We start from the raw sequence: 110,311 nt of genomic DNA on the forward strand, positions 1-110,311 counted from the left end.
AATGTTTACCGGTAATCCGGTTGAACACCACGAGAGCGGAACGATCGGTCGGAATAGGACCGGTCGTTCACAGCGTCCTCGCTGTGTGCCACCCCAAGGGGTGGACTTTTTCAAAGGAACCTCGACCATCCGAAGATGGACGGGGTATCAACTAATCTGGCGTTGATTTTTGGCACGCTGTTGAGTTCTCAAGGAACGGACGCTTCCTTCGTACTCACCCTCTCGGGCTTTCCTCCGGGCTTTTCCCTTCGGTCTTTCGTGTTTCCAACCTTACCAGATCCTTTTCCGTTCCGTTTCCGGTTCGGATTTTGTTTCCGGCGGCCTGTTGGGGGCCTTTGCCTTTCGGCGTGGTCGCTACTTTAGCCGAATTCCCCGGCGACTCATAATCGAGCCATTCAGAACAGATTTCGGCATGCCGAAAACCGCACCCGTTGGGGTTCGTCGTAGGTAGTGGATGGCCGCTCCCGGGGTGCTTGTACAAGCACGTCCCGTTTCAAGCGGCTCGCCTACGTTAGGCGTCCGCAGCACCCGAGTCAAGTCGAGTCAAGAGGACCTCTTACGTGGCGCGTGAGCGCGGTACGGGCTCACCGTCGGGTCGTCGTCGATCCAGAAGCGCCACGGGTGCGGGGCCCCTTCCCCTCCCACTCCCGTACGCGGGCCGTTCCGTACCTGGTCGGAGGCGGGCGGTGTGCCGGTGAGGAGGGAGAGCGGGGCGCCGGGGCCGGCGCAGACGTCGGTGCCGTTCAGGGAGAGAGCGACGTCGAGGGCGGTGGCCAGACGCGCCGGGCCTTTGGCCAGTTCCCTGTCGTACCGGGCCGAGAGTCGACGTCTGCGGGCCTGCTCCTCGCCCCGGAGTACCCGGCCGGCCCTCAGCAGTACTCCGCTCGCGTGGTCCTCGGGGCCGCACACCAGGTTGAGGCAGTGCCACATGCCGTAGGTGAAGTAGACGTACGCGTGTCCGGGCGGGCCGAACATGACCGCGTTGCGGGCGGTGCGGCCGCGGAAGGCGTGGGAACCGGGGTCGATCGCGCCGGCGTACGCCTCCACCTCCGTGAGGCGGAGCTCGATGGTGCCCTCGTCCGATGTCCGTACGAGAGTGCGGCCGAGCAGATCGGGGGCAACCTCCAGTACGGGGCGGTCGAAGAAGTCCCGCGGGAGCGGCGTACGGTCGGGGCTCTCGCTCATGGCGTCCGAGCGTACTGGCGTTGCCCCGGGAGGCACGGGGGAACCGGTTACGGTCGTCGCGCGTATGTAGAGGTCAAGACCAAGCAGGTCCAAGAGGGAGTGTTCATGGGATTCAAGAAGCTGCTCGCGAGCCTGGGCGCCGGTGGCGCGTCGGTGGAGACGGTGCTCACCGAGGAGAACGTCGTCCCCGGTGGCGTCGTCCAGGGCGAGGTGCGGATCCAGGGCGGGTCGGTCGACCAGCAGATCGAGGGTCTCTCGGTCGGGCTCCAGGCGCGTGTCGAGGTCGAGGGCGCGGACCAGGAGACGAAGCAGGACATCGAGTTCGTGAAGGTCCGGCTCGGGGGCGCGTTCACGGTGCAGGCGGGTGCGGTGCACGTGGTGCCGTTCGGTCTGGAGATCCCCTGGGAGACGCCGGTCACCGCGATCGCGGGGCAGCAGCTGCGCGGCATGAACATCGGTGTGACCACCGAGCTGGAGATCGCCCGTGCGGTGGACTCCGGTGACCTGGACCCGATCAACGTCCACCCGCTGCCGGCGCAGCAGGCGATCCTGGACGCCTTCATCCAGCTGGGCTTCCGCTTCAAGAGCGCGGACATGGAGCGGGGGCACATCCGCGGGACCCGGCAGAAGCTGCCGTTCTACCAGGAGATCGAGTTCTTCCCGCCGCAGCAGTACCGCGGCCTCAACCAGGTCGAGGTCAGCTTCGTGGCGGACGACCGCGAGATGGACGTCGTCCTGGAGATGGACAAGAAGCCGGGGCTCTTCAGCGAGAGCAGCGACTCCTTCCGTGCCTTCAAGGTGGGGCTGGCCGACTTCCACTCGACCGACTGGGCCGCCTACCTGAACCAGTGGCTCGCCGACGTCGGCGGGAAGCGCAACTGGCTCTAGGCTCACCCCCGTACAGCAGGTCAGCGATACGGAGGTACGGACGTGGCCGAGGGGAAGAGGGCGCCGCTCCCTCACGATTTCCATCCGCCGGTGCCGGCGTTCACCGTGGTGAGCGACGACATCACGCCGGGCGGTGTGCTGAAGGACGCGCAGGTGTACGCGGAGGGGAACACCTCTCCGCAGCTGCGCTGGGAGGGGTTCCCGGCGGAGACGAAGAGCTTCGCCGTCACCTGCTTCGATCCGGACGCGCCGACCGGGAGCGGATTCTGGCACTGGGTGCTGTTCGACGTTCCGGCGTCGGTCACCGAGCTGCCGGCGGGCGCGGGTTCGGGCTCGTTCGAGGGGCTGCCGGCCGGTGCCGTACAGGTCCGCAACGACTACGGCTCGAAGGACTTCGGCGGCGCCGCTCCCCCGGCCGGTGAGAACCACCGCTACGTCTTCACCGTGTACGCGGTGGACACGGAGCGGCTCGGGCCGGACTCCGACGTCTCGCCCGCGGTCGTCGGGTTCAATCTCAGGTTCCACACGCTGGGACGGGCGCAGTTGGTCGCCGAGTACACGGGCCCCGCGCAGAGCTGAGCGTTCGTTTGTTGTTTGCCCGCTTCTGGTCTTGGAGAGATCAGAAGCGGGCATCTTTCGTTGCGCGGATATTCCGTTGTCCAACCCGGCGCGCCCGGCCAGAGTTGATCCGAGCCCGGAGCCCCGCGGCGGGGCTGGGCCGGCACACGGGAGGTGGGCACAATGCGGGACACGCTGGTACTGAACGCGAGCTTCGAGCCGCTGTCGACGGTCACACTCAACCGTGCGGTGGTGCTTGTCCTTCAGGACAAGGCCGTCGTGGAGCAGGAGCATCCCGAGCTGCGTATGCGTGCCGCCGCCGTCGACATTCCGGTGCCCCGGGTGATCAGGCTGTGCCGCTTCGTCCGGGTGCCGTTCCGAAGACAGGCGCCGTGGTCGAGGCGGGGCGTGCTGGTCAGGGACCAGCACCGGTGTGCGTACTGCGGGCGGCGGGCGACGACCGTGGACCATGTGGTGCCGCGGGCGCAGGGTGGTGGGGACAGCTGGCTGAACACGGTGGCGTCCTGCGCGGAGGACAATCACCGCAAAGCGGACCGGACTCCGGAGCAGGCGGGGATGCCGCTGCTGCACGAGCCGTTCGTGCCGACGCCCGCGGACGCGATGCTGCTGGCGATGCGGGCCGGTGAGCGGTCGGAGCTGCCGCAGTGGCTGGCCGGTACGGCGGCGTGATCCCGATCCGTACGTGTGCGGGCCCGCTTCCCTCTCCGGGGAGCGGGCCCGCTCGCGTTCAGCGGAGCAGCAGCTGCACGATGGCGACCGTGCCGACGGCGACGATGACGCACCGCAGGACCGTGGGCGGGAGGCGGCGGCCGACTTTGGCGCCGATCTGGCCGCCGATCGCGGAGCCGACGGCGATGAGGAGGACGGCGGTCCAGTCGAAGTCGGCGACGAAGAGGAAGAAGAGCGCGGCGATGCTGTTGACGATGGCCGCGAGGACGTTCTTGACGGCGTTGAGGCGCTGGAGGGTGTCCGCGATGAGCATGCCCATGAGGGAGAGGTAGATGATTCCCTGGGCCGCGGTGAAGTAGCCGCCGTAGACGCTGGCGAGGAGCAGTCCGGTGAGCAGGAGCGGGCCGCCGTCGGGGTCTGCCTGGCTGCCGTGGCGTTCGCGGCGGGCCTGGACGGCCTTGGAGATCCGGGGCTGGAGGATGACCAGGACCAGTGCGAGGGCGACGAGGACGGGGACGATGGTCTCGAACGCCCGGGCGGGGAGGGTCAGCAGGAGGACGGCTCCGCCGAGTCCGCCGAGCGCGGCGACGCTGCCGAGGCGCAGGACTCTGCGGCGCTGGCCCTTGAGTTCCTCGCGGTAGCCGATGGCTCCGCTGATGGACCCCGGGATGAGGCCGAGGGCGTTGGAGACCGTGGCCGTGACCGGCGGGAGACCGGTCAGGAGGAGGACGGGGAACGTGATGAGCGTTCCCGATCCGACGATGGTGTTGATGGTGCCGGCTCCGACGCCGGCCGCGAAGACCGCCAGTACTTCCCAGATGGACAACGCCATCTCCTTACAGGATCAGTGGCTCGCCTCCCCGCCCTGACTCCGTCGGGGTCGAGGGGCTCGCACCGATCATGCACGACTACGTGTACGTGTCAGTCGAGTGGGGGTGCTTCGCGGCGCTCGGAGTCGTTGCCCGTACGGCTTCCGGGCACCGCGCCCGTGTTGAAGCCGGGTGCTCCGCCGCCGAGGTTGCCGAAGGCGCCGGAGAGGCCCTTGAGGGCGTCGCCGATCTCACTGGGCACGATCCAGAGCTTGTTGGCGTCGCCCTCGGCGATCTTCGGGAGCATCTGGAGGTACTGGTACGAGAGGAGCTTCTGGTCCGGGTCGCCGGCGTGGATGGCCTCGAAGACCGTACGGACGGCCTGGGCCTCGCCCTCGGCGCGCAGGGCGGCGGCCTTGGCCTCACCTTCGGCGCGGAGGATGGCGGACTGCTTCTCGCCCTCCGCGGTGAGGATCTGGGACTGGCGGATGCCCTCGGCGGTGAGGATGGCGGCGCGCTTGTCGCGGTCGGCGCGCATCTGCTTCTCCATCGAGTCCTGGATGGAGGTCGGCGGCTCGATCGCCTTGAGCTCGACGCGGTTGACGCGGATGCCCCACTTGCCGGTGGCCTCGTCGAGGACTCCGCGCAGGGCGGCGTTGATCTCCTCGCGGGAGGTGAGGGTCCGCTCCAGGTCCATGCCACCGATGATGTTGCGCAGGGTGGTGACGGTGAGCTGTTCGATGGCCTGGATGTAGCTGGCGACCTCGTAGGTCGCGGCCCGGGCGTCGGTCACCTGGTAGTAGATGACGGTGTCGATGTTGACGACCAGGTTGTCCTGGGTGATCACGGGCTGGGGCGGGAACGGGACGACCTGCTCGCGGAGGTCGATCCGGTTGCGGATCGAGTCGATGAACGGGACGACGATGTTCAGGCCCGCGTTGAGCGTGCGGGTGTAGCGGCCGAACCGCTCGACGATCGCGGCGCTCGCCTGCGGGATGACCTGGATCGTCTTGATCAGGGCGATGAAGACAAGCACCACCAGAATGATCAGGACGATGATGACTGCTGACATCGTGTTCCCTGTGCCCTTCGCTGCCGGTTCTCTGCCGGATGTGCCGGGTTGATTCCGATGATCGAGTTTCCCAGAACGCGCGCCGTCGTGGGGGGCGTTCGGTCAAGCGGTCCGGTCACATGACCACGGCGGTGGCCCCGTCGATCTCGACCACGTCGACCTGGTCGCCGGGTTCGAAACTCAGTCCGGAGTCGAGCGCGCGGGCGGACCAGACCTCGCCGGCGAGCTTGATGCGTCCGCCGGCGCCGTCGACCCGCTCCAGGACGACCGCTTGACGGCCTTTCAGCGCGTCGATGCCCGTGGCGTGCTGGGGCGGTCCGTTGCGGTGCCGGGCCGCGATGGGGCGGACCACGGCGAGCAGCGCGACGGAGACGACGACGAAGACGACCACCTGCGCGACGATGCCGAAGCCGAGAGCCGCGGTGACGGCTCCGGCGATCGCGCCGACGGAGAACATGCCGAATTCGGGCATCGCGGTGAGGACGAGCGGAATGCCCAGTCCCACGGCGCCGATCAGCCACCAGACCCATGCGTCGATGTCCACATGGTCATGGTAGGGCGGCGGGGTGGAGTCGGACAGGGCGCAGAGCTGTGCGGTCTCGGCTCCCGGGTTCCGACTCCCTTGCGTGTGCTGCTACTTCAGCGGGAGGCCCTGGGCGGTGTAGCGGTCGCCGACGTGCTCGACGACGAGCGGGAGGCCGAAGCAGAGGGAGAGGTTGCGGGAGGTGAGCTCGGTCTCCATCGGGCCGGCGGCGAGGACCTTGCCCTGACGGATCATCAGGACGTGGGTGAAGCCGGGGGCGATCTCCTCGACATGGTGAGTGACCATGATCATGGAGGGGGCGTACGGGTCGCGGGCGAGGCGGCCGAGGCGGCGGACGAGGTCCTCGCGGCCGCCGAGGTCGAGACCGGCGGCGGGCTCGTCGAGCAGGAGGAGCTCGGGGTCGGTCATCATCGCGCGGGCGATGAGGGTGCGCTTGCGCTCGCCCTCGGAGAGGGTGCCGAACCTGCGGTCGAGGTACTCGGTCATGCCGAGCCGGTCCAGGAAGGCGCGGGCACGCTGCTCGTCGACGGCGTCGTAGTCCTCGTGCCAGGTGGCGGTCATGCCGTACGCGGCGGTGAGGACGGTCTGGAGGACGGTCTGCTTCTTGGGGAGCTTCTCCGCCATGGCGATGCCGGCCATGCCGATGCGCGGGCGGAGGTCGAAGACGTCGACCTTGCCGAGCTGCTCGTCGAGGATCTTGGCCGAGCCGGTGGTGGGGTAGAGGTAGCTGGAGGCGATGTTGAGGAGGGTGGTCTTGCCGGCGCCGTTGGGACCGAGGATGACCCAGCGCTCGCCCTCCTTGACCGACCAGGAGACATCGTCCACCAGAGCCCGTCCGTCGCGGACCACGGATACGTCCACCAGCTCCAGTACATCGCTCATGAGCGCGTTGTCTCCCCTTGCGGTCGAGTCGTGTCGTCGCCATGCGTCTGTGGGCGCGGCGTCCAGGGAAAACCTACGCCACTGCCGGAGCGGGCCGGTCCTTAGGTCCGGTACTTCCCTTCTCGGGTGCGGGGAGTCCCTACGCTGTGGGCATGCTTTCGGAACCACGCTCAGGACGACTGGCCGCCTGGGGCAATGCCCTGCTGGCCGGATCGGTGTCGCCGGACGACGCGGCGCTGGCCATTGTCGGGGAGGACGCGGTGCACCGCGTCGAGGGGCTGCCGGGCGAGGCGGGGCAGGTCGGTCTGACCCTGGCGCTCGGGCGGCTGAGGCGGCTCGGGGTGACCGGGTGGCGGGTGGCGCTCCCCACGCCGGGGCACCCGCTGGGGCTGAGCGGGCCGCCGGACTTCAACGCGCGGGCGATCGAGGCGGAGGAGGCGGTGGTCGGCTTCGGCGCTCCGTACGGGCTTGTGCCGGAGGTCACGGAGGCGGGTCCCGTGGGGGACGTGCATGTGGAGGTGGTCTGGCGCTGCCTGTCCGTGCGGGAGGCCCCGCCCGCGGACGTGCCGTCGCTCGGTGAGGCGGAGCGGGAGCTGGCGGAGGCCCTGCGCGAGGCGACGTCGGTGCTGACGCGACTGGACGTCGCGGCCTCGGGCCCGATGGCGGACGCGGCGCGCGAGGCGTACCGGGCCCGGGCGGAGGCGGGCCGCGAGGTGCTGGCTCCGGGCTATCCGGCGCGGGCGGTACGGGTGCTGGAGCTGGCCCAGCGGGTGGGCCTCATGATCGAGCTGGCGTACGACCACGGCCACGGCGGCGCGGTGAGCGCCTCGGAGATGGCGGCGCGGGGGGCGGCGTTGCGGCCGGTGGAACGGGTCGCACGACGCGCCCAGGTTGCCGCCTACAACGCCTACGTCGAAGAACGCGAACGCGAAGGCTGACCCCGGTCCCGGCCAGGACGGCCACCCACGGCCGGCGGACGGAGTCCGACGCAGCGAGGCGAAGCCCGCGAGGCGCCCCGGCGCCGAGCGGCGCGAGCAACGCGTCGGGAAGGGGGGCCGGCGGCGCGGGGGGCGGCGTTGCGGCCGGTGGAGCGGGTCGCACGACGCGCCCAGGTGGCCGCCTACAACGCCTACGTCGAGGAACGCGAACGCTGACCGCGGTCCCGGCCCGGGCGGCCACCCACGGCCGGCGGACGGAGTCCGCAAGGCGCTCCGGCGCCGAGCGGCGCGCGCCACGCATCGGGAAGGGGACATGGCGAAGCCCGGCTCCCGGGGGATGGCGGGGGCCGGGCCGGGCGGGGGGCGTCAGTGGTTGACGGCGCCGTTGCCGAAGGCCGGGTTGAGCAGGCCGATCACGTTGACCGTGTTGCCCGAGACGTTCACGGGGACGTGGACCGGGACCTGCACCAGGTTGCCGGAGGCGACGCCCGGCGAGTTGAGGGCCTTGCCCTGCGCGTCCGCGCCGTGGGCGGAGGCGACACCCGCACCCGCGGCGACGATGCCACCGGCGACCATGGTGAGGGCAGCGGCCTTCTTCAGGTTCTTCACTTCAGGATCCTCCTGGTATTCGCTGCGGCCGGCCGCCGCAGCACGCCATGGAGAACGCCCCCGCCCCCGCCGGGTTGCGCCGAACGGGGGACATACACCCGACGGTATGAAGATGAGAACGGAGGTGCCCCTTCCGCCCCACCCGTCTCACGGGGTCAGGCCGTGCCGCACCGCCCACAGCGCCGCCTGCGTCCGGTCCGCCAGATCGAGCTTCATCAGGATGTTCGACACGTGCGTCTTGACCGTCTTCTCCGACAGGACGAGCGCCCGCGCGATCTCCCGGTTCGACCGGCCGTCGGCGATCAGGCCGAGCACCTCCTGCTCGCGCTCCGTCAGCGTCGACCCGCGGCCGGTCCCGCCGTGGCCCTCCTCCTGGGAGAGCAGCGCCCCCGCCACCTCCGGCTGCAGCAGCACATGGCCGGCGTGCACGGACCGGATCGCACCCGCCAGCGCGTCCGGGTCCACGTCCTTGTAGACGTAACCGGAGGCGCCGGCGCGCAGTGCGGGGACGACCGTGCGCTGCTCGGTGAAGCTGGTGACGATCAGCACCTTCGCCGGGTTCGCCAGCTCGCGCAGCTTCCGCAGCGCCTCGATGCCGTCCATGCCGGGCATCTTGACGTCCATCAGGACCACGTCGGGCCGCAGCTCCTCCGCCCGTGCGACGCCCTCGGCGCCGTCCGAGGCCTCCCCCACGACCTCTATGTCGTCCTGGACCTCGAGGAAGGTCCGCAGGCCGCGCCGCACCACCTGGTGGTCGTCGACCAGCAGAACGCGAATGACCTTCTCAGCCACCGGGAACCTCCATCTCGATCGTGGTGCCCCGTCCCGGCTCCGACGTCACGGTGAGCGTGCCGCCGACCCCGCCCGCCCGGTCGCGCATGGAGACCAGGCCGAGGTGCCGGCCGGCCCGGCGGACCGTACGGGGATCGAACCCCTTGCCGTCGTCGGCGACCGTGAGCAGCGCGCCCTGCCCGTGCCGGAACAGGGAGACGGCGACCCGCTCCGGCTCCGCGTGCCGCAGCGCGTTGTGCAGGGCCTCCTGGGCGACCCGGAGCATGGCCTCCTCCTGGGCGGCGGGCAGCGCGCGCACGCCCGCGCTGTCGAAGGTGACCCGGGCGGTGTGGGCCCGGTCGAGCACCTGGATCTGCGTACGGAGGGTGTGGACGAGACCGTCCTCGTCGAGCGCGGCGGGGCGCAGCTCGACGACGGCGGCGCGCAGCTCGTCCGCGGCCTCGGCGGCGAGCGCGGCGACCTGCTGGAGCTCGCCCTTGGCCCGGGCCGGGTCGCGGTCGACGAGGGCGGCCGCGGCCTGGGCGGTGAGCCGGAGCGAGAAGAGCTTCTGGCTGACGGCGTCGTGCAGCTCGTGGGCGAGGCGCGAGCGCTCCTCGGCGATGGTGAGCTCGCGGCTGCGTTCGTAGAGCCGGGCGTTGGTCAGGGCGATCGCGGCGTGCTGGGCGAGGATCGAGAGCAGCTCCTCGTCCTCCTCCGTGAAGCCGCAGCCTCCGCCCGGCCTGGGGCAGCGCTTGTTGGCGAGGAAGAGCGCTCCGATGGTCTCCTCGCCGTCCTGGATGGGCAGGCCGAGGAAGTCGGACATGTCGGGATGGGCGGACGGCCAGCCCTCGAAGCGGGGGTCCTCGCGGACGTCGGCGAGGCGCTCGGGCTCGGCCTTGTGGAGCATCGACGCGAGGATGCCGTGCTGGCGGGGCAGCGGGCCGATCGCCCGCCACTGCTCGTCGCTGACGCCGTCCACGACGAACTGGGCGAAGCCACCGTGGTCGTCCGGGACGCCCAGCGCCGCGTACTCGGCGTCGAGCAGCTCACGGGCGGAGGCCACGATCGTCTTGAGGACGTCGCGCACCTCCAGGTGGCGGCTCATCGCCAGGAGCGCGGTGCTCACGGCGGCGAGGCCGGAGCTCGGTCGGTGACTCATGCACTCACCGTACCGGTGGGCTGTGACGGTGCGTATCCGTCCGGGGACGGCGGTCGCCTAGGACCCGGGGACTAGGCCGAAGTGCCTTGCGCGGTCGGGGCTCGGGGACGAGGCGGCGGGCGGGGCGGCGGCCGGAGGCTGGATCCATCGCTACGAGAGGGGATGGACGCCATGGCTGTCGCGGTGATCACGGGGGCGTCGAAGGGGCTGGGGCGTGCGCTGGCCGGCGCGCTCGCGGGTCGGGGCTGGGATCTGGTGCTCGACGCGCGGACGCCGGAGGTGCTGGAGGAGAGCGCGAGGGCGGCACGCGCGCGTGGGGCGCGGGTCGTGGCGCTCGCCGGGGACGTGACGGACGCGGCCCACCGCCGGGACCTGGTGGCCGCCGCGAGGGAGCTCGGGGGGCTGGATCTGCTGGTGCACAACGCGAGCGCGCTGGGGGCCGAGCCGCTGGTGCGGCTCGAGGAGCTGTCGCCGGACGGTCTGCGGGCGGCGCTGGAGACGAACGTGGTGGCCGCGCTGGGTCTCGTGCAGGAGGCGCTGCCGCCGCTCAGGGAGAGCGGGGCGGGGGCGGTGGTCGCGGTGACGTCGGACGCCGCGGTGGAGGCGTACGGGACGTGGGGCGGTTACGGGGCTTCGAAGGCGGCCCTCGACCGGCTGATGGCCGTGCTGGCCGTCGAGGAGCCGGGCCTCGGGGTGTGGGCCGTGGATCCGGGTGACATGGCCACGGATCTGTACGCGGCGGCCGTCCCGGACGACGACGAACCGCGGCCGGCGCCGGAGTCGGTGGTGCCGGGGTTCCTCGCGCTGCTCGACCACAGGCCGCCGAGCGGGCGGTACACGGCCGCGGGGCTCGTCGGGCCGGAGGGGGTCCGATGAGCGTGCTCGAGGCCCTCCGCGTGCCCGCGGAGCTGTCGGCGCGGGTACCGGCCGAGCAGCGGGCGCCGGGGCGGGGGCGGGACGACGTACGGCTGATGGTCTCGTGCGGCACGGAGGTGTCGCACCACGCCTTCCGCGAGCTGCCGGGCCTGCTGAGGGCCGGGGACGTACTGGTCGTGAACACGAGCGCGACGCTGGCGGCGGCCGTCACCGGCCGGCTGTGCGCCGACGGCGGCGGCGAGCGGGTCGTCGTCCACTTCTCGACGCGCGGGGAGGACGGCCGCTGGGCCGTCGAGGTGCGGGAGCCGGACGGGCGGGGCAGCACCCGGCCGCGGCCGGGCGGGCCGGCGGGGACGGTGGTCCGGCTGCCGGGAGGGGCCCGGCTCGTCCTGACGGAGCCGCTCGCCCCCGGGGCGGCCAGGTTGTGGTGGGCGAGGGTGGACACGCCCGTGCCCGCCCTGCTGGCGCGGTACGGGCGCCCGATCCGGTACGGGTACACGGAGCGGGACCAGCCGCTCTCCGCGTACCAGACGGTCTTCTCGCTCCCCTCTCCCGACGGCGCCGGGTCGGCGGAGATGCCGAGCGCGGGACGGCCCTTCACGGCCCGGCAGGTGGCGGAGCTGGTGAGCCGGGGGGTCCGGTTCGCTCCGCTCACCCTTCATACGGGCGTGGCGTCGGCGGAGGCGCACGAGCCTCCCTATCCGGAGCGCTTCGAGGTGCCGGGGGCGACGGCGCGGCTGGTGAACGCGGCGAGGGCGGGCGGGGGCCGGGTCGTCGCCGTGGGGACGACGGCCGTGCGGGCGCTGGAGTCCGCCGCGGCCGAGGGGGGTGAGGTGCGGGCGGCGTCCGGGTGGACGGACCTCGTGGTGACCCCGGCGCGCGGGGTGCGCGTGGTGGACGGGCTGCTGACCGGGCTGCACGAGCCCCGGGCCTCTCATCTGCTGATGCTGGAGGCGATCGCCGGGGAGGCCGCGCTGCACCGGGCCTATACCGAGGCCGTACAAGAGCTCTACCTCTGGCACGAGTTCGGCGACGTCCACCTCCTCCTCCCGGAGGAGCACCTCACGGAGTGCATTGCGTGAGCAACGCCTGGTGAGGCTGTTACCTGCCCTATGTGAGCCCGCGCATAGGACGCAGGTCACTTACGAAGACCCCTAGTGGTTCCGTATTGGGCAATTAGGGACCGTATGAGCGGGACCTATGGGGGTTTTGGTGGGCTATGCCCAGCCCCCTGATCCACTACCTGGGGTCGTACGTCACACCTTTGCCACAGGATTTTGCTGCCGCTAAGAATTGCGTTCGTCGCCGCCGAGCAGGCGCAGCGCCGCCCCGGCCTGAGCGACCCCCCAGCGATTCGAAGAGGTAGTCCCGCATGTCTAACACTCCCGGCCACTATCGCCTGAAGAAGACGCACAAGGCTTCCCTTGCCGGCGTCGCCGCCCTCGGCGCCGTCGCCCTCGGCTTCACCCTGGTTCCCGGCAACGCCGCCGCCGAGACCGAGCCCCAGGCGCTCAGCAACACCCAGCAGGTCGCCCTGGCCTACGACGCGAACAGCCCCCAGGCCAAGGCCCTGCACACGAGCCTCACCGAGCAGCAGAACGCGATCACGCTGAAGGCCAAGGCCGAGGCGGACGCGAAGGCCGCCGCCGCTGCGAAGGCGAAGGCCGCGAAGGCCGCCGCCGACGCGAAGGCCAAGGCCGCCGCGAAGGCCGCCGCCGAGGCCAAGGCCAAGGCCGAGGCGAAGAAGCGCGCCGAGGCGAAGGCCGCGGCGAGCCGTGCCGCCGCCCGCAAGCCCGTCTTCGCGAACAACCTCGACGGCTGGATCCGCGAGGCGCTGTTCATCATGGACAAGCACAACATTCCGGGCACGTACAACGGCCTGCACAAGAACATCATGCGTGAGTCCAGCGGTAACCCGCGGGCCATCAACAACTGGGACATCAACGCCATCAACGGCGTCCCGTCGAAGGGCCTGCTGCAGGTCATCTACCCGACCTTCAAGGCCTACCACATCCCGGGCACCAAGTTCGACCAGTACGACCCGGTCGCCAACCTCGTCGCCGCCGCCAACTACGCGGCCGACCGTTACGGCTCGATCGACAACGTCAACAGCGCGTACTGATCCTGTCGGCGCCTCCGGGCCCGCCAGAGCCACGCGAAGGGCGGCACCCCCGTGCAGGGGTGCCGCCCTTCGGCGTCTCGTCGGGCCCGTGGTTACTTGCGCATGACCTCGGGCTCGTGGCGGCGCAGCAGGCGCGCCACGACGAAGGCGCAGACGACACCGATGAGCACCAGGACCGTGAGGTTGAAGCCCCACTGGCCGACCGTGCTGTCCCACAGCGGGTCCAGGTTGGTCGGGTCCTTGGGGTCCCACGGCGGCATCAGGTGGCCGAGGTCGAGCGTCGAACCCGCGGCGGCGATGGCCCAGCGCGAGGGCATGAGCCAGGCGAACTGCTCCAGGCCGGGCGATCCGTACACCTGGAAGAGGATGCCGGTGAAGACGACCTGGACGATCGCGAACATGACGAGCAGCGGCATCGTCTTCTCGGCGGTCTTCACCAGCGAGGAGATGACCAGGCCGAACATCATCGAGGTGAAGCCGAGCGCGATGATCGTGACGCAGAGCTCGACGGCCGGCGGCAGGACCAGGCCCTCCTCCGGCAGCTCGCGGGTGGCGAAGCCGATGCCGCAGATGATCACGCCCTGGAGGGCGGTGATCAGGCCGAGCACGATGACCTTGGACATCAGGTACGCCGAGCGGGAGAGGCCGGTCGCCCGCTCCCGTTCGTAGATGACCCGTTCCTTGATCAGCTCACGTACGGAGTTGGCGGCGCCGCTGAAGCACATGCCGACCGCGAGGATCAGCATGATCGTGCCCGCGTCACCGTTGAAGCGGGACGGCGGCGTGGGCTTGCCGAGGCCGAAGTCGGCGGGGATGACGACCGAGACCGCGCCGAGGACGGCCGGCAGGATCACCATCAGGCCCATGAAGCCCTTGTCGGACGCGATCACCGAGGCGTAGCGGCGGATCAGGGTCCACAGCTGGGAGCCCCAGCCCTGCGGCTTGGGCGGCCTGGCCATCGCCTGCTGCGGCATCTGGACGGGCTGGGCGGCGACGGCGTCGATGTCCGCGGCGTACATCTGGTAGTGCTGCGAGCCCTTCCAGCGGCCCGCCCAGTCGTAGTCGCGGTAGTTCTCGAAGGCGGAGAAGACGTCGGCCCAGGTGCTGTAGCCGAAGAAGTTCAGCGCCTCCTCCGGCGGACCGAAGTAGGCCACGGAGCCGCCGGGCGCCATCACGAGCAGCTTGTCGCAGAGACCGAGCTCGGCCACCGAGTGGGTGACGACGAGGACCGTACGTCCGTCGTCGGCGAGGCCGCGCAGCAGCTGCATGACGTCGCGGTCCATGCCCGGGTCGAGGCCGGAGGTCGGCTCGTCGAGGAAGATCAGCGACGGCTTGGTGAGGAGCTCCAGGGCGACGGAGACGCGCTTGCGCTGGCCACCGGAGAGGGAGGTGACCTTCTTCTCCTTGTGGATGTCGAGCTTGAGCTCGCGCAGCACCTCGTCGATGCGGGCCTCGCGCTCGGCCGGGGCGGTGTCGCCGGGGAAGCGGAGCTTGGCCGCGTACCGGAGCGCCTTCTGGACGGTCAGCTCCTTGTGCAGGATGTCGTCCTGCGGAACGAGACCGATGCGCTGGCGCAGCTCGGCGAACTGCTTGTAGAGGCTCCGGTTGTCGTAGAGGACGTCGCCCTCGTTGGCCGGGCGGTAGCCGGTGAGCGCCTTGAGGAGCGTGGACTTGCCGGAACCCGACGGGCCGATGACGCCGATGAGCGACTTCTCGGGGACGCCGAAGCTGACGTCCTTGAGGATCTGCTTGCCGCCGTCGACCGTGACCGTGAGGTGGCGGGCCGAGAAGGAGACCTCGCCGGTGTCGACGAACTCCTCGAGCTGGCCGCCGACCATCCGGAAGGTCGAGTGACCGACACCGACGATGTCGTTGGGGCCGATGAGGACGGAGCCGCCCTTGGCGATCGGCTGACCGTTGACGTACGTGCCGTTGTGAGAGCCGAGGTCGCGGATCTCGAAGCGGCCGTCGGGCGTCGCGTGGAACTCGGCGTGGTGGCGCGAGACCTGGAGGTCGGAGACGACCAGTTCGTTCTCGAGCGCACGACCGATGCGCATGACGTGGCCGAGGGCCAGCTGGTGGAACGTGGTGGGGCTGCGGTCGCCGTAGACCGGCGGCGCCCCCGCGGCGCCGCCTCCCTGGCCGGGCACCTTCTGCGCCAACTGCTCGGCGGGGCCGCCCTGCTGGTGCGGGAGGTGCTGCTGTGCGTGCTGGCCCTGCGGAGCCTGCTGCGGCCAGGCCTGCTGCGGGGCCTGGTTCTGGGCCTGCGGCGGCGGGGCCTGATGGGTCGCCCAGTCGGCCTGTGCGGCGGCCTGCTGGGCGTTCGGGGCGGCGTGCGCCGCCGGCTGCTGCGCGGCCTGGGCTCCTGCGGCGAGATTGAGCCGCGGGCCGTCGGTCGCGTTGCCGAGGTGCACCGCGGATCCGGGGGCGATCTCCATCTGGTGGATCCGCTGCCCCTGGACGAAGGTGCCGTTGGTCGAGCCGTGGTCCTCGATGACCCAACTCCGGCCGCCCCAGCTGATGGTGGCGTGTCGCCACGAGACCCTGGCGTCGTCGATCACCAGGTCACCCTGTGGATCGCGTCCCAGGGTGTACGACCTGGACGGATCGAGCGTCCAGGTCCTTCCGTTCAATTCCAGTACGAGTTCTGGCACTCCATGCCCCACTATTTGTCCCCCGATGTACCCCCGTCGCGGGAGTCTTAGGGATGGCGAACATCGGGGGGAACTATTTCAGGCCGGGCACGTACTCCGAAAGTCGGGCCGTGTGAAGACCCCGCAGAGAGGCGTTCGGCACGTGGCGAGCGAGCCGTCGGGGGGTCACCGGGACGGCGGTGTGATCGCCGGCGGGACGCGGGCCGGCGTGGGACCGCGCCGTACGAACCGTGCGAGCCGGCGGGAGGACCGGTGGGGCGTGCCGGTGAGAGGACCGGTGGTGCAGCCGTGGTGAGAGCTACGGTGGCTGGTGTGCGGCCAGCCGGGTGTCCGGTACGCGGGACGGGGTGACTGGTGGCACGCAGTGCCCGATACGGTGGAAGCACCATGAGCGCATCGCAGACCTCAGACGTTCCCACCCTTCTCGTCAAGATCTTCGGGAAGGACCGTCCCGGGATCACCGCCGGGCTCTTCGACACCCTCGCCGCCTACTCCGTCGACGTCGTGGACATCGAGCAGGTCGTCTCCCGCGGCCGCCTCGTCCTGTGCGCGCTCGTCACCGAGCCGACCGTCGCCTCCCAGGGCGAGCTGCGGGCGACCGTCCACAGCTGGGCGGAGTCGCTGAAGCTCCAGGCGGAGATCATCTCCGGCACCGGTGACAACCGTCCGCGCGGCAGCGGCCGCTCGCACGTCACCGTGCTCGGACACCCGCTGACCGCCGAGCAGACCGCCGCCATAACGGCGAAGATCGCCGGGACCGGCGGCAACATCGACCGTATCTTCCGGCTGGCGAAGTATCCGGTGACGGCCGTCGAGTTCGCCGTGTCGGGCTGCGAGACCGAGCCGCTGCGGACGGCGCTGGCCACCGAGGCGCACGGCATCGGCGTGGACGTGGCCGTGGTCTCGGCCGGTCTGCACCGCCGCGCCCAGCGGCTGGTCGTCATGGACGTCGACTCCACGCTCATCCAGGACGAGGTGATCGAGCTCTTCGCGGCGCACGCGGGCTGTGAGGACAAGGTCGCCGAGGTCACCGCGGCCGCGATGCGCGGCGAGCTGGACTTCGAGCAGTCCCTCCACGCGCGCGTGGAGCTGCTGGCCGGGCTCGACGCCTCCGTGGTGGAGAAGGTCCGCACCGAGGTGCGGATGACCCCCGGCGCCCGCACCCTCATCCGTACGCTCAAGCGGCTCGGGTACCAGGTGGGTGTGGTCTCGGGCGGATTCACCCAGGTCACGGACGATCTCAAGGAACGCCTCGGGCTCGACTTCGCCTCGGCCAACACGCTGGAGGTCGTGGACGGGAAGCTGACGGGCCGCGTCACCGGCGAGATCGTGGACCGGGCGGGCAAGGCGCGGCTGCTGCGCCGGTTCGCGGCGGAGGCGGGGGTGCCGCTGTCCCAGACCGTGGCGATCGGTGACGGCGCCAACGACCTCGACATGCTGAACGCGGCGGGGCTGGGCGTGGCCTTCAACGCCAAGCCGGTGGTGCGCAAGGCCGCGCACACCGCCGTGAACGTCCCGTTCCTCGACACCGTCCTGTATCTCCTCGGGATCACCCGCGAGGAGGTCGAGGCGGCGGACGGCGACGAGGACGTGCTGCACTGAGCCGCCCCGTACGGATGGGGAAGGCCCGGTCACCGAGAGGTGACCGGGCCTTCTGCCGTACGCGCCGGGCCGTACGCGGCGGAACGCGTGACGGGACACGCGAGGCGACGCGCGGCGGGTGTGCGGATCAGCTGTGCGGCGCCCAGTAGTCGAGCAGCGTGCCGACTCCGTGCTCCACGGACTTCCAGGAGCCGTCGAAGCCGACGACGGCGAAGGCGGCGGTCGGGAAGCCTCCGCGGTTCATCCGGACCGCGCTGTCGCCCTCCGCCGCGCCCGCGAGAGCGTCGGAGAGCGCGTGCATCCCGGGGTTGTGGCCGATGACGAGGACGTTCCTCACCTCGTCGGAGACCTCGTTGAGCAGGGCGATCAGTTCACCGAGCGAGGCCTCGTAGAGCCGCTCCTCGTAGACGGTCCTGGGCCGGTGCGGCAGCTCCTGCACGGCCAGTTTCCAGGTCTCTCGGGTCCTGGCGGCGGTCGAACAGAGGGCCAGATCGAAGGTGATCCCGGTGTCGGCGAGCTTGCGGCCTGCCACGGGGGCGTCCGTGCGGCCGCGCTCGGCGAGCGGTCGCTCGTGGTCGGACACCTGAGGCCAGTCGGCCTTGGCATGCCGGAGCAGCACAATCCTGCGGGGTGTATCGACGCTCATGGGCTCCAGCTTCCCATGAAACGGGCCGCCGGGCGCAGGGTGTTGGGTCGCCCGGCGGGCGACGAGGTCAGCGGGGCAGCGTCTGCTGGATCTGCTCCAGGAGACGGCCTACCGCGGGGTCGCCGTCGGCCGCGTGCGCCCCGCCCGGTCCGGCGATGAGCAGGAACAGGGCGACGAACGCGGCGACGGGCAAGGCGAGCGCCCACCAGGGCAGCCGGGTGTCGACGCCGCCTGCGGACGGGGACGGGGTCCGGGTGTGCGTGCGGGCCGGCATGGCCGCCTCCGTGGGGTCGGGACGACGTCCGCAGCGGTGACTGCGGCGATGTCTCCACGCTACGGAGCACGGACCTGCGAGCCCATCAGGTGATCCACCCACTTCACCCTGACACTCACCCCCTAGGGGATGGGGGGTTACCCCCACCCGGCGGGGGTCAGGGGGAGGCGACGGTGGCGATGACGGCGATCACGACCGAGATGGCGAGCATCGCGCCGAGCACGAGCAGCAGCTTCTTCTGGCCGTTCTGGGGATTCGGGTCGAGCACTGGCATGCGGACAGTCTCGCATCTCAGCATTCGTCCTCGACCGTCCGGGCCCTGCCGGCGAGGCTGCCGACGATCATCTGCGGGATCATCAGCCCGGCCATCAGCGCGATCGGCAGTCCCCAGCCGCCGCTGTGCTGGTAGAGGACGCCGACCAGGAGCGGGCCGGGGATGGAGATGAGGTAGCCGACGCTCTGCGCGAAGGCGGAGAGCCGGACGACCCCGGCGCCCGTGCGGGAACGCAGGCCGATCATGGTGAGCGCGAGCGGGAAGGCGCAGTTGGAGACGCCGAGGAGCAGCGCCCAGACCCAGGCTCCGCCGGAGGGGGCGACGTAGAGGCCGCTGTAGCCGACGAGGCCGCACAGGCCCAGGGCGACGACGATCGGACCCTGGTTCCTGAGCCGGGTCGCGAGGCCTGGGATGACGAACGCGAGCGGAACGCCCATGACCATGGTGACCGCGAGGAGCACACCCGCGGTGCCGGCGGGGACACCGGCGTCGCGGAAGATCTGCGGCATCCAGCCCATGGTGATGTACGCGCCGGTGGCCTGGAGGCCGAAGAAGGCGGCGAGGGCCCACGCGGTGCGGCTGCGGGTGATCCGGAGCGGGGCGGCCGCCCCTGGAGAGGCGGCGGACGGGGCGCTCGCGGTCGCGGTCGCTGTCGTGGAGGGCGCACTCCCGCGCTCGGAGGGGGCGCTCACGCTCGCGGTGGGTGCTCCAGCAGGCGCCCGGCCGGCGGTCGCCTGCGTGACGCGGTCGCGTACGAGCGGGATCCAGGGCAGGACGGCGAGGGCGGCGAGGACCGCCCAGACACCGATGCCGGTGCGCCAACTGCCTCCCAGCGCCTCGGTCATGGGCACGGTCGCGGCGGCGGCCAGGGAGGTGCCGAGGGCGAGCGCCATGGAGTAGAGCCCGGTCATGCTGCCGACGCGGTCGGGGAAGTACCGCTTGACGATGACGGGCATCAGGACGTTGCTGACCGCGATACCCATGAGCGCGAGGGCACTGGCGGCGAGGAAGCCGACGGTGCCCGAGGCGAAGGGGCGGATCGCGAGGCCCGCGAAGATCGCCGCCATGCCGGCGCAGACGACGGCGGAGGGGCCGAAGCGGCGGGCGAGGCGGGGCGCGGTGATGCCGAAGACCGCGAAGCAGAGCGGGGGGACGGAGGTGAGGACGCCGGCCACGCTGCCGCTCATGTGGAGCCCGTCGCGGACCTCTTCGAGGAGCGCGCCGAGGCTGGTGATGGCGGGGCGGAGGTTGAGCGCGGCGAGCACCAGGGCGACGACGACGAGCCGGGGGATCCAGACGGCCGACCGGTCCGGTGCGGGAGAATCCCCCGTGGTGGCGGCCGTGGCGGTGACGGGGGTGCGGGCCGGCGGGGCGGAGGTCTCGAGGGTCTGCGGCTCGTCATGCATGAGCGCCATCATAGAATCATGGGATGATTGGTTGTCCAATCCGCAACCACTCTTTACGCAAGGAAAGGTGTGCCATGGCGCTCGGCTCCCCCCGGCGTTCCGGGCTCTCCGATCAGGTGATCGCCGAGCTGCGGAACCAGATCACCTCCGGTGAGTGGCCGGTCGGGTCGCGGATCCCGACCGAGCCGGAGCTGGTCGAGCAGCTGGGCGTGGCCCGCAACACCGTGCGCGAGGCCGTCCGGGCGCTCGCGCACAACGGGCTGCTCGACATCCGGCAGGGCTCGGGGACGTATGTGATCGCGACGAGCGAGCTGGCGGGCGTCATGCACCGGCGGTTCGCCGGCTCCGATCCGCGCCACATCGCGGAGCTGCGCTCGACCCTGGAGTCCTCGGCGGCCCGGCTCGCGGCCCAGCGGCGCACGGAGCGCGACCTGAAGCAGCTGGACGGGCTGCTGGCGGGCCGCGAGGAGGCGTTCGCCTCGGGGGACACCGAGCGGTTCGTCATGGCGGACGGCGCGTTCCACCACGCGGTGGTGATCGCCTCGCACAACGAGGTGCTCACCGAGCTCTACGCCGACCTCGGCCACGTCCTCCGCCAGTGGCTGCGGGACGACGTGGGCCACGAGCTGCGGCCCGAGCACCACATGGACCACGCGCGCCTGGTGGAGGCGATCAGGGCCGGCGACGCGGACACGGCCGCGGCCGAGGCCGCCGGCTATCCGTTCATGTGCCTGAGGAACCTGGGACCTGCGGAGGGTGCTCGGCCGGCTGGTGCGTGAGCCAGGCGGAGCGCACCTCCTTCCAGCAGCGGCCGGTGAGCTCGGCGTAGGCGGTCGGACCCACCTCGACGGGGGTGCTGTCGGTGTCCACGTCCCACCAGCGGTCGCACTCGACGTGCAGCTGGACGCGGTCGGTGGTGGGGTACGGGTTCTGGCAGTACGCGGTGACCCGGGAGCCCTCGACGACCGTCTGGCACGAGGCCCCGAAGTTCTCGGGCTCCTGCGCCACCGGCGCCGGTGGCGCCTCCGCGGGTGCGGAGGCGGCGCGGACCTCGGCGGCGACGGCGAGGCCGGCCAGGAGTGCGGCGGCCGACGCGAGAGCGGCGACCCTGCGGTGCGGCGCGCGCATGCCCGTACCTCCTCCCCGTCAGTAACCGGATGTCACGCTCTGATCCAGTCTGGGGTGGGTTGCCGGACTTTTCGACTCGGGCGCCCGTCCTCCCGTACGACGAAGGCCGGGCGGCCCTCCCGTGGAGGGCCGCCCGGCCTTGCGTACGCGCGCGTGGCGGCGCTCAGGCGCCGATCGCGTGCAGACCGCCGTCGACGTGGACGATCTCGCCCGTGGTCTTCGGGAACCAGTCGGACAGCAGGGCCACGACGCCGCGGCCGGCCGGCTCCGGGTCGGCCAGGTCCCAGGTCAGCGGGGAACGGCTGTCCCAGACGGCCGCCAGCTCGCTGAAGCCGGGGATCGACTTCGCGGCCATCGAGCCGATCGGGCCCGCCGAGATCAGGTTGCAGCGGATGTCCTGCTTGCCCAGGTCACGCGCCATGTAGCGGTTGGTGGCCTCCAGCGCCGCCTTGGCCGGGCCCATCCAGTCGTACTGCGGCCAGGCGAACTGCGCGTCGAAGGTGAGGCCGACGACCGAACCGCCCTGGTGCATCAGCGGCAGCAGGGCCATCGTCAGGGACTTCAGCGAGAAGGCCGAGACGTGCATGGCGGTGGCCACCGACTCGAACGGCGTGTTCAGGAAGTTGCCGCCGAGCGCGTCCTGCGGGGCGAAACCGATGGAGTGGACGATGCCGTCCAGACGGTCGCCGAGCTGCTCGCGGACCTGGCCCTCCAGCCGGGCGAGGTGCTCGTCGTTGGAGACGTCCAGCTCCAGGACCTTGACCTTGTCGGGCTCGGGCAGCTTCTTGGCGATGCGCTCGGTCAGCGTCGGACGCGGCCACGCGGTGAGGATGATCTCCGCGCCCTGCTCCTGGGCCAGCTTCGCGGTGTGGAAGGCGATGGAGGACTCCATCAGCACACCGCTGATCAGGATGCGCTTGCCCTCGAGAATTCCGCTCATGGTGATCAGTGACCCATGCCCAATCCGCCGTCAACCGGGATGACGGCTCCAGTGATGTACGAGGCGTCGTCGGAGGCGAGGAACTTCACCGCGGCGGCGATCTCCCCGGGCTGCGCGTAGCGGCCCAGCGGCACCTGGGACACGATGCCCGCGCGCTGCTCCTCGGTCAGCACCGCGGTCATGTCGGTGTCGACAAAACCGGGGGCGACGACATTGAACGTGATGTTGCGCGAGCCGAGCTCACGGGCCAGGGAGCGGGCGAAGCCGACGAGGCCGGCCTTCGAGGCGGCGTAGTTCGCCTGCCCCGCCGAGCCGAGGAGGCCGACGACCGAGGAGATCAGGACGACGCGGCCCTTCTTGGCCCGCAGCATGCCGCGGTTGGCGCGCTTGACCACCCGGAAGGTGCCGGTCAGGTTGGTGTCGAGGACGGACGTGAAGTCCTCCTCGCTCATGCGCATCAGGAGCTGGTCCTTGGTCACCCCGGCGTTCGCCACCAGGACCTCGACCGGACCGTGCTTCTCCTCGATCTCCTTGTACGCCTGCTCGACCTGCTCGCCGTCGGTGATGTCGCACTTGACGGCAAGGAAGCCGGCCGGCGGCTCACCGGAGCGGTACGTGATCGCGACCTTGTCGCCTGCCTCGGCGAACGCGCGGGCGATGGCGAGGCCGATGCCCCGGTTGCCTCCGGTGACAAGAACCGAGCGGCTCAACGGATCACCCTTTCGATAGCGGTCTGAATGCCAGAAACCTATCGGTCCGCTTGCGCCCGCGAGGACTCGGCCCCTGACAGTGGCGTACGGATGTCACTGTCGGGTCCCTACATAAAGCTCTGGGCGCGGCGGCCGAAAGCGCGACATGATCGGGGATGACCGGTCTCACACGACAGGAGACAGCTGTGCCATCTGGCATCCATTCCATCGACGCGGCCTTCACGGCGCTGCCGCTGCGGGCGCTCGCCGACGCGGCGCTCGCACGCGCGCGTGCCCTCGGCTCCGACCATGCCGACTTCCGTCTGGAGCGGGTGCGCAGCGCCTCGTGGCGGCTGCGCGACGCCAAGCCCTCGGGGTCGTCGGACACCACGGACCTCGGATACGCGGTGCGGGTGGTGCACGGCGGGGCGTGGGGATTCGCCTCCGGGGTCGATCTGACCATGGACGGGGCGGCGCGGGTCGCCTCGCAGGCCGTCGCCATGGCCAAGCTGTCGGCCAAGGTGATCGCCGCGGCGGGCTCCGACGAGCGCGTGGAGCTGGCCCCCGAGCCGGTGCACGCCGAGAAGACCTGGATCTCCGCGTACGAGATCAATCCCTTCGACATCCCCGCCGCCGAGAAGAGCGCGCTGCTCGGCGAGTGGAGCGAGCGGCTGCTGCGGGCGGACGGTGTGGCGCACGTGGACGCCTCGCTGATGACCGTCCAGGAGAACAAGTTCTACGCGGACACCGCGGGCACCGTCACGACCCAGCAGCGGGTCCGACTGCACCCGCAGCTCACCGCGGTCGCCGTCGACGAGACGACGGGCGAGTTCGACTCGATGCGGACGATCGCGCCGCCGGTCGGCCGGGGCTGGGAGTACCTGACCGGCACCGGCTGGGACTGGGACGCGGAGCTGGAGCAGATCCCGGACCTGCTCGCCGAGAAGATGCGCGCGCCGAGCGTGGAGGCGGGGACGTACGACCTGGTGGTCGACCCGTCGAACCTCTGGCTGACGATCCACGAGTCGATCGGGCACGCCACCGAGCTGGACCGGGCGCTGGGGTACGAGGCGGCGTACGCCGGGACCTCGTTCGCCACCTTCGACCAGCTGGGGAAGCTGGCGTACGGCTCGTCGATCATGAACGTGACGGGTGACCGCACCGCCGAGCACGGTCTCGCGACGATCGGCTACGACGACGAGGGCGTCGAGGGGCAGAGCTGGGACCTCGTGAAGGACGGCACGCTCGTCGGCTACCAGCTGGACCGGCGGATCGCGAAGCTGACGGGCCTGGGCCGGTCGAACGGCTGCGCGTTCGCCGACTCCCCCGGCCATGTGCCGGTGCAGCGCATGGCGAACGTCTCGCTCCAGCCCGACCCGGGCGGCCTCTCCACGGAGGATCTGATCGGGGGCGTCGAGCGCGGCATCTACGTGGTCGGCGACCGCTCGTGGTCGATCGACATGCAGCGGTACAACTTCCAGTTCACCGGGCAGCGCTTCTACCGCATCGAGAACGGCAAGCTGGCCGGGCAGCTGCGGGACGTCGCGTACCAGGCGACGACGACCGACTTCTGGGGCTCGATGGAGAAGGTCGGCGGCCCGCAGACGTACGTCCTGGGCGGCGCGTTCAACTGCGGCAAGGCCCAGCCGGGCCAGGTCGCGGCGGTCTCCCACGGCTGCCCGTCCGCCCTCTTCCGGGGCGTCAACATCTTGAACACCACGCAGGAGGCCGGCCGATGAGCTCCCGTTTCACCAAGCCGTACGAGATCGTCGAGCGGGCCCTTGAGCTGTCCCGGGCGGACGGATGCGTCGTCATCGCCGACGAGGAGTCCTCCGCCAACCTGCGCTGGGCGGGCAACGCCCTGACGACGAACGGCGTGACCCGGGGCCGTACGCTCACCGTGGTCGCGACCGTCGACGGCGCGCAGGGGACGGCGTCCGGTGTGGTCTCGCGCTCCGCCGTGACCGTCGACGACCTGGAGCCCCTGGTGCGGGCGGCCGAGGAGGCGGCACGGGCCGCCGGTCCCGCCGAGGACGCCCAGCCGCTGGTCGAAGGCGTGGACGCCTCGCCGGACTTCACCGACGCACCGGCCGAGACCACCTCCGCCGTCTTCACGGACTTCGCGCCCGCGCTCGGCGAGGCCTTCGCGCGGGCCAAGGCGGGCGGCCGTGAGTTGTACGGCTTCGCCAACCACGAGCTGACCTCGACCTACCTCGGTACGTCGACGGGGCTGCGGCTGCGGCACGACCAGCCCAACGGCACCCTGGAGCTCAACGCCAAGTCGCCCGACCGCTCGCGGTCCGCGTGGGCCGGGCGCTCCACGCGGGACTTCAAGGACGTCGACCCGGGGGCGCTCGACGCCGACCTGGCGAAGCGGCTCGGCTGGGCGGAGCGCAGGATCGAGCTGCCCGCCGGCCGGTACGAGACGCTGCTGCCGCCGACCGCCGTGGCCGACCTGCTGATCTACCAGCTGTGGTCCTCGGCGGCGCGCGACGCGGTGGAGGGCCGTACGGTCTTCTCGAAGCCCGGCGGTGGCACGCGGCTCGGCGAGACGCTCTCCCCGCTGCCGCTGACCCTGCGCAGCGATCCGAACGAGCCGGGTCTGGAGTCCGCGCCCTTCGTGATCGCGCACTCCTCGGGCGACGACTCCTCCGTCTTCGACAACGGTCTGCCGCTGATGCCGATCGACTGGGTGCGGGAGGGCCGGCTGGAGCATCTGATCACCACCCGGCACACAGCGGCGCTCACCCGGCTGCCCGTGGCGCCGGGGGCGGGGAACCTGATCCTGGACGGCGGCGGCGAGCGTTCGCTGGAGGAGATGGTGGCCTCCACCGAGCGGGGTCTGCTGCTGACCTGCCTCTGGTACATCCGCGAGGTGGACCCGGCGACGCTGCTGCTGACGGGTCTGACCCGGGACGGCGTCTACCTCGTCGAGAACGGCGAGGTGGTCGGCGAGGTGAACAACTTCCGGTTCAACGAGTCGCCGGTGGACCTGCTGTCGCGGGCCTCGGAGGCGGGCCGGACGGAGAAGACGCTGCCGCGCGAGTGGAGCGACTGGTTCACCAGGGCCGCGATGCCGGCGCTGCGGGTACCGGACTTCAACATGAGCTCGGTCAGCAAGGGCGTCTGACCCCCATAGACTGAGGCACGGCGTGACAACCATCGACCAAGGAGACCGAGAATCGTGACGGACATCGTCGACGAGCTCAAGTGGCGCGGGCTGTTCGCCCAGTCCACCGACGAGGACGCACTGCGCAAGGCTCTCGCGGACGGTCCTGTCACGTTCTATTGCGGTTTCGACCCGACCGCGGCCAGCCTCCACGTCGGCCACCTGGTCCAGGTGCTCACCGTCCGCCGGCTCCAGCAGGCCGGTCACCGGCCGCTGGCGCTGGTCGGCGGGGCCACGGGCCAGATCGGCGACCCGCGCCCGACGGCCGAGCGCACCCTGAACGACCCGGAGACGGTGGCGAACTGGGTGAACCGGCTGCGGAGCCAGATCGAGCCCTTCCTCTCCTTCGAGGGGGAGAACGCGGCGGTCATGGTGAACAACCTGGACTGGACCGCGGGGCTCTCCGCGATCGAGTTCCTGCGGGACATCGGCAAGCACTTCCGGGTCAACAAGATGCTGACCAAGGACTCCGTCGCACGGCGCCTGGAGTCCGAGCAGGGCATCAGCTACACCGAGTTCAGCTACCAGCTGCTCCAGGGCATGGACTTCCTGGAGCTGTACCGGCGTCACGGCTGCACGCTGCAGCAGGGCGGGTCCGACCAGTGGGGCAACCTGGTGGCCGGGCTCGACCTGATCCACCGGCTCGAGCCGGGTGCCGAGGTGCACGCGCTCGCGACGCCGCTGATGGTCAAGGCGGACGGTACGAAGTTCGGCAAGACCGAGAGCGGGGCCGTCTGGCTGGACCCCGAGATGACGACGCCGTACGCGTTCTACCAGTTCTGGCTGAACGTGGACGACCGGGACATCTCGACCTACATGCGGATCCTGTCCTTCAAGTCCCGCGAGGAGCTGGAGGAGCTGGAGCAGCTCACCGCCGAGCGGCCGCAGGCGAGGACCGCGCAGCGGGCGCTCGCCGAGGAGCTGACGACGCTGGTGCACGGCGCCGAGCAGTGCACTGCGGTCATCAACGCCTCGAAGGCGCTCTTCGGTCAGGGCGACCTGGCCGAGCTGGACGAGGCGACGCTGGCCGCGGCGCTCTCGGAGCTGCCGCACGCGCGGGTGGCCGAGCTCGGGCAGGTCGTGGACCTGTTCGTCGAGGTCGGCCTGGCGCCGAGCAAGTCGGGTGCGCGCCGGACGGTGAAGGAGGGCGGGGCGTACGTGAACAACGTGAAGGTCACCGCCGAGGACGCCGAGGTGTCGGCGGACGAGCTGCTGCACGGGCGCTGGCTGGTGCTGCGCCGGGGCAAGAAGAACCTGGCGGCGATCGAGGTCGGCGCGCGGGGCTGACGTCCCGGGTCCGGGCCGACACCCGGCCATGGCATGCCGGAGGCCGGTACGCGCACGACGCGCGTACCGGCCTCCGGCATGGCGGGGGTCCGCGGGCGGCCAGGGTGCCGACGGCGCGTAGCCCCGCGCGCCCCCGGCCGGCCCGGTGGGCCCGGACGGCGCGGCGGGCTCGGACGGCGCGGCGGGCCGGACGGCGCGGCGGGCTCGGACGGCGCGGCGGACGCGGCCCGCTGCCGTTCTGGGCCCGGGCTCCGGGGCGGGGTCCCGTCCCGCACTGCCGTCACTCGAAGGGCGCGGGTCCGGCAGAGTGCCGGACCCGCGCCCTTCGGGCGGCCACCCTCACGCTCGTTGCTTGTTGCCCCTCATCGCGTTCCACGCCATGTCGCCGAGGAAGACCACGAGCACCGCGCCGGCGAGCTGGAGCAGGTGCCGCGTCCAGTCGATGCCCTTCGTGTCCTCGACACCGATCCAGGTCGCGACCGAGTTGCCGAGAACACTGCCGATGATGCCGAACACGGTCGTCAGCCAGAGTGGGATCTGCTGCTTCCCCGGGATGATCGCCTTGGCGATCAGACCGAGCACGAAGCCCACGATGATTGCCCACAACCAACTCATGGTCGCCTCCTCAGGCGGCGCAATCTGCGCATGTGGGCCCAGTCTCGGCCCATCCGCCATACGGCGCATGTCGGAGAGCGCCGTACGTGCCCCGGTCTCCACCGTCTCGGGCGGCGGGCGTACCGTGGAGACAGGTCCGGACCGGGGAGGTCCGGCGCGGACGCTGGTGGTGGAATGCGATGCGGAAGCACGGTGGGACAGAGGTCTTCCGAATCACCGGGGCCCGTCAGGGCCTGACCGACGACGTCCGCGGCCGGGAACGGCGGTACGTGATCTCGATGACGGTGCGGACGCTGTCCGTCATCGCCGCCGTCCTCCTCTGGAACGTCGAGCGCCATGTGGCCATCGTGGCCCTGGTGCTGGGTGCGCTGCTCCCCTATGTCGCGGTGGTCATCGCGAACGCCGGGCGGGAGAAGCCGCCGACTCTCCCCTCCACGTTCGTACCGGGACCGACGCGTCCCGAGCTCTCTGCCGAGGGGGCCACCGCGGAACCGCGAGCGGAGCATCCGTCCGAACAGAGTTGATCATCATCATGAGTCAAAAGCTCAAGAAATGCTCAGATCAATGATGACGTTCCGGTGCACCGCACCCCATCCCCCGTGACATACTGCCTACGCGCTCCGCATCCCCCGTCGGAGCGACGGACCGGTGCCGGGCAGCTCCCCCCGTGGCTGCTCGGCATCGCCATTGTTGGACAATGATCGTGTGATCAATCCGGTGAGTGACGAGACCCCGATCGAGACGCCGATCTGCTCCGCCAAGGGCTGCCGCGCCGACGCCGTATGGGTACTGGCCTGGAACAACCCCAAGCTGCACACCCCGGAGCGCCGCAAGACCTGGCTCGCCTGCGAGGAGCACCGCGAGCATCTCTCCCAGTTCCTGGGCGTACGGGGGTTCCTGAAGGACGTCGTCCCGCTGGCGGAGTGGGAGTCAGCCGCCGATCGCTGACATCGGACGCTCCGGCTGGAGGAAGCTCGGGTCGTCCAGGCCCGAGCCGGCCTTCTTGCCCCACATCGCGAGCTTCCAGATCCGGGCGATCTCGGCGTCCGGCGCGTCCGAGCGCAGCGCCGCCCGCAGGTCGGTCTCCTCGGTGGCGAAGAGGCAGGTGCGCACCTGGCCGTCGGCCGTGAGCCGGGTCCGGTCGCAGGCCCGGCAGAACGGGCGGGTGACGGAGGCGATGACCCCGACCGTGTGCGGTCCGCCGTCCACGACCCAGCGCTCCGCGGGGGCCGAGCCGCGCTCGTCCGCACCCTCGGCGGTCAGGGTGAAGCGCGTCCGCAGCGACTCCAGGATGTCCCCGGCGGTGATCATGCCGTCGCGCTTCCAGCCGTGCTGGGCGTCGAGGGGCATCTGCTCGATGAAGCGGAGTTCGTAGCCGTTCTCCACCGCCCAGGCCAGCAGGTCCGGGGCCTCGTCGTCGTTGAGCCCGGGCATCAGGACCGCGTTGACCTTGACCGGCGTGAGGCCGGCGTCCCGTGCGGCGGCCATGCCGTCGAGCACGTCGTGGTGGCGGTCGCGGCGGGTCAGGGCCTTGAAGACCTCGGGCCGCAGGGTGTCGAGGGAGACGTTGACCCGGTCGAGACCGGCGGCCTTCAGAGCGGTCGCCGTGCGCTTGAGCCCGATGCCGTTCGTGGTCAGGGACATCTTGGGGCGGGGCTCGAGGGCGGCGCAGCGCTCGACGATGCCGACGAGGCCGGGGCGGAGCAGCGGCTCGCCGCCGGTGAAGCGGACCTCGGTGACACCGAGGTCGGTGACCGCGATCCGTACCAGCCGGACGATCTCGTCGTCGGTCAGCAGGTCGGGCTTGGCCAGCCACTGCAGGCCCTCTTCCGGCATGCAGTACGTGCACCGCAGGTTGCACCGGTCGGTGAGCGAAACGCGCAGGTCGGTGGCCACCCGGCCGTAGGTGTCGATGAGCACTGAGGGCCCCCTTCCCGTCGTTCGGTGATTTATACAGCGAGCCTACGCGAGACCACCGACAACCAGCAGGGGCCGATTGGAACGAGGACCGGAGCGGCCGCGTCGTAGGACCCTACGACGCGGCCGCCCGGTGGTCGCGCACCGTGCGCGGATCAGTGCGCTCCGACACCGGTGAGCGACTTGACCTCCAGCTCCGCGTACTTGCCCTTGTCCGGCTCCTCCTTGGAGAGGAGCGAGCCGAGCCAGCCGAGGAGGAAGCCCAGCGGGATCGAGACGATGCCCGGGTTCTCCAGCGGGAACCAGTAGAAGTCCACGGTCTTGAACATCGAGGTGGGCTTGCCGGAGACGACCGGCGAGAAGAGCACCAGGACGACCGAGGAGATCAGACCGCCGTAGATCGACCAGAGCGCGCCCTGGGTGGTGAACCGCTTCCAGAACAGGCTGTAGAGGATCGTCGGCAGGTTGGCGGAGGCGGCGACGGCGAACGCGAGGGCGACCAGGCCGGCGACGTTGAGGTCGCGGGCGAGCGCGCCGAGCGCGATCGAGACGACGCCGATGAGGACGGTGGCCCAGCGCGCCGCGCGGACCTCCTCCTTCTCGGTGGCCTTTCCGCGCCGGATGACGTTGGCGTAGATGTCGTGCGCGAAGGACGACGAGGAGGCCAGGGTCAGTCCGGCGACCACCGCGAGGATGGTGGCGAAGGCGACGGCGGAGATGACCGCGAGCAGGATCGCTCCGCCGGTGGAGCCGGCGCCGCCGCCGATCTCCAGGGCCGCGAGCGGTGCGGCGGTGTTGCCCGCCTTGTTCGAGGCGATGATGTCGCTGTTCTTCAGCAGGGCCGCGGCGCCGAAGCCGAGGACGATCGTCATCAGGTAGAAGGCGCCGATGATGCCGATGGCCCAGTTGACCGACTTACGGGCGGCCTTGGCGGTCGGCACCGTGTAGAAGCGGATCAGGATGTGCGGCAGGCCGGCGGTGCCGAGGACGAGCGCGATGCCGAGCGAGAGGAAGTCCAGCTTCGAGATGCCGGTGGCCCCGTACTTGAGGCCGGGCTCCAGGAACGCCTGGCCCTTGCCGCTGTTGGTGGCGGCGGCGCCGAGCAGGTCGGAGAGGTTGAAGTTGAACTTCAGCAGGATGAGGAAGGTGATCAGGAGCGTGCCCGCGATGAGCAGGACCGCCTTGACCATCTGCACCCAGGTGGTGCCCTTCATGCCGCCGATGGTGACGTACACGATCATCAGGATGCCCACCAGCGCGACGATGGCGATCTTGCCGCCGTCGCTGGTGATGCCGAGCAGCAGCGAGACGAGGACGCCCGCTCCGGCCATCTGCGCCAGCAGGTAGAAGATCGAGACGACGATCGTGGAGGTGCCCGCGGCGGTACGGACGGGGCGCTGGCGCATGCGGTAGGCGAGGACGTCGCCCATGGTGAACCGGCCGGAGTTGCGCAGCGGCTCGGCGACCAGGAGCAGGGCGACCAGCCAGGCGACCAGGAAGCCGATCGAGTACAGGAACCCGTCGTAGCCGAAGAGTGCGATGGCGCCCGCGATGCCGAGGAAGGACGCGGCGGACATGTAGTCGCCGGAGATCGCGAGGCCGTTCTGGAAGCCGGTGAACTGGCGGCCGCCTGCGTAGAAGTCGGCGGCGCTCTTGGTCTGGCGGCCGGCCCAGACGGTGATGACGAGCGTGGCGACGACGAACGCGCCGAAGAGGGTGATGATCAGCGGGCGGTGCTCGCTGGTGGCGTTGCCCGCCGCGAGGAGAAGGGTGCTGCTCACGCGTCGGCCTCCGGGTGCTCCATACGGGACTTGATGGCCTCGGCCTTCGGGTCGAGGCGGCTCGCCGCGTGCCGCGAGTAGAGCCAGGCGATGAGGAAGGTCGTGGCGAACTGGCCGAGGCCGAGGACGAGGGCCACGTTGATGTTGCCGAAGAGCTTGGTCCCCATGAAGCCGCCCGCGTAGTTGGAGAGCAGCACGTAGAGCAGGTACCAGGCGATGAAGGCGACCGTCAGGGGGAAGGCGAAGGAGCGGTACGTGCGGCGCAGTTCGCCGAACTCCGCGCTCTCCTGCACCTCGACGAACGCCTCGGTCGTGGGCTGGGCGGGGCCGGTGGCGGCCTCCGTGCCGCCTTGGGGCGGCGGCAGTGCTTCGGTTGCCACGGAATCTCCTCGCGACGCGGGTGCTGTGGGCATGGACAAAGGGGCCTCACTGGGGGACGGGGAACGGGCTCCGACCGGAGCTCCTCCCCTGCACAACGGCACGGAGCGCGGAGCGAAGTGGTTCACCGGAGTGGTTTTCTTCCCTGGATCTTCTTCTGGATCTTCCTCCGGATCTGCAGGAAATCCTCTCAACTCATTGAAGGGGCGGGAAGATCAGCGATAGCTTCACTCGTCATGCACCTGCCCGTCCGCAATCCGCCGGCGGGCAGTACATACGGATGATGTGGAGAACCCATGGCTCATCTGGGATCGAGACGCGGCCGAGTACTCGCTCTGCCGGCCGGCCTCGCGCTCACGGCCTCGCTCGGCTTCCTTCCGACCGGCGCCTCCGCCGCGGTGGCGAGCGACACCCCGGCGACGCCCGCCGTCTCGACGAGTGCCCCGAAGCTGAGTTACGTCGTCAACGTCGACGGGGGTCGCAAGACGGCTGCCTCGGTGAAGAAGGCGATAGCCGCGGCCGGTGGCACGGTGGTCATCTCCTATGACCAGATAGGCGTCATCGTCGTCCACTCGCAGAACCCGGAGTTCGCGACGACGATCCGTAAGGCCCGGGGCGTGGTGTCGGCCGGTTCGACCCGCACCGCCCCGCTCTCCGTCCAGACCGACACCTCCGTCGGCGAGGGCGGCCAGTCGCTCACCGCGTCCGAGGCCACGGCCGCCGCGGCCGGTGCGACGGACGACCAGGACGCGCTCGAGCCGCTGCAGTGGGACCTGCCCGCCATCCAGGCGGACAAGGCCCACGAGCGGACGCTCGGCAGCAGGAACGTGACGGTGGGCGTCATCGACACGGGTGTCGACGACACGCACCCGGACCTGGCGCCGAACTTCGACGCCAGGGCCTCGGCCAACTGCGTCACGGGCAAGCCGGACATCACCCCCGGCTCGTGGCGTCCGAACCCGGGCGAGAGCGACCACGGCACGCACGTCGCCGGCACGATCGCCGCCGCCAAGAACGGCACCGGCATCACCGGTGTCGCGCCGGGTGTGAAGGTCTCGGGCATCAAGGTCTCCACGCCTGACGGCTTCTTCTACACCGAGGCCGTCGTCTGCGGCTTCGTGTGGGCGGCCGAGCACGGCGTCGACGTCACCAACAACAGCTACTACACGGACCCGTGGCTGTTCGCGTGCAAGAACGACGCCGACCAGAAGGCCCTGATCGAGGCCGTGACCCGCGCGACCCGCTACGCGGAGCGCAAGGGCACGGTCAACGTGGCGGCGGCCGGCAACTCCGCCATGGACCTGGCGTCGGACGAGCTCACCGACGACAGCAGCCCGAACGACACCACGCCGGTGACGCGGGTCGTCGACCCGAAGGAGTGCCTGGACTACCCGGCGATGCTGCCGGGCGTGGTCACGGTCTCCGCGACCGGGGCCAAGGACCTGAAGGCCTCGTACTCCAACTACGGTGACGGCATCATCGACGTCGCGGCGCCCGGCGGCGACCGCACGGAGTACCAGACCCCGGACGCTCCGGCGGTCAACGGCCGGATCCTGTCGACCACGGTCAACGGCGGCTTCAACTACAAGGCCGGTACGTCGATGGCTTCGCCGCACGCCGCCGGTGTGCTCGCGCTGCTGAAGTCGACGCACCCGAAGGCGAGCCCGGCCGCGCTCAAGGCGATGCTGTACGCGCAGGCCGACGACCGCGCCTGCACGAACCCGTACGACATCAACGCCGACGGCACCGTCGACGCGGTCTGCGAGGGCGGCAAGAACAAGAACGGCTTCTACGGGGCCGGTCTCGTGAACGCGCTCGACGCCGTGCGCCGGTAGGCACGACGCCGACGCACAGTCGGAGGGGGTCCCGGTGTGGTGCGCCACACCGGGACCCTTTTGCGTGGCACGCAGTGCCATCATGCCGGGATGGACAACACAGTGCGTACGGGTACGGAGTTGTTGTGGTCGGCCCTGGGCGGCGATCCCGCCCTGGTGGACCGGGTGGCCTTCACCGGCCCGTCGGGGCTCCTGCCGGCGCGGCTGCCGGTGATGGACCTGGCGCGGGCGACGGTGGCGGTCGCGGGCCTGGCCGCGGTCGAGCGGGACGGCCTGCCGGGGACGGTCCGGGTGGACGACGGGGCGGTCGCCACGGCCTTCGTGAGCGAGCGTCATCTCCGGGTCGACGGCCGCGCACCGGTGAACTTCGCGCCCCTGTCCCGCTTCTGGAAGGCGTCCGACGGCTGGGTGCGCACGCACGCGAACTATCCCCACCACCGGGCGGCGCTGCTCTCCGCGCTGGGTGTCCGGGAGGAGTCGGCAAAGGCATTGGCGGCGGCGATCGCCGAGCGGAAGGCGGTCGAGGTCGAGACGGCGGCCTACGCGGCCGGGGGCCTGGCGGTCGCCCTGCGCACGCCGGAGGAGTGGGCGGCGCACGAGCAGGGCCGAGAGGTGGCGGCGCGGCCGCTGCTGACGCGGGAACGGCTGGACGACACGGCCCCGGCCGGTAGGCGGCGCCCGGGCCCCCTGCGGGTCCTGGACCTGACCCGGGTCCTCGCCGGGCCGGTGGCGACGAGGACGCTGGCGCTGCTCGGCGCGGACGTGCTGCGGATCGACCCGCCGGGCAGTCCCGAGCTGCCCGACCAGCACGCGGACACGAACATCGGCAAGCGGACGGCGGCGCTGGACCTGGACCGGCCTGCGGACCGGCGCGCCCTGGACGCGCTGCTGGACGAGGCGGACGTCCTGGTCACCGGCTACCGCCCCGGCGCCCTGGAGCGCTTCGGTCTCCACCGGCCCGGTCTGGTGATCGCGCGGATCTCGGCGTGGGGCGACTACGGGCCGTGGGGCGAGCGGCGCGGCTTCGACAGCCTGGTGCAGGCGGCGACGGGGATCGCGGCGGACGAGGGCTCGGCGGACGAGCCGGGCGCGCTGCCCGCGCAGGCCCTGGACCACGGGTCGGGGTATCTGCTCGCCGCGGCCGTGCTGCGGTCCCTGACGGAGCAGGAGAGCGAGGGCGGTACGCGTCTCGTACGCCTGGCCCTGGCGCAGACGGGCCACTGGCTGACGCACGCCCTCCCCCGCTACGTCCCCGAGGACCACCTCGCGGAGACGTCCGGCCCGCTGGGCCTGCTGCGCCACGCGGTGTCGCCCGTCCGGTACGAGGGCGGCCCCACGGCGTGGTCCCGCCCACCGGGTCTCCAGGGCGGCGACGACCCGGTGTGGTCGGAGGCCTGAGCCGTCCGGAGCGGCCCGGGGGCGGGGGCCTACGGGTGTGGGGGCGGCGCCCCCGGGCGGCCGTCAGGGCTTGACGAGGACCTTCAGGGCGGTGCGGTCGTCCATGGCCTTGTAGCCGGCCGGGACGCCTTCGAGGTCGACCGTCGCGTCGAAGACCGGGGACGGGTCGATGGTGCCGTCGAGGACGTCCGGGAGCAGTTCGGGGATGTACGCGCGGACGGGTGCGACGCCGCCCCGCAGCGCGATGTTCCGGTCGAACATGACGGAGAGGTCGAGCCCGGTACCGCTGCCGTGCGGGACGCCGACGTAGCCGATGGAGCCCCCGTCGCGGGTGATGGCGACGGCCGTGCGCATCGACTGCTCCGTGCCGACCGCCTCGATCACGGCGTGGGCGCCCTGGCCGCCGGTGAGCTCGCGTACGGCGGCCTCCGCGGCCTCGCCGCGTTCGGCGACGACGTCGGTGGCGCCGAACGCGCGGGCGATGTCGGTACGGACGGTGTGGCGGCCGAGCGCGATGATCCGCTCGGCGCCGAGCCGCTTCGCGGCGAGGACGCCGCACAGGCCCACGGCGCCGTCGCCGACGACCGCGACCGTGGAGCCCTTGCGCACCCCCGCGCCGAGGGCGGCGTGGTGGCCGGTGCCCATCACGTCGGAGAGGGCGAGGAGCCCGGTCAGCAGGCGGTCGTCGGAGGCGGCCTCGGCGGGCAGCTTGACGAGGGTGCCGTCGGCGAAGGGGACCCGGACGGCCTCGCCCTGGCCGCCGTCGGAACCGGCCGAGCCCCAGAAGCCGCCGCTCGGGCAGGAGGTCTGCAGGCCCTCGGAGCAGTACGCGCAGGTGCCGTCGGACCAGACGAACGGCGCGACGACCAGGTCACCGGCGGCGAAGCCGGAGACGTCCGGGCCGGCCGCCTCGACGATGCCCAGGAACTCGTGCCCGATGCGCTGACCGGGCTGCCGGGCGGCCACGCCTCGGTAGGCCCACAGGTCGCTGCCGCAGATGCAGGCGCGCAGGACCCGGACGACGACGTCGGCGGGGTCCTGGATCACGGGGTCGGGCACGTCCTCCACGCGCATGTCGAACGGGGCGTGGATGGTGGTGGCGCGCATGACGGACGGTCCTTGCTCTCAGTCGGCGGTACTCCGCTCACCGTACGCCTGTGTGAGCACCCCCGCGGTCAGCAGGTACTGCGCGGCGATGTAGGTGGCCATGACCCAGACGGCGGGGGCGGGCGGCTGGGGCCACCCGGCGAGCCCGGTCGCGATCAGGGTGTCGGAGAGCAGGAAGAGCGCGCCGCCCGCGCCTGCGGTGAGCCCGAGGGAGCCGGAGCGGTACGCCATCGCGGCGAGCAGGAGCGAGTAGCCGGTGACGGGGATCCGCAGCCCGGCGGGGAGGTCGGGCCAGAGGAGCACGACGGTGCCGAGGAGGGCGGCGGCGTACGCGATGCCGAGCGGGACGGACGCGGGCCGCCGTCCGAAGAGCGCGAGGTAGCAGACGTGCCCGGCGGCGAAGGAGCCCATGCCGACGAGGAAGGCCCAGTCGGCGTCGCCGAGCAGGAGGACGTCGCCGCCCCAGCCGAGGAGCAGCGCGCCGAGCAGGAGCTTCGGGGCGCCGCGGGTGGCGGCGTACGCGGCGAGCAGCGGCATCAGCAGCGGCTTGGCGATCCGGTGCCCGAGCTCGGCGCCGGCGAGGAGGGAGCCGAGGTCGACGACGGCGGCGAGCGCGAAGGCGGCGAGGAGGACGCGGGAGAGCGCGCCCGCCGCGGCGGGCCGGGGCACGGGGGCGGCCGCGGCCGCGGCTGCGGCTCCGGCTCCGGCTCCGGCTCCGGCGGTACGGGCGCTCACGCGGCGGACTCCGCGGCGGTCTCCACGGCGGTGCGGCCCGGTGCCTGGCCGGCGACGGGCCCCGGCGTGGGCTCCGGCTGCCATCCCGGTCCGCGGAAGACCCGCCCGGCGCGCTCGCGCCAGCCGGTCGCGGACCGTACGTCCCGGGCGATGGCGGCGTACTCGTGGGTGGCGACGCGCAGCGGGTTGTACGTCTCGATGTTCTTGGTGAGCCCGAAGACGGGCCGCTCGGTCTCCGCCACCCAGGAGCCGAACATCCGGTCCCAGAGGATCAGGATGCCGCCGAAGTTCCGGTCCAGGTAGCCGCCCTGGGAGGCGTGGTGGACGCGGTGGTGGGAGGGGGTGTTGAGGACGTACTCGAAGGGCCGGGGCAGCTTGTCGACGCGCTCGGTGTGGATCCAGAACTGGTAGACGAGGTTGACCGAGGAGCAGAAGGCGAGGGCGGCCGGGTGGACGCCGAGCGCGATCATCGGCAGGTAGAACGGCCAGGAGGTGAAGCCGGTCCAGGGCTGGCGCAGCGCGGTGGAGAGGTTGAACCTGCGGCTGCTGTGGTGCACGACGTGGGAGGCCCACAGGATCCGGATGACGTGGTGACCGCGGTGCGACCAGTAGTAGAAGAAGTCCTGGGCGAGCAGCATCAGCGGGACCGTCCACCACAGGAGGGGGACGCGGAGCGGGGTGAGCTCGTGGACGGCCGTGTAGACCGCGACGATCGGGATCTTCCACAGGAGGTCGACGAAGAGACTCCCGAGCCCCATGCCGATGCTGGTGGCGGCGTCCTTGGCCTCGTACCCGGCGGCGTCGTCGTCGGGATGGAGCCGGTAGCTGACCATCTCCACGACGGTCAGCAGGACGAACGCCGGTATGGACCAGAGCACGACATCGGGCAGGTTCGGCATGCCGAAGACGGTAGGGGCCCGGGTCGGGCGCGACTAGACGTCGTTACCAACAAGTATGCGAGACGACTTGTCAGCAGGCTTTGGCACCTTCCGACAAGCGCCTCCGCGTGGACCGTCAGACCCCCGCCGCCCCCAGCAGCGAGCCCGCCGCGTACGTCACCGCCATCGCCAGGGCCCCGCCGGCCGTCGTGCGCAGGACCGCGCGGCGGGGTGGGGCCGCGCCCAGGCGGGCGCTCCACCAGCCGGTGAGGGCCAGGGCGGCGAGCACCGAGAGCACCGTGATCCAGAGGCGGGCCGAGGCGGGCGGGAGGACGATCGCGAGGAGGGGGAGCAGCGCACCGGCCGTGAAGGCGAGGAAGCTGGCGCCGGCCGCGTGCCAGGGGTTGGTGAGGGCGTCGGGGTCGATGCCGAGTTCCACGCGCGCGTGGGCGCGCAGGGCGTCGCGGGCGGTGAGCTGTTCCGCGGCCTCGCGGGCGACGTCCCGTGAGAGGCCGCGGGCGGACAGGAGGCCCGTCAGTTCGGCCAGTTCGGCTTCCGGGTCCTCGCGGAGTTCGCGGCTCTCCTCGGCAAGCGCCGCCTTCTCCGCGTCGCGCTGCGTGGAGACCGAGACGTACTCCCCCGCCGCCATCGACATCGATCCGGCGAGCAGTCCGGCCAGTCCCGCGGTGAGGAGCGCGGCGCGGGAGTCGGTCGCGCCGGCGACGCCGACGACGAGGCCCGCGGTGGAGACGACTCCGTCGTTGGCTCCGAGCACGGCGGCCCGGAGCCAGTTGAGACGGGTGCCGAGACCTCCGCCGTGGGCATCGTCGTGGGCGGGTTCGTCAGTCACCCGGGGAGGGTCTCATCCGGTCCGTCACCACACGCGTACCGACCCGCCCGGGGCGAAGGCGGGGCTCGTCGCGCCCGCCGGGACCTCCTTCAGGGGCTCGGCGATCTCCTCGACGGTCGGGCCGTGCACGGCGGCCAGGGTGTCCAGGAACGGCAGGTCGAAGCCGTAGACGCGGGCCGCGTTGCCGCCGGCCATCGCCGCCACCTCCTCCCTCGGCAGCCCCGCGTAGGCGATGCGGAGGCCTTCGCGGGAGTACGGCGTCGTGCCCTCGTCGTGCGGGTAGTCGCTGCCCCACATGATCTTGTCGAGGCCGATCCGGTCGCGCAGCGGCACCTCGTGCGGGCGCATGAAGCTCGCGCCGACGAAGCAGTTGTCGCGCCAGACCTCGCTGGGGCCCTTGCCCATGGACCGGGCGAGCCCCGCTCCGAACCTGGACTCGGCGGTGGCGGCCCGGGAGGCCGCCGCGACGAGGCGGGCGTGGTAGTAGTCCAGCATCTCGACGACCCCGGGGATCCAGCCCGAGCCCTGCTCGGTGAGGACCAGTCTGAGCTCCGGGTGGCGGCTGAAGGCGCCGCCGAAGACGAGGTGCCAGAGCGCCCGGTGCGAGAACCACGTCGTCTCCACCATGAAGACCGCGCGCGCCGCCGGTTCGTCGCCGAGCGGCGGCGAGGCGGAGCCGCCGTGGTGGTTGACCGGGACGTCCAGCTCCGCGCAGACCGCCCAGATCGGGTCGTACGTCTGCGAGTACAGCTCGGGGATCCCGCTGCCGGGCGGCGCGCCCGGCAGGAGGATGCCGCCGGTGAGGCCGGCCTCCTTGGTGCGGCGGATCTCCTTCACGGCCTCGTCGACGTCGTTGAGGAGGATCTGCGCGACGCCCGCCCGGCGGCCGGGCGCGTCCGCGCAGAAGTCGGCCAGCCAGCGGTTGTGCGCGCGCAGCCCGGCCCAGCGCTGCTCGAACTCCTCGCGGCTCGGCGCGGGGGCCATCAGGGAGGCGGAGGGGAAGAACGGCGGGATGGTGTTGGGGAAGACGACCTCGGCGACGATGCCGTCCGCCTCCAGCTCGCGCAGCCGGCGCCCGGAGTTCCAGTTGCGGTCGGCGGTGTCGGCGAGCAGGTCCTCGTACGGGTTGACGTAGCCGGCCGCCCAGGCGTCGAAGGCGTCGTGGTGCCTCTTCTCCAGGTACGGCCTGTAGTCGAGGAGGTCGGCGCCCGCGTGGCAGTCCGCCGAGATGACGGTGTAGCGGTCCATCAGTTCACCCCCAGGGCGGGGAAGTCGTGGTCCGTCAGCCAGTGGCGGCCGACCTCGCGGGAGCGGGCCCAGGAGGCTTCGACCGCGGTCTGGTCGGGCGACTGGCCCAGTTCGGCGGGGGTGGGGCCGATGCGGCGGGCGAGCGGAGCCAGCGCCTCGGTGTCGAATCCGAAGACCTCGGCCGCCGCGAGGCCCAGCATCCGCCGCGTCTCCGCGACCGGGATGTCGTGGAAGGTGTTCGCCAGCCACGCGCGCGTGTGGGGCCAGGTCCCCTCCGGATGGGGGAAGTCCGAGCCCCACAGGATGTTGTCCACGCCGATCTCGTACCGCTGGGCCAGCTCGCGCCGCTTGGTGTTGGTGGCGCAGATGAAGACCTGGCGGTCCAGGTACTCGCTCGGCGGCCGCCTGAGTTCGGCGAACGGGGACAGCTTCTTGCCGCCGTGCGCCCCGAGGTAGAGGCGGTCCATGAACCAGAGCAGGTTCGGCAGCCACCAGCAGCCCGACTCGGCGACACCGAACCTCAGCCCCGGGTGGCGCTCGAAGACCCCGGACCAGAGCAGGAACCACAGCGGCCTGGCGGGCCACCAGGTGACCTCGCTGACGTAGATGCCGAGGTGGTCGCCGTACTCCTCGCGCGGCGCGGCGCCGGAGTGGGTGACGAGCGGCATCCCGGTCTCGGCGGCGGCCGCCCAGACCGGGTCGTAGCGCCGGTCGTGGTACGGCTCCCTGTCCACCCACATCGAGGGGATCATCAGCGCCCCGAGCCCGGACTCCTTGGCCCGGTGGATCTCGGCGACGACCTTGGACGGCTCGGCCGTGATGGGCAGCAGCGCCACCCCGCAGTGCCGCTCGGGGTTCCGGCCGACGAACTCGGCGAGCCAGCGGTTGTGCGCCTGCGCTCCCGCCATGCCGAGGTCCGGGTCCTGGTCGCCGGAGAGCCCGAGGCCGACCCCGAAGGGCGCGGCGGTCTGGCTGTCGACGGCGTCCGCGTCGGGGAACACGACCTCGGCGGCCACCCCGTCGCCGTCGAGCTCCTTGAGCCGCTGCGCGGCGTCCCAGCCGCCCCGCAGCCCTTCCTCGTTGTCGCTGAACCACTTGTTCGCGAACGCCTCGTTGCGCACCCCGAGCCGGGTCATGGCCTCGCGGCGGGCGTCGCGGCCGGCGAGGAACTCGTCGAAGGCGCGGTGGAACCGGGAGTCGAGATAGGGCCGGTAGCGCTCGGTGGGCAGACCGGCGTGGCAGTCGGAGGAGATGATCAGGTACGGGTCCTCAAAGCTCATGGCTAAGCCCCTCAGTCGAGGATGAAGCTCTCCAGGTACGACGGGTTGGCGCGGTCGAGCATCGACTGCGAGCGCGCCCGGATCTGCCGGTCGCTGTGCTCGCTCGCCGGGAGCAGCCAGAACCGGTCGGCGCGGATGCCGTCCACGACGTGCTCCGCGACCTCCTCGACGGGCGTGAAGGCGACCTCGTGCCCGGCGGCCTTCATGGCCGCCTCCCACTGGTCCAGGCTGCGGTACGGGGTCTTGCGCGGCCGCTCCTTGGCGTACCGCTCGGGCCGGTTGCGGTGCGACTCCCAGAGCCCGGTGCGCAGCATGTGCGGGCCGGGGAAGAGCACGGACGCCCCCACGCGCGCGTGCTCGGCCTTCAGATGGGCGTACAGCGACTCGGTCATGGTGACGACGGCCGCCTTGGTGACGGCGTAGACGGAGGCGGTCGGCAGCGGCGCGATGCCGCCGTCGCCGGAGGAGGTGTTCACGACGTGCCCGGGCTCACCGCCGGCGATCATGCGCGGGACGAAGGCCTGGATGCCGTGGAAGACGCCCCAGACGTTGACGGAGAAGGCCCACTTCCAGTCGTTGGGCTCGTGCTCCCACATGCGGCCCTCGGCGCCGGAGCCGACCCCGGCGTTGTTGCACAGGACGTGCACCGCGCCGAAGGTGCCGAACGCCGCGTCGGCGAGAGCCCGTACGGATCCCGCGTCGCTGACGTCGACGGTACGGGCGAGGACCCGCGCCCCGCCCTCCGTCAGCTCCTCGGCCGCCTTGGCGAGCGCGGCCTCCTCCACGTCCCCGAGGACGACGGCCAGCCCCTCGGCGGCGAACCGGCGCGCCATCGCGAGCCCGATACCGCTCGCCGCGCCGGTGACGACCGCGACCTGCCCCTGACGCAGCTCCATCACACGCTCCCTTCCGGGGGACCGTCGAGGATCTGCTGCGGGTCGTCGTAGCGCTGGTGGATGTAGGGCAGGAGGGCCTCGGCGCTGACCCGTTCCGCGACCCGGCCCCGCTGGTCGGTGGTCTTCTCGCCGATGGTGATCTCGACGATCCGGCGTACGGGAAGGTCGGCGACGGGGTCGTACATGGACTCGCGGAGCACGACGTCGCCGGTGATCCGCTCCAGCTTGCGCACCTTCTCGGCCCGGACGCAGTGCACGAGGACGGGCTCGGCGTCGAAGCCGGTGCCGTCCACGCCCGGCAGGAACTTGAAGTAGAAGTCGGTCTTCTCGGCGGGCTCCGGCAGGGGCAGCGGGCCGGAGACGGCGCCGCGCACCTCGACGAAGTCGATGCCGTGCCGGCCGAGGGAGGCGCGGACGACGAGCCCGTCGCGTTCGACGGCGACCTCGCCGAGCTTCTTCGGCTCGCCGAAGACCTCACGTCCGCCGACGAGTGCCCGCTCCAGGGTCATCGGCATGACGAGCGGGTACCAGCCCTCCTGGTCGCCGTGGGCGGCGGCGACGGCGACCGAGCCGGCGCCCAGGGGGTAGCCGGGCAGGTCGACCTGGGAGATGTTGGCCCGCACCAGGGGCCGTTCGGTGGGTTTCAGCGGGGGCGGCAGGACGGCCGCGACCACGTCCGGATCGGTCTCCCAGACGGCGACCACTCCGGTGGACCAGATGTCGGGAAGCTTGCTGCTCTTGGCGCGGGCCGCCGTGATCTCGGCGTCGGTGCGCGCCCCGTACCGTACTCGTGCCATGACGTACCACCCTTCAGGGACCGTCGGCCTGTAACACAGTTACACCGGCGGCGATGAAGGGTAAATAGGCGTGCACGCAACAGAGTTGAGGGGGAACGATGGCGCGCACCGCGCTCACCCGCGAGGAGGTCCTCGCGACCGCCGCCGCTCTGGTGAGGCAGCACGGTCCGGACGCCCTGACCATGCGCAAGCTCGCCGCCGAGCTGGGCACCGCGGTCACCTCGATCTACTGGCACGTCGGCAACCGTGAGTCGCTGCTCGACGCGCTCGTCGAGCGGACGGTCGCCGATCTCTCCGCGATCACCCCGCGCGGGCGCACCCCCGCCGACCGGATCGTCTCGGTGGCCCGCTCGCTCCGCCGCGAACTGCGCGCGCGCCCGCATCTGGTGGCGATGGTCCACGAACGGGGCCTGACGGAGCGGATGTTCCTGCCCGCGCAGCGCGCCCTGGCCGACGAGGTGCACGCGGCGGGCCTGCGCGGCGCGCGGGCGGCGGAGGCGGTCCGGGCGGTCCAGGTCCAGGTCGTCGGCTACGTCCTCGTGGAACGCAACCGCGAGCGGGCACCGGTCCAGTCCCCCGCCGAGGAGGAGCTCTGGGAGACGGAGACGACCGGCCCGGCCGACCCCGCACTCATCCGCGCCCTCGCCCGGCCGATCGACCCCGAGCGCCTCTTCACCACCTCCGTACGGGCCCTGGTGGACGGCCTGTTGGGACCGCGGGGCGGGACGGCCGATTAATTCGGTGGCACGCGCGCGTGGGGCCGTCCTAGGCTTCTTCACGCGGGGACGGCTCCGCAAGCGTGCTTCCTTCTCTTTCTATGACATCCGTAGCGCGCTCACTCTCCGTCTCCCGCCTCACTCTTCCCCTCCCTCCTGGAGATCCCTTTTTGTCTGTGGTGTCGTCCGTCCTGCTCCGCCGTCTCCGTACGGTCTACGTCGATCAGGCCGGGCCCCGCCCCGGCGACCCGTCCACCGCCGAGGGCCTCACCGCTCTGGAGGCCGAGCTGCTGGACCGGGGCTTCGCCCCCACCGCCGAACTGCGCGCGGCGCTCGCCTGGCTCGGTCCCGCCGGACTCGCCGAAGCGGGCCGGCAGTTGCTCCGCCGTCTGGACGCGGAGTCGGGGGCCGACCGCTCGCACATGCCGCTCTTCCGGTCGTTTCCGGCCGCCGTCCCCGACGACACCTCCGCGCTCTACGTCGACCGGGTCTTCACCCTGCTGCTCCAGTGGCCCACCCAGCCGTGCGTGCTGTGCGGCACCGCGGGAAGCGTCCACGCGGTCTCGCCCTGCGCCCACCTCGTGTGCCGTCGCTGCTGGGACGGGGCCGAGTACGGCGGCTGCCCGATCTGCCACCGCCGGATCGACCCCGCGGACCCGTTCCTGAGGCCGAGGGCAGCGACCGCTCCCGCCGACGGGGAGGACGAGGAGTCGTCCGCCGGACCGCTCCGGCTGCTCGCGCTCGGCCGCGACCGCTCGGCGGACGCCGCGAAGGCCCTGCTCACGCTTCTCGCCCGGCGCACACCGCTCTCGCCGGCCGACCGCGACGACCTGAAGGTGCTGCTCACCGAGGCGCCCACGGCGCTCGACTGGCTGCCCGACGAGATTCCGGTACGCGAGACCAAGGCGCTGCTCCTGGGCAGGCTGCTGCTCGAGCCGGCCACCCGGGACGCCGTGCTGCCCGAGCTGGACGTCCGGCTGACCACCGCGACCGACGTCCTCCGGCTGCTCGCCGTCCGCTCGGGCGGTGAGGCGGACCTGCTGGAGCCCCGGCGCTTCCGCTCGCTGCCGCGCGCGCTGCGCCGACGGCTCCTCGCCGTCCTGGACGGCCTCGACGTGGCCTCGCTGGTGGAGGACCTGGCGCGCCACCCGGGTCTGTGGAAGAAGGCCGCCGAGACCCTCCACCCCTTCGAGCGGCACGCTCGTCACCCCCGGGCGGCGATGGCGTTCGCGGTGCTGCGCGGGACCGACACGACGGCGGTCTCGCACGGGGAGGCGCTGCTGCGCACCGCCGCCGAGCACCCCTACGCGGTACGTGTCGACGGCGGCCGGCTCAAGCCGCACACCTGGTCGGGGCGTGTCGAGACCGCCCTGGCCGAGGGCGACCCGGACACCGCCCTCCCGCTGCTCGCGCAGCGCCCGGGCGAACTGGTGCGCCGCCTCGACCATCTGCTGCGGCTGTACGGCTCCGGCACCCTCCACGCGCGCGTGGCCGAGACGCTGCGCCGCGCTCTGCCCGGCGCGGGCCCCGGCCCGCTCCTCGCGGCGCTCGGCCGGCTGCGGATCCGCCATCTGCCGGGCGACCGGCGGGTGTTCTTCCCGCGTGGCCGGGTCACGCACGCGTTCACCACGGACGACCGGCGCGCACCCCTGCCGGCCGCGCTCACCGAGGAGGTCTGCCGGCTCCTCGAGGGCGAGGTGCTGCGCAGGCTCGGCGCCGCGCCCCGGTTCGACACCGCCGTCCTGGACTCCGCGCTCGCGGGGCTCGCCGTGCCGTCCGCGGAGGGCGCCGCGGCCAAGGCCCTGGTGGCGGTCCCGCGCGGCTCGACGCAGCCGCTCCCCCGGGGCGAGGTCCTGCGCCTGTTCCTGCACTGGACCCAGCCGACGAAGACCCGGGTGGACCTGGATCTGTCGGTCGCCCTGTACGCCGCGGACTGGTCGTACGTCGGGCTGTGCGACTACACCAACCTCGTCTACGGAAAGCGGGCCGTCGTCCATTCCGGTGACCTTGTCTCCGCGCCCGCGCCCAAGGGCGCGACCGAGTACGCCGATCTGGACCTCGCGGCGCTCGCCGAGGCCGGCGTGCGGTTCGCGATGCCGATCGTCTTCAGCTACAACAACGTGCCGTTCGAGCAGCTCCTCGACGCGTTCGCCGGTTTCATGGCCCTCCCTTCCCGGGAGGGCAGGGACGCGTCGTACGACCCGAGGACCGTGCGTCAGCGCTACGACCTCGTCGGCGACTCCCGGATCCATGTGCCGATGCTGGTGGACCTGGAGCACCGCACCTTCCTCTGGACGGATCTGCATCTGCCGCCGTCCGAGGGTTTCCAGAGCGTGTGGTCGCACAGTGCGGACCTGGGCCGGGTCGGAAAGGACCTGTACCAGTACTTCACGGCCGGCCGGACGACGCTGTGGGATCTGGCGGTCTGGCACGCCGCCGCCAGGACCGACGCGGTGACCGTCCTGCGGCGGGCGCACGAGGGCCCGGACGAGGTGTGGGAGTACCGGCGCGGGAGCGAGGAGCCGGCGGAGTCGTTCGCGGACCGGATCCGTACGGCCGCAGCGCCCGACCGGCGCCGTACGGCCGGGGACGGACGGGCCGTGGCGGCGGCCGCCGCGAGCGGCCGGAACACGTTCCTCGCCCTCCTCGACGGCGACGTCGTGCCGCGGAGCGCGACCGGGACGGTCTACCGTCTGCTGCCCGGACCGGTGGACGGCTGCGGTCTCGAACAGGCCGCCGCCGGTGACCTGGTGGCCGCTCTCGGCTGAGCCCGTGCGACGGCTCCCGTGAACTCCCCCGCGGGGCGGGCGTCATGGCCGCCGCGCGTTCGGCGGCGCGCCGACCGGTTGGCCGGTTCCTGTCGCCGTCGGGGCACCGGGGGACGGGGGTGTCAGCAGGGGCCCGTATTCTCAGTGACCATGCTCGACGACCGTACGACAGCAGCGACGTGGCCGGCCGCCTACCCACAGGGGTACGCGGTCGTCGACGTGGAGACCACCGGACTCGCCCGCGACGACCGGATAGTGTCGGCTGCCGTCTACCGGCTGGACGCCCAGGGCGAGGTCGAGGACCACTGGTACACGCTGGTGAATCCGGAGCGGGACCCCGGACCGGTCTGGATCCACGGGCTCACCCGTGACGTGCTGAAGGACGCTCCGCTCTTCCCGGAGATCGCCGCGGAGTTCTCCGAGCGGCTCGACGGCCGGGTCCTGGTGGCGCACAACGCGCTCTTCGACTGGTCGATGATCTCCCGGGAGTACGCACGGGCGGAGCGCACCGCACCCGTGCGTCAGCGGCTGTGCACGATCGCGCTGGCCAAGGAGCTGTCGCTGCCGCTGCCGAACCACAAGCTGGAGTCGCTGGCGGCGCACTTCGGGGTGGTGCAGCAGCAGGCGCACAACGCGCTGGACGACGCGCGGGTGCTGGCCGAGGCGTTCCGGCCGAGTCTGCACGCGGCGGCCGAGCGGAACGTCCGGCTGCCGCTCCTGGAGTGCCGGCCGCTGACGGAGTGGGTGTCCACGCCCGCCCCGGCACGGATCGGCCACCAGGCCTCGTACCACGCGAACGGCTGGCGCCCCTCCCGGAAGCGTCCGCCGTGCCCGCATCCGAACCCCGGGCGTTACGAAGCGGACAAACCACTCAAGCAGGGCATGCGGGTGGCGTTCTCGGGCGACACGTCCATCGACCGCGAGCTGCTCGAGGACCGTGCCGTCGAGGCGGGGCTCCATGTCGCCACGAGTGTCTCCCGGCTGACGAGCCTGCTGGTGACGAACGATCCGGACTCCGCCACCTCCAAGACGGTGAAGGCGAAGTCCTTCGGCACTCCGGTCGTCGACGAGGCCGCCTTCACCCAGCTGCTGCGCGACGTGGCCCCGGCAGACGGGTGACGCGCCGGGCGTGCCGCCCGCGCCTCGCCCGGCTCACGTCGCACCCTGTGGCGCATGGCACGTTGTGAGGTCTGCGGAAACGATTACGGCATGTCCTTCGAGGTGCACGCGCAGGGCGCGGTGCACGTCTTCGACTGCTTCTCCTGCGCCATTCACCGCATGGCGCCCATCTGTGAGCACTGCAAGGTCCAGATCATCGGCCAGGGCGTCGAGGTCGAGGGCAACTGGTACTGCGGCGGGCACTGCGCCCGGGCGGAGGGAAAGGTGGGGATCGTCGACCACGTCTGAGCCCCCGGCCGCTCCCCGGCGACCGGAACCCCCGTGCGTGCACCCCATGACCACAGTTGTACGGTCATGGGGTGTACCGCTTCCTGTTGTCCCGGCAGTGGGTGATCCTCACCCTCGTGGCCCTCGTCCTCGTCCCGACGATGATCGAGCTGGGCTTCTGGCAGTTCCACCGGCACGAACGCCGGGTCGCGCAGAACGCCCTGATCGCGGAGAACCTGAAGGCGGAGCCGCTCCCCGTCGAGAAGCTGACCTCCCCCGGCCACACCGTGCCGCGCGCGGACTACTGGCGCCGGGTCACGGCCACGGGCACCTTCGACACCGCGCACGAGGTCGTCGTCCGCCGCCGCACCAACGCCGACGACCAGGTCGGTTTCCTCGTCCTGACGCCGCTGGCGCTCGCCGACGGCCGGGTCGTGCTCGTCAACCGGGGCTGGGTCCCCGCCTCGGCCGACCAGAAGGCGTACCCCCCGGTCCCGCCCGCCCCCAGGGGCGAGGTGACCGTGACCGGCCGGCTCAAGGCCGACGAGACGACCGGCGCCAGCGGCATCAAGGACCTGCGCGGGCTGCCGGACCGTCAGGTGATGCTGATCAACAGCGCACAGCAGGCCGAGCTCACCGGCCGTACGGTGCTCGGCGGCTATGTCGAGCAGACCGCGCCCGAACCGGCCGGGAACACCCCCGAGCTCATCCCCGAGCCCGACCACGACTCGATCGGCGCGCACATGGCGTACGCCGTGCAGTGGTGGCTCTTCACCGCCGGTGTACCCGTCGGGTGGGTGATCCTGGTCCGCCGCGAGAAGCGCGACCGGGAGGCGGCGGCCCACACCGAGGGCGGCGCGGACACCCCCGGGCCGGCTCCGGCCGCGGTGCAGGCCACACCGTCCCTCTGATTGACCGTCGCCCCATCCGGGAACACGCCAGAGCGTGACGCAACGTATCGACGACTACGCCCTCATCGGCGATCTGCAGACCGCCGCGCTCGTCGGACGCGACGGGTCGATCGACTGGCTGTGTCTGCCGCGCTTCGATTCGGCCGCGTGCTTCGCCGCGCTGCTCGGGGACGAGGACAACGGCCACTGGCGGATCGCACCCAAGGGCGCCACGACCTGCACCACGCGGGGCTACGCCGGCGACTCGCTGGTCCTGGAGACGTACTGGGAGACGCGCAGCGGCACCGTGAAGGTCGTCGACTTCATGCCGCAGCGGGACACCTCGCCCGATGTCATGCGGATCGTGGAGGGCGTCAGCGGCACCGTCGAGATGAGCGCGGTGCTGCGGCTGCGCTTCGACTACGGCTCGATCGTGCCGTGGATGCGGCGCAGCGAGGGCCACCATGTGGCCGTCGCCGGTCCCGACTCGGTCTGGCTGCGCAGCGAGCCGCCCGTGAAGACCTGGGGCCAGCAGTTCTCGACCTGCTCGTCGTTCACGGTCGACGCGGGCGAGAAGGTCGCGTTCGTGCTCACCTGGCACCCCTCGCACGAGCCGCGCCCGGAGCTGATCGACCCCTTCGGCGCGCTGGAGGACTGTCTGCGGGACTGGCGGGACTGGTCGGCGCGGTGCGTGTACGAGGGGCCCTACCGCGAGGCGGTGATGCGCTCGCTGATCACGCTCAAGGCGCTCACCTACGCACCGACGGGCGGCATCGTCGCCGCGCCCACCACCTCGCTCCCGGAGGAGCTGGGAGGCGTACGGAACTGGGACTACCGCTCCTGCTGGCTGCGCGACTCGACCCTGACGCTGGGCGCGCTGCTGTCGGCCGGCTATGTCGACGAGGCGGCGGCCTGGCGCGACTGGCTGCTGCGGGCGGTGGCGGGCGACCCGGCGGATCTGCAGATCATGTACGGGCCCGGCGGCGAGCGGCGGCTGCCCGAGACGACACTGCCCTGGCTGAGCGGCTACGCGGACTCGGCGCCGGTGCGGATCGGGAACGCGGCCGTGGACCAGTTCCAGCTCGATGTGTACGGCGAGGTCATGGACTCGCTGAGCATGGCGCGGGAGGCCGGCATTCCGCCGGTCCGGCACGCCTGGAACCTGCAGCTGAGCCTGCTCGGCTTCCTGGAGTCGACGTGGCGGGACCCGGACGAGGGGCTGTGGGAGGTACGCGGGCCGCGCCGCCACTTCGTGCACTCGAAGGTGATGGCCTGGGTCGCCGCCGACCGGGCCGTGCGCACCCTGGAGGACGATCCGTCGCTGCGCGGGGATCCGGCGCGCTGGCGGGCGATGCGGGACGAGATCCACGCGGACGTGTGCGCCAAGGGGTACGACCCCGAGCGCAACACGTTCACCCAGTCGTACGGATCGCGGGAACTGGACGCGGCGACGCTGCTGATCCCGCGGGTCGGGTTCCTGCCGTCGGACGATCCCCGGGTGGTGGGGACGGTGGACGCGGTGCGCAAGGAGCTGACGCACGGCGGGTTCGTCCGCCGCTACAGCACCTCGGGTGCCTCGGTCGACGGCCTTCCCGGCGGGGAGGGAACGTTTCTGGTCTGCTCCTTCTGGATGGCGGACGCGCTGCGGATGACCGGGCGGGAGCGCGAGGCGCGGGAACTCTTCGAGCGCCTCGTGGAGCTCTGCAACGACGTGGGGCTGCTCGCGGAGGAGTACGACCCGGTCGCGCGGCGCCAGCTGGGCAACTTCCCGCAGGCGTTCAGTCACATCGGCCTGGTGGGGACCGCCCTCGCGCTGCCCTGGGAGGACCCGGCAGGATAGGTCCATGGATCTTGGGCTGAAGGACCGGGTGTACGTGGTGACCGGCGCGACGCGGGGGCTCGGCCGTGCCTCGGCCGAGGCGCTGCTCGCCGAGGGCGCGAAGGTGCTGGTCACCGGACGCGAGGAGAAGTCGGTCGCCGAGGCGGTCGCGGAGCTGGGCCCGGACGCGGCCGGTCTCGCCGTCGACAACGCCGATCCCGGGGCGCCGGCCCGGCTGATCGCCGAGGCGCGGTCCCGCTTCGGACGTTTCGACGGCATCCTCGTCAGCGTCGGCGGTCCCGCTCCCGGCTTCGGCGCGGACAACACCGACGAGCAGTGGGCGTCGGCGTTCGACACCGTCTTCCTCGGGGCGGTACGGATGGCCAGGGCGGCGGCGGACGAGCTGACCGAGGGCGGGGTCATCGGCTTCGTGCTCTCCGGCTCGGTCCACGAGCCGATCCCGGGCCTGACGATCTCCAACGGGCTGCGCCCGGGCCTCGCCGGGTTCGCGAAGTCCCTGGCGGCGGACCTGGGGCCCCGGGGCATCCGGGTGGTGGGCGTGCTCCCGGGCCGGATCGACACGGACCGGGTGCGTCAGCTCGACGCCCTCTCGGGCGACGCCGAGGCGTCGCGCGCGGCGAGCGAGTCCCGCATCCCGCTGCGGCGCTACGGCACCCCGGAGGAGTTCGGCCGCACGGCGGCGTTCCTGCTCTCGCCCGCGGCGTCCTATGTGACGGGCGTGATGTTGTCGGTGGACGGCGGGGCCCGGCACGGCTTCTGAGCCCCCGCCACCGTCGTGGCAGCCGGCCGACGGGACGGCTGCCACGCCGGGGCGTCAGGTCACCCGGCGCGCGCGGTGCTTGACCGCGCGGAGGCGGGCCTCCGCCGGGAGGGCGCTCAGGCCGGTCGAGGTGCGGGCGTGGTCCAGGGCCTCGGTGGCCAGGGTGGTCAGCGCGGCAGCCGGGGAGGCGTACGGCTCCAGGCGCAGCGCCACGCGCGTGCGCGGGGCCGTGCGGCGCCCCGTCAGGAAGATCCGGGCCCGGGCCACCCCTGGCTGGGCCGTCGCGTCCGCTTCGATGACGGTCTCCAGGGAGCGGCACCGTACGGTCGCCGCCTCGCCGTCACCCGTGTCGACGAGGATCTCCGCGAGCCGGGACCGCCGGGGCTGGGCGAGCAGCCACCACAGGGCCAGGAGCACGATCACGCCGAGGACGGCGATCACCACGGGCCACCACCAGCCCTCGTCGCGCCACCGCGTCCGGTCGGCCCGGCTCAGCAGGACGTCGGAGGGGCCGGACCACGGCCACCACGAGGGAACCGGCAGATCGAAGCCGGCCGCGAGCACCGCGCCGCCCAGGACGACGAGCACCAGGCCCACGAGTCCGAGCACCACGCGGTTGACGCGCCGGAGAATGACGGGCACTGCCTCACCTCTTCTTCAGCGGGCGGCCCACCCGTACGGTCAGCGCCGGTGGCCGGGCGAGGCCGAGTTCGTCGATGCCGGTCCCGAGGACGCTCTCCACGTCGGCGCGCACCTCGTCGAGTTCGCGGAAGTGCGAGACCGCCCGCACCGCCACCTTCCTGCGCTTCATCCTCACCCGTACCGACTGCACGCCCGAGACCTCCATCGCCCGGTCCCGCAGGGTCAGGGCCGCCGCGTCACGGTCGAGTCCGGCCCGTACGTCGGCGTGGTCGCGCCGCATCGGGAGGACCGCCCGCAGCCCGGGAGTGGCCGCCAGGATCAGGAGCCAGACCCCGATCAGGGCGGCGAGGCCCGCGCCGGCCCGCAGCCAGGTGTCGTCCAGGGGCCGGGTCGCCAGCTCGTCGGCGAGTTCGCTGCGCCAGCTCATGGCCGTGCGGTCGGCCCGTACGGCGGCCACGTCGTAGAGCAGCAGGCCGGCGCCGCCAAGGATGATCAGCGCGAGGAGGGCCGCCGGGATGCGCCGTACCGCCCAGAAACGGCGGGCCCGGGGCGCCGGTGGCTTCGCCGGTTCGCTCGGTGGGTCCTCGGGTGCGGGCGCGGGGTCGGTACCGGTACCGGTGTCCGTGGTCATCGCAGTCTCCGCCCGTCCCGGTCGCGTTCCGCCGTGCGCGGGGAGTGCAGGCGCTCCACGTGGACGGCCACCTCGGGGACCTCCATGCCCGCCAGTTCCCGCACCCGGTGGGTCACCCGGCTGCGGACCTCGAGGCACTGCCGGGCGAGGTCGGAGGGGTAGCCCAGCTCCAGGCTGACCGAGACGCGCACCGCGTCACGCCGCACGACGACCGAGGCGTGCGGCGCGGAGCCGCCCCGGGGCAGCACGCCGATCGCCTCCCGCGCGGCGCGGGCGGCGATCTTCGCGACGACCCGGTCGGCGATCGTCGTCGCCCCCCGGCCGGCCGGTCCCATGCTGTCCGCTGTCACCTCCGCTCACCGCAGCCGGTCGTCGCGCTCGCGACCCCGGAAGTCGCCGCGCTCACGGCTGCGGAAGAAGTCGCCGGGTTCGAGGTCCCCCTCGAGGAACCGCCCGACGACGAAGCCGATCGCGCCCAATGCCGCGATCAGCACGAACGCCCCGAAGCCGCCGAAGTATCCGGCGAATCCGAGGGCCATCCCGGCCATCAGGCCGACCACCGCCATGCTCATGCCGAGCCCTTTCGGTCACACCGCCGTCGGCTACTGGAGCCTCGACTCCGGCTCTTCTTCCTCTTCCTCGGGCAGCTTCACGTCGCTCACGGCGATGTTGACCTCGACGACCTCCAGGCCGGTCATCCGCTCCACCTCCGCGATGACGTTCTCGCGCACGGACCCGGCCACTTCGGCGATGGAGGCGCCGTACTCGACGACGATCTCCAGGTCGAGCGCGGTCTGCACCTCGCCGACCTCGGCCTTCACGCCACGGGTCGCGCCCGCCTTGGTCCCTCCGCCGCCGGGCACCCGGTCGCGGACGGCGCCGATGGTGCGGGAGAAGCCGCTCCCCATGGCGTGGACGCCGGGGACCTCACGTGCGGCCAGGCCGGCGATCTTCTCGACGACTCCGTCGGCGATGGTGGTGCGGCCACGGCTGGCGGGGTCGCCACCCCCGCGCTTGGTCACGGACGGCTCTCTGGGGTGTGCGGGGTCATTCATCACCGTTCATCCCTTCCATGCATCTATCAATGCCTTTGCCCACATTAGGCTGAGCCAATGACGACGACATCTGGGGCGGGACGATCGGCAACGATGCGCGAGCGACTCGGGCCGGGGCGCTTGCTACCGCTCGGGGAGGCGGAGGACGGCGCCTGGCTGACGGAGAGCGCCGCACGCGCGGTGCTGCTGCGGAGCCTGACTCCGCTACGAGGTGTGGTGCCGGGAAGGCTGCGGGTGGGGCTCGCGGAAGTGGGCCCCGAGGCGCCGTTTCCCGTACCGCCCGGCGGGCTCCCGCCGGGGCCGCTGCGGATCACCGCGGATTTCGCTGTGGGGGCGGGCCGGCTGGTGGACCGGTCGCTGCCGGCCCTGGCGGAGGAGGTGCGACGGGCCCTGTTCGCCGAGGCGGAACGCGCGCTGGGCCTGGTGATCACGGCGGTGGATCTCCGGGTGACCGGGCTGGTGGAAGCCGTTCCGGATTCGCCGGGCACCACTCCCCCACCCGGGCGAACCGCGCCGCTGGACGAGGAGGACCCGGTGGCCCGGGCGATGCTCGGCGTGGAGGGCGTGGCGGGACTGACGTCCGTCCTGGGCGCGCCGGTCCACCGCACGGCGGGCGCGCTGAGGGTGGAGCTGGCGGTGGCCGACGGCCACCGCGCCCTGGATGTGGCCCGCACCGCCCGCACGCGCGCGACCGTGACCGCGCCCGAGGGGACGGCGGTCACGGTCCTGATCTCCGAGGTCCGCTTCTCAGAGGCCCGCTGAGACCGCGCGCACGCGTGCGTCAGTCGCCGAGGCCTGCCAGGTCGCGCAGACGGCGGGCCTGGGCGGCGCGCTCGGCGGTGCGCTGGGCCTCGTAGGTGCGGTCGGCGGCGCCCTGGAGGAGCGCCTTGGTCTCGATCACGGCGTCGCGCGGCCCCGCGAGCAGCGCGGCGCTCAGGTCCCGTACCGCGGCGTCGAGTTCGTCGACGGGCACGGCGATGTTGGCGAGGCCGATGCGCTCGGCCTCCTCCGCGTGGACGAAGCGGCCCGTCGCACAGATCTCCAGCGCGCGGGCATAGCCGACGAGGCCCACGAGCGGGTGCGTGCCGGTGAGGTCCGGAACGAGTCCCAGGCTGGTCTCGCGCATGGCGAACTGCACGTCGTCGGCGACGACCCGCAGGTCGCAGGCGAGGGCGAGCTGGAACCCGGCACCGATGGCGTGCCCCTGGACGGCCGCGATCGACACGATGTCGCTGCGGCGCCACCAGGTGAACGCCTCCTGGTACTCGGCGATGACCGCGTCCAGGTCCTCGTCCGAACCGCGTGCCAGGTCCAGGAAGGACGGCTCTCCGTCGAAGCCCTCGGGCGTGAACGCCTGCCGGTCGAGCCCGGCGGAGAAGGACTTGCCCTCACCGCGCAGGACGACGACCCGCACGCTGCCCGGCAGTGACCGTCCGGCCTCCGTCAACGCCCGCCACAGAGCGGGAGACTGGGCGTTGCGCTTCGCCGGGTTGGTCAGGGCCACCGTGGCAACGGCGTCCTCGACGGTGAGCCGTACACCGTCCTTGTCGAACACGAGCACAGAGTCGAGCGAAGTCATGGGGCGCCTCCGGTTCCGGTGCAGCACTGCTAAGTGACTGCACAGTAACCACCCGGTCGACCGCACGGGCGACCGGGTGGCCACCGCGAGAACCGATGGACCCGACGAACCGCGCCCCGTCAGGCCGAGGCGGCCTTCTTGCCTCGAGTCGCCCCGCCGCGTCCACGCAGCGTGACTCCGGACTCACTGAGCATCCGGTGGACGAATCCGTAGGAGCGGCCGGTTTCCTCGGCCAGCGCCCGGATGCTCGCACCGGAGTCGTACTTCTTCTTCAGGTCTGCCGCGAGCTTGTCGCGCGCGGCGCCGGTCACCCGGCTGCCCTTCTTCAGAGTCTCGGCCACCCGTGCCTCCTCATGGGAAGTGCGCTCTGGACTTCTCATGATCACCCCTCCCGGACGTCCTGGCCACCCATTCGACAAGGTCTGTGCCGCCAGGTTTGCGGACGGCGAAGCTCTCCTCACAACCGGAATTCGATATTCCGGAGCGCGTGATCCACCCTCCGCGACACGCCCGGCCAGGAAGTGCCAGGTCAGCGCGGCAGTGGCAGGCAGACGACAGCGCGGCCCCGGCGGAGGGATTCCGCACGGAGCCGCGCCGAGGAGTATGAGACACCCTCACTCAGATGAAGGATCACCCATGAGCCGAATGATCCATACCGAGATGATCAGGCGAGGGCCACGAGGTCCTTGTAGTCCGGACCCCACAGGTCCTCGACGCCGTCGGGGAGCAGGATGATCCGCTCCGGCTCCAGCGCGTCCACCGCGCCCTCGTCGTGCGTGACGAGGACGACCGCGCCCTTGTAGGTGCGCAGCGCGCCGAGGATCTCCTCGCGGCTGGCGGGGTCGAGGTTGTTGGTCGGCTCGTCGAGGAGCAGCACGTTCGCCGAGGAGACCACCAGGGTCGCGAGGGCCAGCCGGGTCTTCTCGCCACCGGAGAGGACCCCGGCCGGCTTGTCGACGTCGTCACCGGAGAAGAGGAAGGAGCCGAGCGTCTTGCGCACCTCGACGAGGTCGAGGTCGGGCGCGGAGGACCGCATGTTCTCCAGGACCGTGCGGTCCGGGTCGAGCGTCTCGTGCTCCTGGGCGTAGTAGCCGAGCTTGAGACCGTGGCCGGGGGTCACCTCGCCGGTGTCGGCCTTCTCGGCCCCGGCGAGCAGACGCAGCAGCGTCGTCTTGCCCGCGCCGTTGAGGCCGAGGATGACGACGCGCGATCCCTTGTCGATCGCGAGGTTCACATCGGTGAAGATCTCCAGCGAGCCGTACGACTTCGACAGGCCCTCCGCGGTCAGCGGGGTCTTGCCGCAGGGCGCGGGCTCGGGGAAGCGGAGCTTGGCGACCTTGTCGTTGACGCGGACCGCCTCCAGGCCCGAGAGCAGGCGCTCCGCCCGCTTGGCCATGTTCTGCGCGGCGACGGTCTTGGTGGCCTTGGCGCGCATCTTGTCGGCCTGCGAGTTGAGGGCGGCGGCCTTCTTCTCGGCGTTCTGGCGCTCGCGCTTGCGGCGCTTCTCGTCGGCCTCGCGCTGCTGCTGGTAGAGCTTCCAGCCCATGTTGTAGACGTCGATCGCCGAGCGGTTGGCGTCCAGGTAGAAGACCTTGTTCACGACGGTCTCGACGAGGTCGACGTCGTGGGAGATGACGATGAAGCCACCGCGGTAGGTCTTGAGGTAGTCGCGCAGCCAGACGATGGAGTCGGCGTCGAGGTGGTTGGTGGGCTCGTCGAGCAGGAGCGTGTCGGCGTCGGAGAACAGGATCCGGGCCAGCTCGACCCGGCGGCGCTGACCGCCGGAGAGGGTGTGCAGCGGCTGGCCGAGGACGCGGTCCGGGAGCCCGAGGGCGGCGGCGATGGTCGAGGCCTCGGCCTCGGCGGCGTATCCGCCCTTGGTGAGGAACTCGGTCTCCTGGCGCTCGTACTGCTTCATCGCCTTGTCGCGCGTGGCGCCGCTGCCGGTCGCGATGCGCTCCTCGTTCATCCGCATCTTCTTGATGAGGACGTCGAGGCCACGGGCGGAGAGGATGCGGTCGCGGGCCAGGACGTCGAGGTCGCCGGTGCGCGGGTCCTGGGGGAGGTAGCCGACCTCGCCGGAGCGGGCGATCTGCCCGGCGGCGGGCATGCCCTCGCCCGCGAGGCACTTGGTGAGGGTGGTCTTGCCCGCTCCGTTGCGGCCGACGAGGCCGATGCGGTCGCCCTTGGCGATACGGAAGGAAGCGGACTCGATGAGGATGCGGGCGCCGGCGCGCAGCTCGATGCCGGAAGCGGTGATCACGGACAGACTCCAGGGCGGACGGTTCGGCGGGAAGGGCTGTATGCGGATTCGACGCCGCTAGTCATGCGCGGGGAGAATGGCCATACGGCCAGTCTAACGGGCGCATGCAACTGCTTTTCGGCCACAGTCCGGCACCGGCACCTCACCCCTCGTATCGCCGACTGTCACCCATGCCCGACAAAAGGGGCGTTCCCCATCGGATTCTCCGATACTCGGGCGCAGGGCGGCGGCCACTGCCGCGGCGAAGACGCGGAGGGTGGTGGCGCATGCAGTTCGACGACGACGCCGACCTGGACACCTCGGAGGTACGGGACGTCCGAGGCAGCCGCATCCCCGGCGGGAAGGCCACCGTCGGGGGCGGCATCGTCGGCGTCATCGCCCTGATCCTGGGGCTGCTCCTCGGGGTCGGCCCCGAGCAGCTGGGGCTCACCGCGGGCGACCCCGCGCCGGTCGCCACCTCCTCCTCGGTGGACCGGATCGAGCAGAGCTGCCGGACCGGCGCGGACGCGAACGCCCGCGAGGACTGCCGGATCGTGGCGGTCGTCAACAGCGTGCAGGACTTCTGGCGGGCCGAGTACGAGCGGCGCGGCGGGCGGTACGGGGACGCCCGCACGGTCGTGTTCACCGACCGGGTCGGTACGGCCTGCGGCTCGGCCACCTCGGCGGTCGGGCCGTTCTACTGCCCGGGCGACCGCCAGGTCTATCTGGACCTGGGCTTCTTCGACGAGCTGCGGACGACGTTCGGGTCGAGCGGCGGCCCCTTCGCGCAGGCGTACGTCGTGGCGCACGAGTACGGCCACCACGTGCAGAACATGATGGGGACCCTGGCCCGCGCCCAGGACGGCCGGGCGGGCGCGAACTCCAACGCCGTACGGGTCGAGCTGCAGGCCGACTGCTACGCGGGCGTGTGGGCGCGCCACGCGACGACCACGCCGGACGAGAAGACGGGGCGGCCCCTGATCACCAGCCTGACCGAGGCGGACATCCGGGACGGCCTGGACGCGGCGGCCGCGGTGGGCGACGACCGGATCCAGGAGAGGTTCCAGGGCCGGGTCACGCCGGAGAACTGGACGCACGGCTCGGCCGCGCAGCGACAGCAGTGGTTCGCCACCGGTTTCAGGACCGGTGACATGGCACGCTGCAACACCTTCCGCTGACGCGTCCGATGTCCGCACCTGATGCCAGACTGAGACCCAGGTCACATTCCCCCGCCGCGAGAAGGAGTGATCGGGATGGCTGAGGCACCCCACATCTGTCCGACCCTGACCTACCACGACGCGCACGCCGCGATCCGGCAGCTCACCGAGGCGTTCGGCTTCACCCGCACCGCGGTGTACGAGGGTGAGGACGGCAAGGTCGTGCACGCCGAGCTGTCGTACGGCAACGGCATGGTGATGCTCGGCAGCAAGGGCACCGGCAGCGAGTTCGACAAGCTGGTCGAGGGCTCCGGACCCAGCGGGGTGTACGTCCACGTGGACGACGTGGACGAACACCACGCCCGGTCGGTGGCCCACGGTGTCGACATCGTGATGCCGCCGACGGACCAGGACTACGGCTCGCGGGACTACATCGCGCGCGACGGCGAGGGCAACGTGTGGAGCTTCGGCACCTATCTGCCGGGGGCCACCGGCTGAGAGCCGGCGGGGCGGTCAGGCTCCCCCGGTGTGGACCATGAAGGCCGCCCGGCGGACCGCCTTGGCGAGGGCGGGGTCGGGGTGGGCCGCGGCGAGGGCCACGAGGACCTGGACCGTACGGGGGTGACCGACGGCGCGGACCGCGTCGAGGAGCGCCGGGACCGTGCCCTGGACGGCGGAGTCGAGGTGGCGCACCAGAAGCGTGCTCTCCCCGTGGTCGGCGACGGCGGCGGCGGTGTCCACCCAGAGCCAGGTGGCTTCCTCCCGGGTGAGCACCTCAGGGGCGTCGTCGGGGTCGGCACCCTCGTACTCGGCGATCCACAGCAGGGCGTACGGACGGAGCGAGGCCTCCTCGGCGGCCGCCCTGACCTCGGCCTCGGCGGGGGCGCCGACGACACGGAGCGCCTCGAAGGCCAGTCCGCGCAGCAGGGCGTCCTCGCCGCGGGCGACGGCGAGCAGCTCCGAGACGGCGCTGCTGAGCGTGCGGGCGGCGAGCCAGGCGCGGTACTCGTCGCGGGCCGGACCAGGGGTGAGGCTCGCGCAGCCGCGGAGCATGTCCTCGGCGGACTGCTCGATGTTTCCGGCGGGGCTCTGGGCGGCGACGCAGATCTGCTCCAGCTTGACCCACACCGCCCAGTTGCCGAGCGGGGTCAGTGTGGCCTGGCGGCCGTCGGACCCCTCGCCGAGGGTCAGGGCGCCGACGGCGGCGAGCCCTTCCAGGGCCCAGTCGAGCAGGGCGTCGAGCCCCACGGGCCCGGCGAGGGCGGCGGCGGAGGCGGCACCTGACGCGGCGTCGGGAGCGGTGCCGGACGGGATGTCCGCGCCCTCGACGGGCACCTCGCAGCGCTCCTCGCGCAGCTCCTCCACCCGCTGCCGGAGCAGGTCGAGGAGGGCGGGGACCGCCACGGGGCCGGCCGAGAGCTGAAGGAGCGAGAGCACCTGGGGGACGGCTTCGACGACCTCGGCCACGGCGCCGGGCGCGACGTCCGCCGGGGCGGGGTGGACCAGGGACCAGGCGTCGAACAGGGCGACCCAGCCGCGCAGCACGGCGGAGTCGTCGCGGTCCCAGGCGTGCAGCCGCCAGCCGGGGCGGGCGGTGTCGCCGTGGAGTTCGACGAGGCCGGCGAGCCGGGCCCGGTCCCACCCGGCCCTGATCTGGCCGGGTGTCAGGTCCAGTGCGGCGGCGGCCCGTTCCGGGGCGGGGACGCCGTCGGGCGCGGCCACGGAGGCCCGGGGGTTCGCGGCGCCCGTCGCGGAGGCGGTCGGGGCGCCCGTCGCGCGGAGGGACCGGGGACCGGATGCCGCCGCGGTCCGGTCACCGCCGTCGAGGGTGACCCAGCGGGCGATCCGGACGGCGTCGGCGAGGACGGTCCGCGCCTGGCGGGCGAGTTCCGCGCGGGGCGGAGTGCCCTCCGGCGGCCGGGGGGCCGGGCGGGTCCGCCGGGTCGTCACGGCACGCCGGGCGGTGGCGAGTGCCCGCGGACGGACGAGTCGGAGTCTGGAGTTGCGCGCCAATTGCTCATCGGGCTTTCGAGACGTCACGGGGGCAGTCTTCCCGTTGGCGGCCCGAAAGCCCAATCGGAATCGGAGGGCCCGCCGGAACACCGGCCGCACGTTCCGGGCCGAGGCCCTGGCGAAGGGGTGCGCCGGGGCCTAGAGGAGAGGCGTGACGAACCGTCGCAGGGCCTCTTCGTACCGGACCGGGTCGGCGTTCCACATCGCCGCGTGCGGGGCCCCGCGGACGGTGTTCAGGGTGACCAGTTCCGGTCGCCGGGCGGCCAGTTCGAGGGACCGCTCCCAGGGGGCGATCGTGTCGTCGGGGCCGTGGAAGACCAGGGTCGGCACGCGCAGGGCGGCCGGGTCGGCGGCCTCCCGGACGCGGTCGTCGTGCAGCCCTGCCCTGCCCTGTGCGGCGTGCACGGCGAGCGGCAGCAGCGGGCCGGGCACGCGGCGGGCCGCGGCGAGGTTGCGCAGGGTGGCCTCCCGGTCGAGGACCGGGGAGTCCAGGACGAGGCCGCGGATCACGTCCCGTACGCCGGAGTCGGCGGCGGCGTGCAGGGCCATCGTGGCGCCGGGCCCCCAGCCGTGCAGGACGACGTGCTCGGCCCCCCTGCGGACGGCGTAGCGGACGGCGGCGTCGACGTCGCGCCACTCGGTGTCACCGAGGTGGCCGAGGCCGTCGGGCGACGGGGGCGCTCCCTCGTCGCCGCGGTAGGAGAGGCAGAGGACGGGGATCTGCCGCCGGGTGAGGAAGGGCACGAGGTTGAGGGGGTGCCGTCGGGTGGTGCCGATGCCGTGCAGGGCGATGACCCAGGTGGAGCGCGGGCCGGGGACGAGCCAGGCGGGCAGGGGGCCGAGTTCGCCGGGGATCTCCACGTCCTCGTAGATGATGCCGAGGGAGCTGTGCGGGGTGCCGCCGTGCAGCTCGGGGGTGAGGCGGACCCGGGCGCCGGGCTCCAGGTCGCCGAGCTCGACGCGTTCCAGGCGGCGTACGACGGTGTCCGCGGTGTGCGGCACCCGGTCGAGGGCGGGGCCCACGACCGCGTGGACGCCGGCGCCCTCGATCCCGTACGTACCGGGGCGCAGCGAGGCGAGGCTGCGGGTGAGGGTGACCCGGTCGGGACCTGTGGCGTGCACGGTGAGCCGGGGGTCGCCGGGCAGGGGCCGGCCGGACGCGGCCTTGAGGGCGACGTCGCCGGCGTACCGGCCGGCCGCGATCGCGGCCGCGCCGACACCGATCAGAGTGGTGACGGCCGCTGCCGTCGCTGTAGCCGGGCGCACGGTCCCAGTGTCGACACCTCCGGCCGGGGCTGCCACCGGACGGAGCCGCCCGTGGTCCGGCCCCCGTTCGCGCCCGGCCGCTACCTCCGGGGAGTGACATGGGTCTCGTCCGGGGGTCCCTCGGTCGGCTGACACGGCTCCTGGAGCGTCCACGGGCTGACACGGGCGGTCGGGGAGGAAGCGGCGGGAGTCCTCCATGTCCGTTGATGGCACGGATTACCCGGGGTCGCACCCTGCTCACATCGTGGACAGGCCGTCCACCCGAACCGTAAGCGGAATGTCCGGACCCCGATTCGAGTCACCACACCGCCCGACCCAGTTCACCTTCCGTTCACTCAGGTTGCCTACGTTCGTCCAGCCACTGACGTCAAACGATTGCCTGGGTAAATGGAACACATCACGCTGCTGCTCGCGATTGTGGTCGTGACAGCTCTCGTGTTCGATTTCACGAACGGTTTCCACGACACCGCCAACGCGATGGCGACGACCATCTCGACCGGTGCCCTCAAGCCCAAGACGGCGGTGGCCATGTCCGCCGTGCTCAACCTGGTCGGCGCGTTCCTGTCCGTCGAGGTCGCCAAGACGATCTCCGGCGGGATCATCAACGAACAGGGCATTCGTACCGAAGTGATCTTCGCGGCGCTCGTCGGCGCCATCCTCTGGAATCTGCTGACCTGGCTCCTGGGTCTGCCCTCCAGCTCCTCCCACGCCCTCTTCGGCGGACTCATCGGCGCGGCCGTCATGTCCGCCGGCTGGTCGGCCGTCAACGGCTCGACCGTGGTCAGCAAGGTCCTCATCCCCGCGATCGCCGCGCCGCTCGTCGCCGGTCTCGCCGCGATGGCGGCCACCAAGCTGACGTACAAGATCGGCTCCAAGTCGGAGACGAAGGCCACGGCCAAGGGCTACCGGGCCGGTCAGATCGCCTCCGCCGGTCTCGTCTCCCTCGCGCACGGCACCAACGACGCGCAGAAGACGATGGGTGTCATCACCCTCGCGCTGGTCACCGGCGGCGTCCTCGCCCCCGGCTCCAACCCCCCGATGTGGGTCGTCGTCTCCGCCGGTGTCGCGATCGCGCTCGGCACCTACCTCGGCGGCTGGCGCATCATCCGCACCATGGGCAAGGGCCTCACCGACCTCCAGCCGCAGCAGGGCTTCGCCGCCCAGACCAGCGCCGCCACGGTCATCCTGGCCTCGTCCAACCTGGGCTTCTCCCTCTCCACCACGCAGTCCTGCTCCGGCGCCGTGATGGGCGCGGGCCTCGGCCGCAAGGGCGGTGTCGTCCGCTGGTCGACCGCGACCCGGATGTTCGTCGCCTGGGGTCTGACCCTGCCCGCCGCGGGTCTGGTCGGCGCCGGCGCCGAGTTCCTCACCAAGCAGGGTCCCTGGGGCGTCGCCGCCGTCGCGGTCCTCCTGGTGGCCGGCTCGGCGGTCATCTGGGCGCTGTCGCGCCGCAAGCCGGTGGACCACAACAACGTGACCGCCGACGAGATCGACGGCGAGCCCGCCGGCGTCGTGACCACCGCCATCGCGGCCGTCACCCCGCCCGCCACCGCCGGTGCCTACGCCGCCGCCGCGGACGAGGACCTCAAGACCACCATCCCCTCGCCGGCCCCCACGGACCCGGCAGCCCCCGCGGCCCCGGCCGCGGTGTAAGGAACGACAGACATGAAGATCGACTGGGCAGCTCTCGGCTCCGTCTTCGGAGTCAGCCTCGTGGCGACCGTGGCCCTGGTGGGCCTGTTCACCCTCGGCATCGTCGGCCTCTCCAAGCAGGAGCAGGCCGCCGCCCAGGGCGGCTCCGCCGCCCTGGCGCGCACCGGCGCGTACGCCTGCTTCGCCCTGTGCGCGGCGGCCGTCGTTTCCCCGGGGACGGCGGGGTCGTGTGGTGCTCCGCACACTGTCCCGCCGCAGGTCAAACGTGAGTTGACGGGTGTTCGCGGAGCGTGGTGGACTTCCGGGGCCATTACGGCGGCAAGCAGAGGAAGCCCGGTGCGAATCCGGCGCGGTCCCGCCACTGTGACCGGGGGGTCGATCCCCGGGAGCCAGGAACTCTCGCCGCCGGTCACGTCGAGCCAGGGCGCGGACCCTGAGTGAGGACACAGCGCCATGCCCGGCCGCAGTGCAGCCACAGGTGTATTCGCGTACGGCGCCGCCGCCGGTCTGGCCGCGGACCTGATCGTCGGCGACCCCCGCCGCGGCCATCCGGTCGCCGCCTTCGGACGTGCCGCGGGCGCGGCCGAGAAGCTGTTCTGGCGCGACCACCGCGGGTGGGGGGCGCTGCACACCGCCGTCTGCGTCGCCGGCGCCGCGGGCGCCGCCGCGCTGGCCGCCCGTACCGTACGCCACCGTCCCGCGGCCTCCGTCGCGCTGACCGCCGCCTCCGTGTGGGCCGTCGTCGGCGGGACGACCCTGGGCCGGGAGGCCCGCGCGATCGGCGGGGCGCTCGCCGCCGGGGACCTGGACGTGGCCCGTGAGCGGCTGCCCCATCTGTGCGGACGCGATCCGCACTCCCTGGACGGTCCGGCGATGGCCCGCGCGGTCGTGGAGTCCGTCGCCGAGAACACCTCCGACGCCGTGGTCGGCGCGCTGGTCTGGGGCGCGGTCGCGGGCGTTCCGGGCCTGGTCGGCTTCCGCGCGGTGAACACCCTGGACGCGATGGTCGGCCACCGGTCGGCCCGGTACCGGCGCTTCGGCTGGGCCTCGGCGCGGCTCGACGACGTGGCCGGCTGGCCGGGCGCCCGGCTGACCGCCGCGCTCGCGACGGTGGCCGGGGGGAACCCGCGCGGGGCGCTGCGCGCCTGGCGGGCGGACGCGGCGAAGCACCCGAGCCCCAACGCCGGCCCGGTGGAGGCCTCGTTCGCGGGGGCGCTCGGCGTGCGGCTCGGCGGGACGCTGTCGTACGGGGGCCGGGTCGAGCACCGGCCCGTACTCAACGGGGAGGGACGGGCCGTGGAGGTCGGGGACATCGAACGGGCGGTACGGCTGTCGCGCCGGGTGACGGGGCTGACCCTCGCCGCCTGTGTGGGCGGGCGGATCGTGGCGGGCGCGCTGAAGCGGAGGACGGCATGAGAGGCGGGGGGCTGCTGGTCGCCGGGACCACGTCCGACGCGGGCAAGAGCGTCGTCACGGCGGGCATCTGCCGCTGGCTGGTCCGGCAGGGCGTGAAGGTCGCCCCGTTCAAGGGCCAGAACATGTCCCTGAACTCCTTCGTGACCCGGGAGGGCGCGGAGATCGGCCGTGCCCAGGCGATGCAGGCGCAGGCCGCCCGTGTGGAGCCGACCGCGCTGATGAACCCGGTGCTCCTGAAGCCGGGCAGCGACCGCTCCAGCCAGGTCGTCCTGATGGGCAGGCCGGTGGGCGAGCTGAGCGCCAGGGGCTACCACGGAGGGCGTCAGAAGGAACTGTTCGAGCCCGTCCTGGCGTGCCTGGAGGAGCTGCGGGGCACGTATGACGCCGTGATCTGCGAGGGGGCGGGCAGTCCGGCCGAGATCAACCTGCGGCGTACGGACATCGTGAACATGGGCATCGCGCGGGCCGCGCGGCTGCCGGTCCTCGTGGTCGGGGACATCGACAGGGGCGGGGTGTTCGCGCAGTTCTTCGGCACGACGGCGCTCCTCGCGCCCGAGGACCAGGAGCTGGTCGCGGGTTACCTCGTGAACAAGTTCCGCGGTGACGTGACCCTGTTGGAGCCGGGCCTCGACATGCTGCTCGGGCTGACCGGGCGCCGCACGTACGGCGTCCTGCCCTACGCGCACGGGCTCGGCATCGACGAGGAGGACGGGCTCCGCGTCTCGCTGCGCGGCGCCGTCCGCGAGTCGGTCGTCGCGCCGCCGGCCGGCGAGGACGTCCTGCGGGTCGCCGTCTGCGCGGTGCCCCTGATGTCGAACTTCACCGACGTGGACGCGCTGGCGGCCGAACCGGGCGTGGTCGTGCGGTTCGTGGACCGGGCCGAGGAGCTCGTCGACGCGGACCTGGTGGTCGTGCCGGGCACCCGGGGGACGGTCAAGGCGCTGGCGTGGCTGCGCGAGCGCGGTCTCGCGGACGCGCTCGCACGGCGGGCCGCGGAGGGCCGGCCGGTGCTCGGCATCTGCGGCGGCTTCCAGGTGCTCGGCGAGCGGATCGAGGACGAGGTCGAGTCGAAGGCGGGCACGGTCGACGGGCTCGGACTGCTGCCCGTACGGGTCCGGTTCGCGGCCGGGAAGACGCTGGCCCGTCCGGTCGGCGAGGCGCTCGGCGAGCGGGTCGAGGGGTACGAGATCCACCACGGTGTCGCGGAGGTGCTGGGCGGCGATCCGTTTCTGGACGGGTGCCGGGTCGGCGCGGTGTGGGGCACGCACTGGCACGGCTCCCTGGAGAGCGACGGCTTCCGCCGGGCGTTCCTGCGAGAGGTCGCGGCGGCGGCCGGCCGGCGCTTCGTGCCGGCTCCCGACACCTCCTTCGGGGCGCTGCGCGAGGAGCAGCTGGACCGCCTCGGCGACCTGATCGAGGAGCACGCGGACACCGACGCGCTGCTGCGCCTGATCGAGAACGGGGCTCCGGCGGGGCTGCCGTTCGTGCCGCCGGGGGCGCCGTGACGCCCCTCCCCCCGCCGGTGCACCTCCCCCCCGCCGGTGCGCCTCGTCCCACCCGCGCGCCCGCGCCCCCGTCCGCGAACCGAACGCGAAGAGAGGACCACCCGATGAGCACCCGGTACCCGTTCACCGCCGTCGTCGGCATGGACGACCTGCGGCTGGCGCTGCTGCTGAACGCCGTCAGTCCGGCCGTGGGCGGTGTCCTCGTGCGTGGCGAGAAGGGGACCGCCAAGTCGACCGCCGTCCGGGCCCTCGCCGACCTGCTGCCCGAGGTTCCGGTGGTCGCGGGGTGCCGGTTCAGCTGCGACCCCGGTGCGCCCGACCCCGGCTGCCCCGACGGGCCGCACGAGACCGCTCCGGCCGCCGCGCGCCCCGCCCGGATGGTCGAACTGCCCGTCGGTGCCTCCGAGGACCGGCTCGTCGGCGCACTGGACATCGAACGGGCCCTCTCCGAGGGCGTGAAGGCCTTCGAGCCCGGGCTGCTCGCGGACGCGCACCGCGGGATCCTGTACGTCGACGAGGTCAACCTCCTCCACGACCACCTGATCGACCTTCTCCTCGACGCCGCCGCCATGGGCTCCTCGTACGTCGAGCGCGAAGGCGTCTCCGTGCGGCACGCGGCCCGCTTCCTGCTCGTCGGCACGATGAACCCCGAAGAGGGCGAGCTGCGACCGCAGTTGCTGGACCGGTTCGGGCTGACCGTCGAGGTCGCGGCCTCCCGCGAGCCCGAGCAGCGCGTGGAGGTCGTCCGGCGGAGGCTGGCGTACGACGACGACCCGGCCGCCTTCGCCGGCCGCTGGGAGGGCGAGGAGAGCGCCCTGCGGGAGCGGATCGTCGCCGCCCGCGCGCTGCTGTCCGACGTCGTGCTCGGCGACGCCGCCCTGCTCCAGATCGCCGCGACCTGCGCCGCGTTCGAGGTGGACGGCATGCGCGCGGACATCGTGATGGCCCGGACGGCGACCGCGCTCGCCGCGTGGGCGGGCCGGACGGAGGTCACCTCCGACGACGTACGGCAGGCGGCGCTGCTCGCCCTCCCGCACCGCAGGCGGCGGAACCCCTTCGACGCGCCGGGGCTGGACGAGGACAGGCTCGACGAGACGCTGGAGCAGTTCAAGGGCGAGGACGAGGGCGACGACGACCCGGACCCCGGTCCCGACGGCGGACCGGGCGGCGGCCCCGGCGGCGGCGTGCCGCCCCAGGGCGAAGGGCCCGAGGAGAGTGCCCCCCGTGACGCGGGTGCGGACGAGGCCCCGGCGCCCCCTCCGGGCGGGGGCGGCGCCGGTGAGCGCTCCGCCGTCAAGGCCGCCGAGCCGTTCCGTACGAAGATGCTCAGCGTGCCCGGACTCGGCGAGGGCGCGGCCGGGCGCCGCTCCCGGGCCCGTACCGAGCACGGCAGGACGACGGGCGCCGTACGGCCCCGGGGCGCGCTGACCAAGCTGCACCTGGCCGCGACCGTGCACGCCGCCGCCCCGCACCAGAAGGCTCGCGGGCGGACCGGCCCCGGGCTCGTGGTCCGCCGGGACGATCTGCGGCAGGCGACCCGCGAGGGCCGCGAGGGCAACCTCGTCCTCTTCGCGGTGGACGCCTCCGGCTCGATGGCGGCCCGGCAGCGGATGAGCGCCGTGAAGGGAGCGGTGCTCTCGCTCCTGCTCGACGCGTACCAGCGACGCGACAAGGTCGGCCTGGTCACCTTCCGGGGCCGCGACGCCGAGGTCGCCCTGCCGCCGACCTCGTCCGTGGACGCGGCCGCGGCCCGGCTCGAACAGCTCCCGACGGGCGGCCGCACGCCGCTGTCGGCGGGGCTGCTCAAGGCCCACGACGTGCTGCGCGTCGAGCGGCTGCGCGACCCCTCGCGCCGGCCCCTGCTCGTCGTCGTGACCGACGGCCGGGCGACCGGCGGCGGCGCCGACCCGGTGGCGCTCGCCGCGCGGGCGGCGCGGCTGCACGCCTCCGAGGGCACGGCGGCCGTCGTCGTGGACTGCGAGACCGGTCCCGTACGGCTGGGGCTCGCCGGGGACCTCGCCCGCGAACTGGGCGGCACGGCCGTCACCCTGGACGAGCTGCGCGCCGACTCGATCGCCGGGCTCGTCAGGAACGTACAGGCAGAGCACGCAACGAGGAGGGCCGCTTAATGCCGCAGGGACAGCCGACCGTCGTTCCCGACGACGGTCTCACGACCCGTCAGCGCCGCAACCGCGCGCTGGTGATGGTCCACACCGGTGTCGGCAAGGGGAAGTCGACCGCCGCCTTCGGCATGGCGCTGCGCGCCTGGAACCAGGGGTGGCCGATCGGGGTGTTCCAGTTCGTCAAGTCCGCCAAGTGGAAGGTCGGCGAGGAGAACGCCCTCAAGGCGCTCGGTGAGACCGGCAAGGGCGGCACGGTCGTCTGGAACAAGATGGGCGAGGGCTGGTCCTGGATCCAGCGCGAGGTCGCCGAGGGCGAGCAGTCGCACGAGGACAAGGCCCGCGAGGGCTGGGAGCAGGTCAAGCGCGACCTCGCGGAGGAGAAGTACAAGTTCTACGTCCTCGACGAGTTCGCGTACCTGCTCCACTGGGGCTGGATCGACACCGCCGAGGTGGTCGAGGTGCTCCGCGACCGCCCCGGGCAGCAGCACGTCGTGATCACGGGCCGCAACGCGCCGCAGGAGCTCCTGGACTTCGCGGATCTCGTGACGGACATGTCGAAGGTGAAGCACCCGATGGACGCGGGTCAGAAGGGCCAGCGGGGCATCGAGTGGTAGCACGTCTCGTCATCGCCGCGCCGTCCTCCGGCGCCGGCAAGACCACGGTCGCGACCGGTCTGATGGCCGCGTTCGCGGGCCGTGGCCTCGCGGTCTCGCCGCACAAGGTCGGTCCCGACTACATCGACCCGGGGTACCACGCGCTCGCGACGGGCCGGCCGGGCCGCAACCTCGACGCATACATGTGCGGTACGGGGCTGGTCGCGCCGCTCTTCGAGCACGGGGCGCGCGGCTGCGACCTGGCGGTCGTCGAGGGCGTCATGGGCCTGTACGACGGCGCCGCGGACCAGGGTGAGCTGGCGTCGACGGCGCAGGTCGCGAAGCTGCTGAAGGCGCCGGTCGTCCTCGTCGTGGACGCCTCGTCGCAGTCCCGGTCGGTGGCGGCGCTGGTGCACGGGTTCGCCTCGTGGGATCCGGAGGTGCGGATCGGCGGCGTCATCCTGAACAAGGTGGCCACGGACCGTCACGAGCATCTGCTGCGGGAAGCTCTTGGCGGGTCGGGGGTGCCGGTGCTCGGCGTGCTGCGGCGGGCGCCCGCGGTGGCGACGCCGTCGCGGCATCTGGGTCTCGTGCCGGTCGCCGAGCGGCAAGCAGCCGCGGTAGAGGCGGTTGCTGCGCAGGCGGAACAGGTGCTTGCAGGGTGCGACATGGACGCGTTGCTGGCCCTTGCGCGGTCGGCGCCGCCGTTGCCCGGAGCTGCCTGGGACGCCGTGGACGCCGTGGACGCCGTTCGGATGCGGGCCGGGAGCGGGACGGTGCACCCCACCGGTCCGGCCGGACCCGTGCCCGCGAGGCCCGTGGTCGCCGTCGCCGGGGGCGCCGCGTTCACGTTCTCCTATGCCGAGCACGGCGAGCTGCTCACCGCCGCCGGCGCGGAGGTCGTGACCTTCGATCCGCTTCGGGACGAAGGGCTTCCGGCCGGGACCTCCGGGCTCGTCATAGGCGGCGGCTTCCCCGAGATGTACGGGGCCGAGCTGTCCGCCAACGCGCCTCTGCGGAAGGCCGTCGCCGAACTGGCCGCCTCCGGGGCGCCCATTGCCGCCGAGTGCGCCGGGCTGCTGTACCTCGCCCGTTCGCTCGACGGGACGCCGATGTGTGGGGTGCTCGACGCCGAAGCGCGGATGTCGGAGCGGCTCACGCTCGGGTACCGGGACGCCGTGGCCGTCAGCGACAGTCCGCTCGCCGCCGCGGGGGCGCGGATGCGGGGCCACGAGTTCCACCGGACCGTGATCGAGCCGGGCGCCGGGGCGGACGCGGCCTGGGGACTGCGGCAGCCCGAGCGGCGGGTCGAGGGGTTCGTCCAGCAGGGGGTGCACGCGAGTTACGTGCACACCCACTGGGCGGGGGCTCCGGAGGCAGCCGTGCGGTTCGTCGAGCACTGCGCGAACGGGCCGGTGGCGTGAGATCAGCCGCCGGACAGGCCCACCACGAGCCAGATGAAGCCCACGCCCGCCACCGTGCACAACAGGGTGGAGCGGGCGGGGTGCTCGTGGTGTGCCTCGGGCAGGATCTCGGCCGCGGCGAGGTAGAGCAGGGCGCCGCCGAAGAACCCGAGATAGCTGCCGAGCATTTCCTCCGGAAGGGTGAACAGCAGAGTCGACGCGGCGCCGACGATCGGCGCGAGCGCGTCCGCGACCAGCATCATGACCGCCTTGCGACGGGCGTTCCCGTACAGGCTGGTGATCGTGTACGTGTTGAACCCGTCGGCGAAGTCGTGGGTGATGACGGCGAGCGCGACGGTGGCGCCCATGCCTCCGCCGACCTGGAAGGCGGCGCCCAGCGCGATGCCGTCCATGAGGCTGTGGACCACCATGGCGGCGGCCGCGGTGAGACCCACCTGCGGCACCCGCTCGTCGGCCCCGACGCCGTGCGCCGCCTGACGGACCGCCAGCAGCCGTTCCACGACATGGGCGAAGAGGAACCCGCCCACGAAGAGGAGCAGGGCCTGCGGCACACCGAAGACCTTGGTCCCGGAGGCCTCCAGGGCCTCGGGCAGGAGGTCGAGTCCGACCACGCCGAGCATGAGCCCGCCGGCCAGGCCGAGGACCAGGTGACGCCGGTCGGTGACGCGCTGCGCCGTCCAGCCGCCGAACAGCGTCATGAGGAACGCGCCGAGCGCGACGATAACGGCCATGCGCCTTTGCTATCCGATCGGACACGCTCCGCGCACATCAGCGGCGCCGTCGTGGGGATGCTGGTCGCATGATCACGGTGATCGGCAGCGGTGCGGGCGCGGACCTGGGCTCCTGGGCGGGCGAGGCGGCCCTGGTGGTGGACGTGCGGAGCGACGAGTTGACGGACACGGACCTCGACCTGGTCGAGAAGCACGTGTCCGAGGGCGGGACACGGGTGATCGTGCGGGTGCTCGGGGACCCCGGGTTCTTCGGGGTGGTGCGGACGCTGGAGCAGCGCTTCGGGACCGAGGGGATCGATGTACGGCCCGGGCCCACGGCCGTCGGGCTCGCGTTCGCCCGGCTGGGGCTGCCGTGGGACGACGCCCTCGTGGTGGAGGGCACGGCGCTCGACCGCGCGGTGAACGTCTGCCGTGCGCATCCGAAGGTCGCCGTGCTGCCCGGGCCCGGCGTGGGGCCTGCCGAACTGGGCGGGGAGCTGGTGCACCGGGTGGCGTCGAGGACGCTGGTGGTGTTCACCGCGCTGGGCGATCCCTTCCGGGAGCGTTTCGAGCGGGTCGAGCCCGCGGAGGCGATGTGCCGGAGCTGGGAGGGCGTGAGCCTGGTCCTGTGTCTGGACGAGTCACGGCAGGAGGGGCCGGCTCCCGCGGTGACCGGCCCGCTCACGGGTCCGGGCCGATGGGCGCTGCCCGACGGGGAGTTCGGGACCCGGTCCGCTGCGGACGGCGGGGCCGGGGCGGACGGTGCGGACGCTGCGGAAGGCCGTTCCGTACTGCCGTACGAGGCGCGCGCGCTGGCGCTCGCCCGGCTCGGGCCGCGGGCCGGGGACCTGGTCTGGGACATCGGCACGGCCTGCGGCGCGGTGGCGATCGAGTGTGCCCGGCTCGGCGCGGCGGCGGTCGCCGTGGAACAGACGGCGTCCGGTGTCGAGCGGATCCGGGCGAACACGGCCGCGCACGGCGTGGAGGTGCGGGCCGTGCACGGGTCGGCACCCACGGTGCTGTCCCATCTGGCCGATCCCGACGGGGTGTTCGTCGGCGGCGGTGGGCGCGAGCTGAGGTCGATCGTGCTGGCGGCGGGGCGCCGGGCGCGGCGCTCGGTCGTGGTGGCGGTGACGGCCCTGGAGCAGGTGGGGGCGGTCCGCTCGGCACTGGCGTCCTGCGGTCTGGCGGTCGAAGGCGTGCTGCTGCAGTCGCAGCGTCTGCTCGCGCTGCCGGACGGGTCCTCGGCGATGGCGCCGACGGCGCCGGTGTTCCTGGTGTGGGGGACGCGGTGAGCGGGGCGACGGTAGGGGTCGGCGCCCGCTCGGGGGTCTCGGTGGACGAGGTCGTCTGCCTGGTCACGGAGGCGCTGCGGGAGGCCGGTCTCACGGGTTCGGACGTGACGGCGCTCGCGACGCTGGAGGCACGTGCGGCGGAGCCGGGGATCGCGGGCGCGGCCGGGCGGCTCGGGGTGCCGCTGCGGGCGTACGGGGCGGAGGAACTGGCCGCCGTCTCCGTGCCGCACCCCTCGCGGGCGCCGCTGTCGGCGACCGGAACGGCGTCGGTGGCGGAGGCGGCGGCGCTGCTCGCGGCGGGCGCCGGTGCCGCACTCCTCGTACCGAAGCGGAAATCGGCGCGCGTGACGTGCGCTATCGCCCGGTCCCTCCCCGTTCGTCCGAACGAAGATGCCTCTGCCGTACGGTTGTTGCCCCAGAGACAGGGGTACATCGCTGGTCAGACGGAGCCCCGTACACCCCCCACTCATCACCCGACGGCGGCCATGGATACCCACGCGCACACTGATGCCCACGATCTGCGCCACCACGGTGACGCAGAGGTACGGGACGAGAAGCTGATCGACCTCGCGGTCAACGTCCGGACGAACACGCCCCCGGAGTGGCTGCGGGCGCGGATCGCCGACAGTCTGACCGGCCTGGCGCACTACCCGGACGGCCGGGCCGCGCGCGCCGCGGTCGCCGAGCGCCACGATCTGCCGCCCGGCCATGTGCTGCTCACGGCCGGGGCGGCGGAGGCGTTCGTGCTGCTCGCGCGGGCGCTGCCGACGCGGCGGCCGGTGGTGGTGCATCCGCAGTTCACCGAGCCCGAGGCGGCCCTGCGCGACGCGGGCCACGAGGTGGGCCGGGTACTGCTGCGGGAGGAGGACGGGTTCCGGCTCGATCCGGCGGCGGTTCCGGAGGACGCGGACCTGGTGGTGATCGGGAATCCGACGAACCCGACGTCCGTCCTCCATCCGGCGGCGGCGATCGCGGCTCTGGCGCGGCCGGGACGGACGCTGGTGGTGGACGAGGCGTTCATGGACGCGGTGCCGGGCGAGCGGGAGTCGCTGGCCGGGCGGACGGACGTGCCGGGTCTCGTGGTGCTGCGGAGTCTCACGAAGACCTGGGGCCTGGCGGGGCTGCGGATCGGCTACGTCCTGGCGCACCCGGAGACGATCGCGCTCCTCGATCGGGCGCAGCCGCTCTGGCCGGTGTCGACCCCGGCGCTGGTGGCGGCGGAGGCCTGCATGTCACGGGCCGCGCTCGCGGAGGCGGAGTTCGCGGCCGAGCGGATCGGGGCCGAGCGGGCCCATCTTCTGGCGGGGCTTGCGGAGTTCGACGAGGTGCGGGCGGTGACGGCGGCGGAGGGTCCGTTCGTCCTGGTCCGGATCGATCGCGCGGACGCGGTACGGGAGCGGCTGCGGGCACTCGGCTTCGCGGCACGACGCGGGGACACGTTCCCGGGCCTGGACCGGAACTGGCTCCGGCTCGCGGTCCGGGACCGGGCCACCACGAACAGATTCCTGCAGGCCCTGGACCAGGCCCTGTTGATCGAGGGCTAGGGCACGGCACCCGCCGCCCCCTACGCCCCCTGGGTCACGGCGGCGGGCAGGCGCCGGGTGACCTCGTCCGCGAGGCGCTCGAAGTCCCCCCTCAGGAACGGCGTCGCCAGCCTCGCCAGGCCTTTGAACCGCAGGGACGCCTCGTACGTCATCGAGGTCGTCGTCGCCGACCGGGCCTCGAAGCGCATCTCGTCGGTCGCGGTCACGGTCTTGTTCGTCCCGACGAACACCAGGCGGGCGGGCTCGCGGGCCTGCAGCCGGTAGTCGAGTTCGGTGAGGCGTCCGCGGAAGCGCGAGGTGTTGCGCCAGACGGAGCCCTCTCGCACGGGCCCCTCGTCGACCCTGACGCAGGAGACCGTGCCGGGGTCCCATTCCTCCGCCCGGCCGAAGTCCTCCAGATAGGCCACCAGGCTGTCCAGAGGTACGGAGAGGAGGAAGTTTCGTTCGACCGTGATCACTGCGTCAGCCTCCGGCGTCGGCCCCGAGGGGGAGCTGCCCCCGAGGGGATCTGTTCGTTCCCGCTTCGTTCCCCCTTCCCCTGACGCGGCACCCACGGATGCGCCCGCTCCCGGCGGGCGGCGGGCGGCGGGCGGCGGGGAGACGGAACGGAGGGCGGCGCGGTCGCCGCCCTCCGTTCCACTCCGCGTCCCGCCTTCGGGCCGGTCAGCCGCGGGCGCGGCTGCGGGCCAGGACGAGCGCTCCCGCGCCGCCGCCCAGCAGGACGATCGCACCGCCGGCCAGGTACGGGGTCATCGAGCTGCCGCCCGTGGCGGCGAGGTTCTGGTCGGCGGGGTTGGTGCCGTCGTTCTGGGTCGTCACACCGCCGTCGTCGGAGGGCTCGGCGGAGGGCTCCTGCGAGGGCTGCTCGCTCGGCTGCTCCGTGGGCTTCTCGGTCGGCCTGTCGGTGGGCGGGTCCGTCGGACCCGAGCCCTTCGGCGTCTCGCAGGTGGCCTCCGCGAGGGTCACCACACCCTTGACCTCGGCGACGCCCAGCTTCAGCGGGTTGACCTCCACCTTCAGTTCGAGCGCGGTCGCCGCGGCGGTGCGGGAGGTGGTGGAGGTACGGGACAGGTCGAGGGTCACGTCGCCGATGCCCGGCACGGTGACCTTGGTCTGTCCGGCCGTCGACAGGGTGGTCTTCTTGCCGAAGACGATCACGTGCCCGAGGACGTCGGCCTCGGCGACGGGCTGCTTGCCCGTCTCGCAGACCGCCCTGGCGGTGACCTTCTTGACCTCGATCAGGGAGAGCAGGGGCACGCCGGGGACATGGACCCGGGCCTTGACCAGGTTGACGTATCCCTCCGCCTTGTTCTCGTCCACCGTGGCCTTCGAGGTGGCGACGTCGGCACGCAGCACGTCGATCGGCTTGTTGTTCTCGGCCCCCTGGACCTTCACCGTCAGCGCGGTCTTGTTCTCGCTCTCCGGCGCCTTGACCTCGTTGAGGGTGGTGCGCAGCGGCACCTGGACCGACTTGTCGAGCAGGGAGACGTCGAGACCGGTCCGCAGGACGACGGCGGTCGCGCGCCCCTCTCCGCCGCCCGTGGCGTGCGCCGCGGGGGCCAGGAGGAGCACGGGCCCGACGGCCAGCGCGACGGCGGTCGCCGCGGCGGCGGTGCGGCGTACGGGCATGCGGAAGGTGTCGCTGTTCAAGATGGTGGTACCCCCACAGGAGACATGGCGTCGCCGGCCGCTCACCACGGGGACACGGGGTCGACGCGGCCTCGGCGACTTGAGACACCGGAATCTTTACGCACGGAGAGTGAACCGACAGCCACCTGGCGTGAGTTCACTCCAAAGGGGGGTTTCCGCGCCCATATTCGATTCTTTCGGCACACGCGTTCCCGCGTGCCCCGCGCGTTGCGAAGAACGCGGGGCGCGCGGGAAGTGTTTCAACGATCCGCCCCGGTCAGGGGTAACGGACGGTCAACCCGACGCATCGGCGGGGCTCGTCACGTGGCGCGCCAGTAGCCCAGCGAGTGGATCCGGTCCTTGGGGAGCGCGAGCTCCTTGCGGACGTACGTGGCGAGGGTGCGGGTGGTCGCGGTGTCACAGGCGATCCAGACGTACGGGTCGTCCCCGAGCAGCTCCGGGAGCTCCTTGCGCACCTGCTCGACGAGCGTCGCGCCACCGCCCTGCCGGGGAACCCGGCGGACGTCGTGCCGGTCCGCGTCGACGCGCAGCGGAAGCTCCTCGTCCGCGTCGTGGGAGGTCTCGAACCAGAGCGTGGCCGGCACGTCGGGCGCCGAGTCGAGGAGGGAGTTGATGGCCGGCATCGAGGCCGGGTCGCCGATCACGAGCATGCGGCCGGGGCGGGGCTCGGGGGCGGTGAAGCCGGTGCCCTGGAGGGTGGCCTCGATGGTGTCACCGGGGGCGCAGGTGCGGGCCCAGTCGCTCGCGGCGCCGTCGTGGAGGGCGAACTCCAGACTGAAGGTCCCGGCGGCCGGGTCGGGGTCGACGAGAGTGTAGGCGCGCTGGTGCGGCTTGCCCGCGTTCTCGAACCAGAGCCGCACCCACATCGTCGGGTGCACCCCGGCGGCGGCGAGGAGTCCGCCGTCCGTCAGACGGACCCGGCGGTAGTGCTCGGTGACCTGCTCGGCCCCGGTCACCGTGAACGTGAAGTCCCGGCCACGGAACAGTTTGAGGACGACGCCTTCCCAGCCATGCCCTTGCCCCACCGCGATCGTCTCCCCTGCGTAGCGTAGATTAATTTAGGTCAGCCTAACCTAATCAGCGTCGGACGGGATCGGAGTCGGAGTGAGCATCGAGGTCTACCGGGACGATTGGGGCGTACCGCATCTGCGGGCCGCCGATCCGATCGAACTCGTCTTCGCGCAGGGGCGGGTGACGGCGGTGGACCGCGCCTGGCAGCTGGAGGTCGAACGGCACCGGGCCCAGGGCACGTCCGCCGCGTTCCTCGGCGCGGACGAGACCGGCTGGGACACCTTCGTACGGCAGGCCGCGCTCGCCGACACCGCGCGCCGCTGCTTCGACGCGCTGGACCCGCAGACGGCCCGTTGGGTACGGGCGTACGTGGACGGCGTCAACGACGGCCTGCCGGAAGGCGCCGCCCGGGCGCCCCAGTTCGCCCGGGTGGGGCTCACGCCCGGGCGCTGGGAGCCGTGGACGCCGCTGGCGGTCTGGCTCTCCACGCACATCCTCTTCGCGGGCTTCCCCACCAAGCTGTGGCGGGAGGAGGTCGCCCGCCGGCTCGGTGAGGAGTGGACGGAGCTGTTCGCCACGGACGGTCCCGGCACGTCCGGGTCGAACGGTTGGGTGGTCTCCGGGGCCCGGACCGCGAGCGGGGCGCCGATCGTGGCGGGCGACCCGCACCGCTTCATCGAGGCGCCCGGGGTCTACCAGCAGATCCGTCTCGCCTGCCCGGAGTACGACGTGCTCGGCCTCGCGGTTCCCGGCGTCCCGGGTCTCGCCCACTTCGGGCACACGGGCCGGGTGGCGTGGGCGATCACCAACGCGATGGCCGACTACCAGGACCTGTACCGCGAGCGGCTGCGGCGGACCGCCGACGGCGGGGTGGAGGCCCTCGGCCCGGACGGCTGGCGCCGGGCGTCCGCGCACCGCGAGACGGTCGAGGTGGCGGGCGGGGAGCCGGTGGGGATCGAGGTCGTCGAGACCGAGCGCGGGCCGGTGATCATCGGCGCGGACGGCGGCGCGGCGGACGCGGTCACGGATGCCGGTTCCGGCGGTGACTCCTCCTGGGAGGCGATCAGCCTGCGCTACCCGCCGCGCGTGACCGGTGAACTGGGCTTCGCCGTCCTGCCCGAGCTGCTCGGCGCGAGGAGCGTCGCGGACGTGGACCGTGCCGTCGACGGCTGGGCCGAGCCGGTCAACGTCGTCCAGGCCGCCGACGTGGACGGCGGTCTGCTGCACCGGGTCGCGGGCTGGGTCCCGGTGCGCGACCGGGCCAACTCCCTGCGGGTGGTGCCCGCCTGGGAGGCCGCCCACGCCTGGAAGGACGAGGCCGTCGCCACCCCCCGCGCGGACGTCGACGGACACGCCGTCATGGCCAACGCGCGGGGCATCGCCGCCCCGCTGGGCGTGGAGTTCTCCCCCCCGCACCGGGCGGCCCGGATCGACGCGCTGCTCGCCGCCTCGACGGCCTGGACGCCCGAGGGCATGACCGCCGTCCACACCGACACCGACAACCCCTCGGCGGCCCGGCTCCTGGGCCTGGTCCTGGCGGGAGGCGAGGACGGCCTCTCCTCCGGCGCCCGCGCCGTCCGGGCACGGCTGCTCGCCTGGGACCGGCGGATGGAGGCGGAGAGCACCGACGCCGGCCTGTACGCCGCCGTGCGCGGGGCCGTCGTACGGCGGGTCGCCGGCCATCAGGCCTTCGCGGCGCTGCGCGAGCCCGCCGCGCACCCCGCCGTCTTCCAGCCCTGGCTGGCGCTCGGGCCCCGCGTCGCGTTCGCGCTGGAGACCCTGCTCGTCTCGGGACCCGTACCGGCCGCCGACATCGCCGGCATCGTCCGGGAGGCCCTGGAGGAGGTCGCCGCCGGGGACGAGCCGCCCGCGTGGGGCGTCACGCACCGGCTCGCCCCGTGGGCGGCCCTTCCCGAGGAGGACGACGCGAGCTGGCCCGGCCTCGGCGGGGACCACGACTGCGTGCTGTCCACGTCCAGCGTGCCCGGGTTCACCGACCGCAGCGCCCGCGCGTCCGCCGCCCGCTACGTCTGGGACCTCGCCGACCGCGAGCGGAGCCTCTGGGCCGTGCCGTTCGGCGCCTCCGGCGTCACCGGCGACCCCCACCACCGCGACCAACTCCCCCTGTGGCTGCGGGGCGAACTCGCCCCCGTCACCACCGACTGGAACCACCTCACCAAGGAGCACCCCCGCCATGACGACCACTGACTCCAGACAGCCGGTCCACCTCCAGACCGTCGAGGGCTTCGGCACCGTACGGATCGACCCCGTCGACCCCGACCGCGACGCCGCACTCATCCACGAGTGGGTCAACGAGGACCGCGCCCGGTTCTGGGGCATGGCCGGGACCACCGTCGACCAGGTACGGGAGATCTACGCGCACCTGGACTCGCTCACCACGCACCACGGCTTCCTGGTGCGGCGTGACGGCGAGCCGGTGGCGCTCTTCCAGACGTACGACCCCGCGGCCGACCGCGTGAGCGAGTGCTACGAGGTGCAGCCGGGCGACATCGGGGTGCACATCCTGATCGCCCCAGCCGCCACCCCCGAACCCGGCTTCTCCGCTCGGCTGTTCGTCGCCCTGAACGCGTTCGCGCTGAACGACAGGACCCGCGCCGTGGCGGAGCCGGACGCCGACAACGAGAAGGCGCTCGCCCGGCTGGTGCGGGCCGGTTTCGAGCTCGGCCCCGAGGTCGTGCTGCCGGAGGTGGACCTCCCGGAGGTCTTCATCCCGGCGAAGAGGGCACGCCTCGCGTTCCTGAGCCGCTGACCTGTCGCGGGCCCGGTGCCGTCGGCAGCGGGCCCGCGGAGACCGAGGGGTATTCCGGCCCGCGTCAGGCGATCACTCGGCCGTTCACGACGACCCTGCGGGGGGCCGCCAGGGCGCGGACGTCCGCGCGGGGGTCCTCGGCGTAGACGACGAGGTCCGCGGGGGCGCCCTCCTCAAGGGAGGGGCGGCCCAGCCAGGCGCGGGCGCCCCAGGCCGTCGCCGAGAGGGCCTCGACCGGCGGGATGCCGGCCTTGACCAGTTCCTCGACCTCGGCCGCGACCAGCCCGTGCGCCAGGGAGCCGCCGGCGTCCGTGCCGACGAAGACCGGGACGCCCGCGTCGTACGCCGAGCGCACGGTGTCGTACCGGCGCTCGTACAGCCGTCGCATATGCGCCGACCAGCGCGGGAACTTCTGCTCGCCGCCCTCCGCGAGCCGCGGGAAGGTGGCGATGTTGACGAGTGTCGGGACGATCGCGACGCCCCGCTCGGCGAAGAGCGGGATCGTGTCCTCGGTGAGTCCGGTGGCGTGCTCGATGCAGTCGATGCCCGCCTCCACCAGGTCCCGCAGCGAGTCCTCCGCGAAGCAGTGCGCGGTGACCCGCGCCCCGAGCCGGTGGGCCTCGGCGATCGCCGCCTCGGCCTCGGCGCGGGGCCAGCAGGCGCCCAGATCGCCGGCGTCCCGGTCGAGCCAGTCCCCGACGAGCTTCACCCAGCCGTCGCCGCGCCGCGCCTCGCGGCCGACGTACGCCACCAGGTCCTCGGGCTCGATCTCGTGGGCGTAGTTGCGGATGTAGCGGCGGGTGCGCGCGATGTGACGGCCCGCGCGGATGATCTTCGGCAGGTCCTCGCGCTCGTCGATCCAGCGGGTGTCGGACGGCGAGCCCGCGTCACGGATCAGGAGCGTGCCCGCGTCGCGGTCGGTGAGCGCCTGCTTCTCGCTGGTGGCCTCGTCGACCGGGCCGTGCTGGTCCAGGCCGACATGGCAGTGCGCGTCCACGAGACCCGGCAGTGCCCAGCCCTCCACCGTCAGCGCCTCGCCGGACGGACGGGTGTACGTGATCCGCCCGTCGACCGCCCACAGCTCGTCCCGTACGTCCTCCGGGCCGACGAGCACCCGCCCCTTCACATGCAGCACCACGCGATCGCTCATGTCTGCACTCTACGAGGGGCGGGCACCCCGCTACAGAGGGGTCGTTTCCGAAGCGTCCGGGAACCGGCTCGGTACCCTGAAGCGACGTTCGACCCCCTGCGAAGAAGGCACCGCCGTGACCGTGACACATCCGCTGCTCGACCTGGCCCCGCTGACCGCCGCGCACTTCGCGTCCATCGAGCGGAGGGTCGCCGCCCTGCTCTCGACGGAGCAGGACGTGGTGATCACGCAGGGCGAGGCGCTGCTGCCGCTGGAGGGCTGCATCCGCAGCGGGGCCCGGCCGGGCTCGACCGCGCTGAACATCGTCACGGGGCCGTACGGCCAGACGTTCGGCAACTGGCTGCGGGACTGCGGCGCCACGGTGGTGGACCTGGACGTGCCGTTCCACACGGCGGTGACGGCCGCTCAGGTGGAGCGGGCGCTGGCCGAGCACCCGGAGATCGACTTCGTGTCGCTGGTGCACGCGGAGGCGGCGACCGGCAACACCAACCCGGTCGCCGCGATCGGCGAGGTCGTGCGCGCGCACGGCGCGCTGTTCTACCTCGACGCGGTGGCCTCGATCGGCGCGGAGCCGGTGCTGCCGGACGAGTGGGGCGTGGACATGTGCATCATCGGCGCGCAGAAGGCGATGGGCGGCCCCGCGGGTGTCTCCGCGGTCTCCGTGAGCGAGCGGGCGTGGGAGCGGTTCGCGGCCAACCCGCAGGCTCCGCGCCGCTCGTACCTCTCGCTGCTGGACTGGAAGGAGCGCTGGATCGACGGCGGCCGCAAGGCGCTGCTGCACGCGCCGGCGCAGTTGGAGATGCTGGCCCTCGAAGCGTGCGTGGAGCGGATCGAGGCGGAGGGCCTGGACGTCCTGATGGCCCGCCACGCGTCCGCCGCGGCCGCGACGCGCGCGGGCGCGCGGGCGCTGGGCGGCGGCCTCGAACCGTACGTCCACGACGCCAAGGACGCGGCCCCGGTCGCGACGACGCTGCGCGCTCCGGCGGGCGTGGACGCCTCGCAGCTGGTCGCCCGGGCCCTGGAGGCCGATCCGTCGCTGCCGCTGATCGCGGGCGGCGGCGCGCTGGCGAAGGAGATGATCCGGGTGAACCACTACGGCGTGGACGCGACCCCGGGCGCGGTGCAGTCCTCGCTGGCGGCCCTGGGCGCGGCCCTCGCCGACACGGGCCGCCCGGTGGCCCTGCAGGCCGCCCACCGCGCGGCGGCGGAGGCGTGGGCCTAGAGCCACCCCCTGGGGCGCGGCACACCGGTGAGGGGCCGGGGTGACGGGCGGACGTCGTCGTCCGGCCGGTCACCCCGGCCCCTTCCGTATGGGCCCGGCGGGCCGACCTCGTGCCGCACGGCGGCGGGCCGCCGGGAAGGCACCGCGCACGGCCGGCGCGCATTCTCCCGGCACAATTCCCGAACCAATTTCACACGCGCATTATCCAAGCGAATTCCCCGTACACATTCCGAGTTTCTTCTGCCCCGGATCTCGGACCCTAAACGCTAAGGTTTCATCAGTACTTTCGAGCCATTCCGGCGCCTGTGACGGACTCCACATCGCCGCCCTTTTGCCCGTATTTACCCGGTCAAACCGGTACAGACCGGTGCTCGCGCGAATAACACATCGATCCTCTCCAGCCCACCCCTCCGCCCCATGCAATCCAAGAATTCGGTCGGTAAATTGCCTCGGCATGACCGCAGCACAAGCAGCCATGACCTTGGAAAGCCCACGCGTGGAGGACGGAGCCGCGATCTGGCGAATAGCCCGCGATTCCCGGGTGCTCGACCTGAACTCCTCGTACAGCTACCTGCTGTGGTGCCGCGACTTCGCCGCCACGTCGCTGGTCGCGCGCGCCGCAGACGGTGAGCTGGTCGGCTTCGTCACCGGATATCTCCGTCCCGACCGGCCCGGGACCCTCGTCGTCTGGCAGATCGCCGTCGACGAGAGCCAGCGCGGCCGCGGCCTCGCCGGGGTGCTGCTCGACGCGCTGACCGCCCGGGTCTCCCCGGAGGCCGTCGAGACCACGATCACCCCCGACAACACGCCCTCGGACCGGCTCTTCACCTCCTACGCGGCCCGGCACCGGCTCCCCCTGGAGCGCGAGGTCCTCTTCGACGGGGGCCTGTTCCCCGACACCGCCGACGGCGCCGCGCACCAGCCCGAAGTCCTGTACCGCATCGGCCCCTTCCACACCCCTGGAGCTTCGCTGTGACCATCACCCCGCCCGAACTGAGCGTCTTCGAGACCCTGGAGTCGGAGGTCCGCAGCTACTGCCGCGGCTGGCCCACCGTCTTCGACCGCGCGCAGGGCGCACGGCTCACCGACGAGGACGGCCACGAGTACCTCGACTTCTTCGCCGGCGCCGGCTCGCTCAACTACGGCCACAACAACCCGGTACTGAAACGGGCTCTGATCGACTATCTGGAGCGGGACGGGATCACCCACGGTCTCGACATGGCGACCACCGCCAAACGGACCTTCCTGGAGACCTTCGAGGAGGTCGTGCTGCGGCCGCGCTCGCTGCCGTACAAGGTGATGTTCCCGGGCCCGACCGGCACCAACGCGGTGGAGTCCGCGCTGAAACTGGCACGGAAGGTGAAGGGCCGCGAGTCGGTGGTCTCCTTCACCAACGCCTTCCACGGCATGTCGCTGGGGTCGCTGGCCGTCACCGGCAACGCCTTCAAGCGGGCCGGCGCGGGCATTCCGCTGGTGCACGGCACGCCGATGCCGTTCGACCACTATCTCGACGGGCGGGTACCGGACTTCCTCTGGTTCGAGCGGCTGCTCGAGGACCAGGGATCCGGCCTGAACAAGCCCGCCGCGGTGATCGTGGAGACGGTCCAGGGCGAGGGCGGCATCAACGTGGCACGGGCCGAGTGGCTGCGGGCGCTCGCCGATCTGTGCCGCCGCCAGGACATGCTGCTGATCGTCGACGACATCCAGATGGGCTGCGGCCGCACCGGCGCGTTCTTCTCCTTCGAGGAGGCCGGCGTCACGCCCGACATCGTCACGCTGTCGAAGTCGATCAGCGGATACGGGCTGCCGATGTCGCTCTGCCTGTTCCGGCCGGAGCTGGACGTGTGGGAGCCGGGCGAGCACAACGGCACCTTCCGGGGCAACAACCCGGCCTTCGTCACCGCCGCCGCCGCGCTCGACACGTACTGGGCCGACGGCCAGATGGAGAAGCAGACCCTGGCGCGCGGCGAGCAGGTCGAGCAGACCCTCCTCGCCATCTGCGAGGAGAACTCCGCCGACGGTGCCCACTACCGCGGCCGCGGCCTGGTCTGGGGCCTGGAGTTCGCCGACCGGACCCGCGCGGCGAAGGTCTGCGCGCGCGCCTTCGAGCTGGGGCTCCTGCTGGAGACCTCCGGCCCGGAGAGCCAGGTCGTCAAACTCCTGCCGCCGCTGACCATCACCCCCGAGGAGCTGGACGAGGGGCTGCGGACGCTGTCCCGCGCGGTCCGCGAGACCGTCTGATCCAGCCGTACCACCGCCAGACGAAAGGGAGTTGCACCACCGTGATCGTCCGATCCTTCAAGGACATCGAGAACACCGAACGCCATGTGCGGGCGAAGTCCGGCACCTGGGAGAGCAAGCGGATCGTCCTCGCCAAGGAGCGGGTCGGCTTCTCGCTGCACGAGACCGTGCTCTACGCGGGCACCGAGACGTCCATGTGGTACGCCAACCACATCGAGGCCGTCCTGTGCGTCGAGGGCGAGGCCGAGCTGACGAACGACGAGACCGGAGAGACGCACTGGATCGAGCCGGGCACGATGTACCTGCTCGACGGCCATGAGCGGCACACCATGCGTCCCAAGACCGACTTCCGCTGCGTCTGTGTCTTCAACCCGCCCGTCACCGGCCGGGAGGACCACGACGCGAACGGGGTGTACCCGCTGCTCACGGAGGAGGGCTGACCATGACGAACGTCCTGACCGACCTGTACCCGACCCGAGGCGCCTCCGAGGTGCTCACGCCACGCCGGGATCCGGTGGTGTGGAGCGACGCCCCGGGCCTGGAGTCCTTCGAACGGGACGGCTTCCTCGTCGAGCCCGAGCTGCTGGCCGACGACGAGGTCGCGGTGTACCGGCGCGAGCTCGACCGGCTGGTCGCCGATCCGGCCGTACGGTCCGACCCGCGCGCGATCGTCGAGTCGAAGTCGTCGACCGTGCGCTCCGTCTTCGAGGTCCACCGGCTCAGCGAGGTCTTCGCCCGGCTGGTCCGCGACGAGCGGGTGGTGGGCCGGGCCCGCGAGATCCTCGGCTCGGACGTGTACGTCCACCAGTCGCGGATCAACGTGAAGCCGGGCTTCGGCGCCTCCGGGTTCTACTGGCACTCGGACTTCGAGACCTGGCACGCGGAGGACGGGCTGCCGCGCATGCGCACGGTGTCGGTGTCGATCGCGCTGACGCGGAACCACGACACCAACGGCGGCCTGATGATCATGCCGGGCTCGCACCGCACGTTCCTGGGGTGCGAGGGCGCGACGCCGAAGGACAACTACAAGCGCTCGCTGCAGATGCAGGACGCCGGCACCCCGTCCGACGAGGCGCTGACCTCGCTCGCGGACGCGCACGGCATCCGGCTCTTCACGGGCCGGGCCGGTTCGGCGACCTGGTTCGACTGCAACGCGATGCACGGCTCGGGCGACAACATCACGCCGTATCCGCGCAGCAACGTGTTCATCGTCTTCAACAGCGTGGAGAACACGGCGGTGGAGCCCTTCGCGGCACCGGTGCGGCGGCCCGAGTTCATCGGCGCGCGGGACTTCACACCGGTGCGCTGAGCCGGGTGGGCGGTGCGGATCCGGGTGCGCGGAGCCGGGCGCGCGATGCCGGTGGTGCGGGGGCGGCCTTCTCGGCCGCCCCCGCATCCGTCTCTCAGCCCGCCAGGACCTCCAGGGCGCGGTCGACGTCGGCCGAGCCGTTGTAGAGGTGGAAGGACGCCCGCAGGTTGCCCGCGCGGGCGGACATCAGGACGCCCGACGAGAGCAGGGCGGACTGCCGGTCGCCGAGGCCCGGGACGCCGACCACGCCGGAGACGTCCGGCACCGGGGCGTGCCCCAGCTCCACGAGGCCGGCGCGGAACCGGGCGGCGAGGGCCTTGTTGTGGGCCTCGATCCGCTCGATCCCGATCTCTTCGAGCAGCGCGAGCGAGCGGGCCGCGCCGTGGTACGAGAGGAAGGCCGGGGGCTCGTCGAACCGCCGTGCGGAGCGGGCGAGTTCGCGCACCGGTCCGTAGCTGTTGGTCCACAGCTCCTCGCCGGTGACCCAGCCCGCGTGGATCGCGACCAGCGAGTCCTGCGCCTCCTCGGTGACGGTCAGGAAGGACGCCCCGCGCGGGCAGAGCAGGAACTTGTAGCCCCCGGCCACCGTGTAGTCCCACTCCCCCGCCCGCAGCGGCAGCCAGCCGGCCGACTGGGTGGCGTCGAGGAGCGTGCGGGCGCCGTGCGCGGCCGCCGCGGCGCGGATCGCGGCGAAGTCGGCCGTCCTGCCGTCCGCCGACTGGACGGCCGAGAAGGCGACGAGCGCGGTGTCGGGGCGGACCGACTCCGCCAGCCGCTCCAGCGGGACGAACCGCGTCTTGAGGTCGCCGCGGATCGTGAACGGGGTGATCAGGGAGCTGAAGTCGCCCTCGGGGAAGAGGATCTCGGAGCCCGCCGGCATCGACTGCGCGATCATGCCGACGTGGACGGAGACCGAGCTGCCGACCGCCACCCGGTCCGGGTGGACGTCCATGAGCCGGGCGTAGGTGGCGCGGGCCTCGGCGACGGTCTCGAAGTCGCCTGCCCCGTTCGGGCGTCCGGCCGCGGTCTCCTCGGCGAGGAGCGTGACCGCCTCGATCGCGCGGCGCGGCAGCAGCGCGCAGGCGGAGGTGTTCAGATACGTCTGCTGGGGCGCGAACTCGGCTCCGCCGAGGGGTTCCATGGCATCCATGGACCCAGCCTGGGGTCCCTCCGACCTGCGGTCAATTGCCTTTGATCATGGGGAAAGGCCAAGCCCGGCTTATGTGCGCAGGTCAGAGGCGCGCCTCGGCCCCGGACGGGCCGGTCAGGCCTCGCAGGTCCCGTCGATGTCGCAGGCCGCCGCTTCGCCGCCGGCCGGCTGGAGCGCCCGGCCCTGCCAGGCCTGCTCCAGGGCCTGCGTGAAGACCTCGGCGGGCTGGCCGCCGGAGATGCCGTAGCGGCGGTCGAGGACGAAGAACGGCACGCCGTTCGCGCCGAGCTCGGCCGCCTCGCGCTCGTCGGCCCGCACCGCGTCGGCGTACGCGGTCTCGTCGGCGAGCACGGTGCGGACCTCGGTCTCGTCCAGGCCGGCCTCGACCCCGAGCCGTGCGAGGGTCTCGCCGTCGAAGACGGACCGCTCCTCGGCGAAGTTCGCGCGGTACGCGAGGTCGAGCAGCTCGTTCTGCCGGCCGCGCTCCCTGGCGAGGTGGAGGAGGCGGTGGATGTCGAAGGTGTTGCCGTGGTCACGGCCCTCGGTGCGGTAGCCGAGGCCCTCGGAGTGCGCGTTGGAGGCGACGTGCGCCTCCATGGCGCGGGCCTCGTCCAGGGTCCGGCCGTACTTCTTCGCGAGCATGTCGATCACCGGCGCGGTGTCGCCCTTGGGCCGGTTCGGGTCGAGCTCGAAGGAGCGGTGCACGACCTCGATCTCGTCACGGTGGGCGAACTCCGCGAGCCCCTTCTCGAAGCGGGCCTTGCCGATGTAGCACCACGGGCAGGCGATGTCGCTCCAGATCTCGACGCGCATGTTGTTGCTTCTCTCCGGGGTCGTGAGGGGTCTGTTCCGTGGCCGAAACACATCCGGCGGCCGGATTCATTCCGCGACGGGCACCACTGTGAGACGGAGCACGAGGTGGGTGCCGGAGCGCGGGGTGCCGGGGTCCTGGATCCAGCCGCGGGCGGCGTAGAAGGCGCGGGCCCGCTCGTTCTTCTCGAAGACCAGCAGGCGCGCGGTGGCGATCCCCTCGGCGCGCCAGACGTCGAGGCAGGCCGCGTGCAGTGCGGTGCCGAGGCCGCTGCGCCAGCGGCCGGGCCGGACGTGCAGCTGGGTGAGCGTCACCGCCTCGTCCCCCCTGCGGTACGCCGCGACGCCGCCGAGCTCGCCGTCCCGCTCCGCGCAGAGCACGTCGCCCCGCTCCACGGCCCTGCTCCATCCGTCCCGGGAGCGGGCGAGCTCCTCGGGTCCGGCGTACTCGCCGTCGGCGAGATGGCCTCGGTAGTAGGTGGACCGGGCCTCCAGGTGCAGGGCGGCTATGGCGTCGAGGTCGTCGGGGGTCGCGGCTCTGATCATGACAACGGGGACGCGACGGCCGGGAGGGCGGTTGCGCGCGGCGGCTCCCCGCCGCTCCCTGCCGGTCCGGCCGGACCCGGCCCCGGCTCCCCCTTCCGGTACCTCCCCGGCGCCATGCCGTACTCCCTCTTGAACGCCTTGGCGAAGGCGAACTCCGAGGCATAGCCGGTGCGTCGGGCGACCGTGCGGATCGGGGTGTCGTCCGCGCGGAGCAGCCGCCCCGCCGTCGTCATGCGCCACCACGTCAGATAGGCCAGCGGCGGCCTGCCGACCAGCATCGTGAAGCGGCGGGCGAAGGCCGCGCGGGAGAGACCGCCCTCGGCGCCGAGCTCCTCCACCGTCCACGGCCGGGCCGGCTCCGCGTGGATCGCGCGGAGGGCCGCGGTGACGGCCGGATCGCGAAGGGCGGCCGACCAGCCGGTGCTCCGCCCGGGACGCTCGGTCAGCCACCAGGTGCGGAGCAGCAGCACGAGCAGGGTGTCGAGCAGGGCGGGCACGAGCGCGTCGGATCCCGGCTGCGGGTCGGCGAGTTCGGTGCCGAGCAGGTCGACCGCGGCGCGCAGCCGGGGGTGGGCGCCGGGCCTGGCGGGGATGTGCACGAAGGGGGGCAGCTCGGTGAAGAGGGGGTGGGCCCGGGCCCGGCTCACCTGGTACGCGCCGCACAGCAGCAGGGTGTCGTCCGCGCGGGCCGGTTCCCGGTCGGGTGGCGTGGGCCAGGAGCCGTCGGGCGCCTGTACGGCGTCGACGAGCGGGGTGCCGGGGTGGCCGGCGAGTCCGTGGCCGGTGCCGTGCGGCAGCAGGGCCACGTCACCGGGGTGGAGCTCGACGGGCTCGCCGTCCCCGCCCGGCGGCACGAGCCAGGCCGTGCCCTGGACGACCACGTGGAATCCGGCGCCGTCGCTGGGCGGGAAACGGAGGCCCCAGGCACCGGAGTTGACGGTACGGGAGGAGTGCGGGCGCCCGGCCCGCATGGCCGCCACGGCGTCGCTCAGTACGTCCATGGCCCGCACCGTAGCGCGAGACGGACGGACATCGCAGGGAGGTTCTGGAACATGGTTCGTCTCCCTGCGGCTGCCTACGGTCGAGGACATGACGAACGACACGCACACCGGCATGACGACGACCCGCGCCGTGCTCTTCCACGAGCTCGGCGGACCCGAGGTGCTGACCGTGGAGGAGGTGCCGCTCCCCGCGCCGGGCCCGGGCGAGGTGCTCGTCCGGGTCGAGGCCGTCGGCCTCAACCGCGCCGAGGCGCTGTTCCGCGCGGGGACCTACTACTACCCGGCCACGCTGCCCGGTTCCCGGCTCGGCTACGAGGCGGCGGGGGTGGTGGAGGCCGTCGGCCCGGACGTCACCGCGTACGCCCCCGGCGATCCGGTCATGGCCGCGGCCAACTTCGACTTCGGGGTGCACGGCGTGCACGCCGAGCGCGTGGTGCTCTCCCAGGAGTACCTGGTGCCCGGGCCCGCGGGCGTGGACGCGGTGACCGCGGCCGCCGCGTGGCTGACGTACTCGACGGCGTACGGCGGGATGGTGGAGGCGGGCGGGCTGCGTCCCGGCGACCCGGTGGTGATCACGGGGGCGTCCAGCGGGGTGGGGACGGCGGCGATCCAGGTGGCGCGGCGGATCGGCGCGGTGCCGATCGCCACGACGCGGGGCGAGGGGAAACGGCGCCGGCTGCTCGACCTGGGCGCCGAGCGGGTGATCACGACCGAGAGCGAGGACGTGGTGAAGGAGGTGCGGCGGTTCACCGGGGGCCTCGGTGCGCGGCTCGTCTTCGACGCGATCGGCGGGCCGGGCTTCTCGGAGCTCGGGAACGCCCTGGAGCCGGGCGGCACGGCGGTGCTCTACGGCTGGCTCGACCGGCGGCCGGCCACGATGCCGATGAACTGGCCGATCACGGTGCGGGGTTATGCCAACGGCGCGGTGGTGCGCGACATGGAGGGCCGGAGCCGGATCGCCGGGTTCATCGGCTCCGGTCTGCGCGACGGCTCACTGGCGCCGGTGATCGCCGAGACCTTCGAGGGCCTGGAGCGGATCACCGACGCCCACCGGCTGATGGAGTCCAACGCGCACACGGGCAAGATCGTGGTGCGCGTCCGACGGCCGTGACGGGTCAGCGGCGGGGCACGCCCAGCGGGTTGCCGTCGCGCAGCTCGGGCGGAAGCAGGTGCTGCGGGGTCGACTGGTACGTGACCGGACGCAGCCAGCGCTCGATCGCGGTCGCGCCGACCGAGGTGGAGGTGGAGGTGGTGGCCGGGTAGGGGCCGCCGTGGTGCTGCGCGGCGGCGACCGCCACGCCGGTCGGCCAGCCGTTGACGAGCACACGGCCCGCGAGCGGCGTCAGCTCGGCGAGCAGGGAGGCCGCCTCCGGGTCCTCGTCGGCCATCTGGAGCGTGGCGGTCAGGTTGCCGGGGAGCAGGGCGAGGACGGCGGTGACCTCGTCGCGGGTGGCGTAGCGGGAGACCACGGTCACCGGTCCGAAGCACTCCTCCAGGAGCGCCTCGTGGCCGCCGGCCAGCAGGTCCGCGGTGTCGACGGTCAGGATGCCCGCGTTGACCGTGTGCTCCCCGCCCGCGCCGGGTGTGACGGGGGCGGTGACGCCCGGGAGTCCGCCGCGCTCGCTCGTTCCCGCGAGGAACGCGCCCCGCATGCGGTGGTCGAGCATCACACCGGGCTCGGACTGGCTGACGGCGTCCGTGAGGGCCGACACGAAGCGGTCGCCGGCCTCACCCGTGGGGGCGAGGACGAAACCGGGCTTTGTGCAGAACTGCCCCTGGCCCATGGTCATGGAGGCGGCGAGCCCGGCGCCGATCTCCGCGGCCCGCTCCTCGGCGGCGGCGCCGGTGATCACCACCGGGTTGAGCGAGCCGAGTTCGCCGTGGAAGGGGATGGGCACCGGACGGGCCGCCGCCGCGTCGAAGAGCGCCCGCCCGCCCCGTACGGAACCGGTGAAGCCGGCCGCCGCGACGAGCGGGTGGCGGACCAGCTCGACGCCCGCGTCGAAGCCGTGGACCAGGACGACCACGTCCTCGGGGAGACCGGCCTTGGCGGCGGCCCGGCGCAGCAGCGAGGCGCAGAGCTCGGACGTGGCCGGGTGGTCGGGGTGGGCCTTGATCACGACCGGGCAGCCGGCGGCGAGAGCACTGGCCGTGTCGCCGCCCGGGACGGAGAAGGCGAGCGGGAAGTTGCTCGCCGCGTAGACGGCGACGACGCCGAGCGGGATCTTCCAGCGGCGCAGGTCGGGCCGGGGCGGGGTGGTGGCCGGATCGGGCAGGTCGACGCGTACGTCGAGGAAGGAGCCCTCGTCGACGACGTCCGCGAAGGACCGCACCTGGGCGGTGGTGCGGGCGAGTTCACCGGTGAGCCGGACCGGGCCGAGCGCGGTCTCGGCGTCGGCCGCCTCGATGACCTGCGGCCCCGACTCGTCGAGGAGGTCGGCGGCGGTACGGAGCAGAGCGGCCCGCGCCGTACGGTCGGCGAGCGCCTCGCGGGTGGCGGCCGCGGAGCGGACTGCCCGGTCGATCTCGTCCCCTGTGGCCTCCACCGCAACCTGCTCCCGCGGCTTCCCCGTCCGGGGGTCCACACTCCACACTGGTTCAGCTGCCACCGGATGCCCCTCCGTGCGCCCTGTTCGCTATTCTGAACAGAGTTCCTGTAGATGAATCAGGACTCTATTGACGGGCGTGCCGACTCCACAAGAGGCACGGGAAGAGGGGGCGAGGTCAATGTCGACCGACACGGGTGGGGCCCAGGTCAAGTCCGCGGTGCGCACGGTGGAACTGCTCGAGTACTTCGCCGGGCGTCCCGGGATGCACTCGCTGGCCGCCGTCCAGGAGGCTGTCGGCTACCCCAAGTCCAGCCTGTACATGCTGCTGCGCACCCTGGTCGAGCTGGGCTGGGTCGAGACGGACGCGACGGGCACGCGGTACGGCATCGGCGTGCGGGCCCTGCTGGTCGGTACCTCGTACATCGACGGCGACGAGGTGGTGGCCGCCGCCCGGCCGACCCTGGACCGGCTCTCCGACGACACCACCGAGACCATCCACATGGCGCGGCTCGACGGCACCAACGTGGTCTACCTGGCGACCCGTCAGTCCCAGCACTACCTGCGGCCGTTCACGCGCGTCGGCCGCCGGCTGCCCGCCCACTCGACCTCGCTGGGCAAGGCGCTGCTCGCCACCCACAGCGACGAGCAGGTCCGCAAGCTGCTCCCGGAGACGCTGCCCGCGCTGACCGAGCACACGATCACGGACCGCGAGAAGCTCATCGAGGAACTGCACCTCGTCCGCGAGCAGGGCTACGCGGTGGACCGCGAGGAGAACACCCTCGGGCTGCGCTGCTTCGGCATCGCGATCCCCTACCGGACCCCGGCGCGCGACGCGATCAGCTGCTCGGTGCCGGTGGCCAGGCTGACGCCCGGACACGAACAGATGATCAAGGACGCGCTCTTCGACGCCCGCGACCGCCTGACCCTGGCGACGCGCCGCCTCTGAGCACCGGGGCGGGGGCCGTCCGGCGGGCGTCGGGGCTTCTCCCCCGCGCGGCGGAGGCGGTTCGTCGCCGGGCAGGAGGTGGGGGGAGGGGCCCGCGCGGGAGCGTGGAGCCATGACGCAGACCGCTCCCCTCCCCCCTTCCGCACCCACCGGCACCGGCCGCCCGGACGCCGCGCGCCGGATCCTGCACGCCCTGGCCGTCGTGGCCTGTCTCCCGTACATCTCGCTGAAGATCGCCTGGGTGGCGGGCAGCGAGATCGGCATCCCGGCGGGCAGCGTGCTCCTGGAGCACCGGACGCTGCTGATCGTCGCCAACTCGGTCTCCGTGGTGATGGACGCCGTGGTGGCCGTCCTCGCCCTGCTCCTCACCCGGCCGTGGGGCCTGCGGGTCCGGGCCTGGCTCCTCACGTTCCCTCTGTGGGCCGCGACGGGGCTGCTCTCCCCGATCATGGTCGGCTTCCCCGCCCAGCTCGCGGTCTCGCTCGTCACCGGCCCGCCGGAGCCCGCCGCCGACAGCGAACCCTTCCTCGACGGCTGGGTCTTCGGGGTCGTCTACGGCGGCTTCATCGTCCAGGGCCTCGCGCTCGGCACGCTCTTCGTCCTCTACGTACGCGAGCGCTGGGCACCCGTCTGGCACGGCACCCTGGGCGAGCTGCCCGCCCGGCTCTGCGGAACCGGCACGCGTGCCGCCGCCGTCGTCGCCTCCCTGGCCGCCCTGGTGCCCGCGGCCGTCCATACGATGTGGGCGTCGGGCTCGACGCGGGGTCTCTCGCCGGCCCAGATCGCCCGGCGCACCGACGACTTCCACGTCCTGGAGGGGCTGCGCGCGCTCTTCGTCGCCGTCGCCGTCGTCGGTGTCCTCCTCCTGGTCTTCCGGAGGACCGGCGCGCTGTCGGTCCGTACGACCCTGGGCCTGGCCTGGGTCGGCTCGGGCGGAGTCGGGTGCTGGGGCGCGTACATGCTGCTCGTGACCTTCATGCCGGACACCGATCCGGCCAAGACCTTCACCGGCCTGGCGCAGCTCACCTACGCTGCAGAAATGATCACCGGGTTCCTGCTGGCCGGCTGTGTGGCCGTCTTCCTGCGACGCCGGAGCGCAAGCGCGTGAGACCTCCGCTCCCACCTCTGCTCGGCCGGCGCGCCCGGCTCCGATGGATCCATCTCATCCTGGGCGGCGCCCTGTTCATGCCGTACTGGCTGGTCGGCACCGTGGTCGTGGGGATGCTCACGGGCGAGGGGTCGATGTTCTCGGGCGGTCTCACCGTGCAGTTGGGGGCGTACGCGGTCGGCCTGCCGCTCGTCACGGTCTCCGCGCTCTTCCCGCTGACCCGGCCGATGTCGGTGGCTGCGGCGCGGGCGCTCTGCGGGGTCGAGGGCGACCGGCTCGCGGACGGACCCGCACGGGGGCGGAGCGCGAAGGCGCGGACGGCGGGCTGGTTCACGCTCCATCTGGGGATCGGCGCGCTGGTCAGCGGGGCGACGCTGGCCCTGCCGCCGTTCGCGGTCACGGTGATGGCGCTGCCGTTCTCGGAGTCGCTGCAGAACTCGGAGCTCACCTCGTTCTGGGGTCTGGACCGGCCCTGGCTGCTGTGGGCCGCCGTCCCGGCCGGGCTGCTGATGCTCCTCGCGCTCATCTCCGTCGCCGCCGGCACGGGAGCCCTCCTCGCCCGGCAGGCGCCGCTGCTGCTCGGACCGAGTCCGGCGGACCGGCTCGCCGCGGCCGAGCGGCGCGCCGCCGAACTGGCGGTACGGAACCGGCTGGCGCGCGAGCTGCACGACTCCGTGGGCCACGCCCTGAGCGCGGTGACGCTCCAGGCGAGCGCGGCCCGCCGGGTCCTGGACACCGACGTGGAGTTCGTACGGGAGGCCCTGGCGGCGATCGAGGAGACGACCCGGCGCACGGTCGGCGAACTGGACTCGGTGCTGGGCCTGTTGCGCGAGGGCGAGGACGGCGGGGAGCCGGCCGCGCCCCGGCTCGACGCGCTCGACGCGCTGGTGAGAGGCGCCGGGCGGCAGGTCGAGCTGACGGTGACCGGGGCGCTGGACCGGGTGCCGGACGCGGTGTCGCGGGAGGCGTACCGGATCGTCCAGGAGGGGCTGACGAACGCGGCACGGTACGCGGGCGGGGAGCGCGTGACGGCGCGCCTCGCCCTGGACGACGACGAGTTGGAGATCACGATGGAGAACCCGCTGCCCGCACGGGCCCCGGTGGCCCGCCCCGACGGCGGCCGCGGCCTGCGCGGCGTCGCCGAACGCGCACGTCTGCTCGGCGGAACGTCCGAGGCGGGCCGGGTGGCCGACGTCTGGCGCCTCGCGGTGCGCCTGCCGCTGGGGACGGCGAGCAGGCCGAGCATCACGGGGGAGGCCGGCCGGTGATCCGGGTGGTGCTCGCGGACGACGAGCGGATGGTGCGGACCGCCCTGCGGGTGATCCTCGACGCGGAGCCCGGCCTGGAGGTCGTCGGCGAGGCGTCCACGGGTGCCGAGGCCGTGTCGGTGGTGCGCGAGGCGCGGCCGGACGTGGTCCTGATGGATGTGCGCATGCCGGAGATCGACGGGATCCGGGCGACGGAGCAGATCCTGGCCGGGATGGCGCAGCCGCCGCGGATCGTGGTCGTGACGACCTTCGAGAACGACGCGTACGTCTACGACGCGCTCCGGGTCGGGGCGGCCGGCTTCCTGCTGAAGCGGGCCGGCGCGGAGGAGCTGGTGGACGCGGTCCGGCTGGTCGCCCGCAGCGACTCGCTGCTCTACCCGGCGGCGGTACGGGGCCTGGCCGCCGAGCACGCCCGCCGCCGGCCCCCGGCGGCGCCGCCCTGGGTGGCCCGGCTGACCGAGCGGGAGGCGCAGGTGCTCCGGCTGGTGGCGACGGGGCTGACGAACGCGGAGATCGCCGGCCGGATGGGGGTCGGCCCGGCGACGGTGAAGACGCATGTGGCGGCGGTGCTGGCCAAGACGGGGGCGCGGGACCGTACACAGGCGGTGATCGTCGCGTACGAGTCGGGGTTCGTGAGCCCGGGATGAGATGAACGTTTCCTGAGAAACGGGACACATCTGGAACGCGGCGCCCCCGCTCGCTCGTCCCGCATATGGGATGAACAAGACGATCAGGCGCGCCTCGGCCTTCTCGCTGCTCCTGGTGCTCGCCCTGCTGGGCCGGGCGACCTGGGTGCAGGCGTACGAAGGCAAGGCCCTCGCGAACGACAAACAGAACCGGCGGCAGGTCATGGCGCAGTACGCGCAGCCGCTCGGGAACATCGTCGTGGCCGGTTCGCCGGTCACGGGCTCGAAGCGGACGGAGGGCGGTGACCTCGCGTACAAGCGTGACTACACCGACGGCGAGCTGTACGCGGCCGTCACCGGGTACAGCTCCCAGGCGTACGGCGCCACCCAGCTGGAGGGGATCTACTCCGACGTCCTGGACGGCACCGACACCCGGCTGAAGAACCCGCTCGACGCCCTCACCGGCAAGCAGCAGGAGCCGGGTGATGTGCTCACGACCATCGATCCGGCCGTCCAGAAAGCCGCGTACCAGGCGCTCGGCGACAACAAGGGCGCGGCCGTCGCCATCGACCCGAAGACCGGCAGGATCCTCGGGATGGTGTCCACCCCCTCGTACGACCCCTCCGCGATCGCCGGTCTGACCGACGGCGCCACCTGGAAGGAGCTGACGGGGGACGAGGACAAGCCGCTGGTCAACCGTGCCCTGAGGCAGCCGCTGCCACCCGGCTCGACCTTCAAGCTGGTCGTCGCCGCGGCCGCCCTGGAAGAGGGTCTGTACGGCTCCGTGGACACGGCGACCGAGAGCCCGAACCCCTACAGGCTGCCCGGCACCACCCGCGACCTGGAGAACGAGAACCCCTCCGCGCCCTGCGAGAACGCCACGATCCGCACCGCGCTCCAGTACTCCTGCAACAACGTCTTCGCCAAGATCGCGGTCGATCTCGGCCAGGACAAGGTGAAGGCGATGGCGGAGAAGTTCGGCTTCAACGACGAGGAGATGGACGTGCCGGTACGCGCCTACGCGAGCGTGTACCCGTCCGGCATGGACAAGGCGCAGACGGCCCTGACCGGCATCGGCCAGTTCGATGTGACGGCGACCCCGCTCCAGATCGCCATGGTGTCCGCGGCGATCGCCAACGACGGGCTCATGGCGGCGCCCCACATGGTCTCGAAGGTGGTGGACTCCGACGGGGACACCCTCGACTCCTTCGAGGACGGGGACACCCGGCGGGTCGTCTCCTCCTCGACGGCGGAGCAGCTGCGCAGCGCGATGGTGACCGTGGTGGACAAGGGCACGGGCACGAACGCGGCGATCGGCGGCGCCGAGGTGGGCGGCAAGACGGGTACCGCCCAGCACGGCGAGAACAACAGCAGGACGCCGTACGCCTGGTTCACCTCCTACGCGAAGGACGCGGACACCGGCAAGGAGGTCGCGGTCGCGGTGCTGATCGAGGACTCGGGCGCGGCGCGCTCGGAGGTCAGCGGCAACCGCCTCGCGGCCCCGGTGGCCCAGAAGATGATGAAGGCGGCGCTGAAGTGACCTACCGGTCCAGGGGCCTTGCCATGAAGAGGGCGGTCTCGCCCTCGGACTCGGTCCCGGTGTAGAGGGTGGTGTCCAGGCCGCAGAGCCGGAAGCCCATGCGCCGGTAGGCCCGTACCGCCGGGACGTTGACGCTGGTGACCTCCAGCCAGGCGGTGCGGGCGCCGTGCTCGCGGCCGTGGGCGAGGGCCCGGCGCATCAGCTCGCCGCCGATGCCGCGGCCGCGGTGGCCGGGGCCGACGGTCAGCTGGTGGACGACGAGCCGCCGGTTCCACTCCTCCACGGCGACGGCGATGAACCCGACGGGTCTCCCGTCGGCGTCGACGGCCACGATCTCGTGCCGGCCGTCGTCCGCCCCGCCGTCCTCCGGCCCGTCCTCCGGCTCGTCCTCCGGCCCGTCCTCCGCCGGGAAGACCTTGACCAGCGGCGGGTAGACCGCGGTGAGCCGCAGCCCGAACCCGACGTCCCCGGAGGCGACTTCGTAGACGTACTCGGTGGTGAAGGAGTCGTCGAGCGCGGCGAGGGCCGATTGGTCGGCAGGCCCCGCGACGCGATATGCAAGGTCACGCATGAGCCGAGCATAGTTTCGAACCGCGGAGGACCGCCGTGCGACTGCCCCGTTCCCTGTCAGGCTGGACCATGGCCGTCTTCGGCCTGCTCGCCGCCGCACTGGGGGTGGTGGGCCTGGTGTCGCCCGATGCCCTGCTCGCACTGATGGGCTTCGACCCCATACCCGGCGGGGACCGGGCGGACGGGGACCACACCCTGGTCTTCCTCACGGCCTCCTCGATGGCCGCGCTCAACATGGGCGTCTACTACATCCTGGCGGCGCTCGCGGACTGGAAGGCGTTCTTCCGCTGGACGGTCCCGTTCCGGCTCCTCACCTGCGCCGTCTTCACCCTCGCCGTCGTCACCGGCCGCGCCCCGTCCGGCTTCCTCGGCGTGGGCCTGTGGGAGGGCCTGGGCGCCCTGGTGACGTGGGCCGCCCTGCGCCACGAGGACCGGGCGCGCACGAAGCGCGTGGCGTGACCCCGCCCCCTCCCCCGGAACCGGGCCGGGCCCCAGCCGTCCGTAGCCCGTCCCTCTAGGGCATCTGCCCGATCCGCGCGCCCCGCCTCAGGGGCCAGGCTGCGGGCATGAAGTGGACTGCGGGTCTCTATCTGACCGGAGTGCTGGTGTCGGGCTTCGGCTCGACGGCGATGTGGCTGGCGTCGGGGATCTGGGTCAAGTCCCTGACCGGCTCGGACAGCCTGGCGGCGCTGACCGTGTTCGCCCTGTGGGCGCCGGCGCTCGTCGGGCCGCTGCTCGGCACGGTCGCCGACCGGGTGCGGCGGCGGCCCTTGATGGTGTGGTCGAACGCGGCGATGGCGGCGCTGCTGCCGGTCCTGCTCTGGGTCGACCGGGCGGACCGGGTGTGGCTGCTGTTCGCCGTCCTCGTGCTGTACGGGATCCAGGGAACCGTCCACGACGCCGCGGAGGTCGCGCTGGCGGCGAGCGCGCTCGACAGACGGTTCCTCGGGGACTTCAACGGGCTTCGGACGACCGTGAACGAGGGCGTGAAGCTGGTCGCCCCGCTCGTCGCCGCGGGTCTCTTCGCACGGTACGGCGCCGGGCCCGTGGCGCTGCTCGACGCGGTGACGTTCGCGCTGGCCGCGGGCGTGTTCGCGCTGATGCGGGTACGGGAGGAGAGGCCGGTGCGCCCGGCCTCGGCGCACTGGCTGCGGGACACGGGCGAGGGACTGCGCGCGATCGGCTCCTCTGCCGTCCTGCGCCCGCTCGTCCTGGCCGGGTCGTTCACGATGCTGCTCGCCGGGGTCAACGGGGCGGCGATCTACACCGTGGTGGACCAGGGGCTCGGTCACTCCCCCGCGTACGCCGGGGTGCTGTACGCGGCGCAGGGCGCGGGCTCGGTCGTGACGGGCCTGGCGGCCGGGCCGGTGCTGCGGCGCGTCCCGGGGCGGTCGGCGGCCGCCGCCGGGCTCGCCCTCTTCGCCGTGGCGGCCGGTGTCCGCGCCGTCCCGTACGACGGCGTGGCGCTGGTGGCGAGCGGGCTGATCGGGGTGGGCCTGCCGCTCGTCCTGATCGCCGTCATGACGGCGGTCCAGCGGGAGGTCCCCGCGGACGCCGTGGGGCGGGCGGCGGCGACGGCCCACACCCTGGTCTTCGTCCCGAACGCGATCGCCCTGGCGCTGGGCGCGGGCCTGGTGGCGCTCGTCGACCTGCGGGTCCTACTGCCGCTGCTGGCCGTCGCCGGTCTCGCCGGGGCGGGCGTCCTGGCCGCCCGTGGGGCGCCCGGGCGGGTCGGCGCCCAGGTGGGGGCGGACGCCTGAGGCGTCCGCCCGCACCTCAGCCGAGCGCCCGCAGGGCCTTCGCCACCAGGGCGAGGTCGGCGTCGGAGGCCAGACCCGCGTGGTAGAGACGGAGTTCGGTGGCGCCCTCGGCCGCCGCCCGCTCGGCGTCCTCCGCGAGCGTGCCGGGGGAGCCTCCCATGCCCGTCACCACGCCGATGTTGGCCGCGAGGACGGTGTCCGGGCCGGCGGCGCGTGCGAAGGGGGCCACGGAGGCGGCCGGGGTGACGACGCCGTCCGCGACTCCGAGGACGTGGTCCGGGTCGGTGCCGGCGTTGGCGCCGCAGCGGTACGGGAGCGGGTCCGCGTGGAGCAGGACGCGGAAGCCGGGCGCGGCGGCCGCGCGGACGGCGGCGACGGCGGCCTCCTGGAGGGTGCGGGCCGTCCGTGCGCGCCGGGCGAGCACCGTGTCCTCGAAGGCGCCGAGCCCTCGTGCCGGACCTCCCGCCCACACCGGCTCCAGCGCGCCCCGCACGGCCGCCGCCAGCGCGTCGGGATCGACGTCCTCCTCCCCGTACCCCTGCCGGCAGGAGGGGCAGAAGCAGAGGGACATCAGGTACTGCTCGCGGTCGCCGAGCGCGACGCCCGCGGTCTTGTCGTGGGCGTGGAGGTGGGCCAGGCCGTACCAGCCGCAGGACTCCAGCTCGGTGCCGGCCGCTCCGGGCCGTACCGCCGCTTCGACCGCCAGGTCCACCAGGTAGGCGCGGACGCCGGGCTGGGCGATGCAGGGCGCCCACGGGTAGCGGTCTCCGTAGGCGTTGACGACCGAGGTCGCCGGATGGTCGGCGCCCAGACGGGAGTTGTGGGCGAGAACGACCCAGCTGTGGACCTCCAGGCCCGTGTCCGCGAGCGCCCGGGCCGCCTCGCCGTAGGCGTCGCCGGGCGCCCACGCGCCGGCCTCGTACGGCCGCAGCCCACGCCCCGACCAGCGGGCGCCGTCCGGCGGGTAGAGCACGGCGGCGTGTTCGGCAGTGACGACGCGGTGCCGGGGGTGCCGGGGTGTCAGGGCGCGGGTGGAGTGGTACGCGGAGGCGAGCGTGACGCTCGTGACGCCCAGGTCCGCGAGGCGTCCGGGCGCGGCCGGGTCGCCGACGACGTCCCACGGGTAGACGAAGGTCCCGGTCCTCACGCGTCGCCCCCGAGCAGCGCGCGTCCGCGCTCGATGATCGTGGCGAGTTCCTTCAGGTGCTCGGGCGCGGGCTCGCTGAGCGGCGGCCGTACCTCGCCGACGTCCAGGCCTCCCATCCGTACCGCGGCCTTGACGAGGGAGACGGCGTAGCCGCGCCCCTTGGCGCGGAGTTCGACGAGCGGCCGGTAGAAGCCGTCGATCAGCCGTTCCACGGTCGTGTCGTCACCGGCCGCGAGGGCGCGGTGGAAAGCGAGGGCGATGTCGGGGGCGAAGCAGAAGACGGCCGAGGAGTAGAGGGTGACGCCGATGCCCCGGTAGGCGAGTCCGGTGAGCTCGGCGGTCGGCAGGCCGTTGAAGTAGAGCAGGCCGAGGCCCTCGGAGCGCACGGCGCTGATGATGCGCTGCATCAGGTCGAGGTCGCCGAGGCCGTCCTTGAGGCCGATGATCCCGTCGGTCCGGGCGAGGGCGACGGCCGTCTCGGGGGTGAGGATCGCGTTGTCGCGCTGGTAGACGATGACGTCGAGGGAGGTGGCGGCGGCGAGTTCGGTGTAGTGCCGCAGGAGTCCCGCCTGGTCGGCGACGACGAGGTACGGGGGCATGGCGAGGAGCCCGTCCGCGCCCGCGTCCTCGGCCAGCCGCGCGTACCGGACCGCGAGCGCCGTGCCGTAGCCGGCGCCGGCGAGCACGGGGACCCGTCCGGCCGACTCCTCCACGGCGGCCGCGACGCAGGCCTGGAACTCCTCGGGGGTCAGGGCGTGGAACTCTCCCGTGCCGCAGCAGGCGAAGACGGCGGCGGCGCCCGCCTCGATGCCCGCGTGGACGTGCGCGCGGAAGAGGCCGAGGTCGACGGTGCCGTCCGCGGCGAAGGGGGTGACGGGGAAGAACAGCAGGCCGTCGAGCCGTTCGGCGAGCGGGGCTGTGGTCACGGGCGCTCCCAGAGAAGTCCGTCGTGCACCGTCGTGCACAGTTCTGATTGTTGTCCATACTCTTGAACACCTGCACGCTAGAGCAGCCCCGAAGTGCGGGTCAAGGCTCAAACCCGTCTCGGCCGTGCGGTCTTGACGGAGCGTGTGCGCTCTTGACGCTCCCCGGAGCCGCTCCCTACCGTGTCCACGGTTGTGAATACGATCCACGGACGGAGACTCCTCGCATGCCCACACCCCGCACCGTCCTGCTCACCGGCGCCGCCGGTGGCGTCGGCACGCTGATGCGCGCTCTGCTGCCCGCGTACGGATACGAGCTCCGCCTGCTCGACGTGGCACCCGTCGACGGCGCGCCGGACGCGATCGTCGCCGACCTCGCGGACCGGGAGGCGCTGCGCGAGGCCGTCCGCGGCGTCGACGCGGTCGTCCATCTCGCCGGGATCTCCCTGGAGGCGGAGTTCGAGAAGATCGTGGCCGCGAACATCACCGGCCTGCACCACCTCTACGAGGCCGCGCGCGAGGAGGGGGTCGGCCGGATCGTCTTCGCCTCCAGCAACCACGCCGTCGGCTTCACCCCGCGCCCGCGCGAGGACGGCCCGGTGATCCCCGTCGGCACCCCGCACCGCCCGGACACCTTCTACGGCCTGTCCAAGTGCTTCGGCGAGGACCTGGCCCAGTTCTACTGGGACAAGCACGGCCTGGAGACCGTCTCCGTGCGGATCGGCTCCTGCTTCCCCGAGCCGACCTCGGTGCGCATGCTGTCGATGTGGCTGAGCCCGGCCGACTGCGCGCGGCTGCTGCACGCGGCGCTCACCGCCGAGGGCGTGGGCCACACCGTGGTGTACGGCTCCTCCGCCAACACCCGGCTGTGGTGGGACCTTTCCTCCGCGCGGGCGCTCGGCTACGAGCCGCGGGACGACTCGGAGCCGTACGCGGAACGGATCATCGCCGAGCAGGGGCTGCCGAAGGAGGACGACCCGGCCGCCGCCCACGTGGGCGGCCACTTCTGCACGGAACCCCCGCGCTGGCCGCACTGACGGCGGACGGGGCGTTCCTGCACGGGTCCGGCCGGACTTTTGCGGGGGCGCCGGCCGGACCCGGGTCACAGCATGCTTGGCACACGCGACAGAAGGAACGTTACGGCTGCCCCATGTGCGGCCGCGATCCGCTGAGCGCGGCGACTGTCCACGGAACGCGGCGGATCCGGCGAAGGCCGTGCGGTCCGGCGCCTCAGCGGCCGGCGGCGCCCCGCAGCGTCTGGGAGGGCGTCTCCCCGAAGCGGGTCCGGTACTGCGCCGCGAACCGGCCGTGGTGCGCGAAGCCCCAGCGCCACGCGACCTCGCTCACGCTCAGCTCCTCAGGCCCGGCACCCCGCAGCTCCTCGTGGACCCGATCGAGCCGGACCTGACGGACGTACGCCATCGGCGACATACCCACGTACTCCCGGAACGACTCCTGGAGCCGGCGCACGCCCACCCGTGCGAGACCGGCGAGCTCGGTCGTTGTGAACGGGTGCTCGGGGCGGGCGTTCACGGCGTCCATCGCCCGCTTGACGGGCGCGGGCCGCAGCGGTTCGCCCGGATGGGCCAGCTCGTCGCGCCACGGGTGCTCGGCCGCGAGCAGCAGCCCGTTGAGCAGCGCCTCCTGGAGCGGCACGGCGACCAGCGCGTGATGGGCCAGACTGTCTCCGGCCAGCGCCTCGCGAGCCACCTGACGGGCGAAGCGCACCCAGCTCAGCCCGGGGCCGCGGGTGGTGTCCAGGCGCGGCGCGAGAGCGAGGCGCCCGCGCGGCGGGCGCCCGAGCAGCCTTTCGAGACGTTCGTGCAGCGCGGCCGCGTCGATCTTGACGGAGAGGGTGCGGCAGTCCCCGCTCCAGCGCTCCAGGACGGTGTCCCCGCACGGGTCGAGCAGCACCGCCTCGCCCGCCGTCGCGACCACCGGGGCCGCGCCGCCCTGACGCAGCTCCATCGTCCCGCCGAGCGGGGCGTTGACGTGGAAGGCCCCGAGCTCCCCGAAGCGCATGCGGACGTCCGCCCCGCAGGACAGGTCCCCGATGACCAGCGGCCCGAGGGCGACGGTGTCGAACCTCGCCGCGAAGGGCCGCTCGCGCCGCTCGATGACGTCCATGAAGTTGGCGTAGTACCGCGCGTCGATCTCCTGCCGCGCCTGGTCCACGTCCTGCGTACGAAAAGAACTCCCACCCACGAACGGAAGAATACGATCCGCTCGAATATTCATATGACGGACCTGCCCGTGACCGGCAGGATGCCCGTCATGCCGCAACCCCAGGGATTCAGCTACGAACAGCGCGCGGACGGCACGGTCGTCATCACCCACCGGGGGCGCGCCGCCGGCACCCTGCGCGGCGGTCGCGCGGAGAAGTTCCTGGCGGAGGTGGAGTCGGGGGACGCCCAGCTCGTCATGGCGCGCTGGACGGGCGCGTACAGGTTCGGCAACGAGCGCACGGCCCGGAACCACCCCCGTAACCGGAGTGGCCGAAGGTAGGGAAGGTAAGGGAACGGCAAAGCTGTCTCGCTCGTTAGCCCTGGCATGACCGCTATGACCCCCGGCTCGAACATCCCGCTCTCCGCCGCGCGCGTGGCGGTGGACGTCGCCGCTCCGGTACGGCTCGACGTCTCGGGCCTCCTGCTCAGCGCCAACGGCAAAGTCCGCTCGGACGACGACTTCATCTTCTACAACCAGCCGGCCGGCCCCGGTGTGACCTACCGCTCCGGCGGCGGCTCGGCGCCGGACGCGATCGTCGTGGACACGAGCGCCGTGCCGCCCGGCATCGAGAAGATCGTCGTCACCGCGAGCCCCGACGCCGCGGGCCAGACGTTCCAGGGCATCGAGCCCACCGCGACGATCCGCAACGCGGACGACGGCAGCGTCCTCGCCACCTTCACCCCGCCGCAGCTCGGCACGGAGACCGCCCTGGTGGTCGTGGAGATCTACCTGCGCAACGGCGCGTGGAAGGCCCGTGCGGTGGGCCAGGGGTACTCCAACGGGCTGGCGGGGATCGCCACCGACTTCGGCGTCTCGGTGGACGAGGAGCCCGCGGCCGCCGCGCCCGCCGCCGTCCCGGCACCCGCGGCTCCGGTCGCGCCGCCCGCGGCCGTGGACCCGCGGATCGCCGCCCCCACGCCTCCCCCGGCGGCCCCCCCGGCGGCCCCCGCCCCCAGCGGCAAGATCAACCTGGACAAGGGCCGGGTCAACCTCCAGAAGAACCAGACCGTGTCCCTGGTCAAGGGCGGCCGTCCGCTGCTCTCCCAGGTCAAGATGGGCCTCGGCTGGGAGCCCGCGTACCGCGGCAAGGACATCGACCTCGACGCCTCCGTCATCGCCTACGGCCCCCAGCGCAACCACCTGGACAGCTGCTACTTCGGCAAGCTCTCCATCCTGAACGGCTCGATCAAGCACTCCGGTGACAACCTGACCGGCGAGGGCGCGGGCGACGACGAGGTCATCGTCGTCGATCTCGGCCGCCTCCCCGCCGACGCCACGGGCCTGGTGTTCACGGTCAACTCGTTCTCGGGCCAGAAGTTCACCGAGGTCGCCAAGGCGTACTGCCGGCTGATCGACGCGGCGACCGGCGAGGAGCTGGTCCGCTTCGACCTGACCACGGCCGAGCCGCAGACGGGCGTGATGATGGCCAAGCTCATCAAGCAGTTCAGCGGCGAGTGGGAGATGACGGCGATGGGCGAGTTCGTGAAGTCGCGGACCGTCCGGGGCATGGTGAAGCCCGCCGCGCAGTCGCTCTGACGGTCCGCGGTACGAGAAGGGCCCGCCGGTCGTCCGGCGGGCCCTTCCTCATGTCCAGGGACTTCGCGTCACGGGTCAGCGGCGCGGCTGGCGGCGCCACGGGCCGGTGACGGCGACCATGATGCCCGGGTCCTGGATGTTGGCGAAGAGCGTGTCGCCGTCGGGCGAGAAGACCACGCCGGTGAACTCGCTGTCGTTCAGGTCGTTGCGGGCGATGGGGTAGGTGCGCCCGCGCTCGGTGGCACCGAAGAGGTGCTGGACGCCCTCGCCGTCCTCGGCGATGACGAGACCGCCGTACGGGGAGACGGTGATGTTGTCCGGGCCGTCGTAGGCGCCGTCCTCGTCCGGGTTCGCGTTGACGCCGAGGAGGACCTGGAGGGTCAGCGTGCGGCGCTTGGGGTCGTAGAACCAGACCTGGCCGTCGTGCGCGGCGCCGGGGCTCTCGTCACGGGCGTACGAGGAGACGATGTACGCGCCGCCGTCGGCCCACCACATGCCCTCCAGCTTGCGGGCGCGGGTGACCTCGTCGGGGCCGAACTGCTCGCGGACCTCGACCTCGCGGCCGTCGCGGTCGGGGACGTCCAGCCAGTCCACGCCGTAGACCGTGCCGATCCGGGTGGCGCGGGAGAGGTCGTCGACGAAGCGGCCGCCGGAGTCGATGCAGCGGGGCGCCTGGAGGACGCCGGCGTCGTCGGCGAGGGTGCGGAGCTTGCCGCGGCCGTGCTCGAAGCCCTTCGGCGGCACCCAGCGGAAGAAGAGGCCGTTGGGCGATGAGGCGTCCTCGGTGAGGTAGGCGTGGCCGCGCTTGGGGTCGATGACGACGGCTTCGTGGTCGTAACGGCCGAACGCCTTGATCGGCTTGGGATCGCGGTTGGCGCGGCGGTCGCGGGGGTCGACCTCGAAGACGTAGCCGTGGTCCTTGGTCATGCCGTTCTCGCCGGCACGGTCGGAGTTCTCCTCGCAGGTGAGCCAGGTGCCCCAGGAGGTGCGGCCACCGGCGCAGTTGGTGGAGGTGCCGGCGATGCCGACCCACTCGGCGACGGTGCCGTCGCGGTGCACCTCGACGACGGTGCAGCCGCCGGATGCGGCGGGGTCGTAGACGAGGCCCTCGGTGAGCGGGACCGGGTGCTTCCAGCCGGACCGCTTGCCCTTGAGCTCGTGGTTGTTGACCAGGAGGGTGGTGCCGCGCGGGCCGGCGAAGGTGGCGGTGCCGTCGTGCTTCTGCGGGGTGAACTCGCCGGACTCCAGCTTGGTGACGCCGCTGTGGGTGATGACGCGGTACGTGAAGCCCGCGGGGAGGGCGAGCACGCCGGCGGGGTCCTCGACGAGGGGACCGTAGCCGAGCCGGTGCCGGTCGCCCGAGGCCGCGAGGTCGTCGGCGTGGTCGTCGAGCCGGTCGTCCGCGGTGGCGAGCGCCTCGGGTGCGGTGGCGAGCGCGGCGACCGATCCGGTCAGGACGAGCCCGGCTCCGGCGGCGGTGGAGTGCTTGGCGAACTCTCTGCGGTTGAGAGGCATGGCGTGTTCGTCTCCCTGTCGTCACCCGATGTCGGGCACACGGTCCCGCCCACGCACGAACGAGAGTTGAACAGAGAGACGCCCCCCGATGAACTGCACCCCGGCGCGGGGTACGCGGCCTGCGGGACCCGGGGCCGGCCCCGCCACCGGGCAGTCCGCCGGGCGGGGGACGGCGCTCGGCGGGGCCGTCCGCCTGGCCGGGGAGGGCGCCCGCCGGGCGGGCCGCTCACATGCGGAAGGCCGCCTACGACCCCGTACGGGACCTCGCCTTGAAGGCTGCCTTGCGGGCCTCCTTGGCCGCCGCCTTGTCGGGGTGGAGGCGGCCCATGGCCTCCAGGACCTCGGCCGTCGCCGGGTGTTCCACCCGCCAGGCCGCGTCGAAGAAGCCGCTGTGGCGGCCGGTCAGCCCCTCGATCAGCTCACGGAGTTCGTCCAGGTCGCCCCGGGCGTCCAGCTGCGCCGCGATGGTGTCGATCGCCAGCCAGAAGATCATCGACTCCGACGGCGCCGGCACGTCCGCGGCCCCCCGCTCCGCGAGCCAGACCCGGGCGAGCCCGCCCAGTTCGGCGTCGTCGAGCACCTCCCGTACCGCGGGCTCCGCGTCCGCGCCCACGAGGGAGAGCGCCTGCTGGCAGTGGAGCCGGCGCAGCGGGGAACCGGCGTCGGCGCCCCGCGCCGCGGCGAGCAGCTCCCGTGCCGCGCTCACGGCGTCACGCCCCGCCAGCCAGGCCACGGTCTCGGCGCGCGCCGCCGGCTCGGGGTAGACCGCGAGACCGTCGAATAGCACGTCCGCCCCCTTGTCGGCCAGCTCGCCGACGGCCGGCGCGTCGACGCCCGCCTCCAGCATCCGGGCCCGTACGCCGTAGAGCCCGAGCGGCGTCAGCCGGACCATGCCGTACCGGGTGACGTCCTCGTCGTCGACCTCGTCGATCCGCGCGGTGGGCTCCTCGCCCTCCTCGACCATCAGGGCCTCGTCGACGGGCTGGTACTCGACGAGCCCGATCGGTTCGAGCAGCCGGAACTGCTCGTCGAGGCGCATCATGGCCTCCGAGACCTGCTCCAGGACGTCGTCGGTCGGCTCGCCCATGTCGTCCGGGACGATCATCGACGCGGCGAGCGCCGGCAGCGGCACGGGTCCCTCGCCCGGTCCGCCCTCGCCGACCGTCAGCAGGTACAGGTTGCCGAGCACGCCCTCCAGGAACTCGGCCTCCTCCTCCGGGTTCCAGTCGAGCAGCTCGAAGTCGATCTCGCCGTCCTCGCCGATGACGTCCGCCAGGTCGTCGAGGACGGGCGCGGTGGCGTCGGCGAAGACGACGTCGAGGCCGTCGAGCCAGATCCCGAGGACGTCGAGCGGGGCGCCGCCGGTGAGGAGGCCGAGGTTCTCGCCCGGGGCGACCGTGCCCGGGGTGTCGCCCTCGTCGCCGTCCTCGTCACCGTCCTCGTCGCCGTCCTCGACCTCGACGAGCCCGGTGTCGACCGCGAGGCGCCAGGCCTCGCTCGCGTACGCCTCGCCGTCCTCGTCCGATGTGAGACCCAACACCTCGGCGGCGGCGGGCAGTTGCTCGTCGACGAGTTCTCCGCCCGCGCCCACCCTGGTCTCGGGCCCGGCCCAGCGGGCGAGCCGGGCCGCCCGCGCCAGCAGGGGCGCGGCCAGGGCAGCCCGCGCCAGCTCCGCGTCCGAGTGCAGCTGAACGGGGGGCAGGGTGGGGCGATCCGGTGCCATCTGGGGTCTTCTCCTCGAAGGGCCTGCGAGTCCGGGGGGGCCGGTCGCGCGGTCGGCGAACGGACTTCAGCGTAGACGCATTTCCCGTCCGGCCCGTCGGTTCACCGAGGCGTCAGCCTTCGTACACCCGTCGACTCTTGACAAGTCCACCGCTCAGCCAAGAGATTGACGCGCGTAGATACATCGACCGTTCATCCAAGTGCCTCCGGAGCCCCCTGATGCCTTCCTCCATACCGAGATCCGCGGCCGTGGCCGCCGTCGTGTCGGCCGCCCTCGCGGCCGGACTCCTCGCCGGCTCCACCGCCTCGGCGGACACCTCGACGGAGACCACCGCCGGTGTCCGTATCCACGACATCCAGGGCACCACCCGCGTCTCGCCGCTCGTCGGCACCCAGGTCACCGGCGTCACGGGGATCGTGACCGGTGTGCGCACCTACGGTTCGCGCGGATTCTGGATCCAGGACCCGCAGGCCGACGACAACCCGGCCACCAGCGAGGGCCTGTTCGTCTTCACGAGCTCGGTGCCGACCGTCGCGGTCGGCGACGCCGTCAGCGTCAACGGCACGGTCGGCGAGTACGTCCCCGGGGGTCTGAACTCCGGCAACCAGTCGCTGACGCAGATCGCCAAGCCCACGGTCACCGTGGTCTCGCAGGGCAACCCGGTCCCGGCCCCCGTGACGATCTCGGCCTGGTCCGTCCCCGACGCGTACGCGCCCGAGGGCGACGCGGCCGCGGCCGGTTCCATCAACGGCCTCACCCTGAAGCCGAAGCACTACGCCCTGGACTACTACGAGTCCCTGGAGGGCACCAACGTCCGCGTCGGGACCTCGCGCGTGGTGGGCGCCACCGACCCGTACTCCGAGCTCTGGGTGACGGTGAAGCCCTGGGAGAACCGCAACTGGCGCGGCGGCACGGTCTACGGCTCGTACGACGCGCAGAACACCGGCCGGCTCCAGATCCAGTCGCTGACCCCGATCGCCCAGCAGCCCTTCCCGACGGCCGACGTCGGCGACGTGCTCTCCGGCACGACCGAGGGCCCGCTCGACTTCAACCAGTTCGGCGGCTACACGCTGACGGCGCGCACCCTGGGCACGGTCGTCGACCGCGGCCTGGAGCGCGAGGTCACGGACCGGCAGCACAAGAACGAGCTGGCGGTCGCGACGTACAACGTCGAGAACCTCGACCCGTCCGACCCGCAGGAGAAGTTCGACGCGCTGGCCGCGGCCGTGGTGACGAACCTGGCCTCGCCCGACATCCTCGCCCTGGAGGAGATCCAGGACAACAACGGCGCGAAGAACGACGGCACGGTCGCCGCCGACCAGACGCTGAAGAAGTTCACCGACGCCATCGTGGCGGCGGGCGGCCCGGCGTACGAGTGGCGCTCGGTCGACCCGCAGAACAACAAGGACGGCGGCGAGCCCGGCGGCAACATCCGCCAGGCCTTCCTCTTCAACCCGGAGCGCGTCTCCTTCACCGACCGCGCGGGCGGCGACGCCGTCACCGCGACGGGCGTCGTGCGCGGCGAGGGCGGCGCGCCCGAGCTGACCCTGTCGCCCGGCCGGATCGACCCGGCCAACACGGCCTGGGAGAGCAGCCGGAAGCCGCTCGCGGGCGAGTTCTCCTTCCGTGGCCGCACGGTCTTCGTGGTCGCCAACCACTTCGGCTCCAAGGGCGGTGACGAGTCCCTGGTCTCGCACCACCAGCCGCCGGTCCGCTCCTCGGAGGCGAAGCGACTGCTGCAGGCGCAGGCCGTCAACGCCTTCGTCAAGGACGTGCTCTCGATCCGGAAGAACGCGGACGTCCTCGTCCTCGGCGACATCAACGACTTCGAGTTCTCGGAGACGACGAAGGCGCTGACGGACGGCGGGGCGCTCTACCCGGCGGTGAAGTCCCTGCCGCGCAGCGAGCGCTACTCGTAC

General features: G+C 72.6%; 106 protein-coding genes, 2 pseudogenes and 1 riboswitch (1 of these 109 cut by a window edge). Of the genes and pseudogenes, 54 read left to right on the forward strand and 54 right to left on the reverse strand.

Annotation, left to right across the window (positions count from 1 at the left end):
• Positions 1-543: 543 nt before the first annotated feature.
• Positions 544-1,185, reverse strand: a complete 642-nt coding sequence (locus tag ACFVGW_RS06085) for a DNA-3-methyladenine glycosylase (protein WP_352192492.1) — start codon at positions 1,183-1,185, stop codon at positions 544-546.
• Positions 1,186-1,290: 105 nt separating this feature from the next.
• On the opposite strand from ACFVGW_RS06085, the gene ACFVGW_RS06090 reads away from it, so the two are divergent.
• From ACFVGW_RS06090 to ACFVGW_RS06100, 3 genes are all read left to right on the forward strand, one after another.
• The gene (locus tag ACFVGW_RS06090; protein WP_383228731.1) at positions 1,291-2,073 is read left to right on the forward strand and encodes a sporulation protein; all 783 of its coding nucleotides are present in this window, start codon (positions 1,291-1,293) and stop codon (positions 2,071-2,073) included.
• Positions 2,074-2,115: 42 nt separating this feature from the next.
• Positions 2,116-2,652 (forward strand): YbhB/YbcL family Raf kinase inhibitor-like protein, encoded by a 537-nt coding sequence (locus tag ACFVGW_RS06095; RefSeq protein WP_383295851.1) that lies wholly within the window; start codon positions 2,116-2,118, stop codon positions 2,650-2,652.
• Positions 2,653-2,814: 162 nt separating this feature from the next.
• Positions 2,815-3,321: an HNH endonuclease gene (locus tag ACFVGW_RS06100; RefSeq protein WP_352192489.1), complete on the forward strand. Its 507-nt coding sequence runs from the start codon at positions 2,815-2,817 to the stop codon at positions 3,319-3,321.
• A 58-nt stretch (positions 3,322-3,379) separates the two neighbouring features.
• On the opposite strand, the gene ACFVGW_RS06105 is transcribed toward ACFVGW_RS06100, so the two are convergent.
• The 4 genes from ACFVGW_RS06105 to ACFVGW_RS06120 form a co-directional block, all read right to left on the reverse strand.
• Positions 3,380-4,153 (reverse strand): sulfite exporter TauE/SafE family protein, encoded by a 774-nt coding sequence (locus ACFVGW_RS06105; RefSeq protein ID WP_383295848.1) that lies wholly within the window; start codon positions 4,151-4,153, stop codon positions 3,380-3,382.
• 89 nt (positions 4,154-4,242) lie between these two features.
• Complete coding sequence (locus tag ACFVGW_RS06110; RefSeq protein WP_383228728.1) at positions 4,243-5,202, reverse strand: SPFH domain-containing protein; 960 nt, start codon at positions 5,200-5,202, stop codon at positions 4,243-4,245.
• A gap of 115 nt (positions 5,203-5,317) precedes the next feature.
• Positions 5,318-5,746: an NfeD family protein gene (locus tag ACFVGW_RS06115; protein ID WP_352192486.1), complete on the reverse strand. Its 429-nt coding sequence runs from the start codon at positions 5,744-5,746 to the stop codon at positions 5,318-5,320.
• Positions 5,747-5,836: 90 nt separating this feature from the next.
• The gene (locus ACFVGW_RS06120) at positions 5,837-6,628 is read right to left on the reverse strand and encodes an ABC transporter ATP-binding protein (RefSeq protein ID WP_383228727.1); all 792 of its coding nucleotides are present in this window, start codon (positions 6,626-6,628) and stop codon (positions 5,837-5,839) included.
• A gap of 152 nt (positions 6,629-6,780) precedes the next feature.
• Here ACFVGW_RS06120 and ACFVGW_RS06125 point away from each other — a divergent pair, with 152 nt between their 5' ends.
• Positions 6,781-7,566, forward strand: coding sequence for a hypothetical protein (locus ACFVGW_RS06125; RefSeq protein WP_385851021.1), 786 nt, complete (start codon positions 6,781-6,783; stop codon positions 7,564-7,566).
• A 366-nt stretch (positions 7,567-7,932) separates the two neighbouring features.
• Here the strand turns inward: ACFVGW_RS06125 and ACFVGW_RS06130 are convergent, their stop codons facing one another.
• The 3 genes from ACFVGW_RS06130 to ACFVGW_RS06140 form a co-directional block, all read right to left on the reverse strand.
• Positions 7,933-8,175, reverse strand: coding sequence for a chaplin (locus ACFVGW_RS06130; protein ID WP_352192483.1), 243 nt, complete (start codon positions 8,173-8,175; stop codon positions 7,933-7,935).
• Between the two features lie 147 nt (positions 8,176-8,322).
• Positions 8,323-8,967: a response regulator transcription factor gene (locus ACFVGW_RS06135; RefSeq protein ID WP_352192482.1), complete on the reverse strand. Its 645-nt coding sequence runs from the start codon at positions 8,965-8,967 to the stop codon at positions 8,323-8,325.
• The gene (locus tag ACFVGW_RS06140; protein WP_385851022.1) at positions 8,960-10,105 is read right to left on the reverse strand and encodes a GAF domain-containing protein; all 1,146 of its coding nucleotides are present in this window, start codon (positions 10,103-10,105) and stop codon (positions 8,960-8,962) included. The genes ACFVGW_RS06135 and ACFVGW_RS06140 overlap by 8 nt, the downstream gene beginning before the upstream one ends.
• 171 nt (positions 10,106-10,276) lie before the next feature.
• On the opposite strand from ACFVGW_RS06140, the gene ACFVGW_RS06145 reads away from it, so the two are divergent.
• The 3 genes and pseudogenes from ACFVGW_RS06145 to ACFVGW_RS06155 all read left to right on the forward strand — a co-directional run bounded on the left by ACFVGW_RS06145 (position 10,277) and on the right by ACFVGW_RS06155 (position 13,103).
• Positions 10,277-10,981, forward strand: coding sequence for an SDR family NAD(P)-dependent oxidoreductase (locus ACFVGW_RS06145; RefSeq protein ID WP_385851023.1), 705 nt, complete (start codon positions 10,277-10,279; stop codon positions 10,979-10,981).
• Positions 10,978-12,077 (forward strand): annotated as a pseudogene (locus ACFVGW_RS06150) (S-adenosylmethionine:tRNA ribosyltransferase-isomerase). Before ACFVGW_RS06145 ends, ACFVGW_RS06150 begins: the two are co-directional and overlap by 4 nt.
• Before the next feature lie 276 nt (positions 12,078-12,353).
• The gene (locus ACFVGW_RS06155; RefSeq protein WP_352192478.1) at positions 12,354-13,103 is read left to right on the forward strand and encodes a transglycosylase SLT domain-containing protein; all 750 of its coding nucleotides are present in this window, start codon (positions 12,354-12,356) and stop codon (positions 13,101-13,103) included.
• Positions 13,104-13,195: 92 nt separating this feature from the next.
• On the opposite strand, the gene ACFVGW_RS06160 is transcribed toward ACFVGW_RS06155, so the two are convergent.
• Positions 13,196-15,769 carry an FHA domain-containing protein gene (locus tag ACFVGW_RS06160; RefSeq protein ID WP_385851024.1) on the reverse strand — a complete coding sequence of 858 codons (2,574 nt, stop codon included), beginning with the start codon at positions 15,767-15,769 and terminating at the stop codon, positions 13,196-13,198.
• A gap of 375 nt (positions 15,770-16,144) precedes the next feature.
• Between ACFVGW_RS06160 and serB the strand changes: the two genes are divergently transcribed.
• Positions 16,145-17,359 carry a phosphoserine phosphatase SerB gene (serB, locus tag ACFVGW_RS06165; protein WP_352192476.1) on the forward strand — a complete coding sequence of 405 codons (1,215 nt, stop codon included), beginning with the start codon at positions 16,145-16,147 and terminating at the stop codon, positions 17,357-17,359.
• Positions 17,360-17,486: 127 nt separating this feature from the next.
• Here the strand turns inward: serB and ACFVGW_RS06170 are convergent, their stop codons facing one another.
• From ACFVGW_RS06170 to ACFVGW_RS06185, 4 genes are all read right to left on the reverse strand, one after another.
• Positions 17,487-18,005 (reverse strand): histidine phosphatase family protein, encoded by a 519-nt coding sequence (locus ACFVGW_RS06170; protein WP_352192475.1) that lies wholly within the window; start codon positions 18,003-18,005, stop codon positions 17,487-17,489.
• A gap of 67 nt (positions 18,006-18,072) precedes the next feature.
• The gene (locus ACFVGW_RS06175; RefSeq protein ID WP_383228722.1) at positions 18,073-18,279 is read right to left on the reverse strand and encodes a hypothetical protein; all 207 of its coding nucleotides are present in this window, start codon (positions 18,277-18,279) and stop codon (positions 18,073-18,075) included.
• Positions 18,280-18,436: 157 nt separating this feature from the next.
• Complete coding sequence (locus ACFVGW_RS06180) at positions 18,437-18,553, reverse strand: SGM_5486 family transporter-associated protein (protein ID WP_352192473.1); 117 nt, start codon at positions 18,551-18,553, stop codon at positions 18,437-18,439.
• 17 nt (positions 18,554-18,570) lie between these two features.
• Positions 18,571-19,959: a CynX/NimT family MFS transporter gene (locus ACFVGW_RS06185; protein WP_385851025.1), complete on the reverse strand. Its 1,389-nt coding sequence runs from the start codon at positions 19,957-19,959 to the stop codon at positions 18,571-18,573.
• A 74-nt stretch (positions 19,960-20,033) separates the two neighbouring features.
• Here ACFVGW_RS06185 and ACFVGW_RS06190 point away from each other — a divergent pair, with 74 nt between their 5' ends.
• Positions 20,034-20,738, forward strand: a complete 705-nt coding sequence (locus tag ACFVGW_RS06190; RefSeq protein ID WP_352192471.1) for a FadR/GntR family transcriptional regulator — start codon at positions 20,034-20,036, stop codon at positions 20,736-20,738.
• On the opposite strand, the gene ACFVGW_RS06195 is transcribed toward ACFVGW_RS06190, so the two are convergent.
• From ACFVGW_RS06195 to fabG, 3 genes are all read right to left on the reverse strand, one after another.
• A complete protein-coding gene (locus ACFVGW_RS06195) occupies positions 20,683-21,087 on the reverse strand; it encodes a hypothetical protein (RefSeq protein WP_383228720.1) in 405 nt (134 codons plus the stop codon). The two genes, ACFVGW_RS06190 and ACFVGW_RS06195, sit on opposite strands and share 56 nt — an antisense overlap.
• Before the next feature lie 163 nt (positions 21,088-21,250).
• Positions 21,251-22,027: an enoyl-ACP reductase FabI gene (fabI, locus tag ACFVGW_RS06200; RefSeq protein WP_385851026.1), complete on the reverse strand. Its 777-nt coding sequence runs from the start codon at positions 22,025-22,027 to the stop codon at positions 21,251-21,253.
• A gap of 5 nt (positions 22,028-22,032) precedes the next feature.
• Positions 22,033-22,737: a 3-oxoacyl-[acyl-carrier-protein] reductase gene (gene fabG, locus ACFVGW_RS06205; RefSeq protein WP_383228719.1), complete on the reverse strand. Its 705-nt coding sequence runs from the start codon at positions 22,735-22,737 to the stop codon at positions 22,033-22,035.
• A 197-nt stretch (positions 22,738-22,934) separates the two neighbouring features.
• Between fabG and ACFVGW_RS06210 the strand changes: the two genes are divergently transcribed.
• The 3 genes from ACFVGW_RS06210 to tyrS are packed head-to-tail and all read left to right on the forward strand — an operon-like array spanning position 22,935 to position 27,172.
• Entirely contained in the window at positions 22,935-24,455 is a 1,521-nt protein-coding gene (locus tag ACFVGW_RS06210; protein WP_385851298.1) for a TldD/PmbA family protein, read from the forward strand.
• Positions 24,452-25,846: a metallopeptidase TldD-related protein gene (locus ACFVGW_RS06215; protein ID WP_385851027.1), complete on the forward strand. Its 1,395-nt coding sequence runs from the start codon at positions 24,452-24,454 to the stop codon at positions 25,844-25,846. Before ACFVGW_RS06210 ends, ACFVGW_RS06215 begins: the two co-directional genes overlap by 4 nt.
• Positions 25,847-25,900: 54 nt before the next feature.
• Positions 25,901-27,172: a tyrosine--tRNA ligase gene (tyrS, locus tag ACFVGW_RS06220; protein WP_385851028.1), complete on the forward strand. Its 1,272-nt coding sequence runs from the start codon at positions 25,901-25,903 to the stop codon at positions 27,170-27,172.
• Positions 27,173-27,511: 339 nt separating this feature from the next.
• Here tyrS and ACFVGW_RS06225 read toward each other — a convergent pair whose 3' ends face one another.
• Complete coding sequence (locus ACFVGW_RS06225; protein ID WP_383228716.1) at positions 27,512-27,787, reverse strand: GlsB/YeaQ/YmgE family stress response membrane protein; 276 nt, start codon at positions 27,785-27,787, stop codon at positions 27,512-27,514.
• A gap of 179 nt (positions 27,788-27,966) precedes the next feature.
• On the opposite strand from ACFVGW_RS06225, the gene ACFVGW_RS06230 reads away from it, so the two are divergent.
• The gene (locus ACFVGW_RS06230; RefSeq protein WP_385851029.1) at positions 27,967-28,311 is read left to right on the forward strand and encodes a DUF3099 domain-containing protein; all 345 of its coding nucleotides are present in this window, start codon (positions 27,967-27,969) and stop codon (positions 28,309-28,311) included.
• A 184-nt stretch (positions 28,312-28,495) separates the two neighbouring features.
• Positions 28,496-28,735: a hypothetical protein gene (locus ACFVGW_RS06235; RefSeq protein WP_385851299.1), complete on the forward strand. Its 240-nt coding sequence runs from the start codon at positions 28,496-28,498 to the stop codon at positions 28,733-28,735.
• On the opposite strand, the gene moaA is transcribed toward ACFVGW_RS06235, so the two are convergent.
• The 3 genes from moaA to ACFVGW_RS06250 form a co-directional block, all read right to left on the reverse strand.
• Positions 28,718-29,707 carry a GTP 3',8-cyclase MoaA gene (gene moaA, locus ACFVGW_RS06240; protein ID WP_385851030.1) on the reverse strand — a complete coding sequence of 330 codons (990 nt, stop codon included), beginning with the start codon at positions 29,705-29,707 and terminating at the stop codon, positions 28,718-28,720. The genes ACFVGW_RS06235 and moaA overlap by 18 nt on opposite strands.
• A gap of 152 nt (positions 29,708-29,859) precedes the next feature.
• Positions 29,860-31,485 (reverse strand): cation acetate symporter, encoded by a 1,626-nt coding sequence (locus ACFVGW_RS06245; protein ID WP_352192145.1) that lies wholly within the window; start codon positions 31,483-31,485, stop codon positions 29,860-29,862.
• Positions 31,482-31,865, reverse strand: coding sequence for a DUF485 domain-containing protein (locus tag ACFVGW_RS06250; RefSeq protein WP_352192144.1), 384 nt, complete (start codon positions 31,863-31,865; stop codon positions 31,482-31,484). Before ACFVGW_RS06250 ends, ACFVGW_RS06245 begins: the two co-directional genes overlap by 4 nt.
• 294 nt (positions 31,866-32,159) lie before the next feature.
• Here ACFVGW_RS06250 and ACFVGW_RS06255 point away from each other — a divergent pair, with 294 nt between their 5' ends.
• The gene (locus ACFVGW_RS06255; protein WP_385851031.1) at positions 32,160-33,698 is read left to right on the forward strand and encodes a S8 family serine peptidase; all 1,539 of its coding nucleotides are present in this window, start codon (positions 32,160-32,162) and stop codon (positions 33,696-33,698) included.
• 90 nt (positions 33,699-33,788) lie between these two features.
• The gene (locus tag ACFVGW_RS06260; RefSeq protein WP_385851032.1) at positions 33,789-35,096 is read left to right on the forward strand and encodes a CoA transferase; all 1,308 of its coding nucleotides are present in this window, start codon (positions 33,789-33,791) and stop codon (positions 35,094-35,096) included.
• Positions 35,097-35,159: 63 nt separating this feature from the next.
• Here the strand turns inward: ACFVGW_RS06260 and ACFVGW_RS06265 are convergent, their stop codons facing one another.
• The 8 genes from ACFVGW_RS06265 to ACFVGW_RS06300 form a co-directional block, all read right to left on the reverse strand.
• A complete protein-coding gene (locus tag ACFVGW_RS06265; protein WP_383311922.1) occupies positions 35,160-36,203 on the reverse strand; it encodes a zinc-dependent alcohol dehydrogenase family protein in 1,044 nt (347 codons plus the stop codon).
• A gap of 18 nt (positions 36,204-36,221) precedes the next feature.
• On the reverse strand, positions 36,222-36,872 hold the full coding sequence (locus tag ACFVGW_RS06270; RefSeq protein WP_385851300.1) for a lysoplasmalogenase: 651 nt from the start codon (positions 36,870-36,872) through the stop codon (positions 36,222-36,224).
• Between the two features lie 62 nt (positions 36,873-36,934).
• A complete protein-coding gene (locus tag ACFVGW_RS06275; RefSeq protein ID WP_385851033.1) occupies positions 36,935-37,837 on the reverse strand; it encodes a sterol desaturase family protein in 903 nt (300 codons plus the stop codon).
• 115 nt (positions 37,838-37,952) lie between these two features.
• A complete protein-coding gene (locus tag ACFVGW_RS06280) occupies positions 37,953-38,666 on the reverse strand; it encodes a VIT family protein (protein WP_385851034.1) in 714 nt (237 codons plus the stop codon).
• Between the two features lie 24 nt (positions 38,667-38,690).
• Entirely contained in the window at positions 38,691-39,914 is a 1,224-nt protein-coding gene (locus ACFVGW_RS06285) for an amidohydrolase family protein (protein WP_385851035.1), read from the reverse strand.
• The gene (locus ACFVGW_RS06290; RefSeq protein WP_383295282.1) at positions 39,914-41,194 is read right to left on the reverse strand and encodes an amidohydrolase family protein; all 1,281 of its coding nucleotides are present in this window, start codon (positions 41,192-41,194) and stop codon (positions 39,914-39,916) included. The genes ACFVGW_RS06285 and ACFVGW_RS06290 overlap by 1 nt, the downstream gene beginning before the upstream one ends.
• Before the next feature lie 11 nt (positions 41,195-41,205).
• Positions 41,206-42,090 carry an SDR family NAD(P)-dependent oxidoreductase gene (locus ACFVGW_RS06295; RefSeq protein ID WP_385851036.1) on the reverse strand — a complete coding sequence of 295 codons (885 nt, stop codon included), beginning with the start codon at positions 42,088-42,090 and terminating at the stop codon, positions 41,206-41,208.
• A complete protein-coding gene (locus ACFVGW_RS06300) occupies positions 42,090-42,887 on the reverse strand; it encodes an acetoacetate decarboxylase family protein (protein ID WP_385851037.1) in 798 nt (265 codons plus the stop codon). Before ACFVGW_RS06300 ends, ACFVGW_RS06295 begins: the two co-directional genes overlap by 1 nt.
• A 98-nt stretch (positions 42,888-42,985) precedes the next feature.
• Between ACFVGW_RS06300 and ACFVGW_RS06305 the strand changes: the two genes are divergently transcribed.
• From ACFVGW_RS06305 to ACFVGW_RS06335, 7 genes are all read left to right on the forward strand, one after another.
• Positions 42,986-43,624, forward strand: coding sequence for a TetR/AcrR family transcriptional regulator (locus ACFVGW_RS06305; RefSeq protein ID WP_385851038.1), 639 nt, complete (start codon positions 42,986-42,988; stop codon positions 43,622-43,624).
• A 149-nt stretch (positions 43,625-43,773) separates the two neighbouring features.
• On the forward strand, positions 43,774-46,371 hold the full coding sequence (locus ACFVGW_RS06310) for an MXAN_6230/SCO0854 family RING domain-containing protein (RefSeq protein WP_385851039.1): 2,598 nt from the start codon (positions 43,774-43,776) through the stop codon (positions 46,369-46,371).
• Between the two features lie 144 nt (positions 46,372-46,515).
• Positions 46,516-47,490: a DEDDh family exonuclease gene (locus ACFVGW_RS06315; RefSeq protein ID WP_383228701.1), complete on the forward strand. Its 975-nt coding sequence runs from the start codon at positions 46,516-46,518 to the stop codon at positions 47,488-47,490.
• Positions 47,491-47,544: 54 nt separating this feature from the next.
• Positions 47,545-47,778, forward strand: a complete 234-nt coding sequence (locus tag ACFVGW_RS06320) for a hypothetical protein (protein WP_361668923.1) — start codon at positions 47,545-47,547, stop codon at positions 47,776-47,778.
• A gap of 71 nt (positions 47,779-47,849) precedes the next feature.
• Positions 47,850-48,668 (forward strand): SURF1 family protein, encoded by an 819-nt coding sequence (locus tag ACFVGW_RS06325; protein ID WP_385851040.1) that lies wholly within the window; start codon positions 47,850-47,852, stop codon positions 48,666-48,668.
• 34 nt (positions 48,669-48,702) lie between these two features.
• On the forward strand, positions 48,703-50,487 hold the full coding sequence (locus ACFVGW_RS06330) for a glycoside hydrolase family 15 protein (protein WP_383228699.1): 1,785 nt from the start codon (positions 48,703-48,705) through the stop codon (positions 50,485-50,487).
• 4 nt (positions 50,488-50,491) lie between these two features.
• Positions 50,492-51,247 carry an SDR family NAD(P)-dependent oxidoreductase gene (locus ACFVGW_RS06335; protein WP_385851041.1) on the forward strand — a complete coding sequence of 252 codons (756 nt, stop codon included), beginning with the start codon at positions 50,492-50,494 and terminating at the stop codon, positions 51,245-51,247.
• Positions 51,248-51,301: 54 nt separating this feature from the next.
• Here ACFVGW_RS06335 and amaP read toward each other — a convergent pair whose 3' ends face one another.
• Genes amaP through ACFVGW_RS06360 form a run of 5 tightly spaced genes read right to left on the reverse strand, consistent with a single transcriptional unit; the run spans position 51,302 to position 53,575 of the window.
• Positions 51,302-51,880 carry an alkaline shock response membrane anchor protein AmaP gene (gene amaP, locus ACFVGW_RS06340; RefSeq protein ID WP_385851301.1) on the reverse strand — a complete coding sequence of 193 codons (579 nt, stop codon included), beginning with the start codon at positions 51,878-51,880 and terminating at the stop codon, positions 51,302-51,304.
• 13 nt (positions 51,881-51,893) lie between these two features.
• Complete coding sequence (locus tag ACFVGW_RS06345) at positions 51,894-52,520, reverse strand: DUF6286 domain-containing protein (protein WP_385851042.1); 627 nt, start codon at positions 52,518-52,520, stop codon at positions 51,894-51,896.
• Positions 52,517-52,855 (reverse strand): hypothetical protein, encoded by a 339-nt coding sequence (locus ACFVGW_RS06350; RefSeq protein WP_385851302.1) that lies wholly within the window; start codon positions 52,853-52,855, stop codon positions 52,517-52,519. Before ACFVGW_RS06350 ends, ACFVGW_RS06345 begins: the two co-directional genes overlap by 4 nt.
• A gap of 21 nt (positions 52,856-52,876) precedes the next feature.
• Complete coding sequence (locus tag ACFVGW_RS06355; protein ID WP_352193100.1) at positions 52,877-53,092, reverse strand: hypothetical protein; 216 nt, start codon at positions 53,090-53,092, stop codon at positions 52,877-52,879.
• Between the two features lie 30 nt (positions 53,093-53,122).
• Entirely contained in the window at positions 53,123-53,575 is a 453-nt protein-coding gene (locus ACFVGW_RS06360; protein WP_383228696.1) for an Asp23/Gls24 family envelope stress response protein, read from the reverse strand.
• Between the two features lie 120 nt (positions 53,576-53,695).
• Here ACFVGW_RS06360 and ACFVGW_RS06365 point away from each other — a divergent pair, with 120 nt between their 5' ends.
• Positions 53,696-54,337: a hypothetical protein gene (locus tag ACFVGW_RS06365; protein WP_383311937.1), complete on the forward strand. Its 642-nt coding sequence runs from the start codon at positions 53,696-53,698 to the stop codon at positions 54,335-54,337.
• 19 nt (positions 54,338-54,356) lie between these two features.
• On the opposite strand, the gene ACFVGW_RS06370 is transcribed toward ACFVGW_RS06365, so the two are convergent.
• The 3 genes from ACFVGW_RS06370 to ACFVGW_RS06380 all read right to left on the reverse strand — a co-directional run bounded on the left by ACFVGW_RS06370 (position 54,357) and on the right by ACFVGW_RS06380 (position 57,417).
• Complete coding sequence (locus ACFVGW_RS06370; RefSeq protein WP_352192861.1) at positions 54,357-55,154, reverse strand: enoyl-CoA hydratase/isomerase family protein; 798 nt, start codon at positions 55,152-55,154, stop codon at positions 54,357-54,359.
• Positions 55,155-55,273: 119 nt separating this feature from the next.
• Positions 55,274-55,495, reverse strand: a complete 222-nt coding sequence (locus ACFVGW_RS06375) for a helix-turn-helix domain-containing protein (protein ID WP_006123601.1) — start codon at positions 55,493-55,495, stop codon at positions 55,274-55,276.
• Positions 55,496-55,818: 323 nt separating this feature from the next.
• Entirely contained in the window at positions 55,819-57,417 is a 1,599-nt protein-coding gene (locus tag ACFVGW_RS06380) for an ABC-F family ATP-binding cassette domain-containing protein (protein WP_383228694.1), read from the reverse strand.
• Positions 57,418-57,683: 266 nt separating this feature from the next.
• Here ACFVGW_RS06380 and ACFVGW_RS06385 point away from each other — a divergent pair, with 266 nt between their 5' ends.
• Positions 57,684-58,574 carry a neutral zinc metallopeptidase gene (locus tag ACFVGW_RS06385; protein ID WP_385851043.1) on the forward strand — a complete coding sequence of 297 codons (891 nt, stop codon included), beginning with the start codon at positions 57,684-57,686 and terminating at the stop codon, positions 58,572-58,574.
• Between the two features lie 75 nt (positions 58,575-58,649).
• Entirely contained in the window at positions 58,650-59,051 is a 402-nt protein-coding gene (locus ACFVGW_RS06390) for a VOC family protein (RefSeq protein WP_383228692.1), read from the forward strand.
• 15 nt (positions 59,052-59,066) lie between these two features.
• Here the strand turns inward: ACFVGW_RS06390 and ACFVGW_RS06395 are convergent, their stop codons facing one another.
• Both ACFVGW_RS06395 and ACFVGW_RS06400 read right to left on the reverse strand, forming a co-directional pair.
• Positions 59,067-60,593, reverse strand: coding sequence for a hypothetical protein (locus ACFVGW_RS06395; protein ID WP_385851044.1), 1,527 nt, complete (start codon positions 60,591-60,593; stop codon positions 59,067-59,069).
• A 111-nt stretch (positions 60,594-60,704) separates the two neighbouring features.
• Complete coding sequence (locus ACFVGW_RS06400) at positions 60,705-61,832, reverse strand: alpha/beta hydrolase (protein ID WP_385851045.1); 1,128 nt, start codon at positions 61,830-61,832, stop codon at positions 60,705-60,707.
• 387 nt (positions 61,833-62,219) lie between these two features.
• Here ACFVGW_RS06400 and ACFVGW_RS06405 point away from each other — a divergent pair, with 387 nt between their 5' ends.
• The 7 genes and pseudogenes from ACFVGW_RS06405 to ACFVGW_RS06435 all read left to right on the forward strand — a co-directional run bounded on the left by ACFVGW_RS06405 (position 62,220) and on the right by ACFVGW_RS06435 (position 70,546).
• Complete coding sequence (locus ACFVGW_RS06405; protein WP_385851046.1) at positions 62,220-63,485, forward strand: anion permease; 1,266 nt, start codon at positions 62,220-62,222, stop codon at positions 63,483-63,485.
• Between the two features lie 12 nt (positions 63,486-63,497).
• Positions 63,498-63,689, forward strand: a pseudogene (locus ACFVGW_RS06410) (hypothetical protein); the annotation flags it as partial.
• 120 nt (positions 63,690-63,809) lie between these two features.
• Positions 63,810-63,884: riboswitch (cobalamin riboswitch) on the forward strand.
• Between the two features lie 54 nt (positions 63,885-63,938).
• Positions 63,939-64,901 carry a cobalamin biosynthesis protein gene (locus ACFVGW_RS06415; protein WP_385851047.1) on the forward strand — a complete coding sequence of 321 codons (963 nt, stop codon included), beginning with the start codon at positions 63,939-63,941 and terminating at the stop codon, positions 64,899-64,901.
• Complete coding sequence (locus tag ACFVGW_RS06420; protein ID WP_385851048.1) at positions 64,898-66,406, forward strand: cobyric acid synthase; 1,509 nt, start codon at positions 64,898-64,900, stop codon at positions 66,404-66,406. Before ACFVGW_RS06415 ends, ACFVGW_RS06420 begins: the two co-directional genes overlap by 4 nt.
• Before the next feature lie 104 nt (positions 66,407-66,510).
• Positions 66,511-68,535 (forward strand): putative cobaltochelatase, encoded by a 2,025-nt coding sequence (locus ACFVGW_RS06425; protein WP_385851049.1) that lies wholly within the window; start codon positions 66,511-66,513, stop codon positions 68,533-68,535.
• Positions 68,535-69,143 (forward strand): cob(I)yrinic acid a,c-diamide adenosyltransferase, encoded by a 609-nt coding sequence (gene cobO / locus ACFVGW_RS06430; protein WP_383221031.1) that lies wholly within the window; start codon positions 68,535-68,537, stop codon positions 69,141-69,143. The genes ACFVGW_RS06425 and cobO overlap by 1 nt, the downstream gene beginning before the upstream one ends.
• Positions 69,137-70,546, forward strand: a complete 1,410-nt coding sequence (locus ACFVGW_RS06435) for a cobyrinate a,c-diamide synthase (protein WP_385851050.1) — start codon at positions 69,137-69,139, stop codon at positions 70,544-70,546. Before cobO ends, ACFVGW_RS06435 begins: the two co-directional genes overlap by 7 nt.
• 2 nt (positions 70,547-70,548) lie before the next feature.
• Here the strand turns inward: ACFVGW_RS06435 and ACFVGW_RS06440 are convergent, their stop codons facing one another.
• A complete protein-coding gene (locus tag ACFVGW_RS06440) occupies positions 70,549-71,277 on the reverse strand; it encodes a ZIP family metal transporter (protein WP_383221035.1) in 729 nt (242 codons plus the stop codon).
• Positions 71,278-71,345: 68 nt separating this feature from the next.
• On the opposite strand from ACFVGW_RS06440, the gene ACFVGW_RS06445 reads away from it, so the two are divergent.
• A complete protein-coding gene (locus ACFVGW_RS06445; protein ID WP_385851051.1) occupies positions 71,346-72,551 on the forward strand; it encodes a precorrin-6Y C5,15-methyltransferase (decarboxylating) subunit CbiT in 1,206 nt (401 codons plus the stop codon).
• Positions 72,548-74,095, forward strand: coding sequence for an Rv2231c family pyridoxal phosphate-dependent protein CobC (gene cobC, locus ACFVGW_RS06450; RefSeq protein ID WP_385851052.1), 1,548 nt, complete (start codon positions 72,548-72,550; stop codon positions 74,093-74,095). The genes ACFVGW_RS06445 and cobC overlap by 4 nt, the downstream gene beginning before the upstream one ends.
• Before the next feature lie 20 nt (positions 74,096-74,115).
• Here the strand turns inward: cobC and ACFVGW_RS06455 are convergent, their stop codons facing one another.
• The 3 genes from ACFVGW_RS06455 to ACFVGW_RS06465 form a co-directional block, all read right to left on the reverse strand.
• Positions 74,116-74,553, reverse strand: coding sequence for an SRPBCC family protein (locus ACFVGW_RS06455; RefSeq protein ID WP_385851053.1), 438 nt, complete (start codon positions 74,551-74,553; stop codon positions 74,116-74,118).
• Between the two features lie 205 nt (positions 74,554-74,758).
• Entirely contained in the window at positions 74,759-75,745 is a 987-nt protein-coding gene (locus ACFVGW_RS06460; RefSeq protein WP_385851054.1) for an SCO1860 family LAETG-anchored protein, read from the reverse strand.
• Between the two features lie 299 nt (positions 75,746-76,044).
• Complete coding sequence (locus ACFVGW_RS06465; RefSeq protein ID WP_385851055.1) at positions 76,045-76,770, reverse strand: siderophore-interacting protein; 726 nt, start codon at positions 76,768-76,770, stop codon at positions 76,045-76,047.
• Between the two features lie 79 nt (positions 76,771-76,849).
• On the opposite strand from ACFVGW_RS06465, the gene ACFVGW_RS06470 reads away from it, so the two are divergent.
• Positions 76,850-78,964 (forward strand): penicillin acylase family protein, encoded by a 2,115-nt coding sequence (locus ACFVGW_RS06470; protein ID WP_385851056.1) that lies wholly within the window; start codon positions 76,850-76,852, stop codon positions 78,962-78,964.
• Positions 78,951-79,526 (forward strand): GNAT family N-acetyltransferase, encoded by a 576-nt coding sequence (locus ACFVGW_RS06475; RefSeq protein WP_385851057.1) that lies wholly within the window; start codon positions 78,951-78,953, stop codon positions 79,524-79,526. Before ACFVGW_RS06470 ends, ACFVGW_RS06475 begins: the two co-directional genes overlap by 14 nt.
• A 64-nt stretch (positions 79,527-79,590) precedes the next feature.
• On the opposite strand, the gene ACFVGW_RS06480 is transcribed toward ACFVGW_RS06475, so the two are convergent.
• Positions 79,591-80,676, reverse strand: coding sequence for an amidohydrolase family protein (locus tag ACFVGW_RS06480; protein ID WP_385851058.1), 1,086 nt, complete (start codon positions 80,674-80,676; stop codon positions 79,591-79,593).
• Positions 80,677-80,797: 121 nt separating this feature from the next.
• On the opposite strand from ACFVGW_RS06480, the gene ACFVGW_RS06485 reads away from it, so the two are divergent.
• The 5 genes from ACFVGW_RS06485 (at position 80,798) to thpD (ending at position 85,448) form a co-directional block, all read left to right on the forward strand.
• Positions 80,798-81,898 (forward strand): pyridoxal-phosphate-dependent aminotransferase family protein, encoded by a 1,101-nt coding sequence (locus ACFVGW_RS06485; RefSeq protein ID WP_385851303.1) that lies wholly within the window; start codon positions 80,798-80,800, stop codon positions 81,896-81,898.
• Positions 81,899-82,352: 454 nt separating this feature from the next.
• Positions 82,353-82,874, forward strand: coding sequence for a diaminobutyrate acetyltransferase (gene ectA, locus ACFVGW_RS06490; RefSeq protein WP_385851059.1), 522 nt, complete (start codon positions 82,353-82,355; stop codon positions 82,872-82,874).
• Positions 82,871-84,139 carry a diaminobutyrate--2-oxoglutarate transaminase gene (ectB, locus tag ACFVGW_RS06495; RefSeq protein ID WP_383221050.1) on the forward strand — a complete coding sequence of 423 codons (1,269 nt, stop codon included), beginning with the start codon at positions 82,871-82,873 and terminating at the stop codon, positions 84,137-84,139. The genes ectA and ectB overlap by 4 nt, the downstream gene beginning before the upstream one ends.
• Before the next feature lie 41 nt (positions 84,140-84,180).
• Positions 84,181-84,579, forward strand: a complete 399-nt coding sequence (locus ACFVGW_RS06500; RefSeq protein WP_352186227.1) for an ectoine synthase — start codon at positions 84,181-84,183, stop codon at positions 84,577-84,579.
• 2 nt (positions 84,580-84,581) lie between these two features.
• Entirely contained in the window at positions 84,582-85,448 is an 867-nt protein-coding gene (gene thpD / locus ACFVGW_RS06505) for an ectoine hydroxylase (RefSeq protein WP_385851060.1), read from the forward strand.
• Between the two features lie 94 nt (positions 85,449-85,542).
• Here the strand turns inward: thpD and ACFVGW_RS06510 are convergent, their stop codons facing one another.
• The 4 genes from ACFVGW_RS06510 to ACFVGW_RS06525 form a co-directional block, all read right to left on the reverse strand.
• Complete coding sequence (locus ACFVGW_RS06510; RefSeq protein ID WP_385851061.1) at positions 85,543-86,598, reverse strand: aminotransferase class V-fold PLP-dependent enzyme; 1,056 nt, start codon at positions 86,596-86,598, stop codon at positions 85,543-85,545.
• A gap of 114 nt (positions 86,599-86,712) precedes the next feature.
• Entirely contained in the window at positions 86,713-87,411 is a 699-nt protein-coding gene (locus ACFVGW_RS06515; RefSeq protein ID WP_385851062.1) for a DsbA family oxidoreductase, read from the reverse strand.
• A 66-nt stretch (positions 87,412-87,477) separates the two neighbouring features.
• Complete coding sequence (locus ACFVGW_RS06520) at positions 87,478-87,954, reverse strand: GNAT family N-acetyltransferase (protein ID WP_385851063.1); 477 nt, start codon at positions 87,952-87,954, stop codon at positions 87,478-87,480.
• Positions 87,951-88,955 (reverse strand): AraC family transcriptional regulator, encoded by a 1,005-nt coding sequence (locus ACFVGW_RS06525; protein ID WP_385851064.1) that lies wholly within the window; start codon positions 88,953-88,955, stop codon positions 87,951-87,953. The genes ACFVGW_RS06520 and ACFVGW_RS06525 overlap by 4 nt, the downstream gene beginning before the upstream one ends.
• Positions 88,956-89,043: 88 nt before the next feature.
• Here ACFVGW_RS06525 and ACFVGW_RS06530 point away from each other — a divergent pair, with 88 nt between their 5' ends.
• Entirely contained in the window at positions 89,044-90,066 is a 1,023-nt protein-coding gene (locus ACFVGW_RS06530) for a zinc-dependent alcohol dehydrogenase family protein (protein ID WP_385851065.1), read from the forward strand.
• A 4-nt stretch (positions 90,067-90,070) separates the two neighbouring features.
• Here the strand turns inward: ACFVGW_RS06530 and ACFVGW_RS06535 are convergent, their stop codons facing one another.
• Positions 90,071-91,549 (reverse strand): aldehyde dehydrogenase (NADP(+)), encoded by a 1,479-nt coding sequence (locus ACFVGW_RS06535; protein ID WP_385851304.1) that lies wholly within the window; start codon positions 91,547-91,549, stop codon positions 90,071-90,073.
• Between the two features lie 133 nt (positions 91,550-91,682).
• Between ACFVGW_RS06535 and ACFVGW_RS06540 the strand changes: the two genes are divergently transcribed.
• The 5 genes from ACFVGW_RS06540 to ACFVGW_RS06560 all read left to right on the forward strand — a co-directional run bounded on the left by ACFVGW_RS06540 (position 91,683) and on the right by ACFVGW_RS06560 (position 96,992).
• Positions 91,683-92,450 (forward strand): IclR family transcriptional regulator, encoded by a 768-nt coding sequence (locus ACFVGW_RS06540; protein WP_352186235.1) that lies wholly within the window; start codon positions 91,683-91,685, stop codon positions 92,448-92,450.
• Positions 92,451-92,562: 112 nt separating this feature from the next.
• Positions 92,563-93,558, forward strand: coding sequence for a hypothetical protein (locus ACFVGW_RS06545; protein ID WP_385851066.1), 996 nt, complete (start codon positions 92,563-92,565; stop codon positions 93,556-93,558).
• On the forward strand, positions 93,555-94,826 hold the full coding sequence (locus ACFVGW_RS06550; protein ID WP_385851067.1) for a sensor histidine kinase: 1,272 nt from the start codon (positions 93,555-93,557) through the stop codon (positions 94,824-94,826). Before ACFVGW_RS06545 ends, ACFVGW_RS06550 begins: the two co-directional genes overlap by 4 nt.
• A complete protein-coding gene (locus ACFVGW_RS06555) occupies positions 94,826-95,473 on the forward strand; it encodes a response regulator (RefSeq protein ID WP_385851305.1) in 648 nt (215 codons plus the stop codon). The genes ACFVGW_RS06550 and ACFVGW_RS06555 overlap by 1 nt, the downstream gene beginning before the upstream one ends.
• Before the next feature lie 70 nt (positions 95,474-95,543).
• The gene (locus ACFVGW_RS06560) at positions 95,544-96,992 is read left to right on the forward strand and encodes a peptidoglycan D,D-transpeptidase FtsI family protein (RefSeq protein WP_385851068.1); all 1,449 of its coding nucleotides are present in this window, start codon (positions 95,544-95,546) and stop codon (positions 96,990-96,992) included.
• Position 96,993: 1 nt separating this feature from the next.
• Here ACFVGW_RS06560 and ACFVGW_RS06565 read toward each other — a convergent pair whose 3' ends face one another.
• Positions 96,994-97,563, reverse strand: coding sequence for a GNAT family N-acetyltransferase (locus ACFVGW_RS06565; RefSeq protein WP_385851069.1), 570 nt, complete (start codon positions 97,561-97,563; stop codon positions 96,994-96,996).
• A 68-nt stretch (positions 97,564-97,631) separates the two neighbouring features.
• Between ACFVGW_RS06565 and ACFVGW_RS06570 the strand changes: the two genes are divergently transcribed.
• Positions 97,632-98,021: a hypothetical protein gene (locus ACFVGW_RS06570; RefSeq protein WP_385851306.1), complete on the forward strand. Its 390-nt coding sequence runs from the start codon at positions 97,632-97,634 to the stop codon at positions 98,019-98,021.
• A 107-nt stretch (positions 98,022-98,128) separates the two neighbouring features.
• On the forward strand, positions 98,129-99,322 hold the full coding sequence (locus tag ACFVGW_RS06575; protein ID WP_385851070.1) for an MFS transporter: 1,194 nt from the start codon (positions 98,129-98,131) through the stop codon (positions 99,320-99,322).
• A gap of 16 nt (positions 99,323-99,338) precedes the next feature.
• On the opposite strand, the gene ACFVGW_RS06580 is transcribed toward ACFVGW_RS06575, so the two are convergent.
• Both ACFVGW_RS06580 and ACFVGW_RS06585 read right to left on the reverse strand, forming a co-directional pair.
• On the reverse strand, positions 99,339-100,469 hold the full coding sequence (locus tag ACFVGW_RS06580) for a hypothetical protein (protein ID WP_385851071.1): 1,131 nt from the start codon (positions 100,467-100,469) through the stop codon (positions 99,339-99,341).
• Positions 100,466-101,395 (reverse strand): 5-dehydro-4-deoxyglucarate dehydratase, encoded by a 930-nt coding sequence (locus tag ACFVGW_RS06585; RefSeq protein WP_385851072.1) that lies wholly within the window; start codon positions 101,393-101,395, stop codon positions 100,466-100,468. Before ACFVGW_RS06585 ends, ACFVGW_RS06580 begins: the two co-directional genes overlap by 4 nt.
• Positions 101,396-101,619: 224 nt before the next feature.
• Between ACFVGW_RS06585 and ACFVGW_RS06590 the strand changes: the two genes are divergently transcribed.
• Positions 101,620-102,429: an NAD-dependent epimerase/dehydratase family protein gene (locus ACFVGW_RS06590; RefSeq protein WP_385851073.1), complete on the forward strand. Its 810-nt coding sequence runs from the start codon at positions 101,620-101,622 to the stop codon at positions 102,427-102,429.
• Between the two features lie 193 nt (positions 102,430-102,622).
• On the opposite strand, the gene ACFVGW_RS06595 is transcribed toward ACFVGW_RS06590, so the two are convergent.
• Positions 102,623-103,597, reverse strand: a complete 975-nt coding sequence (locus tag ACFVGW_RS06595) for an AraC family transcriptional regulator (RefSeq protein WP_385851074.1) — start codon at positions 103,595-103,597, stop codon at positions 102,623-102,625.
• A gap of 69 nt (positions 103,598-103,666) precedes the next feature.
• Between ACFVGW_RS06595 and ACFVGW_RS06600 the strand changes: the two genes are divergently transcribed.
• Both ACFVGW_RS06600 and ACFVGW_RS06605 read left to right on the forward strand, forming a co-directional pair.
• Positions 103,667-103,897: a hypothetical protein gene (locus ACFVGW_RS06600; protein WP_385851075.1), complete on the forward strand. Its 231-nt coding sequence runs from the start codon at positions 103,667-103,669 to the stop codon at positions 103,895-103,897.
• 45 nt (positions 103,898-103,942) lie between these two features.
• Entirely contained in the window at positions 103,943-105,154 is a 1,212-nt protein-coding gene (locus tag ACFVGW_RS06605) for a TerD family protein (RefSeq protein ID WP_385851076.1), read from the forward strand.
• Positions 105,155-105,229: 75 nt separating this feature from the next.
• Here the strand turns inward: ACFVGW_RS06605 and ACFVGW_RS06610 are convergent, their stop codons facing one another.
• Both ACFVGW_RS06610 and ACFVGW_RS06615 read right to left on the reverse strand, forming a co-directional pair.
• Positions 105,230-106,669, reverse strand: a complete 1,440-nt coding sequence (locus ACFVGW_RS06610; protein ID WP_385851077.1) for an alkaline phosphatase PhoX — start codon at positions 106,667-106,669, stop codon at positions 105,230-105,232.
• Positions 106,670-106,913: 244 nt separating this feature from the next.
• A complete protein-coding gene (locus ACFVGW_RS06615) occupies positions 106,914-108,392 on the reverse strand; it encodes a hypothetical protein (protein WP_385851078.1) in 1,479 nt (492 codons plus the stop codon).
• A gap of 218 nt (positions 108,393-108,610) precedes the next feature.
• Here ACFVGW_RS06615 and ACFVGW_RS06620 point away from each other — a divergent pair, with 218 nt between their 5' ends.
• A protein-coding gene (locus ACFVGW_RS06620) for an endonuclease/exonuclease/phosphatase family protein (protein ID WP_385851079.1) crosses the window boundary here: on the forward strand, positions 108,611-110,311 show its 5' portion. The gene runs 147 nt beyond the window's last position; 1,701 of the gene's 1,848 nt are visible here — the first part of the coding sequence; its start codon is at positions 108,611-108,613; its stop codon lies off the right edge, out of view.

It is taken from the genome of Streptomyces sp. NPDC127129 (assembly GCF_042671585.1).
Lineage (GTDB): Bacteria > Actinomycetota > Actinomycetes > Streptomycetales > Streptomycetaceae > Streptomyces.

Excerpts from the sequence above, each read along its gene's own strand:
- ACFVGW_RS06085 (WP_352192492.1), bottom strand. The coding sequence starts at position 1,185 with ATGAGCGAGAGCCCCGACCGTACGCCGCTCCCGCGGGACTTCTTCGAC.
- ACFVGW_RS06090 (WP_383228731.1), top strand. The coding sequence starts at position 1,291 with ATGGGATTCAAGAAGCTGCTCGCGAGCCTGGGCGCCGGTGGCGCGTCG.
- ACFVGW_RS06100 (WP_352192489.1), top strand. The coding sequence starts at position 2,815 with ATGCGGGACACGCTGGTACTGAACGCGAGCTTCGAGCCGCTGTCGACG.
- ACFVGW_RS06105 (WP_383295848.1), bottom strand. The coding sequence starts at position 4,153 with ATGGCGTTGTCCATCTGGGAAGTACTGGCGGTCTTCGCGGCCGGCGTC.
- ACFVGW_RS06110 (WP_383228728.1), bottom strand. The coding sequence starts at position 5,202 with ATGTCAGCAGTCATCATCGTCCTGATCATTCTGGTGGTGCTTGTCTTC.
- ACFVGW_RS06120 (WP_383228727.1), bottom strand. The coding sequence starts at position 6,628 with ATGAGCGATGTACTGGAGCTGGTGGACGTATCCGTGGTCCGCGACGGA.
- ACFVGW_RS06125 (WP_385851021.1), top strand. The coding sequence starts at position 6,781 with ATGCTTTCGGAACCACGCTCAGGACGACTGGCCGCCTGGGGCAATGCC.
- ACFVGW_RS06140 (WP_385851022.1), bottom strand. The coding sequence starts at position 10,105 with ATGAGTCACCGACCGAGCTCCGGCCTCGCCGCCGTGAGCACCGCGCTC.
- ACFVGW_RS06145 (WP_385851023.1), top strand. The coding sequence starts at position 10,277 with ATGGCTGTCGCGGTGATCACGGGGGCGTCGAAGGGGCTGGGGCGTGCG.
- ACFVGW_RS06155 (WP_352192478.1), top strand. The coding sequence starts at position 12,354 with ATGTCTAACACTCCCGGCCACTATCGCCTGAAGAAGACGCACAAGGCT.
- serB (WP_352192476.1), top strand. The coding sequence starts at position 16,145 with ATGAGCGCATCGCAGACCTCAGACGTTCCCACCCTTCTCGTCAAGATC.
- ACFVGW_RS06170 (WP_352192475.1), bottom strand. The coding sequence starts at position 18,005 with ATGAGCGTCGATACACCCCGCAGGATTGTGCTGCTCCGGCATGCCAAG.
- ACFVGW_RS06175 (WP_383228722.1), bottom strand. The coding sequence starts at position 18,279 with ATGCCGGCCCGCACGCACACCCGGACCCCGTCCCCGTCCGCAGGCGGC.
- ACFVGW_RS06180 (WP_352192473.1), bottom strand. The coding sequence starts at position 18,553 with ATGCCAGTGCTCGACCCGAATCCCCAGAACGGCCAGAAGAAGCTGCTG.
- ACFVGW_RS06185 (WP_385851025.1), bottom strand. The coding sequence starts at position 19,959 with ATGCATGACGAGCCGCAGACCCTCGAGACCTCCGCCCCGCCGGCCCGC.
- ACFVGW_RS06190 (WP_352192471.1), top strand. The coding sequence starts at position 20,034 with ATGGCGCTCGGCTCCCCCCGGCGTTCCGGGCTCTCCGATCAGGTGATC.
- ACFVGW_RS06195 (WP_383228720.1), bottom strand. The coding sequence starts at position 21,087 with ATGCGCGCGCCGCACCGCAGGGTCGCCGCTCTCGCGTCGGCCGCCGCA.
- fabI (WP_385851026.1), bottom strand. The coding sequence starts at position 22,027 with ATGAGCGGAATTCTCGAGGGCAAGCGCATCCTGATCAGCGGTGTGCTG.
- ACFVGW_RS06215 (WP_385851027.1), top strand. The coding sequence starts at position 24,452 with ATGAGCTCCCGTTTCACCAAGCCGTACGAGATCGTCGAGCGGGCCCTT.
- ACFVGW_RS06225 (WP_383228716.1), bottom strand. The coding sequence starts at position 27,787 with ATGAGTTGGTTGTGGGCAATCATCGTGGGCTTCGTGCTCGGTCTGATC.
- ACFVGW_RS06230 (WP_385851029.1), top strand. The coding sequence starts at position 27,967 with ATGCGGAAGCACGGTGGGACAGAGGTCTTCCGAATCACCGGGGCCCGT.
- ACFVGW_RS06255 (WP_385851031.1), top strand. The coding sequence starts at position 32,160 with ATGGCTCATCTGGGATCGAGACGCGGCCGAGTACTCGCTCTGCCGGCC.
- ACFVGW_RS06260 (WP_385851032.1), top strand. The coding sequence starts at position 33,789 with ATGGACAACACAGTGCGTACGGGTACGGAGTTGTTGTGGTCGGCCCTG.
- ACFVGW_RS06265 (WP_383311922.1), bottom strand. The coding sequence starts at position 36,203 with ATGCGCGCCACCACCATCCACGCCCCGTTCGACATGCGCGTGGAGGAC.
- ACFVGW_RS06275 (WP_385851033.1), bottom strand. The coding sequence starts at position 37,837 with ATGCCGAACCTGCCCGATGTCGTGCTCTGGTCCATACCGGCGTTCGTC.
- ACFVGW_RS06285 (WP_385851035.1), bottom strand. The coding sequence starts at position 39,914 with ATGGACCGCTACACCGTCATCTCGGCGGACTGCCACGCGGGCGCCGAC.
- ACFVGW_RS06290 (WP_383295282.1), bottom strand. The coding sequence starts at position 41,194 with ATGAGCTTTGAGGACCCGTACCTGATCATCTCCTCCGACTGCCACGCC.
- ACFVGW_RS06295 (WP_385851036.1), bottom strand. The coding sequence starts at position 42,090 with ATGGAGCTGCGTCAGGGGCAGGTCGCGGTCGTCACCGGCGCGGCGAGC.
- ACFVGW_RS06300 (WP_385851037.1), bottom strand. The coding sequence starts at position 42,887 with ATGGCACGAGTACGGTACGGGGCGCGCACCGACGCCGAGATCACGGCG.
- ACFVGW_RS06305 (WP_385851038.1), top strand. The coding sequence starts at position 42,986 with ATGGCGCGCACCGCGCTCACCCGCGAGGAGGTCCTCGCGACCGCCGCC.
- ACFVGW_RS06320 (WP_361668923.1), top strand. The coding sequence starts at position 47,545 with ATGGCACGTTGTGAGGTCTGCGGAAACGATTACGGCATGTCCTTCGAG.
- ACFVGW_RS06335 (WP_385851041.1), top strand. The coding sequence starts at position 50,492 with ATGGATCTTGGGCTGAAGGACCGGGTGTACGTGGTGACCGGCGCGACG.
- ACFVGW_RS06345 (WP_385851042.1), bottom strand. The coding sequence starts at position 52,520 with ATGACCACGGACACCGGTACCGGTACCGACCCCGCGCCCGCACCCGAG.
- ACFVGW_RS06350 (WP_385851302.1), bottom strand. The coding sequence starts at position 52,855 with ATGGGACCGGCCGGCCGGGGGGCGACGACGATCGCCGACCGGGTCGTC.
- ACFVGW_RS06355 (WP_352193100.1), bottom strand. The coding sequence starts at position 53,092 with ATGAGCATGGCGGTGGTCGGCCTGATGGCCGGGATGGCCCTCGGATTC.
- ACFVGW_RS06360 (WP_383228696.1), bottom strand. The coding sequence starts at position 53,575 with ATGAATGACCCCGCACACCCCAGAGAGCCGTCCGTGACCAAGCGCGGG.
- ACFVGW_RS06370 (WP_352192861.1), bottom strand. The coding sequence starts at position 55,154 with ATGACTTCGCTCGACTCTGTGCTCGTGTTCGACAAGGACGGTGTACGG.
- ACFVGW_RS06385 (WP_385851043.1), top strand. The coding sequence starts at position 57,684 with ATGCAGTTCGACGACGACGCCGACCTGGACACCTCGGAGGTACGGGAC.
- ACFVGW_RS06390 (WP_383228692.1), top strand. The coding sequence starts at position 58,650 with ATGGCTGAGGCACCCCACATCTGTCCGACCCTGACCTACCACGACGCG.
- ACFVGW_RS06405 (WP_385851046.1), top strand. The coding sequence starts at position 62,220 with ATGGAACACATCACGCTGCTGCTCGCGATTGTGGTCGTGACAGCTCTC.
- ACFVGW_RS06415 (WP_385851047.1), top strand. The coding sequence starts at position 63,939 with ATGCCCGGCCGCAGTGCAGCCACAGGTGTATTCGCGTACGGCGCCGCC.
- ACFVGW_RS06420 (WP_385851048.1), top strand. The coding sequence starts at position 64,898 with ATGAGAGGCGGGGGGCTGCTGGTCGCCGGGACCACGTCCGACGCGGGC.
- ACFVGW_RS06425 (WP_385851049.1), top strand. The coding sequence starts at position 66,511 with ATGAGCACCCGGTACCCGTTCACCGCCGTCGTCGGCATGGACGACCTG.
- cobO (WP_383221031.1), top strand. The coding sequence starts at position 68,535 with ATGCCGCAGGGACAGCCGACCGTCGTTCCCGACGACGGTCTCACGACC.
- ACFVGW_RS06440 (WP_383221035.1), bottom strand. The coding sequence starts at position 71,277 with ATGGCCGTTATCGTCGCGCTCGGCGCGTTCCTCATGACGCTGTTCGGC.
- ACFVGW_RS06445 (WP_385851051.1), top strand. The coding sequence starts at position 71,346 with ATGATCACGGTGATCGGCAGCGGTGCGGGCGCGGACCTGGGCTCCTGG.
- ACFVGW_RS06475 (WP_385851057.1), top strand. The coding sequence starts at position 78,951 with ATGACGACCACTGACTCCAGACAGCCGGTCCACCTCCAGACCGTCGAG.
- ACFVGW_RS06480 (WP_385851058.1), bottom strand. The coding sequence starts at position 80,676 with ATGAGCGATCGCGTGGTGCTGCATGTGAAGGGGCGGGTGCTCGTCGGC.
- ectA (WP_385851059.1), top strand. The coding sequence starts at position 82,353 with ATGACCGCAGCACAAGCAGCCATGACCTTGGAAAGCCCACGCGTGGAG.
- thpD (WP_385851060.1), top strand. The coding sequence starts at position 84,582 with ATGACGAACGTCCTGACCGACCTGTACCCGACCCGAGGCGCCTCCGAG.
- ACFVGW_RS06510 (WP_385851061.1), bottom strand. The coding sequence starts at position 86,598 with ATGGATGCCATGGAACCCCTCGGCGGAGCCGAGTTCGCGCCCCAGCAG.
- ACFVGW_RS06515 (WP_385851062.1), bottom strand. The coding sequence starts at position 87,411 with ATGCGCGTCGAGATCTGGAGCGACATCGCCTGCCCGTGGTGCTACATC.
- ACFVGW_RS06520 (WP_385851063.1), bottom strand. The coding sequence starts at position 87,954 with ATGATCAGAGCCGCGACCCCCGACGACCTCGACGCCATAGCCGCCCTG.
- ACFVGW_RS06525 (WP_385851064.1), bottom strand. The coding sequence starts at position 88,955 with ATGGACGTACTGAGCGACGCCGTGGCGGCCATGCGGGCCGGGCGCCCG.
- ACFVGW_RS06530 (WP_385851065.1), top strand. The coding sequence starts at position 89,044 with ATGACGAACGACACGCACACCGGCATGACGACGACCCGCGCCGTGCTC.
- ACFVGW_RS06540 (WP_352186235.1), top strand. The coding sequence starts at position 91,683 with ATGTCGACCGACACGGGTGGGGCCCAGGTCAAGTCCGCGGTGCGCACG.
- ACFVGW_RS06545 (WP_385851066.1), top strand. The coding sequence starts at position 92,563 with ATGACGCAGACCGCTCCCCTCCCCCCTTCCGCACCCACCGGCACCGGC.
- ACFVGW_RS06560 (WP_385851068.1), top strand. The coding sequence starts at position 95,544 with ATGAACAAGACGATCAGGCGCGCCTCGGCCTTCTCGCTGCTCCTGGTG.
- ACFVGW_RS06565 (WP_385851069.1), bottom strand. The coding sequence starts at position 97,563 with ATGCGTGACCTTGCATATCGCGTCGCGGGGCCTGCCGACCAATCGGCC.
- ACFVGW_RS06570 (WP_385851306.1), top strand. The coding sequence starts at position 97,632 with ATGGCCGTCTTCGGCCTGCTCGCCGCCGCACTGGGGGTGGTGGGCCTG.
- ACFVGW_RS06575 (WP_385851070.1), top strand. The coding sequence starts at position 98,129 with ATGAAGTGGACTGCGGGTCTCTATCTGACCGGAGTGCTGGTGTCGGGC.
- ACFVGW_RS06590 (WP_385851073.1), top strand. The coding sequence starts at position 101,620 with ATGCCCACACCCCGCACCGTCCTGCTCACCGGCGCCGCCGGTGGCGTC.
- ACFVGW_RS06600 (WP_385851075.1), top strand. The coding sequence starts at position 103,667 with ATGCCGCAACCCCAGGGATTCAGCTACGAACAGCGCGCGGACGGCACG.
- ACFVGW_RS06605 (WP_385851076.1), top strand. The coding sequence starts at position 103,943 with ATGACCGCTATGACCCCCGGCTCGAACATCCCGCTCTCCGCCGCGCGC.
- ACFVGW_RS06610 (WP_385851077.1), bottom strand. The coding sequence starts at position 106,669 with ATGCCTCTCAACCGCAGAGAGTTCGCCAAGCACTCCACCGCCGCCGGA.
- ACFVGW_RS06615 (WP_385851078.1), bottom strand. The coding sequence starts at position 108,392 with ATGGCACCGGATCGCCCCACCCTGCCCCCCGTTCAGCTGCACTCGGAC.